A 111,647-nucleotide genomic window follows, 5' to 3' on the forward strand; every position below is an offset into this window, starting at 1 on the left:
CGTGCTGCACAAACTCGTTCTTGAGCTGGTCGGATTTTTCCAGTGCCTCATTCTTGTCCTTCAGCGCCCGCTCGACATTGACGCTGTCGGTGACGTCGACGAAGGTCATCATCACCTGCCCGTTGGGCAGCGGGATCATCGCGTAGCGCAGCACGGTGCCGTTGTTCAGCTCGGTCTGGCCGTGGCGGTCGCGGCGCTCGTCGTCGAAACCGGTGACGGCGGCAACGAACCCGCGCCAGGGGCTGTCGGCGGCGCGCCGGTCGCACAGATCGCGGATTGTGGAGACGTGAACGTTGGGCTTGGCGGCGTCGGCGTCGAGCCCCCAAAGTGCTGCGAATGCCGGGTTCGACAATCTGAGCCTGCCGTCGGGGCCGAACACGGCCACGCCTTCGGCAAGATTGTCGAGCGTTTCGCCCTGGACCCGCACCGCGGTCTGGTAGCGGCTTTCAAGGTCCATCTTCTCGGTCAGGTTCTCGAACACCCAGGTGACGCCACCTTTGGGCTGCGGATTGGCGACGACGCGGATGGTCTTGCCGTCCGGCAAATGCCACCAATGTTCCTGCGACTCGACCGCGCGATAGGCGCCAAGCAGGCTTTCCTTCCAGCGCCGCCATTCGGGCTGCTCGGCGATCTTGCCTTCGCTGCGCAGCCGGTCGAGCAACAAGGCGTTGTCCGGAGCGCTGTGCAGGAAGCCGCTGTCGAGACCCCATAGTTTCTGGAACGCCTGGTTGAAAAACCGCAGTTTTTCGTCGGTATCGAAAATCGCCACGGCGGTGTTGAGCTGGTCGAGCGTGTCGGCATGGCTGCGCACGGTCCGCTCATATTCGCTACGGATCGTTTCGATGGCGCTGGTGTCGCAGGCGAGACCCGCCGAGCCGTCCGCGCCGGCGAAGTCGGTCACGGCGAACATGCGGCGGTCGCCTTCGATCACGGTGGAAAGCGCCTGCTCGAAGACGGGATGCGACTTGTGCTGCGCAGCGATCGCATCGCGCGCCTGGCCGCCCAGGAATTCTTTCGCGTCGCGAACCGCAGCTTCGGCGTTTTCCGCCTCGACCGCCCTGGCATAGGCGCGGTTGACCCATTTCAGCCGCCCGTCCGCCGAGCGCAGCCAGGCTGGCATGCTGAGTGCGTTGAAAAGACCGAGCATGGTGTCATAGTCGGCGGCAAGGCGCTGGTTCTCGATTCTTAGCCTGGCCTCGCTTCGCTGCGCTTCAGAAAGCGAGACGAAGCGGACGAGCACGTGTGCTGCGCTCTTGCGGCCGTGCACTTCGAGCGGCGCCCCGGCCTGCGATTCGATGACGAGATCGAACGGCTTCGCCTTTTCCCGCAGTCCCGCCACGGCATTCTCGAGCGCCGCCGCCGAGCGCGGCATCAGCCAACGGCCAAAGGCGAGGAAGGCGGCACGGTCTTCCGGAGCCCCGCTTTCAACCGGCAATGTCCCGACGAGCTCGGGCTTTTTGTTTTCCGATGCCCATACGACGACACGCTGGTCGCGCAGGTTGAGCAGCGCCTCGGAGCGCTGCAGCGCAGCGTTGACGTCGGCCAAGCGGGCTCTGAGTTCGCCATTCTGGGCCGAGGTGCGCGCCCGTTCGCGGATCAGGAAAATGGCCGAGACAAGTGCCGCGCCCATGACGCCGACAAACATGGCGAGTTGCATGACCTCGACCGTGCTGACCGACAGCCCGGCTTTGGGCGCAGCCGCGTGGGACGCAGCAGCCGGTCCAGCATGTGCCGAAAGGCCAAGCAGCGGGCCGGCGAGCGCGGAAGAAGCAAGCAAGTTTACGACGCGGGCGCCAGCGCGCCATAAGAGGCTTCCGCCTCTGGCAGCGGAACCCGTGGTCACCATATCGTTGTGGCCGCCGGAAACGGCCTGTCCCGCGCAAGGCGGGTAATCCCCCGGCATGTCCTGGTCCTCTTCGCCGCCTGAATGCAAGACCGCCCTGATGCGGGCCTCGGCCCTCGTCCCCGGGTCCGCGAATCAGCACCATAGCGCTTGCGCGAATCGGCGTGAAGAATCAATCAGCGCAAAAATAAAGCCGGGCGAAAGTCAATCGCCCGGCCTCAATATCTAGTGGTAATTTCCGCTGTGGTTAATAGCGGTAGTGTTCCGGCTTGAACGGTCCCTGCGGGGTCACGCCGATATAGGCGGCCTGTTCGCCGGACAGTTCGGTAAGCCGGGCGCCGAGCTTGTCGAGATGCAGGCGCGCGACCTTTTCATCGAGATGCTTCGGCAGGACATAGACCTGGTTCTGATACTGGCCGGGCTTGCTGTACAGCTCGATCTGGGCCAGCACCTGGTTGGTGAAGGACGCCGACATGACGAAGCTCGGGTGGCCGGTGGCGTTGCCGAGATTGAGCAGGCGGCCTTCCGACAAAAGGATCATCCGCTTGCCGTCCGGGAAGGTGATCATGTCGACCTGCGGCTTGATGTTGGTCCACTTCAGATTGCGCAGCGACGCCACCTGGATCTCGTTGTCGAAGTGGCCGATATTGCCGACGATCACCATGTCCTTCATCGCCCGCATATGGTCGATGGTGACGACATCCTTGTTGCCGGTGGTGGTGATGATGATGTCGGCGGTCGGGGCGGCATCTTCGAGGGTGACGACTTCGAAGCCATCCATTGCCGCCTGCAATGCGCAGATCGGATCGACCTCGGTGACCTTGACGCGGGCGCCGGCGCCCTTGAGCGACGCCGAAGAGCCCTTGCCGACGTCGCCATAGCCGCAGACGACCGCAACCTTGCCGGCCATCATCGTGTCGGTGCCGCGGCGAATGCCGTCGACCAGCGATTCCTTGCAGCCATATTTATTGTCGAATTTCGACTTGGTCACGCTATCGTTGACGTTGATCGCCGGGAACGGCAGCAGGCCCTTCTTCTGCAACTGATAGAGCCGGTTGACGCCGGTGGTGGTCTCTTCGGTGACGCCGCGGATCGCTTCCTTCTGCTTGGCGAAGAACCCGGGCGATGCCGCCATACGCTTCTTGATCTGGGCAAACAGGATTTCTTCCTCCTCGCTGCCCGGATTGGAGAGCACATCCTCGCCGGCTTCGGCGCGCGCGCCGATCAGGATGTACATGGTGGCGTCGCCGCCATCGTCGAGGATCATGTTGGAGGTGCCGCCATCGGCCCACTGGAATATCTTGTCGGTGTAGACCCAGTAGTCCTCGAGCGACTCGCCCTTGACGGCGAAGACCGGAATGCCGGCCTCGGCGATGGCCGCGGCCGCATGGTCCTGGGTCGAGAAGATGTTGCAGGAGGCCCAGCGGATTTCGGCGCCGAGCGCCTTCAGCGTTTCGATCAGCACCGCCGTCTGGATGGTCATGTGCAGCGAGCCGGTGATGCGCGCGCCCTTGAGCGGCTGCGCCTTGCCGAATTCTTCGCGACAGGCCATCAGGCCCGGCATTTCGGTTTCGGCGATCTCGATCTCCTTGCGGCCCCAGCCGGCAAGCGAGATGTCGGCGACCACATAGTCATTGCTACCCGTCATGGCAGTGCTCCGATCAAGAATTGTCTTCGGGATGCGCCCGCGCCGGAAGGCGGGTCGAAGGGCGCGGGTTGCCGGCCTGACTAGCAGATCGTCGGTCGGACGACAATGGGATATAAAGAAATCTTTATCCGTGCATGTCTTCGAAGGCGCGCCGGCGCGAAATCGGGTTCAGCCGCGACGCGCTCCAGGCGTCAGGACTCTTCGCCGAAGCGGGAGGCGACCAGTTGCTCCAGCGCGTCGATCACCTGCTCGGCCTCCGGGCCGCTGGCGGTGACGCGGATCGAATAGCCGGGGCTTGCCGCCAGCATCATGAGGCCCATGATCGAGGTGCCACCAACCGTGACGCCGTCCTTCTCGACCTGGACGGAGGCGTCGAAACCGCTGGCGACCTGAACGAATTTTGCCGAGGCGCGGGCATGCAGGCCACGCTGGTTGACGATTGGAAATTCCCGGACGATGTCACCCTTGTTGGCCGACAGCGCGCTCATTTGCTGCTCAGAAGCTGGCTGGCGACATTGATGTATTTGCGGCCGGCCGCCTGCGCCTCGTCCAGCGCTGCGCTCATATTGTCGCCCTTGCGAATGCTGGACAGCTTGATCAGCATCGGCAGGTTCATGCCGGCAATGACCTCGGTACGACCGGATTCCATCACCGAAATTGCAAGATTGGAAGGCGTGCCGCCGAACATGTCAGTCAAGACGATGACGCCTGCTCCCGTGTCGACACGGGCAACGGCGTCGATGATGTCGCTGCGGCGCTGCTCCATATCGTCGTCGGCGCCGATCGCCACGGTCTCGAAATTGTCTTGTGGCCCGACGACATGTTCCACGGCATGGCGGAACTCGGCGGCCAGTTGACCGTGCGTTACAAGCACGAGTCCGATCATTCTTTGGTGGCTCCCGTCATCGCCGCTTCACAGCCGCATTTTATGCTCGCCGGCCATTCCAGGCGGCGGGAGCGCTATCTTGTCGACGCGAGGCGCGTTGACAAGCCCAAAATTGCACAGGCACAGGCCATTTTGACGCATTGCAGCAAAAAACCGGAACCGGATCATAAAAAGGGCGCGATCGACAGCCGCGCCATCACCGCCGGCAAGGCCGTGGCGGCGTTGCGCTCGGCAAGGTCGATACGCGGCACCGGACAGCCTGCCACTGGCTCGCTGATTTCCTCCTGGAAACGGGCCATTTCTGCCTTCGGCACCAGCCGGACATGCAGGTCGATCACTCCACCCGGCTCGAACGGCAGCGGGCGCGGCATGAACCCAGGCACTTCGGCGAGTCCGGCGATGGTCGCCGGCACGCGACAGACCAGCCGCCCGGCGTGGGCCGCGGCGAGCAGCCTGTCGTCGCCGATAAGCCGCGAAAACAGCCCGCGCGCGCGGCAATGATCCAGGAGTGTCAGCGCCAGCGTCGTCTTGCCGGCGCCGGACGGTCCGGTGATGAGGACGCCGCGCTCGCCGATCAGCAGCGCCGTTCCATGAATGTTTTCAGCGCGCACAGATCAGCCTTCGGCCGGCAGTGTGACGACGAAGCGCGCGCCCTTGATCTCGCCGGGTTTGGTGCCCGGGATGTTCTCGGCGGTCAGCGTGCCGCCATGGGCTTCGACGATCTGCCTGCTGATCGACAGGCCGAGACCCGAGTTCTGGCCGAACGCCTCGCCGGCCGGCCGATCGGTGTAGAAGCGTTCGAAGATGCGGTCGATGTTGTCGGCCCTTATACCGGGACCGTTGTCGTCGACGGTGATGATGTTGACCTTGCCGGCGCGCGCCAGCGATATGGCGATGTGGCCGCGCTCCTCAGGAACGAAGGAGCGGGCATTCTCGATCAGATTGGTGATGACCTGGCCGATCCTCAGATCATGGCCGGCGACGAAGTAGCCTTTGACGCCCTGCGGCAGTTTGGCGACCTTGAACTCGATGTCGACTGTCTTCTTGTTGCGCGTGGCCGTGCGCGAAACGTCGACCAGATCCGTGATGAATTTCTTGAGATCCACGGTTCCTGCGTCTTCCCGCGCGAGTTCGGCGTCAAGACGGGAGGCATCGGAAATGTCGGTGATGAGACGGTCCAGCCGCCTGACGTCGTGCTGGATGATCTCCATCAGCCGGGCGCGCGACGCCTCGTTCTTAGCCAGAGGCAGGGTTTCTACCGCGCTGCGCAGCGAGGTCAGCGGGTTCTTCAATTCGTGCGAGACGTCAGCCGCGAAACTTTCGATCGCCTCGATGCGGGCGTAGAGCGCATTGGTCATGTCGCGCACGGCGATCGACAGATTGCCGATCTCGTCCTGCCGATCGGAGAAGTCCGGGATTTCCTCGCGATTCTTGACGCCGCGCCGCACCCTGACCGCCGCCGCCGACAGCCGGCGCAGCGGGTTGGCGATGGTCGAAGCAAGCAGCATCGACAGGATGGCGGTGACAAGGGCGGCGATGCCGAAGACGCGCAGGATCGCCTTGCGCTCGGCCGCGACGATCTTGTCGATGTCGCCGCCTTCCGTCGACAGCATCAGCACGCCGAGGACGGCGCGGAAGCGCTGGATCGGCACGGCGACCGAAACAATCTGCTCGCCCTGTTCGGAGATCCGGACGAGGGTCGACGGGCTGCCGGTAAGCGCCTTGACCACCTCCGGAAATGCGGCGCCGTTGCCGCCCGGCTGCTCATGGTAGACCGGCAGCGCGGTGTTGCGGAAGAAGTCGAAGACGAATTTCTGGATTCGCTCGAGAAGATCGGGCTCTTCCTTGTCGGTCGGCGGCAGATCGTAGCGAAGGATCTGGCCGCGCGAATAGAGGTGGCGCGAATCGAGCAGCAGATTGGCGTCGCGGTCATAGATCCGGGCGCGCGTCCGCGTCGGCGAAATCAACCGCCTGAGCACCGGCGCGACGCGCTCCGGATTGATCGGAAAGTCCAGATTGTCGAGCTGGTCGGAGCCGGGGCCCAGGCTTTCGCCGGCCTGCAGTTCAAGCAGCTTTTCCGGATCGATGCTGATCGAATCGGTCTCGACCGTCGCCGATGCCGCGATCGCGCCGGCAATGATCTCGCCCTGTGTCATCAGGCTCTCGACGCGGGCATCGATCAGCCCGTCGCGAAACGTGTTGAGGTAGAGGATGCCGGTGACCAGGACGGCCAGGCCGGCGAGGTTGAGGAAGAGAATGCGCCGCGTCAGGCTGGAAAAGATATGGTGGCCGAGGAAGCGGCGCATCGGCACCGTGATCCTCGACAGGAATGCGGGCAGAATCCGCGACGGGCGCCGGGCGCCCGTCCGTCTCACTCGCTCTACGTCCACTGCCATCGAATAGCAGCCCCCGCTCAGTCCTGGTTTTTATGCATGTCGGTGTCCCAAAACCGGGACCACTTTTGGGCGACATGCATTAAGTTTTGAGCATGTCGGTGTCCCAGAGCCGGGACCACTTTTGGCGACATGCATCAATTCATGCTTCGCGGAATCGATATCCGACTCCGTAAAGGGTTTCGATCATCTCGAAGTCATCATCGACGGCCTTGAACTTCTTGCGAAGCCGCTTGATGTGACTGTCGATGGTGCGGTCATCGACATAGACCTGCTCATCATAGGCCGAATCCATCAGCGCATCACGGCTTTTTACCACACCGGGGCGTTGGGCCAGAGAATGCAGGATCAGGAATTCGGTGACGGTAAGCGTCACCGGCTCGCCCTTCCAGGTGCAGGTGTGGCGCTCCTGGTCCATGACAAGCTGGCCGCGCTCAAGCGAACGGGCCTGCTGGTTGGGCGTCTTGGCCGACGCCTCGCGGGCGCTGGCACGGCGCAGCACGGCGCGAACCCGCTCGACCAGAAGACGCTGCGAGAAGGGTTTGCGGATAAAGTCGTCGGCGCCCATCTTGAGGCCGAAAAGCTCATCGATCTCGTCGTCCTTGGACGTCAGGAAGATCACCGGCAGGTCGGATTTCTGGCGCATCCGGCGCAGAAGCTCCATGCCGTCCATGCGCGGCATCTTGATGTCGAGGATGGCGAGATTCGGCGGGCGCGCCGCCAGACCTTCCAGCGCCGACGCCCCATCCGTATAGGTTTCGACGCGATACCCCTCCGATTCGAGGGCGATCGACACCGAAGTCAGAATGTTGCGGTCGTCGTCGACAAGCGCGATTGTTGCCATTTCAAGTGGCTCCCTCATGAGCTGTCCCTTCTTTGGTCGAGAAGGGGCTTTTGCAGGACAAATTAGGTACAAAATGTGGCACAGGCTTCGTCCGCTGTCACGAGCGGCATGCCGGCGGCCACAATCTCACCTCAACATGGATTGGACCGATAAAGACCGCCAATCCTTTGGGCACCCGCCTGATTTTTCGCACATATAAACGATTTAAACAACTTTCAAAATATTTAAATCGATTAAATATTTGATATCATTTGGCTTTTCTGGTTCTGACCGTTACAGTCTCCGTCGTTGGGGGCTCCGGAAGTTCGCCGGCCAGGATGCTGTAATCGAAGAAGGAACCCCTTATGTCGGAAGCCGGCAAACGCAATCCCGCATGGGCGATCGACCGGATCGGCCTGAAAACCACCGGCGCGGTGCGCTATAATTTCGGCGAGGCCGTCCTTTACGAGGAAGCGATCCGCCGCGGCGAGGCCCGGCTTACCGCGCATGGCGCGCTGGTCGCCGAGACCGGGCAGCACACCGGCCGTTCGCCCAAGGACAAATTCGTCGTGCGCGACGAGACCACCGGGCCGCATGTATGGTGGGACAACAACAAGTCGATTTCGCCGGCCCAGTTCGACACGCTGCTCGCCGATTTTCGCGCCCATGCGGCGGACAAGGATCTTTATGTGCAGGACCTGGTCGGCGGCGCCGATGAGGACTTGAAGCTGACCACCCGGGTCGTCACCGAGCTTGCCTGGCACTCCTTGTTCATCCGCAATCTGCTCATTCGCCCGGAAGCCGCCGAGCTCGAGCATTTTGTGCCCGACCTGACGATCATCGACCTGCCGTCGTTCCGTGCCGATCCCGTCCGCCACGGCACCCGAACCGGAACGGTGATCGCCGTCGATCTGACGCGCATGATCGTGCTGATCGGCGGCACCTCCTATGCCGGCGAAATGAAAAAATCGGTGTTCACCGTGCTCAACTACCTGTTGCCGGCGAAGGGCGTGATGCCGATGCATTGCTCGGCCAATGAAGGCGCCGGCGGAGACGCGGCCATCTTCTTCGGCCTCTCGGGAACCGGCAAGACGACGCTGTCGGCCGATCCGTCGCGCACGCTGGTCGGCGACGACGAGCACGGCTGGGGTCCGCATGGCATCTTCAACTTCGAAGGCGGCTGCTATGCCAAGACGATAAAGCTCTCGGCCGAAGCCGAGCCGGAGATCTTCGCCACCACCCAGCGCTTCGGCACGGTGCTGGAGAATGTGGTGCTCGACGCGAGCCGCGTGCCGGATTTCAACGACGGCAATCTCACTGAAAACACGCGCTGCGCCTACCCGCTCCACTTCATCCCCAACGCCAGCAAGACCGGCCGCGCCGCTCACCCGAAAAACATCATCATGCTGACCGCCGACGCATTTGGCGTGATGCCGCCGATTGCCCGGCTGACCCCGGCGCAGGCGATGTATCATTTCCTCTCCGGCTACACCGCCAAGGTGGCAGGGACCGAAAAGGGCGTCACCGAACCCGAAGCGACGTTTTCGACCTGTTTCGGCGCACCGTTCATGCCGCGCCATCCGTCGGAATACGGCAATCTGCTGCGCGAGCTGATCGCCCATCACGGTGTCGATTGCTGGCTGGTCAACACCGGCTGGACCGGCGGCGCCTACGGCACCGGCAAGCGGATGCCGATCAAGGCGACGCGGGCGCTGCTCGCCGCGGCGCTCGACGGCTCGCTGAAAGGGGCCGATTACCGGACCGACGCCAATTTTGGTTTCGAGGTGCCGGTGGCGGTCGCGGGCGTCGACCGTGCCATTCTCGATCCAAGATCGACATGGGCCGATACCTCAGCCTATGACCTGCAGGCGGCGAGGCTGGTCGGCATGTTCGCCGTCAATTTCGAAAAATTCGAACCGCATGTCGACGCCATCGTGCTCGGCGCCGCGCCGCGCATGCGCGAAGCCGCGGAATAGCCGCCGCTGCGTCTCGAGGCCCCGGACCGGGTTCGGGAACGCCCGACCCGGGACCGGGATCGGGAAGGCCCGACCCGGGGGAAGGCCCGACCCGGGCCTTTTCTTTTTTCGTTCGCCGCGCCATGACTGCGGCATGAACGCCGACGACAAGATCATCATTGCCGACGATGCGGTAATCCATCCGGATGACCTGCACGAGGACTTCATCCGCTCGTCCGGCCCCGGCGGCCAGAACGTCAACAAGGTGGCGACGGCGGTGCAATTGCGCTTCGATGCGGCGAATGCGCCGGGCCTGTCGGAGCGCGTCCGCGAGCGAACCATTAAGCTGGCCGGCCAGCGCGCCACCAAGGACGGCGTCATCGTCATTGAGGCCGGACGCTTCCGCACGCAAGAGCAGAACCGGGCGGACGCCCGGGCGCGGCTTGCCGAACTGGTCGCCAGGGCCGCCGAACCGCCGCCGCCGCCGCGCAAGAAGACAAGGCCGTCGAAAGGCGCGGTCGAAAGGCGGCTGAAGACCAAGGCTGGGCGCGGCACGATCAAGAAGCTGCGCGGTCGGGTGGACGACGATTGATGCGCGTCCACCCGGACGCAAAGGGTGCGCGCTCTGGCAGCCACGCATGGTGCTTTTCCGGGGATAGATTCAGAGTTCTGGGCCGATGCGGCAGGCGCGACGTCGATCGCGGTCGAGACCGCTTCCAATTCGAGGTTGCAGGTGGCAAGTTCGGTATTCGTCACAGCAAGGAGACCGCAGATGGGCATGTTTGATTTCGTCAAGGGCGTCGGCAAGAAGCTCGGCTTCGGCGACGATGAGCCGGAGCCGACCGCCGATACGCTGAAGAAGGAACTCGATTCGCACGCGCTCGGCACCGACAATGTGGAAGTCGACGTCAAGGGCGATACGGCTGTGCTGAAAGGCGTGGTCAAGGATCAGTCGATCTTCGAAAAAGCCATCATCGCCGTCGGCAACACGCTCGGCGTGTCCAAGGTGCAGGCGGATGAATTGCAGGTCGCCGCACCCGAGGCCGGCACGCCCGCAGCCCCGGCCAGGCAACCGACCTTCTACACGGTCAAGAAAGGCGACAATCTCTGGAAGATTGCCGAAAAGAGCTATGGCAAGGGCAAGGGTACGAAGAACACGATCATCTTCGAGGCCAACAAGCCGATGCTGACCGACCCGGACAAGATCTATCCGGGGCAGGTTCTGCGCATCCCGGATCTCGATCAGGCCTGACCAGATCGACCCAGATCAGCAACAGCAATCGACAATGGCGGCGGCTTTCGGGTCGCCGTTTTCGTTTGATGGTGGCATTCTGGTCGTTTGCAGACCAACGGATCAAGCGACCATGCTCGTTCTGCCCAAAGGCGTCCGCCACATGCCCCTCTATCTGTCCCGCGCCGTGCAGGAAGCGCTGGTCGAGGATGTGAGGCAGGTCGTGCAGGAAGCGCCGCTGTTCGTGCCGGCGATGCCGCGCACCGGCAAGGAGATGAGCGTGCGCATGACCAATTGCGGTTCGCTTGGCTGGGTCACCGACAAGCAGAACGGCTATCGCTACCAGCCGACGCACCCGGTGACCGGGACGCCCTGGCCGCCGATCCCGGACGTGCTGCTGGAGCTGTGGCGCGAGGTGTCTGCCTATCCCCATCCGCCGGAGGCTTGCCTGGTCAATTTCTATTCGCCCGACGCGAAGATGGGCCTTCATCAGGACCGCGACGAGATCGATTTCTCTGCGCCGGTCGTCTCCGTTTCACTGGGCGACGATTGCCTGTTCAGGGTCGGCCAGAGCACGCGCGAAGGCGGCACCAAATCGTTCAGGCTGAAAAGCGGCGACGTCGTCGTGCTTGGCGGCGAAGGCCGCCTCTGTTTCCACGGCGTCGACCGTATCTATCCGTCGACCTCGGCACTGCTCAGGAATGGCGGCCGGATCAATCTGACGCTGCGGCGGGTGACCTATCCTGGCTAATGCTGTCGCGCAAAAGCGCGGACTTTCAAGTCGAGCCGTATCGCCGCTCATCACTCTTTTCAGGCATCGGATTTTCCCAAAACCGGCACCCGCTTCGTGTCACGGCCGAGGCCCGCGACTGAGCGACCGGAAAAGATTGACGCGACCGCATAGGCGGCGACGGAGGCTGTGGCCGGTGACAGGTCGCTTGACCCGGCACTGGTGAAGAGGCAGGCGCAAAGCGCATAGAGGACTGTGGCCGCAAGTCCTACCGAGGCGAATTTGAGAAGCCGGCGCGGAGCGTTCCGCGCCAGGCGGAAATGTCAGGCCGGCGCAATGCAGGCATATTGATCACCGGCTGCTCCCGACAAATGCTCTGGAACTTGCGATTGAACGATAGCGGGCACTGCCTAAAGCGCGTCGCGTTTGACCGGCCTCATGCGACGCGCTTCAGGTTATTGTTTTATGCATGTCGTTATCGCAAAACCGCTGCACACTTTTGCGCGACATGCATTAAAGCGCCGTTAACCGCTTCGTTACAGCTTCCTGAGCGCCACTTCCTCGACCAGATGATTGGCGCCCTTGCGCAGGATGAGATCGGCGCGGGCTCGCGTCGGCAGGATGTTCTCGCGCAGATTCTTCAGGTTGATGTTGGCCCACAGGCCTTCGGCGATGGCGCGGGCCGCTGCTTGCGAAAGTTGCGAATAGCGGTGGAAGAAGGAGTCCGGATCGCGGAAGGCAGTCTCGCGCAGCCGCATGAAGCGGGCGATGTACCATTGATGGATCAGCTCCTCTTCGGCATCGATATAGATGGCGAAGTCGAAGAAATCCGACAGGAAAGGCACGATCTTGCCGTCCTTTGGCAGCTTGCCGGGCTGAAGGACGTTGATGCCTTCGAAGATCAATATGTCCGGCCGGTCGATGGTCTGGAACTCGCCGGGAACGACGTCGTAGGTCAGGTGCGAATAGACTGGCGCGCGGACATTGCGCTGCGCCGATTTGATGCCCGACAGGAAACGCAGCAGGGCGCCGACATCGTAGCTGTCGGGAAAGCCCTTGCGCTCCATCAGATTGTTGCGGCGCAGGATTTCGTTGGGAAGCAGGAAGCCGTCGGTGGTGATCAGATCGACCTTGGGGCTCGACGGCCAGCGCGCCAGCAATTCCTTGAGGACGCGCGCCGTGGTCGATTTGCCGACCGCGACAGAGCCGGCAATGCCGATGATGAAGGGCGTTTTGACGACATCCATCGCGTTGAAGAAGGCCTGGCGCTGCCTGAACAGAAGCTGGCTCGCCTCGACATGGGCCGACAACAGCCGCGACAGCGAAAGATAGATGCGCTTGACCTCTTCGAGGTCGACCGGGTCGTTGAGTGAACGCAGGCGACGGACCTCGTCCTCGCCGAGCGTCATCGGCGTATCGGCGCGGAACTGCGACCATTGCTCCGCCGAGAAAAAACGAAATGGCGAATATTTCTCGGTGGGGGCGAGCTGGTCCATCGAGTTTCCTGCCCTCCGCAGCGATCAGCCCCGGTCCTGCCGAGACGCCCTTTCGGCGATGCCCGAACGACCGGTGCGGCGCTCGAGTTCGGTCAGGACATCGGCAAGCGGAACGCCGGCGACGCCTAGAACGACAAGCCAATGATAGATGAGATCGGCGCTTTCCGAAACGAGGGCCTGCCTGTCACCGCCAACGGCCGCGATCACCGTTTCGACCGCCTCTTCGCCGAGCTTCTGCGCCGCCTTGTCGATGCCGCGCGCGAACAGCTTTGCCGTCCACGAATCCGGATCGCCGGAATGCGCGCGTTCCCTGATGATTGTCTCCAGATCGGAGAGCGAAAACTCAGCCATGGCGCCATCTATCTGCTTGTTTAAGCATGATCTTTTCCGAAACCGGTTCCCCCTTTTGGCTGGCGCACGGACCTTCGGTTCGGGATCATGCTTTAGAGCCGATCCCCTGGCGAGTCCAGTCGCATCGGCAGGCCGGCTCGGGCCATGTGCGACTTGGCTTCAGCAATGCTGTACGTGCCGAAATGGAAAATCGATGCCGCCAGCACCGCGCCGGCATGGCCGTCGCGAATGCCCTCGACCAGGTGATCGAGCGTGCCGACGCCGCCGGAGGCGATGACCGGCGCACGCACCGCGTCGGCGACCGCGCGGGTGAGCGCGATATCGTAGCCGGCCTTGGTGCCGTCGCGGTCCATCGACGTCAGCAGAATCTCGCCGGCGCCGCGATCGACCATCTGCTGAGCGAATTCGACCGCGTCGATGCCGGTCTTCTCGCGGCCGCCATGGGTGAAAATCTCCCAGCGGTCGGCCTCGCCTTCGCCTGACACTATCTTGGCATCGATGGCGACGACGATGCACTGGTTGCCGAACTTGTCGGCCGCCTCGGCGATGAAATCGGGATTCCTCACCGCCGCCGTGTTGATCGACACTTTGTCGGCGCCGGCCAAAAGCAGCTTTCTTATGTCGGCGACCTGGCGCACGCCGCCGCCGACGGTCAGCGGCATGAAGCATTGCTCGGCGGTGCGGGCGACGATGTCGAAGATGGTCTCGCGATTTTCGGACGAGGCGGTGATGTCGAGGAAGCAGAGCTCGTCGGCGCCGGCGGCATCATAGGCCTTGGCCGCTTCGACCGGATCGCCGGCATCGATCAGGTCGACGAAATTGACGCCTTTGACGACACGGCCGTTCTTGACGTCGAGACAGGGGATGACGCGGGCCTTCAGCATCAGATCCTCGCATGCGCGGCAAGAAAATCGCCAAGCAATTGCCCAACGACAGGCGGAACCTCGCCTTTGGCGTCAAAGGCAGGATCGTAGGCGGACAGGGTGATGCCGACGATCGGGATCGACTTGGCCAGCCCGCAAACCAGTTGCCGCAGCTGTTCCGGATTTGGACCTCCCGGCAGCGCATAGCGGTTCACTTGCAGCACATCCGGATCGTGAACATCCAGATCAAGATGCAAATGCGCTTGGGCCGCGCCGGCCGCCTTGAGCTTTCCGACATTGTCGAGTGCATCGGTCCACTGGGCGCGAATGATCGGCAACGTCTCGAGAAGCCGCCTTTCATCTGGATCGAGGTCGCGCGCGTCGACCAGCATGCAGCGCGACGGGTCGATCGCCTGGAAGCCGGGAATGGCTGACGTCATCGGCCGCCAGCAGAGCCCCAGCGTCGTCGCCAGCGCCATGCCGTCGAGAAAGCCGTAGGCCGACGTCTCGGGCGTGTTGAGATCGCCATGCTGATCGATCCAGATGATCGAATCAGCTGCGTCGCCGGCCACCGCACCGGCGGCGGTCAGGCAATTTCCGGCGAGCACGATGGGAAAACGCTCATCGTCGCGCGCCATGTCGACCTTGGTGGCGACTGCCCGACAAACCGCGAAACCTGTCGCGATTTCGCGTCTCTGGGCATCGCCGACCTCGCCGATGTCCTCGACGACGACATCATGGCCGCGCAAGGCAAGTTCATCGACAAGGCCGCCGGCAATGATGGCGTCGGGGCCCTGGCCAAAGCCGGCATGGTAAAGGCCACTGTCATAGGGTGCGAGGATGATCGAGAGTTTCATCGCGCCCTCGCCTTCTCCGGTCCGGCCGCCAGGATCGCCAATGCCTCGGCCGGGTCGATACGTCCGTCATAAAGTGCACGCCCTGAGATGGCGCCTTCGAGCTTTTGCGCATCGGGCATTGTCATGCGCACGATGTCGGCGATCGAGGCCAGCCCGCCGGAGGCGATGACCGGGATAGACACGGCGTCGGCAAGATCGATGGTGGCGTCCCAGTTGATGCCGGTCAGCACACCGTCGCGGTCGATGTCGGTGTAGATGATGGCGGCAACGCCGGCGCCCTCGAACTTCTTGGCCAGTTCGATGACGCCGAGACTAGAAGCCTCGGCCCAACCCTCGACCGCCACCTTGCCGCCCTTGGCGTCGATGCCGACGGCGATCTTGCCCGGGAATGCCTTGCAGGCCTGCCTGACCAGATCCGGATCGCGCACCGCCACCGTGCCGAGAATGATGCGGACCAGGCCGCGATCGAGCCAGTCCTCGACCTGCGCCAGGGTGCGGATGCCGCCGCCGAGCTGCACCGGGTTCTTCGTTGCCTTGAGAATGGCGCCGACCGCCGCGCCGTTGACGCTCTGGCCCTTGAAGGCGCCGTTGAGGTCGACGACATGCAGCCATTCAAAGCCTTGTTGCTCGAAAGCCCTGGCCTGCGCGGCCGGGTCGTCGTTGTAAATCGTTGCGGTCGCCATATCGCCGTGCTTCAGGCGGACGCACTTGCCGTCCTTGAGGTCGATGGCCGGGAACAGGATCACCGCTCACGCGCCTTCAACAATGACGAAATGGCCGGTCGAGGCAGCAAGCCTGTACTTCAAAGCCTCCCGGTATTCAGGCGATTCGTAGCATTCTATCGCCTTGTCGTAGGACTCGAACTCGACCAGGACGTGGCGGTTGCCTGTCGGCCCTTCCGGGTTCGCATAACGCCCCGCCCGCACGGGAAACTTCGCGCCATATTTCGCAAAAGCCGCCGCGTTCGCCTCGATATACTGCTTGTAGCCCTCGGGATCGCGGACATCGACCATCGCCATCCAGTAGCCTTTCTTGCTCATTTTCTTAGGGCCTCCAGCGCAGGAAATTGGTGATCAGCGCCAGGCCAAGCGCCTGGCTCTTTTCGGGATGAAACTGCGTGCCGGCGAGATTGTCGCTGATAACAGCAGCTGTAACCGGGCCACCATAGTCGGCAATCGCCAGCACCTCGTCCGGCTTCTGCGCGTCGAGATGGTAGGAATGAACGAAATAGGCGTGCAATCCCTTGCTGCCGGTCGGAATGCCGGAAAACAGCGGATGCTTGCGCGTGAGCTCGATCGTGTTCCAGCCGATCTGCGGGATTTTTAGCGCAGGATCGGCCGGGGTGATCTCCTTGACGTCGCCGGCGATCCAGCCAAAGCCTGTCGTGACAGTCTTTTCCAGGCCCCGCTCCGACATCAGCTGCATGCCGACGCAGATGCCGAGGAACGGCCGCCGCTTGACGATCGCGACCTCCTCGACCGCCTCCCACATGCCGGCCACAGCGCGCAGCCCGGCCGCGCAATCGGCATAGGCGCCGACGCCGGGCAGGACGATGCGGTCGGCGGTTCTGACACGCTCGGCATCGGCGGTCAGGTCGATGGCGGCGGCGATACCGGCTTCGTGCGCGGCGCGCTCGAAGGCCTTGGTAGCCGAGCGCAGGTTGCCCGAGCCATAATCGATGATCGCGACCCGCATGTCAGGGTCTTCCCGGCGTGTGCGTCAGTCCAAGCACCATTCCCGTCTGCGCCGGCCGGGCATGGGCAGCGTCCGGAACGATGCGCGGCACCGGCGCCTGCTCGTCCGCATGCGCTTCGGCTTCCAGCACATAGCGCGTATCGGCATCGTCGAGCCTGTCGGCCTCGACGACGCCCCATTCGTGCCAGCCACGACGGCGCAGTGCGGCGATCCGCAACGCCTGCCCTTCCAGCCCGACATAGAGCGATACCAGCAGCGACAGCAGCCGGCCGGCCAGCCCAAGGCTCAGACCTTCGGCAAGCATCGAAAGCAGAGCCATGCCGACAAACGCCAGTGCTGCCTCGATCCACAACCGGTGCCAGAGCAGCCATAGCGGCGGCACGAGGAAGCCAAGCCAGGAAAACCCATCACGGACAAAGGCCGTTGTGTCAGGCTTTTCGCCGCGGCCCGGCGGTTCCATCACGACATAGACGGCCATGGCCTATCCCTTCAGAGATCCCTTGGTGGAAGGAACCGCGTCAGGCTGGCGCGGGTCGCTTTCAAGCGCGAAACGCAGCGCACGCGCCACCGCCTTGAAGCAGGTCTCGGCGATGTGGTGATTGTTGGCGCCATAGTGGTTGGTGACATGCAGCGTGATGCCGGCATTTTGCGCCAGAGCCTGGAAGAATTCGCGCACCAGTTCGGTGTCGAACGTGCCGATCTTCGGCGACGAGAACACAACGTTCCAGACAAGGAAAGGACGGCCGGAAACGTCGATCGCCGCGCGCGTCAGCGTCTCGTCCATGGCGAGATCGATCGAGGCATAGCGCATGATGCCGCGCCGCTCGCCTAGTGCCTTGGCCAGCGCCTGACCGAGCGCGATGCCGGTGTCCTCGACCGTGTGGTGATCGTCTATGTGCAGGTCGCCCTTGGCCTTGACCGTCATGTCGATCAGCGAATGGCGCGACAGCTGGTCCAGCATGTGATCAAAGAAGCCGACGCCCGTCGAAATATCGGATTTTCCGGAGCCGTCGACCTGGACCGATACGGAGATGTCGGTTTCCTTGGTCTTGCGGCTTGCATTGGCGGAACGGGGCGGCATGTTCATCCTTGTCCAGAGTTCAGGCGTTCCAAGCGTCCACATGCTTGAAAACGAGAGCCTTCTAGCAGCATGATCCGGCGATTGCCAGTTGCCGTGCCAAGCAGTATCGAGCCTGGCCGATGACCGGTTGGCAATCATCGGACCTATGCATACATATGGTCGATCAAGTCACTCGTAATGCGCCAAATCGCCTTGTCGGGACCGGTGCTGATCGGAGCAGAGATGTCGAACGAACTGACCATGCACGCCACGACGATCCTGACCGTGCGCAGGGGCGGCAAGGTGGTGATCGCCGGTGATGGCCAGGTCAGCCTTGGCCAGACGATCATGAAAGGCAACGCCAAGAAGGTGCGCCGAATCGGCAAAAGCGGCAATGTCATTGCCGGTTTCGCCGGCGCCACCGCTGACGCCTTCACGCTTCTGGAGCGGCTGGAGGCCAAGCTCGAACAATATCCGGAGCAATTGACGCGGGCCTGCGTCGAACTCGCCAAGGACTGGCGCACCGACCGCTATCTGCGCCGGCTGGAAGCGATGATGCTGGTTGCCGACAAGTCGGTCTCGCTGGCGCTGACCGGCACCGGCGACGTGCTCGAACCCGAACATGGCGTCATGGCGATCGGCTCGGGCGGCAATTATGCGCTGGCCGCGGCGCGCGCGCTGATGGACACCGACAAGGATGCCGAAGAAATCGCCCGCAAGGCGATGCAGATCGCATCCGAAATTTGCGTCTACACCAACAACAATTTTGTCATCGAAATCCTCGATGCCGGCTGAGCCGGCCGCTGGCCATGATCCCGAAAAGTGGAAACCGGTTTTTGCTTCGCTGACCTTCGGTTCGCATGAGATCATGGCCAAACAAGAAAATAGATATGATTTTCGACCGGTGACGGAGGCGGACCTGCCGATGATCGCGGCATGGCTGGCCGAGCCGTATGTCGCCGAGTGGTGGGACGATCCCGAGACGGAGATCGCCCAGATCCGTGAGCACATCGACAGCATTTCCGTCGAGCCGCTGATCATCGAGCTCGACGGCGAGCCGATCGGCTACATGCAGAGCTACGATCCGCATCTGGAGGACGGCCACCCCTACAGCGACCAGCCTTTCGGCACGCTCGGCATCGATCTGTCGATCGGCAGGCCCGAGCTTGTCGGACGCGGCCACGGCTCGGCAATTGTCCGGCAGTTCGTGAAACAGCTGTTCGAGGAAGGGGCACCGCGTGTCATCATCGACCCGGATCCATCCAACGGACGAGCGATCCGTGCCTATCAAAAGGCCGGGTTAAGAGCTATCGATCGCAGGCAATCGGAATATGGCGACGCCGTGCTGATGGCAATTGACGCCGAAGAGGGCGACGCCCAAGAGGGCAATATCGAATAGGGTGACGCCGAATAAGGCGCCGAAGAGGGGCAGTAACAGCATGAGTACAAGCGGCGCCGACAAGACCATCTCGGCCTATGAAGACAGCTGGCGGATGGGACTTCTGCTCGTCCTCGGCCTGATTATATTCCAGGCTGGAGCCCTTTACGGCATGGGCCGAACGCCGATCTGCGAATGCGGCTATGTCAAGCTGTGGCACGGCATCGTGCAGAGCTCGGAGAATTCCCAGCATATTTCCGACTGGTACACATTCTCGCACCTCATCCACGGCTTCCTGTTCTACGCGCTGGCGTGGGCTCTGTTCCCGCGCTCGCCGATCGGGCTCAGGCTGGCATTTGCGGTCGTCATCGAGGGCGGCTGGGAGCTTCTCGAGAACAGTCCGTTGATCATCGAACGCTACCGCGCCGGCACGATCTCGCTCGACTATTACGGCGACAGCATCATCAATTCGGTGGCGGACACGCTGGCGATGGTGCTGGGATTTGTGATGGCGCGCAGGCTTCCTATATGGGTGATCGTGACCCTCGCTCTCATCTTCGAATTCGGTGTCGGCTACATCATCAGGGACAATCTGACACTCAACGTGATCATGCTGCTGCATCCGTTCGAGTCCATCCGGCAGTGGCAAAGTGGAATTTAGCGATATGACGACATTCTCGCCCCGCGAAATCGTTTCGGAACTCGATCGCTTCATCATCGGCCAGAAGGACGCCAAGCGCGCCGTGGCTATCGCCTTGCGCAACCGCTGGCGCCGCCAGCAGCTCGAAGGCCAGATGCGTGAAGAGGTGATGCCGAAGAACATCCTGATGATCGGCCCGACCGGCGTCGGCAAGACCGAGATATCGCGCCGCCTGGCGCGCCTTGCCGGTGCGCCGTTCGTCAAGGTCGAGGCGACCAAGTTCACCGAGGTCGGCTATGTCGGCCGCGACGTCGAGCAGATCATCCGCGACCTGGTCGAGATCGCCATCGGCCTGGTGCGCGAGAAGATGCGCGAGGACGTCAAGGCGCGCGCCCATATCAATGCCGAGGAACGCGTGCTGGAAGCGCTCGTCGGCAAGACGGCGAGCCCGGCGACGCGCGACAGTTTCCGCAAAAAGCTGCGCGACGGCGAGCTCGACGACAAGGAGATCGAGATCGAAGTGAGCGATACCGGCACTGGCGGCATGCCCGGCTTCGAGATTCCCGGCATGCCGGGCGCCAATATCGGCGTGTTGAACATCAACGACATGCTGTCGAAAGCGATGGGCGGCCAGAAGACTAAGGCCCGCAAGACGACAGTGAAGGAATCCTACGCGGTGCTGGTCGGCGACGAGTCCGACAAGCTGCTCGACCAGGACGAGGTGGTGCGCAGGGCGCTCGAATCGACCGAAAACGACGGCATCGTCTTCCTCGACGAGATCGACAAGATCGCCTCGCGCGAAGGCGGCATGGGCGCCGGTGTTTCCCGCGAAGGCGTGCAGCGCGACCTGCTGCCGCTTGTCGAAGGCACCACGGTCGCGACCAAATACGGACCGGTGAAGACGGATCACATCCTGTTCATCGCATCGGGCGCGTTCCACGTTGCCAAGCCATCCGACCTGCTGCCTGAATTGCAGGGCCGTCTGCCGATCCGCGTCGAGCTGCGTGCGCTGGAGAAGGACGATTTCGTGCGCATCCTGACCGAGACCGAGGCCAGCCTGATCAAGCAGTACATCGCGCTGATGAAGACCGAGGGCGTCGATCTCGTCTTCACCGACGACGCCATCGATTCACTGGCCGGCATCGCCGTCGATCTCAACGCCAGCGTCGAGAACATCGGCGCCAGGCGACTGCAGACGGTGATGGAGCGGGTGCTGGACGAGATCTCCTATGACGCGCCGGACCGCCACGGCACGTCGGTGACAGTCGACGCCGCCTATGTGGAGAAGCATGTCGGCGATCTGTCGAGAAACACGGATCTGTCGCGATTCATCCTGTAGCAGGCGATCCATCCGCAAGAGTCGGACCGGCGGAGCCGGCACGTGTGGCCAAATGGAAGCATCTGGCCAGCTTTTGTCTTGCCGGGCGACGAGGCTCTCGACTCCCGTTGCAGCTTTACCTAGTTTGCCGGCAACACCAGCGCCGCGCAGCTTTTTGGATGCGCAAAGGACGCTGTACAGTTGGTTCTGCGCATGACCCCCGAAAATCGGTTCCGAGGGTCATGCGTTGTTGCAGGCGGCGGCGCATGAAAAAAACGATCCTCGTCACTCTCGGGCTGACGCTGGCGACAGCCATGTTCGCCGCCGAAGCGGCGACGATGGTGCCGCCGGGCAACAGTCATGTCGAGCAGCCCAACATACCGGGCGCCTCAAGCCGGCGCACCCAGGCCACCAACACCACCTTCCAGTCAAAATACCGCAAGGTCTATGCGCTGCTGCAGCACGACGCCGGTCTTCGCGGCAAGATCGAGCAGGCAGCAGCGACCTATGGCATCGATCCTATGCATATCGTCGGCGCCATCGTCGGCGAGCACACCTACAATGTCGACGCCTACGACCGGCTGCAGACCTACTACGTCAAGGCGATCTCCTATCTGTCGAGCAAGCTGTCCTTCGCCTACGAAGGCGAGGACATCACCGATTTCGTGAAACGGCCGCAATTCCAGGAATGCGTCGGCAAATCGGATAGTTACGAGCTCTGGGAATGCCGCGAGCAGGTGTGGAACCTTTCCTTTCGCGGCAAGACTGTCGGCGGTGAGAGCTTCCCCGACGACCGCTTCGGCGCGACTTTCTTCCAGCCCTATTATGCCGGCCAGACTTTTGGCCTGGGCCAGCTCAATCCGCTGACCGCCTTGCAGATGAGCGATCTCGTGCACCAGGTGTCCGGCCTGCCGAAGCTCGACGTCGGCGATCCGAACGCGGTCTACAAGACCATCATGGATCCGGACCTGACCTTGGACTATGTCGCGGCGACGATCCGGAAATCGATCGATGCCTATCAGAGCATTGCCGGCTTCGACATATCGGGCAATCCCGGCATCACATCGACCCTCTACAATGTCGGCAATCCTGAGCAGCGCGCCCATGCGCTGAAGGCCGAAAACGACAGACGCCGCGCCGCGGGCGAACCGGAGAAGCTGCCCGAGGAAAATTACTATGGCTGGCTGGTCAACGACAAACTGCCGGAGCTGAACGCACTGTTTTAGCGGGTGTTGAGATCTGGACTTCGAGCTGAAACCGACGTCGCCCCTTCGGCGGTTGCGCTGCCGGCTTTCAACAATCGGCACGCCAAGGCTCACGCCGCCAGCAGCGACTTCAGCTTGATCGTTTGCGAACCGAGCGCCTCAGGCGCCGGCTTTGCCCTTTTTGCGATCAGCATCTCGGCCAGCCTGATGTCGCGGGCGACAGAATTGCCCGGACCGATGCCGCTCGCTGCGACCAGCCTGCCGTCCTGCGCCAGATGAAACAGGATGAAGGCGCCGTCGTCGAGGTCGCGGCGCACGACCTTGCTGCCCTCGTCCGACAGCCCTGATATCTGCAAGGTCAGGCCGTACTGATCCGACCAGAACCATGGCACCGCCGCGTGGGCCTCACCGGCGCCAAGCATGTTGCTGGCCGCAAGCGCGCCTTGCTCCTGCGCGTTGCGCCAGGCCTCCAGCCGCACGCGCCGGCCGCCATAGACGGCAAGCGGAAACGAGCAGCAATCGCCGGCGGCAAAGATGTCCGGATCGCTGGTGCGAAGCTCTGCATCGACGGCTATGCCGTTGTCGATCGTCAGGCCCGCTTCCGCGGCAAGTCCGGTCACCGGCACAGCGCCGATGCCGATTACCGCCAGGTCGGCGACGATGTCCTGCCCGCCGGCAAGCGCGATGCGCACCTCGGCGCCGTCATCGGCAATCGCCGCTATGGTGTCGCCGCACAGGATTTTGACCCCTTCGGCTTCATGCGCTTCATGGACGACTTGAGCGATCTCGGCCGGCACGCCGCGCATCAGGATGCGCGGCTGCGCCTCGATGACGGTGACAACGGCGCCCAGTCTGCGTGCCGCGGCGGCGAGCTCAAGACCGATAAAGCCGCCGCCAACGATGGCGATGCGGTTGCCGGGGCTGAGATGGGCGCGAATGGCCAGCGCGTCGTTGAAGGTCCGAAGATAGACACAACGCGGCCCGAGGCCCGGCATTGGCAGTCTGCGTGGCACAGAACCGATCGCCAGCAGCAGCTTGTCGTATAGCAGCGCCGAGCCGTCCGACAGGCGCACGCCATGCGCAGCGCGGTCGATCGCCACCGCCTGAGCCGAATGGATGTGCCTTATCGATCTCTCGGCCAGGATCTCATCGCTGGCGATCGCCTTGATCACGGGCGCATCGCCTGCCATAGCGTCCTTCGACAGCGGCGGCCGCTCATAGGGCAGATGCGGCTCGTCGCCGACCAGCGTCACCGGGCCATCATAGCCGCGATCGCGCAGCGCCAGGGCAGCCCGCCCGCCGCATTCGCCGGCGCCGATGATGAGCATTCCTTTCGCCATCACCGTCACCCGATCTGAATGAGGATTTTGCCGGCGTCGAGTTTGACCGGATAGGTCCTGAGATTGACGCAGACCGGCGCGCCCCTGGCTGCGCCAGTCTTGTAGTTGAAGCGGCCATTGTGCTTCGGGCATTCGATGATGTCGTCCATCACCAACCCGTCGGCCAGATGCACCTTCTCATGGGTGCAAAGGCCGTCCGTCGCGAAATATTCGTCGTCGGGACTGCGATAGATGGCGAAGGTGCGGCCATCATGGTCGAACCGCATCACGTCCTCTTCGTCGATGTCATCGGCACCACAGGCCTCGACCCAGTCGCTCATTGGTCCTCCCGGCAGAATTTTGCTTGGTCAACATGCCCCGGCACAGGCGCGCATATCATTCGGCTGCTGCCGCGACAGCATCGTTATCGTTGTGGAATTCCTCGCGATAAGGCTTGGCGGTCGGCGGCAGTTCGCGCTTGAGAAAATAGTCTTCATTGCGCAGCTGGCGCAGGAAGGCAGGCACCATCTCGCGATAGCCGGCCAGGATCGATGGCGTCGGCGCCGGCAGGTCGTGCTTGATCAGCTCATGCAGCCTCGGCAGCGCGTGATAGGGCACCATCGGGAACATGTGGTGCTCGACATGGTAGTTCATGTTCCAGTAGATGAAGCGGCTGATCAGGTTCATGTGGACCGTGCGGCTGTTGAGGCGGTGATCGATGACGTTTTCGGCGAGGCCGCCATGCTGCAGCAGGCCGGTCATGACATGATGCCAGGCGCCGTAAAGCCTGGGCAGACCGACCAGCATCAAGGGCAGGAACGAGCCGCTATAAAGCGCCAGCGCGATTGTCGCGGCATAGATCGCAGTCCAGATGCGGGCAATGCGGATCGCCTTTGGCTGCTCCTGCTCGGGAATGAAGGTCTTTTCCGCCGGGCTGATGATACCGGCCGCATTGCGCACCATGTCGGTCATGGCATGCCAGGCATCGACAATGCCGAAGAAATTGAGCACGACGCGCAACAGGTCCGGCGGGCGCATCACCGCGATCTCCGGATCGCGGCCGACGATGATCGTGTCAGTGTGATGCCGCGTATGGCTCCAGCGCCAGGTCACCGGGTTGCGCATGATCATGAAGCAGGCGATCTGATAGACCGCATCATTCATCCACTGCGTCCTGAAGGCGGTGCCGTGGCCGCATTCGTGCCAGCGTGAATCAGTGGAAGAGCCGTAGAGCACGCCATAGACGAAGAAGAACGGCACGCACCACCATGTGCCCCAGAACCAGGCGCCGCCGGCGCCGCTCAGGACCAGGGCGGAGAGCCAGATGATGGTGTCGCGGATCGCCGGCCCATCGGAGCGCTGCATCAGCTCCTTCATCTGCTTGCGGGGCACGTCGGTATGATACCATTCGGCCGCCGCCAGCCCGGTCTCGACGGCGCGCTTCGCGTCGCGGCCGAGCAGGCTGTAATCTCGCCGGGACGGCATTGCGGATAGTGTCGCTTCCATTGAGGCTGCCTCCGTCGGCATCCGTCGGAATGGATGCCTCTGCCACAGGTGCTTATGCCCTAAAATAACGCCAAGCCGTGATAGGCTCAACATCATGAAGATAGTTTCTATCATTTCCCATCAGAATGATGTATAGCCTATGCCAGGCAATCAGGCAGGAAGCGTATGGCAAAACGGCCGACCATCACCGATCTGGCGCGTATTTCGGGGGTCAGTGTCGCCACCGTCGATCGGGTGCTGAACAATCGCCTGCCGGTGCGCGAGGAAACCGCGCGCCGCGTCTATGAGGCCGCCACCAGCATCGGCTACCACGCCGCCGGGCTGATCAAGCAGCGGATGCGCCAGGAACTGCCGGAATACCGGCTCGGCTTTCTGCTGCTGAGGGGCAATGATGTTTTCTACAGCGATTTCGCCCGGGAGATCGAACTGGCTGTTTCGCAATCGCAGCGCTTCCGCGGCGTCGCAACCATCGATTTCGCCAGTTCGCTGGCCCCCGACGAGATCGCCGCGCAGATGCGCAAGCTGGCGGCGAAATCCAGGGCAGTCGCCCTTGTCGGTCCGGACCATCCGACGCTGACGGCAGCCGTCGAGACCCTGAAGGCGAGGGGGCAACCCGTCTTCTCCCTGCTATCCGACTTTGCAGCCGGCATCCGCGAGGGCTATGTCGGCCTCGACAACCGCAAGGTCGGTCGTACCGCGGCCTGGATGATCGCCAGGGCGGCGAGGAAGCCCGGCAAGGTCGCCCTTTTCGTCGGCAGCCATCGCTTCCATGGCCATGAGCTGCGCGAGATCGGCTTCAGATCGTTTTTCCGCGAGCATGCGCCGGAATTCACGGTGATGGAGACGCTGGTCAACCTGGAAGCCAACCAGGTGACCCATGATGCAATGATCGATCTTCTGGCGCGGTACCCGGATCTGGCCGGCTGCTACGTCGCTGGCGGCGGCATGGAAGGCGCGGTTTCCGCGCTACGGGCGGCCAGGCCGGCAAATATGCCGGTGGTCGTCTGCAACGAGATCAACGCCGAATCGCGCGCGGCGCTCGCCGACAACATCCTGACCATGGTGATTTCGACGCCGCTGGCAGCACTATGCCGCGAGCTTGTCGGGCTGATGGTGCATGCCATCGAGGCAGGCGCCGCCAATGCGCCGGGCCAGACCTTCCTGCCCTTCGACATCTATCTGCCGGAAAACATCTAGGCTCGGGCAGAACATCTGGGCTCAGCCAAGACATCCTGTTTAGATCGGGGCGTCGGCAGTGATGTGATCCATCAGCCTGATGGATTCTTGCAGAAGGTTTGCCGGCCCCCAGCCGCGTTGTCCGAAAAAACCGGCAGCCGCTTTCGGAATCTCCTTGACGCCCACCAGTAGAATGGAATAAATATTTCACCAACTAGGTATTTTGGTTCTTTCGTTCCGGAACATCTGTTTCAACGGAGGGCTTGGCGTTCCAGCCAACGCGGAAATGGCCATCGGAAACGGAGAAGCAATCGGGAGAGATTCCCTGGGAGATCGGGGATTCCGGGTAGATCGGTGCAGCCGGACACCAATTCTGTGGAGGAGAAATAGAATGAAAAAGCTGCTGTTGGGCGCCGCATTCCTGGCGCTGATGAGCTCGTCCGCGCTCGCTGCCAAAATCGGCGTGTCGATGGCGCTGTTCGACGACAATTTTCTCACCGTGCTGCGCAACGGCATGATCGAGCAGGCCAAAGGCATGGAAGGCGTCGAACTGCAGGTCGAGGACGCGCAGAACGACGTCGCCAAGCAACTCGACCAGATCAAGAACTTCGTCGCCTCGGGCGTCGACGCGATTGTCGTCAATCCAGTCGACACCTCGGCCACCCAGGCAATGTCGGATGCCGCCGCTGCGGCCAACGTTCCGCTGGTCTATGTCAACCGCGAGCCGGTCAATGTCGACAAGCTGCCTGACAACCAGGCTTTCGTTGCCTCGAACGAGGTTGAGTCAGGCACTCTCGAGACCCAGGAAGTCTGCCGCCTGTTCAAGGAAGCCGGCAAGACCGAAGCCAATGTCTATGTGATCATGGGCGAGTTGTCGAACCAGGCCGCGGTGCAGCGCACCAAGGACATCGACGATGTGATCGCCACTCCCGAATGCAGCTTCATCAAGATCATCGACAAGCAGACGTCGAACTGGAAACGCGAGGAAGCACAGAACCTGATGACCAACTGGCTGTCGACCGGCGCGCCGTTCGATGGCGTGATCGCCAACAATGACGAGAGCGCCATCGGCGCCATCCAGGCCATGAAGGCTGCCAACATCGACATGAAGTCGGTTGTCGTCGGCGGTGTGGACGCCACCCAGGACGCGCTTGCCGCGATGCAGGCGGGCGATCTCGACGTCACCGTGTTCCAGGACGCGGCCGGCCAAGGCGCCGGGGCGCTGGACGCGGCGCTCAAGCTTTCCAAGGGCGAGGCGGTCGAGCAGAAGGTCTACATCCCCTTCCAGCTGGTCACGCCGGCAAACATCGACAAGTTCCTGCAGAAGAATTGAGCAGAGGAGCGTTCTCGATAGGAGCGGCGCGGCAGAGGATCGGACCGGTTTTTGGAAATCCGACGCTTTAAGAACAAAAAGCAGCGCCGCTCCCTCTTTTCCCTCATCGCCGAAACAAGCGGCGGGAGGGCGACTGCAGCTGATGGAGGAAGCAAAAGTTGACACAGACAACCCATGGCGTCGGTGGACTGAGCTATGATGCGAAAAAGCGGACATGGCCTGCCGAATTCAACGTTTTCCTGGCGCTCATCATCCTGGTCGGCGCCTTCGAGCTGATAGGCCGCGTCTTTCTTGGCGACAGCTTCCTGTTCAACACCCGCCCCAATGTCGATACGATCTTCAACGAGGCGCGCCTGCAGATCATCATCCTGCAGGTGTCGATCGTCGGCATCATCGCCATTGGCGTGACGCAGGTGATCATTTCCGGCGGCATCGACCTTTCCTCTGGTTCGATCGTCGGCGCCACGGCGATGATCGCCATGAGTTTCGCCCAGGTGGCGACGGTCAACGGCAACCCTAATCCCAAGGCGGTGTTCCTCGCGCAAGGCTGGACCGACCTGCCGGTGATCGTGCCGGTGCTGGTCGCGATCGGCTGCGGCCTGCTGGCGGGCCTGGTCAACGGCTCGTTGATCGCCTACACGCGCATTCCGCCGTTCATCGCCACGCTCGGCATGATGGTCACGGCGCGCGGCATCGCCAAATGGTGGTCCAAGGGGCAGCCGATCTCGTTTCCCACCGAAAGTTTCGCCGCCATCGGCAAGGGGCTAATGCCGGTCATCATCTTCATATCGCTGGCGATTCTGTTCCAGCTGATCCTGTCATACACCAGGTACGGCAAGCACTGTTATGCCATCGGCTCCAACGAGGACGCCGCCCGCATGTCCGGCATAAATGTCCAGAACCACAAGATCCTCGTCTTTGTCATTGCCGGCATCCTCGCCTCGCTCGCCGCCGTGGTGCTGAGCTCCAAGAACCTCACCGCTCAGGCCGGCATGGGCGTGATGTACGAACTGGACGCGATCGCCATGGCGGTCATCGGCGGCGTCTCGCTGTCGGGCGGCCGCGGCTCGATCATCGGAACGGTGATCGGTGCGCTGATCTTCGGTGTCATCATCTCCGGCTTCACCTTCCTGCGCCTCGACGCCTACTACCAGGAGATGGTCAAGGGCGTGATCATCATCGGCGCAGTCGTTCTCGACCAGTGGCGCCAGCGCCTGCGGGCAATGAGGGCTTGATCATGTCAGACATCGTCCTGAAGACCGAAAACCTGACCAAATACTATGGCGGCGTGCATGCGCTCGAAAGCGCGAATTTCGAACTGCGCAAGGGCGAGCATGTCGCCATCATGGGTGACAACGGCGCCGGCAAATCGACCTTCGTGCGCCAGATCACCGCCGTCGAGCAGCGCACCAGCGGCAAGGTCTGGTTCGACGGCAAGGAAGTGAACTTCGCCGGCCCGATCGCGGCGCGCGAGGCGGGCATCGAAACGGTGTTCCAGAACCTGGCGCTTGCCGACGATCTCGACGTGCCGTCGAACCTGTTTCTCGGCCGCGAGAAGGTGCTTTTCAATCTCGGGCCTTTCTCGATTCTCGATCGCAAGTTCATGCGCAAGGCGACCGAGGCAGCGTTGATCCGCACGGCGGTCAAGATTCCCAACCTTTCCAACACCATCCGACACATGTCGGGCGGCCAGCGTCAGTGCGTGGCGATCGCCAGAACCGCTACCTTTGCGTCCAAGCTCATCATCATGGACGAGCCGACGGCAGCACTTGGTGTGCAGGAGACGATGCAGGTCGAAAACATCATCCGCACGCTGAAAGCCAATGGCGAGCCGCTGATCCTGATCAGCCACAACATGCGCCAGGTGTTCGACCTCGTCGACCGCATCGTCGTCTTCCGGCGCGGCCGCATCGTCGCCAATCTGCGCAAGCAGGACACCGACGGCAACGACATCGTCTCATACATCACCGGCGCCAAGACCGGGGAGGCCGAACTTGCGGCCTAGGGCGGATGCCGGCGCGGTCATCGACCCGTCGCCGATCTGCCGCGATAAGAAAATCTACTGCACCTCGCGCTGAACGGTGCAGGAAAGACGTAATTCCATTTTCGAACAATCCTCAAAGGAAATTCCCATGCCTCTCCGCTTCGCTCTTCTCGGTGCCGGCCGCATCGGCAAGGTCCACGCCCGCGCCGTCGGTTCCAATCCGCAGGCCAGGCTGGTCGCAGTTGCCGATGCCTTCGAGAAGGCGGCGACCGATCTGGCGTCGGCCTATGGCGCGGAAGTGCGCAGCATCGACGCCATCGAAAAAGCCGGGGATATCGATGCGTTCATTATCTGCACGCCGACCGACACCCATGCCGATCTGATCGAGCGGTTCGCCAAGGCCGGCAAGGCGATCTTCTGTGAGAAGCCGATCGACCTCGACGCCGGCCGAGTGGAAGAATGCCTGGCCGTGGTCGACAAGGCCGGCGCCACTTTGATGGTCGGCTTCAACCGCCGCTTCGATCCGCATTTCGCCGCCGTGCGCAAGGCGATCGACGACGGCGCCATCGGCACGGTCGAGATGGTGACCATCACCTCGCGCGATCCCGGCCCGCCGCCGCTCGACTACATCGGCCGCTCGGGCGGCATCTTCCGCGACATGACCATCCATGATTTCGACATGGCGCGCTTCCTGCTCGGCGAGGAGCCGGTGGCGGTCAGCGCCCACGCCTCGGTGCTGGTCGACAAAAAGATCGGCGAGGCCGGCGACTTCGACAGCGTCAGCGTCATCCTCGAAACCGCCTCCGGCAAGCAGTGCATCATCTCCAATTCGCGACGCGCCACCTATGGCTACGACCAGCGCATCGAGGTGCATGGCTCGAAAGGCATGGTTGCGGCCGAGAACCAGCGGCCGGTGTCGATCGAGCTGGCCAATGAAAAGGGCTATACGCGCCCGCCGCTGCACGACTTCTTCATGACCCGCTACCTCGACGCCTATGCCAACGAGATCGCCGCCTTCATCGCGGCGGCGACGTCGGGCAACAAGGCGGCGCCGAGCGGTGGGGACGGGCTCGTCGCGCTGCGGCTGGCGGACGCGGCGCTGAAATCGGCGACGGAAGGCAAGACCGTCCGCCTCGACAAGACAGTCTGACCATCAAGCACAGGAGCAAGGCGATGAACGGTTCCGCCGGTCGAAATTCACAAACACGCGCCATCGTCACCGGCGGCGCGCAAGGCATCGGCTTCGCCGTCGCCGAGGCGCTGGCCGACGAGGGCTGCCGCGCCCTGGCGCTGGTCGGCCGTTCCAGGGAGAAGGGCGATAAGGCGGTCGCCGCACTTGCGAAAGACGGCGTCGAGGCCATTTTCATCAGCGCCGACGTCTCGGTGGTGGCCGATTGCAAGCGGGTCGTCGAAACCGCGATCGCTCATTTCGGCACCGTCAATGCGCTGGTCAACGCCGCCGCCACCTCGGCCCGCGGCTCACTGGTTGAGACCTCCGAGGATCTTTTTGACCAGATCTTCCAGACCAATGTGCGCGGCCCCTTCTTCCTGATGCAGGGTGTGGTGGCGCATCTGCTCGACCGCAAGGCGCTTGGCTCGATCGTCAACGTGCTTTCGATGTCGGCGCATTGCGGCCAGTCGTTCCTGGCGCCCTACTCGTCGAGCAAGGGCGCACTGGCGACGCTGACCAAGAATGTCGCCAATGCCTATCGCAGCAATCGCATCCGCTGCAACGCCGTGCTGCCCGGCTGGATGGATACCGAGGGCGAGGCGATCGTGCAGAAGAAATGGCACGACGCGCCGGACGACTGGCTGGAAAAGGTCGAGGCAGCGCAGCCGATGGGCCAGTTGGTGAAGCCGGCGCAGCTTGCCCGGCTGATCAGCTATATGATCAGCTCGCAGTCCGGCGTCATGACCGGCTCGCTGGTCGACTACGACCAAACCATTGCAGGGTCTTCGCCGGAATAGCGTCATCTGAGTAGCGTCATCTGAACGTGACAAGCACCCTGGCTTCGGCTATAGGGCTGGCATGATCCACCTGACCGCCTCGTTCTGGTACTTTAGCTACGGCAGCTCGCTGGCGGCGGGAGGATTGCGCTCGATCTGAAGATTGCAGCAACAACATCCGAACAGCCGCCAGACCTGGCGGCTTTTTTGTTTCAGCCGGCAGGTCTCCCAACCAGGAGCAGAAAGCCGTGTTGACCACCACAGATGATCTTCGGGTTAAGGAAATCCGAGAGCTGAGTACGCCGGACGACGTGATGCGGGAGATACCGCGCACGCTGACGGCGACGCGCACCGTTGCTGCGTCACGCAACGCTATCCATGCCGTGCTGACCGGCGCCGACGATCGGCTGGTCGTCGTCGTCGGCCCCTGTTCGATCCACGACCCGATCGCTGCCGTCGACTATGCCAGCCGGCTGGTGGCGCTGCGCGAGAGCCTGTCGGACCGGCTGGAGATCGTGATGCGCGTGTATTTCGAGAAACCGCGCACGACCGTCGGCTGGAAGGGCCTGATCAACGATCCCGACCTCGACGGCAGCTTCAACATCGACAAAGGCCTGCGGATGGCCCGCAACGTGCTCTCCGCGGTCAACAATCTTGGCCTTCCGGCGGCGACCGAATTCCTCGACATGGCCACCCCGCAATACATTGCCGACCTCGTCGCCTGGGGCGCTATCGGCGCGCGCACGACGGAGAGCCAGATCCATCGCGAACTCGCATCCGGCCTGTCCTGCCCGGTCGGCTTCAAGAACGGCACCGACGGCAATTTGCGGATCGCCGCCGAGGCGGTGAAGTCCGCCGCCCAGCCGCATCATTTCATGGCGGTGACGAAGGGCGGGCGCAGCGCCATCGCGACGACCACCGGCAATGAGGACTGCCACGTCATCCTTCGCGGCGGCATTCAGCCCAATTATGACGCGGCAAGCGTCGCCGCCGCCAGTGCGGAACTCGCCCGGATCGGTGTCGCGCCACGGTTGATGATCGATGTCAGCCACGCCAACAGCAACAAGAAGCCCGAGAACCAGCCGAAGGTCGCCGCCGACGTGGCGGGCCAGGTCGCGGCAGGCGACGAGCGCATCATCGGCGTCATGATCGAGAGCAATCTCGTCGCCGGCCGGCAGGAAGTCACGCCCGGCAAGCCGCTCATCTATGGCAAGAGCATCACCGATGGCTGCATCGACTGGGCGACCACCGAGACGGTGCTGTACGGCCTTGCCGACGCCGTCGAGCAGCGCCGATCGGCGCGACGCGCCCTGGTCGCCAGCCGTCCAGGCGCCGCTTGAGACAGCTGACGCCGTTGGCCGCGAAAGCGCGGCCGGCGGCCGGCTGGAAGCAGCCTCTACCGCACCGCCACCCAGCGCTGTTCCTCGAACGAGCGCGCCATGGCATGCACCGTGCGCTCGATCTCAAGGCCTTCGTCAAAATCGATGATCCGCGCCGGCTTGCCGGCCAGCCGCATCAAAAGCTCGCGGCATTCGATGATCTTGAGGTCGTTGAAGCCGAGGCCGTGGCCGGGCGCCGGCAGGAAGGCGTCGTAGGGCTTGTGGTGCGGCGCCACCAGGATGGTGCGATAGCCTTGCTCGGTCGGGCGGTCGGCTGTCAGGTAAAGCTGGAACTCGTTCATCTGCTCCTGGTCGTACAGGATCGAGCCCTTCGAGCCGAAGATCTGAATGGCGATCCGGCCCTTGCGGCCCCAGGCCGAACGGTTGACCAGCAGCGTGCCGGCAATGCCGTTTTCGAGATGCATCAGCACGCTGGCGATGTCGTAGGTCTCGACCGCGCGACGCCCGCCTGATGCGACGCGGCGATCGGCATAGGGTTTTGCCATGTCGCACATGACGCGGGCGACGCGGCCGAACAGCACCGAGACCAGCGACAGCGGATGCACGGCGAAATCGTCGAGGGCGCCGTAACCGGACGCCGCCTCGTGCTTCCAGAAGAACAGCGCCTCCGGGTCGGCCATGAAATCCTCGTCCATCTCGATGCGCAGATGATTGACTTCACCGATGATCTTTTCGTCGAGCAGCGCACCGATATGGCGGATGACCGGATTCTGGATGTAGTTGTAGCCGAGCGCGGCCACCTTGCCGGACTTTTTGGCCGCGGCCGCCATGGCTTGCGCCTCGGAAAAACTCGGCGCCATCGGTTTTTCGCACCACAGATGCTTGCCGGCTTCGAGGATGGCGATGGCCATCTCCGGGTGGAACTGGTTCGGCGTGGTCAGCGAGACGATATCGACGTCCGGGTCATCGACGACGGCGCGCCAGTCGCCGGAGCCCTTGGCGAAGCCGAACTCGGCTGCCCGGCGCTTGGCAAGGTCGTCATCGACCTCGCCGAGATGGACCAGCCTTGGCTTGGCCACGTCGGGAAAGACGGTGCCGACCGCGTTCCAGGCAATGGAATGGCACTTGCCCATGAACCCCGTGCCGATAAGACCGACTCCGACCATTTCCTTGTCTCCGCTGCCAGAAAGGTTGTGTGGATGAATTAGTCCATTTTTTCCAGAAATGGAACGCATGGCTCATTTTTTATGGCCTTCTTGCACAGGCTCGCTATGATGGGGCATCACACGGCATCGACTGATGGACCTGGGCGGAGCGACTATGGACGAACGGGTGCCCCGCGATTTCGAGACGCTGCGTACGACGATCCTGGAACGGCGCCTGAGCCTGCCCAAGCGCATCGCGCAGATCGCCGCCTATGCGCTCGACAATCCCGACGATATTGCCTTCGGCACAGCCGCCAGCATCGCCGCCTCCGCCGGCGTCCAGCCTTCGACCTTGATCCGCTTCGCCCAGCAGCTCGGCTTCGACGGCTTCACCAGCCTGCAACTGGTGTTTCGTGAGCGCCTGCGCGAGCGCAATTCGTCTTATGATGAAAGACTGGCGGCATTGCGCGCCAAGGCCGAGGAAGGCGCCGGTCACCGGGCGATTTTCGACGGCTTCGTCGCCGCGGCGAGCACCTCGCTCAACGATATTTCAGGCAGGTTGAACGAAGACCATTTCGAAGCTGCCATCGCCTTGCTGGCGAAGGCGGAGACGATTTATGTGCTGGCCAAGCGCCGCTCCTATCCGGTCGCCTCCTACATCGCCTATGCGCTGGGCAAGCTCAAGATCCGCAACCAGCTGATCGAATCAGCCGCCGGCCTCAACGCCGAGATGATCAGCTTTGCCTCGCCCAGGGATGCCGTCATCGCCATCAGTTTCTCGCCTTATGCCCCGGCGACCATTGAGGAGGCGCGCGTCATCTCGGAGCAAGGCGTTCCGATCGTAGCGATCACCGACAGTTCCTTTTCCCCGCTCGCCCAGTTCGCCAGAGTCTGGTTCGAGGTCGCCGAGGCCGATTTCGCCGGCTTCCGCTCGCTGTCGGCGACGATGGCGCTGGCCATGGCGCTGACCGTTGCGGTCGGCGAAAAGCGGCGCGACACCGGCGGGAAGCACAAGGCCTGACAGGCTACTTTTCGGCAAAGGAACGCGCGTTCCATATTGACTATCGATTGGAATTATTATTTCATATTGCCGGCGCCACGCTGCCGCTCGCGCGTGTTACCCAAACAATGTGTTACCAAGACAACAAGGCTGATGGGAGGTTCGAATGAGCGAAGCCGTGGACGCGAAACATGCGCCGCTCGACGTCATCACCATCGGCCGCGCCTCGGTCGATCTTTATGGCCAGCAGATCGGCTCGCGCCTGGAGGACATCACCTCCTTTGCCAAGTCGGTCGGCGGCTGTCCGGCCAACATTTCGGTCGGCACGGCGAGGCTCGGCCTGCGCTCGGCGCTGCTCACCCGCGTCGGCGACGAGCAGATGGGCCGCTTCATCCGCGAGCAGTTGACGCGCGAAGGGGTTTCGGTTGACGGCCTCAGGACCGATCCGGACCGGCTGACCGCGCTGGTGCTGCTGTCGGTCGAGGACGAGGGCGTGTCGCCGATGATCTTCTATCGCACCGACTGCGCCGACATGGCGCTTTCGGAAGACGACATCGATGAGACGTTCATCGCTTCGGCACGCGCGATCGTCGTCACCGGCACGCATTTTTCGCGGCCCAACAGCGACGCCGCGCAGCGCAAGGCGATCCGTGCCATCAAGGCCACGGGCGGCAAAGTGGTGTTCGACATCGACTACCGCCCTAATCTGTGGGGCCTTGCAGGCCATGCCGAAGGCTTCGAGCGCTATGTGAAATCCGACCGGGTCTCCGCCCAGCTGAAGACAGTGCTGCCCGACTGCGACCTGATCGTCGGCACCGAAGAAGAGATCATGATCGCCTCCGGTGCCGATGATTGCCTGAGCGCGTTGAAGACGATCCGCTCGCTATCCAAGGCCACGATCGTCTTGAAGCGCGGCGCCATGGGCTGCATCGTCTATGACGGGCCGATCAGCGACGACCTCGAGGACGGGATCGTTGGCAAGGGCTTTCCGATCGAGGTCTACAATGTGCTCGGCGCCGGCGATGCCTTCATGTCGGGTTTTTTGCGCGGCTGGCTCGGCGGCGAGAGCCTGGAGACGGCAGCGACCTGGGCCAACGCCTGCGGCGCCTTCGCCGTGTCGCGGCTGCTCTGTGCGCCGGAATATCCGACCTTCGAGGAATTGCAGTTCTTCCTGAAGAACGGCAGCAGGCAGCTGGCGCTGCGCAAGGACGAGGCGATCAACCATATCCATTGGGCGACGACGCGCCGGCGCGACATTCCATCGCTGATGGCGCTGGCCTGCGATCACCGTATCCAGCTCGACGATGTCGCCGCGAAGGCAGGCGCCGACCCGTCGCGCATCCATGATTTCAAGGTGCTGACGGTCAAGGCGGCGGCAAAGGTTGCCGCCGGCCGCGCTGGCTACGGCATGCTGCTCGACGAAAAATACGGCCGCGAGGCGATGTTCGAATTCGCCCGCCATTCCTTCGCCTGGCTCGGCCGGCCGGTCGAACTGCCGGGATCGCGGCCACTTCGTTTCGAATTCTCGCAGGATATCGGCTCGCAACTGATCGAGTGGCCGGTCGACCATTGCATCAAGTGCCTGTGCTTCTACCACCCCGACGACCCGGAGGCGCTGAAGACCGAGCAGCAGCAGAAGCTCAAAAGCCTGTTCGAGGCCGCGCGGAAAGTAGGCAGAGAACTTCTCATCGAGATCATCGCCGGCAAGCACGGCGAACTCGACGACACGACGATCCCGCGGGCGCTGCAGGAACTCTATGCGCTTGATATCAAGCCCGACTGGTGGAAGCTTGAACCGCAGGCCTCAGCCGGGGCCTGGGTGAAGATCGAAGCGGTGATCCTGAAGAACGATCCGTGGTGCCGCGGGGTTGTGCTGCTCGGCCTCGAAGCGCCACAGGACGAACTGGAAGTGGCCTTTGCCGCCACCGCCAAGGCACCGATCGTCAAGGGCTTCGCCGTCGGTCGCACCATCTTCATCAACGCGGCCGAACAATGGCTTGCCGGCAAGATGTCGGACGAGGAGGCGGTGGCCGACATGGCGTCGCGCTTCGAGGGGCTGACCGAGGCATGGCTTGCCGCGCGCGGCCGCAAAGCAGCATAAGAAGGCGCGGCACAAGGACTGCGGAGGAAAACAACATGACCAAGACAATACGCCTGACGATGGCGCAGGCGCTGACCCGCTTTCTCGGCTGCCAGATGACCGAGATCGACGGCAGGAAAATGCCGATCTTCGGCGGCGTCTGGGCGATCTTCGGCCACGGCAATGTCGCCGGCATCGGCGAGGCGCTTTATCAGGTGCGCGACGAATTGCCGACTTTTCGCGCCCACAACGAACAGGCCATGGCGCATGCGGCGATCGCCTATGCCAAGGCCAATTTCCGCCGCCGGTTCATGGCGGCGACCAGTTCGATCGGCCCCGGCGCGCTCAACATGGTGACGGCGGCGGCACTTGCGCATGTAAACCGGTTGCCCGTCCTGTTTCTCCCCGGCGACGTCTTCGCCAATCGTATCCCCGATCCCGTGCTGCAGCAGGCAGAGGATTTCTCCGACGGTACCGCGACGGTCAATGACTGCTTCCGGCCGGTGTCGCGCTATTTCGACCGCATCACCCGGCCCGAGCAGATCATCCCGGCGCTCAACCGTGCCATGCAGGTGCTGACCGATCCGGCCGAATGCGGACCGGTGACTTTGGCGCTCTGCCAGGACGTGCAGGCCGAGGCCTTTGATTACCCCGAGAGCTTCTTTGCCGAACGGGTCTGGCATCAGCGCCGGCCGCGTCCGGACCGTGGGGAATTGGCGGCCGCCGTGGCGGCGCTGAAGGCGGCAACAAAGCCCTTGGTGATTGCCGGCGGCGGCGTGCTTTATTCGCAGGCTTCCGGCGAACTGGCGAAGCTGGCGCAAGGCGCCGGCATCCCGGTCTGCGAGACGCAGGGCGGCAAATCCTCGCTGCCGGACGATCATCCGCTCAACATGGCGGCGGTCGGCGTCACCGGCACTTTGGCGGCCAACCGGCTGGCTGAAGAAGCCGATGTCGTGCTTGCCGTCGGCACCAGGCTGCAGGATTTCACCACCGGCTCGTGGGCGCTGTTCAAGAATTCCGGCAAGACCGTCATCGGGCTGAACGTCCAGCCTTTTGACGCGGGCAAGCACCAGGCGTTGCCGCTGGTCGCCGATGCGGCGGAAGGGCTGGCCGAACTCGGCGCGGCGCTGAATGGCTGGCAGGCGCCGGCTGCCTGGACCGATAATGCGGCCAGCGGGAAGAAAGAATGGCAGGCCGAAGCCGGCAAGGTGACGGCCTCGACCAATGCCGCCTACCCGTCGGACGCGCAGGTGATCGGCGCCGTGCAGCGCGCCATGGGCTCCGACGTGATATTGCTTCATGCCGCCGGCGGCCTGCCCGGCGAATTGCACAAGCTCTGGCAGGCGGGCGCGCCCGGCTCCTACCACGCCGAATACGGCTTCTCGACCATGGGCTACGAGATCGCTGGCGGGCTCGGCGTCAAGATGGCGAAGCCCGACGAAGAGGTCGTCGTCATGATCGGCGACGGCTCCTATCTGATGCTCAATTCCGAGATCGCAACCTCGGTCATGCTCGGCCTCAAGCTGACCATCGTGCTGCTCGACAACAGGGGCTACGGCTGCATCAACCGGCTGCAGATGGCAACCGGCGGCGCCAACTTCAACAATCTGCTGAAGGACGCCCGCCACGAGATTTTGCCCGACATCGACTTCGCGGCGCATGCGGCAAGCCTCGGCGCCATCGCCGAGAAGGTTTCGTCGATCGCCGGGTTGGAAACGGCGCTGGCAAAGGCGAAAGGCGATAGCAAGACGACGGTACTGGTCATCGACACCGATCCACTGGTGTCTACCGATGTCGGCGGCCATTGGTGGGACGTCGCCGTGCCGGAAGTTTCTTCGCGGCCGCAGGTCAACGCCGCACGCAAAGCCTATGAAGAAAAGCGGCGGATGCAGAGTGTTGGTGATTGATGTCGGCGAATGAAAATTGAACGAACTGACATTGGAGTGACGACTTGAAAGCCAAACTGGGCATGTCCCCCATTGCATGGTGGAACGACGATCTTGCGGAACTCAGCGATGATGTGTCGCTGGAGGAATGCTTGGCGCAGTCGCGATCGGCGGGCTTCACCGGCATGGAAATGGGCCGCCGTTTTCCCAGTGATCCGAAAATCATGCTGCCGATCCTGAAGGAGGCCGACGTGACGCTCTGCGGCGGCTGGTTCTCCGGTACGCTGGTCGACGACGACATGGCCAGGAATAAGGATCGCATCCAACCGATGATCGATCTGTTCAAGGCGGTGAACGCGCCCTGCATCGTCTATGGCGAGGTCGGCCGCTCCATCCAGGGTGACCGCTCAAAGCCGCTCGCCACCAAGCCGAGGCTTTCGGACGACGAGATGAAAGCCTATGCGAGGCGTCTCACCCAGTTCGGCGAATGGTGCGCCGAGCAGGGCATGCCGCTCTCCTACCACCATCATATGGCGGCGGTCGTCGAGACCGAGCCGGAGCTCGACGCCTTCATGCGCTATTCGGGAGAAGGCATTCCACTGCTGCTCGACGCCGGTCATCTGGCCTTTGCCGGCGGCGATGTGCTGCGCGCCATCGACAACCATCACCGGCGCATCAATCATGTCCATGTCAAGGACGTTCGCATGGACGTGATCGAAAAACTCGATCGCCAAAAGCAATCCTTCCTCGATGCCGTGGCGCTCGGCGCCTTCACGGTGCCGGGCGATGGCTCGCTGGATTTTGGTGCCATTGTGGAAAGGCTGGCGAACTACGGCTATGAAGGCTGGTTCGTGGTCGAGGCCGAGCAGGATCCCAAGAAGAATCCGCCGCTCAGGATGGCGCAAGTCGGCTACACGGAATTGATGCGGGTGATGACAGCCGCCGGCTACACGGTTGAAACGCAGGGCTTCCCCAATGCTTGAGCGACTCTATTCCCGGCGACGGGGCGATCCGATGCGGGGGCTGATCCGATGAAGGACTCCGAGGATCCGTTCTTCAGGCCCCTGTGGCGGCGCGTTGCCATCGTCGCCGTCTGCCTGGGCTGGGCCGTGGTCGAGTTTGCCACCGGCGTGCCGTTCTGGGGCACGATCGCGCTCGGCTTCGCCGGCTATGCCGTCTGGCAATTCTTCTATCTCTACAAGCCGGCCGACGGCGGCAAGGATTCGGCCGACACCGAACCAAAGGAGTGAGGCTGGATGTCGAAACTGCTCGTCAAAGCCGATAAGGGCCATGGCCGCGTCGCCCATGTGACGCCGCAAAACGCCGGCTGGACCTATGTCGGTTTCGATCTGCATCGATTGCGGCCCGGCGAGACCGTCTCCGGACAAACCGCGAGCCGTGAAGTCTGCCTGGTGTTCGTCACCGGCGAGGGCAAGGCCAAGGCCGGCGGCAACGATCTCGGCCTGCTCGGCGAACGCATGTCGCCCTTCGAAGGCAAGCCGTGGTCGATCTATGTGCCGCAGGGCTCTGACTGGTCGGTGACCGCCGACACCGGTCTCGAACTCGCGGTCTGCTCAGCGCCGGGGCTTGGCGGCGGCCTGCCGGTCCGCGTCATTGCGCCAAAAGATCTCGGCCAGGAGGTTCGCGGCAAGGGCACCAACACGCGCTATGTCACCAACATCCTGCCGGAAGGCAAGCCGGCCGATTCATTGCTGGTGGTCGAGGTCATCACGCCTGGCGGCCACACGTCGAGCTACCCACCGCACAAGCATGACCAGGACAATCTGCCGGCCGAGTCCTATCTCGAGGAGACCTATTACCACCGCCTCAATCCGCCGCAGGGCTTTGCCTTCCAGCGCGTCTACACCGATGCCGACCGGAACGGGGCTCGTTCGCTCGACGAGGCGATGGCGATCGAGGACGGCGACGTCGTGCTGGTGCCCAAGGGTTATCACCCTTGCGCCGCCTGCCATGGCTACGACCTCTACTACCTCAACGTCATGGCCGGGCCGAAGCGGACGTGGAAGTTCCACAACGCGCCCGAGCACGAATGGCTGATGAAGGCCTGAGGCGCTGCCCGTCCGGGTCGGCAACTGGCCCAAGGCGAAAAAAATCGTCGGCTAATGACCCGCCTGAACAAGTTTGTTATCAGGAGCGATCATCAGCTTCGTCATTTCGTCATGCAAATCGCCTATGGCAGCGGGAGTTGACGAGGACTTTCGATGCGCTACGCTATCTATTCCACCCCCCGGCAGGACGAACCGCTGGCGCGGATCGCCGCCAATTGGCTCGGCCGTGACCCGTTCGGCGCCGCCACGAGGCCGGTCGAGGCCGTGGGCGAACTGTCGGCGGCGGAAGTCGCCTTCCATACCGCTTCGGCGCGCCGCTACGGTTTTCATGCGACGCTGAAGGCGCCCTTCCGGCTGGCTTCGAACGAAACGGAAGCCGCGCTTCGCGCGGCACTGGACGATTTCGCCGAAACGACGCCGGTGGTGACGATCCCACGGCTGGTCGTCAGCCAGATCGACGGCTTCTTCGCGCTGGTGCCGGAAGGGCCGCTGCCGGCGCTCAACCGCTTCGCCGACGACGTCGTGCGCGACTTCGACCGTTTTCGCGCGCCGCTGAGCGAGGCTGAGATCGAACGGCGCAGCCCTGACTCGCTGAAGCCGGCTGAATTCCGCAATCTCTGCCAGTGGGGTTACCCCTATGTCTTCGAGACCTTCCGTTTTCACATGACGCTGTCCGGCCGGGCCTCGTCACAGGAAGGCCCTCGTCTTCGCGCAGCAATCGACAGCCTGTTTGCGGGAGTCCTGCAACGGCCGGTGCCGGTGGACGCACTGACCCTGTTTGTCGAAACCGAACCTGGCGCCCCGTTCATGGTGCTCTCCCATCACGCGCTCGGGCGCCGCCCGGCGAGAAAAACCGCCTGAAATACAATTTGTTCAACCGCTTTTGTGCGACGCCAACTCATCCCAATCGGTGATTCAATTGGCTGCAAAAATGCTCCAAGGACTGCCTGAAATGACCGTCGAGACCGTTCTCAACAATGCCCGCATCGTGCTTGCCGACGAGATCGTCGAAGGCTCGATCGTGCTGCGCGACGGCTTGATCGCCGGGATCGATGCCGGCGCCGGCCGAAGCGGCGAGGACATGGGCGGCGATTTCATCATTCCCGGGCTGGTCGAGCTTCACACCGACCACCTCGAAGGCCATTACGCGCCGCGGCCGAAGGTGCGCTGGAACCCGATCGCCGCCGTTCTCGCCCACGACGCGCAGGTGGCGACCGCCGGCATCACCACCGTGCTCGATGCCTTGCGCGTCGGCATGGACGACGACGCCGACATGAATTCGGCCGACATGCGCAAGCTGGCCGATGCGATCGAGGACAGCGTCCAGCAGGACCGGCTGCGGGCCGACCATTTCATCCATCTGCGCTGCGAGGTTTCGGCGCCGGATTGCCTCGCAGCCTTCGCGCATTTTGACGGCGATGACAGGATCAAGCTGGCGTCGCTGATGGACCATGCGCCGGGACAGCGCCAGTTCGTCGATTTGGAAACCTATGCCTATTACTACCGGCGCAAGCTGAAGCTGACGGACCGCGAATTCCAGCAATTCTGCGAGAAGCGGATGGCGGAGTCGGCGACGAATTCGGGGCCGAACCGCGCCTTCATCGCTGCCGCCTGCCATCAGCGCGGCATCGTGCTGGCCAGCCATGACGACGCCACGACCGGCCATGTCGACGAGGCGATCGAACAAGGCGTCCGCGTCGCCGAATTCCCGACCACCAAAGAGGCCGCAAAAGCTTCGAAGGCCGCCGGGCTCGGGGTGCTGATGGGCGCCCCGAACGTCATGCGCGGCGCCTCGCATTCGGGCAATGTTTCGGCCCGGACACTCGCCGGCGAAGGCCTGCTCGACATATTGTCGTCCGACTACATCCCCTTCAGCCTGATCCAGTCGGCGTTTTTCCTCGGCGACGTTGTCGATGGCATCTCCCTGCCGCAGGCGGTGGCGATGGTTTCGAAGAACCCGGCCGAGGCAGTCGGCCTTGCCGACCGTGGTGTCATCGAGCAAGGCCGGCGCGCCGATCTGGTTCGCGTCCGTCTTGACGATCATGTCCCGGTTGTCCGCACGGTCTGGCGGCAGGGACGTCGGGTCGCGTGATGGTGTCGGCGTCGATCGAGCGTGAATTGTCCGCCGCGGCGTTTCCGATCCGCGACGGGGTGTTCGTCGCTGTCGTCGGGCCGAGCGGCGCCGGCAAGGACACGGTGATCGGCTATGCCCGGTCGCTGTTTGCCGACGAGACCCGGCTGGAGTTCGTGCGCCGGGTCATCACCCGGCCGAGCGACACGGCAAGCGAGGATCACGACACGCTGGCCGATGCGGCCTTCGTCGAGGCGGAAGCGGACGGCGCCTTCGCCATCTCCTGGGAGGCGCATGGCTTGCGCTACGGCATCCCGGCTGAAGTCGACCGGTCGGTGGCCAATGGCCGCGTCGCCATCGCCAATGTCTCCCGCGCCATCATCCCGGCGCTGCGTGATCGCTATGCCAATCTGGCTGTCGTCGAGATCACCGCATCGCCGCAGATCCTGGCCGAACGACTGGCGATGCGCGGCCGCGAGTCGCGCGGCGAAGTGCTGGCGCGGCTGGCGCGCAGCGCCAATGTGGCGTTGTCCGGGCCAGGCGTCACCCCGATCGACAATAGCGGCCAGCGCGAGGCGGCCGGCGAGCGTTTTGTTGAAGTGCTGCGCAAGGCAATGGCCTTCTCCGACCGGTCGGGCACGATTTAAGCCGCCTCTTACCTTCTCCCTCTGTGGGAGAAGGGAGAGGCGGAGCCGCTACTCCGCTGCCGCGCCGGCCGCGCCCTTGCGGGTTGCCTCCAGCATCAGCCGCCGCTCCCGGTACACGCCCCATTGCTGGTCGACCAGCACGCCGATCAAAATCACGCCGCCCATCACCGCGAAATTGAGCGAGGACGGGATGCCGAGCAGGTTGACGAGGTTTTGCAGTTCCTGCAGCAGAACCGTGCCCAGGATCACGCCGAGCAGCGAGCCTTCGCCGCCGCGCAGCGAGAAGCCGCCGAGCACGGCTGCGGCAATGGCGTAGAGTTCGTAGAACTGGCCGTGGCTGGCCGGCGAGATCGAGCGCGTGTACATGGCGAAATAGATCGCCGACAGCGCCGTCAGCACACCGCAGATGACATAGGCCGCCATGACGACGCGGCCGGTGCGGATGCCCGAATATTTCGCCGCCTCCTCGTTCTTGCCGATGGCGTAGAGGTAGCGGCCGAACACCGAACGGTGCAGCACCACCCACATCACGATGGCGATGACGATCAGCGCGATGAAGCTGTTCGGCACGCCATAGGATCGCCCGGCGGTCAGGAATTCGAGCTCCGGAAAGTTCTGCCCGAAGGCAAAGCCCGCCGTGCCGTCGGCTGTGTAGAACCGCGCCACGCCGCGATAGATCAACAGGCCGCACAGCGTCACCACGAAAGGCTGCAATTTGAGCCGCGTGATCAGCCAGCCATGTGCCAGCCCGATGATGCCGCCAAGCACCAGGATCAGCGGCAGTGCCACCGGCCATGCCATGCCGCGCGTGGCGATGAAATCGACGAACAGGACGCCGAGCAGCGCAACCACCGAGCCGACCGACAATTCGATGCCGCCGGTGATGATGACGAAGGCTTGGCCGATCGCCAGGATGCCGAACAGCCCGATCAGGTTCGAGGTGTTGGCGAGGTTGATCGGCAGCAGGAAGCGCGGATTGATGATCGCCACCACCGCTCCGACCACGAGGATCAGGATCAGCAGGCCGAGATCTTTCTTGCTCATCGTCTTCTCCCCAATGCCTGCCTAAGCAGGTTCCGCAAAAGTGTTGCGCGGTTTTGCGACCGGAACCTGCGCCAAACAAAAGCTATTTCGGCTGCTTGCCGACGGCCAGCAGCAGCACGTTTTCCTGGCTGAACTGATCCTTGTCGAGAATGCCTGAGATCTGGCCCTCATGCATGACTGCGATGCGGTCGGAGACGCCGATCACCTCCTCCATGTCGCTCGATATCATCAGCACGGCGACGCCGGCATCGGCCAGCGCCCGCATCAGCCCGTAGATCTCCGCCTTGGCGCCGATGTCGATGCCGCGGGTCGGCTCGTCGAGGATCATCACCTTGGGGCTCATGGCCAGCCACTTGGCCAGCACCACCTTTTGCTGGTTGCCGCCCGACAGCGTGCCGGTGCGAGTCGCCACCGAGGGTGCCTTGATGCCGAGATTGCGTTTCTGCTTCTCGGCGGTGACGGCTTCGGCGCGGGCAGAAACCAGGGATCGCCGGGCATGCGCCGGCAGATTGGGAAGCGAAATATTCTGGGCAATCGACAGGTCAAGCAGGATGCCGGTCAGCTTGCGATCCTCGGGGACGAGGAAGATCCCGTTGGCCACAGCGTCGGCCGCCGAACCAAGAACCAGATCTTTTGCATCAAGCTGGAGCGCGCCGCCAAGGCTCTTCTCGATGCCGAAAAGCACGCGCGCCAGCTCCGTGCGGCCGGAGCCGACAAGACCCGCCAGGCCAAGGATTTCGCCGCGCCTGACGCCGAGATCGACCGGTCGGTCTGGATAGGCGCTGGTGCGAACGGCCTTGGCCGACAGTGCGACGGCGCCGGGCGGGCGGGCCGATTCTGCGGCCTTCTCCCGCTCCTTCAGCATGCGGCCGATCATCAGCTTGACCATAGAGTCGTGGTTGATGGCGTTCTTCGGCAGCGTGCCGGCAAGCATGCCGTCCCTCAGCACGACGACGCGATCGGCAACCCGCTCGACCTCGTGAAGGCGATGCGAGATGAAGATGACGCTGATGCCGTCGGCCTTCAGCGCCTTGATGACATCGAGCAGCTTGTCGGTTTCGGCAAGGGGCAGGCTCGACGTCGGCTCGTCGAGGATGACCAGCCGCGCCTCGATCGACAGCGCCTTGGCGATTTCGACCATCTGCTGCTGGGCAAGCGACAGCGCCGATACCGGGGTGTTTGCCGAGAAATTGGCGCCCACGCGTTTGAGCAGCGGCGCCGCCAGCGTGCGCAGCCTGGTGCGGTCGACAAGCCTGAGCGGACCGGCGCGCAACGGCTCGCGGCCGAAAAAGATGTTGGCGGCAACGTCGAGGTTTTCGAACAGGTTGAGTTCCTGGTGGACGAAGGCGATGCCGGAACCGATGCTGGCCTCGACCGTCAGCCCCTCATGGGCGACGCCGTCGACGGTGATCGTACCGGTGTCGGGTGTGGTCACGCCGCCGAGGATCTTCATCAGCGTCGACTTGCCGGCGCCGTTTTCGCCGACGAGGCCGATAACCTCGCCAGGCCTGACCTCCAGCGAAAACCCGTCCAGCGCGACCACGCCGGGATAGGTCTTGCGCACGCCCTCGAGACTGAGGAACGGGGCAATCGTGGATGCGCCGATGGATGCGTCGGAATAGTTCATCATGCCTGACAGCAGTTGGCGGGCCGGCCTCCCCGCAGATTGACGAGCCTGATCAGGTCCGTCAATAACAAGCGGAGCCAGTCACGCCAGCGTCGCGCTGCCCCTCACCCCTAACCTCTCCCCGTAAAGAACGGGGAGAGGGATTCGCCAGCGTTGCAACCACTGCCCTTCTCCCCGTTCTGCACGCGGAGAAGGTGGATGGGGGCCAGCGCCGACGACGCTCAATTTCCGGACATCGCTTTCAGATTGGCGGCATAGGCGTCGACGTCTTCCTTGCCGATGATCTTGGTCGGGATGATGATCAGGCCGTTCTCCGGAATGCCCGACTTGTCGCCCTCGAGATAGGCCGCCATCAGCTTCATGCCCTGGTAGGCCCATTCGAAGGGCTGCTGCACGACGGTGGCGGCAACGGTGCCTTCCTTCACGCCGCCGAGCGTGATCGGATCGTCGTCGAAGCCGACGACCGTGATCTGGCCGAGCTTGCCGGCGTCGCGCAGCGCTTCATAGATGCGCGGGGTGTTGTAGGAATAGAAGCCGACCATGCAGGTGACGTCGGGGCTGGCGACCAGCGCGTCCTCGACGTTCTTCTTGGCGCGGGCCTGGTCGATGTCGTCGCCACGCACGTCGATCAGCTCGATCTTGGTGCCGGCGAGCCCTTCCTTCATGCCTTCGATGCGCTCTTTGGCATTGTCGGCGCCGAGCAGGCCGACGAAGCCGAGGCATTTGCCGCCGTCGGGCATCGCCTTCTTGGCGATCTCGGCCGCCTGCTTGCCGGCATCGATGTTGGACGAGCCGATATAGGCGATACGCTTGGTCTGCGGCGCGTCGCTGTCGGTGGTGAACAGCGCCGTCTCCGAGGCGATCTTGTTGAGCCCGTCGGTCGAGGTCTTGGGATCGACGGCCGAAACCATGATCGCCTTGACGCCGGCCGTCACCAGATCATCCATCAGCCGCTGCTGGATGGCGACCGACGACTGTTCCGGATATTTGAGCTCGAGATTGTAGTTGGGCAATTCGGTCTGGGCCTTCTTGACGCCGGCTTCGGCCGCCTTCCAGAAATCGGAAGCGCCGTTGACGACGAAGGCCAGCGTCGGTTTGTCCTGGGCACCGGCGATCGCCGTGAAGGACAGACCGAGAGCCAGGGCCGCTGCGGCGACGGACACATTTCGTATCGCAGATTTCATGTTCAACCTCCCGTTTGATCCAGTCATTTTCGCTGATCTGAACTTTGTCGAATGCGGCTTGGACGCCCTCCTCCTCAAGGGTGCTGGCAGCGAAAGAACGGCGCCATCCCAGCCGCGATTTTGGACTTTAGAGACTCATTGGCAGTTCGTATAGTCGGATTTGTCTGACATTTCTGTAATTGCGTGGCGTTGCTTTGCCGGCCCAAGAGCCCGGATGCCGCGCCACACGCCTGCTTCCCGTCATGGCCCGTTCGGTCCCGAGCCGGGCCGACGAATTGAGAATAGAACGCTTACTGCTATTAGTAAATAGTATTAGTCTCTGGTTGGAAACCTGGTTGTCGCTGGCGAATGGCTGCCTGCCGTGTGGTGAGAAAGGGAACCTTGAAATTGGATCACGTTCCCAGCAATCGATCTTCCAGAACCGCGTATCGCTGTCTCCGTGCTGCTAGCCATTCGGCTGCCAGGATGATAATAATGATTAATCGAGTGCCTGTTTTATAAATGCGAAGCGCCGTCGGCCGTCTTGCCGTCTTTAATGATGTCCCAGGACGACCGCTGGTTAGCCAAGCCGGGAATATGGAATACAATGCCATGAGCGAACCAACGGATCTGCGCGATCCTGCCCTCGAAGCCTCCCGGCGCCGAAAGCCATCGGCCAAGAATCCCAAGAGTCGCGTCACCATGACCGATATCGCCAGGGCCGCCGGCTGCTCGCAGGCAACGGTTTCGTTCGTCCTCAACAACACGCCGGGCATAAGGCTCTCGCAGCAGACCCGCGATCGGGTGATTGAGGCCGCGCGGGGTCTCGGCTATGCGCCACCAGCCTTCTCTGCTCTTCGCAGCCCTATCGCCTCGTTCGAAGGGCTGGACGGGGTGATCGGCTTCGCAGTCGATCAACTGGCGACCAGTCCCGAGGCAGTCGTCGCCATAGAAGGAGCGCGCCAAGCCTCGTGGAATGCCGGGAACGTCGTGCTGGTCGCTCAGACTTTGGGTGATTCCGTCATGGAGCCGCGCGCGATTGCGGCACTGACCAAGCGAGGCATTTCGGCGCTGATCTACATGACCATCTTCACGCGCGAGATCGCCGCGCCCGACTATCTCTACGACCTCGATATCCCGGTCATCCTGCTCAATTGCTATACCGCCGACTACGCCTTCCCCGCCGTGGTGCCGAGCGAAATCGCCGGCGGGCAGAGTTCCACCCGCCACCTGATCAGCCATGGCCACCGACGCATCGCCACCATCACCGGCGAGCCGTGGATGCAGGCGGCGCAGGATCGGCTGAAGGGCTACCGCCGGGCGCTGGCGACGGCCGACATCCCGTTCGATGCGGAGCTGGTGGTCGAGGGCGACTGGTCAGCGAGCGCCGGCTACGCCGCGACCGTCAAGCTTCTGGCGCTCAAGGACCGCCCAACCGCAATCTTCTGCCAGAACGACCGAACCGCGATCGGCTGCTACGAAGCGCTGAAGGAAGCCGGCCTGCACATCCCTGGGGATATTTCCGTGATCGGCTATGACGACGAGGAAATCGCCCGGCATCTGTTCCCGCCTTTGACGACGTCGATCCTGCCGCATATGGCGATGGGGCAATGGGCGATCGAGCAATTGGAAGTCCCTGCACCGCCCGGCCGCGGCCGCTACCCCATTACCAAGCTTGAATGCCCGCTGGTCGAGCGGGAATCGGTCAGTGCTGTGGCGCCTGGGCGCACACACGGGCTGACAGCCAGCTGAGCACCTCCAGACTTCCGTCAATGCAAACGCCGTACTGATGCCGCTCCAAGCCGGACAAGCGCCCCGCAAAGGGCAGTGGCCCGAATTGTCGCCTGGCATGGTGGATCGGGATTCTTGTATTACGAGTTCTGCGGATTGACATACGGTTGCTGCAGTCTGGTTGGATCCAAGGGTAAATCTGATCTGGTTCGCCGTTCCGCGCCGGCCTTCGAGCCCGATCTCCTCGCTGACTCGTCCATGCGGGTCGGCAACCCGCCAGAAGTTGTACTGCCATGAAGCTCCAGCATCGCCATGGCCCGCAGCGCGATTTCGTCGGTTACGGCCGGCGGCCGCCGCAGATCATCTGGCCGGACGGACGTCTGGCTGTTTCCGGCCGAGGGCGAAGCGCCATGAGCCAACTTCCAACTCGCATGGCGAACGGCATCCTTAAGCATCGGTGCGGGAAGGGAATTGCTCACCCCAACGGCATAACGCCTCTGCTCCAGCATTGAGCGCCGCTCCGCTTTCTGTCAACGAATAGACGACCTTGGTCGGCGATCCCGGATAGACTTCTCGGTTCACAAGCCCGTCAGCCTCCAGTTCGCGTAATTGCTGCGTCAGCATCTTTTCACTGATCGCCGGAATGGACTGCCTCAATCGGCCGAACCTGCGAGACGCCGTTCCAAGCTCACAAAGAATGTCCACTTTCCACTTCCCTTCGATCGCCTTGATCGCCGTTGCGAAGCCGCAATTGCCCGTCGGCTCATTCATGATGCTCTCCTTACCCTTGGGTAACCACTTACCTCCAGGTGCGTATTGTGCGCGCCATTCACTCCGACATACCTCTGCCCTTGACGGCAAAACCATGGCGCCGCTCGCCTATTGGCGTCTATTGGCATGGAGTGTTGCAATGAAGCTTTCAATCAGCGTTGTCGGGACGGGTCGTATGGGATCGGCGCTCGCCCGCGCCCTGCTCCGGTCGGGATATCGGACGACGGTCTGGAACAGGACGAAACAGAAGGCCGAACCGCTGGCCACGCTCGGCGCCACTGTCGCGGGGTCCGTCCTGGAAGCTGTCAATGCGGCTGAAATTGTCATTGTGAACGTAAGCGACTACCAGGCAACCGCTGCAGTTCTGCACGACGATGCTGTTGCTTCAGCTATTCGCGGCAAGCTGGTCGTGGAACTCACTTCGGGAACGCCGCATGGCGCACGTGAATCCGCTGAATGGTTTGCCGAGCACGGAGCCAGCTATCTCGATGGCGCAATCATGGCCACGCCGGATTTCATCGGCACAGATGCCGGGACGATACTGATCTCGGGGCCAAGGCAGGCTTTCGACGCGAACGAGGAGATGTTTCGTGCCTTGGGCGGCAATGTCCAGCATATCGGGGAAGAGCCGGGACGTGCGAACGCACTTGATAGCGCGCTGCTTGCTCTCATGTGGGGCGCGCTGTTCGGCACGCTGCATGCGATCGCCGTGAGTCAGGCCGAAGAGATCGACCTCGGCGAGTTGGCTCGGCAGTGGACCGCAACAGCACCTGTTGTTGACGGGCTTGTCGCCGACCTGATCAAGCGAACGGATGCTGGCCGTTTTGCCAGCGACGATGAGACGCTTTCGTCGATCTCCCCGCGCATTACGGCGCATTCCAGCATCTTTTGGAGCTGATGGAGGCGCGCAAGATCGACCGCTCTGTGGCCGACGGTTACGACGCGATCTTCCAACGGGCGATTGCAGCTGGCCACTTACATGATGATTTCGCAGCGTTGTCGCAATTTCTGGGATGTCCGGATAAGAGATCTCTCCGATCTGGAGTGCGAGGCGGATCCCTTCTGACTGGCTGAGCGGATTTGGTCTCCGGCCTTATTGAGGCGGACCACGCTTTGCCGTCAGCCAGCGGGATCGGGCTTTGTTGTCCGAGCATGGGCCGGTCAGACCAGTGACCTACCTGGGGGAATAGAATGCCTTTGACGCTTCTCATCGATTCGTACTGTGCTGCTTGGTCCGATCAGAACGCCGAGCAGCGGCGGGCATTGCTGTTACCGATCTGGAGCGATGGCGCGACATACACAGACCCTACAGTCCATGCGACTGGCGCGGAAGAACTGCTCGCGCACATCGCAAGAGTTCTGGCCAAGCGTCCCGGTGCCCGCATCCTACGGACAAGTGACGTGGATGTTCATCATGGGATCGGACGCTTTGCGTGGAAGTTTGTGATGCCTGATCGATCGTCCTTCCCTGAGGGTTTGGACATAGCCTTCCTCGACCCTGGTCATAAGCGAATAACGCGTATCATCGGCTTTTTTGGGCCGTTGGCACGGTCAAGCTGATCGACCAGCGCGTGCCTGCCCGTGCGCCACCAGCCGATCGATAATCTCGCAATAGCGACGCCGCTTGCCGCCATCGCCTTGGAATACATGCTGATATCGGTGGCGAGGATGGGACGGAATGCGACTGGGGCGAAGTGCTGGCCTGGGAACCGCCAAACCGCATCGTCCTGGCATGGCGGATTCGCGCCGACTGGCAATATGATCCGTCGCTGCTGACCGAAGTCGAGGTCAAGTTCTCCGAGGCCGGCGAGAACGCGACTCGCGTCGAGCTCGAGCATCGTCAGCTTGAGAACATGGGCGCTGCCGGTGAAGCGGTGCGTGAGATCTTCGAATCCGATCGTGGCTGGAGCTGTATCCTGCAAAACTATGTCCGGTTGATCGAGAAGCGGTAGGCTGCCAACCGATCGGCCAACTGACTTACCCTTTGAGTACGTGAAAGCTGCGCTTCAATTCGCAACGCAAGTGCTATAGTGAGACCAGGAAAGCGGCTCGCCGCTTACCGAGGCAACGAAAGCGAAAGCGTATTGGTCGCAGTGTATGCAAGCCGTAGCGATGGGATGAGACGAGGCGGCCGAGGACGGGACGGGCCTGGCGTCCTGCTCAGCCTGGGTGCCGGTCTGCGGCTGCTGGCTTCGCTGCTCTTTTTGCTCTGGACCATTCCTGCGGCAACAGCCGACCAGGTTGCGCATGACCTTGCCGAAGGCCAAATCGGCGAGACCGAACCGGTCACACACCCGACTGTCCTTGCCCGCAGTATTGCGCGCCACGTCGGTGCTGAGACTTCCCGTGTCAAGACACCTGTCATTGCGAGAGATGGCAAGCCGTTTTGCATTATCGCGGATTTGCGGCTGCCGCTCGAAACTGCGTCAGCCGCACCGTTTGGCATATGGTCTGACGGCCGGCCGGAACTGTCGCCGATCCGCGCCTTTGATGCGCGCGCGCCTCCGCTTCTCACGGCGTGAACCTGGCCGCGCGACCGCGGCTCTAGACTCGCAAAACTTCACATCGCGTTCCGTTCGTCGAGTTGCTCGCCGATCGGAACGCCAAAGCTCTTGTCGGAGGCGGTTTGCGCCCGATATGGGCTGAACGGACAAGAACATGCTGCATTTTTCGCGCTGGAAGACCATTCTCATCTGGCTGACGGTCCTGGCCGGTATTCTTTACGCAGCTCCCAATCTGGTTCCCGCCTCCACTCTGGCATCGCTGCCGAATTGGCTGCCCAAGCAGCAGCTGACGCTGGGGCTCGACCTTCAGGGCGGCTCGCACATCCTGCTCCAGATCGATCGGCAGGACCTTGCCAACGAACGTCTCGAAGCGGCACGCGACGAGGTCCGCACATCGCTGCGCGATGCCCAGATCGGCTATACCGGGCTTGCCGGCACCGCCAATTCCATCCAGGTCCGCATTCGCGACCAAGGCCAGATCGAAGCGGCGAAGAGCGCGCTCGAAAGGTTGGCGCAGCCGATCTCGACGGGCATGTTCATGAGCGGCTCGGTGACCGAGATGGAGATGACCGAGCCGGAACCGGGCCTGCTGCGCTTCACGCTGACCGAAGCCGGGATCGACTACCGGATCGCCGCGGCGCTGACCCAATCGATCGAGGTGGTGAGCCGGCGCGTCAACGAACTCGGCACGACCGAGCCGATCATCCAGCGCCAAGGATCGGACCGCATCATGGTCCAGGTGCCGGGCCTGCAGGATCCGCAGCGGCTGAAGGATATCCTCGGACAGACGGCTAAGCTGACCTTCCAGATGGTCGACCAGTCGATCCCGGTCGAGGAGGCGATCTCCGGCCGCCCGCCGGCGGGCTCGACGGTGATGTATTCGACGGAAGAACCGCGGGTTCCGCATCTGATCGAGAACCGGATCATCGTTTCCGGCGAAAACCTTGTCGATGCGCAGGCAACCTTCGACCAGCGCACCAACGAGCCGGTGGTCTCGTTTCGCTTCGACAGCCGCGGCGCCACCCGCTTCGGTCAGGCTACCCAGGCCAATGTCGGGCGCCTGTTCGCGATCATCCTCGACAACGAGGTGATCTCCGCGCCGCAGATCCGCGAACCGATCCTGGGCGGCACCGGGCAGATATCCGGCAGTTTCACGGTGGAGAGCGCGAACGATCTTGCGGTCCTGCTGCGCGCCGGTGCACTGCCTGCCGACCTCACCATCGTCGAGGAGCGCACCGTCGGTCCGAGCCTCGGCAGCGATTCGATCGAGGCGGGCCAGTTCGCGGCAATCATCGCCGGGGTCCTCGTCGTCGGCTTCATGCTGTTCGCCTATGGGCGACTGGGGTTGATCGCGAATATCGCGCTCCTCGCGAATGTCGCACTGATCATCGCCGTCCTGTCCGTGCTCGGGGCGACGCTGACGCTGCCTGGCATCGCCGGCATCGTGCTGACGATGGGCATGGCGGTCGATTCCAACGTCATCATCTTCGAGCGCGTCCGCGAAGAGAACCGCCAAGGGCGCTCGATCGTGCAGTCGATGGATTCCGGGTTTAAACAGGCGCTGGCGACTGTGGTCGACGCCAACGTGACGACGCTGATCGCCGCCGTCATCCTGTTCTTCCTCGGCTCGGGGCCGATCAAGGGGTTTGCCGTCACCCTCGCCATCGGTATCGTCACCACCGTGTTCACGGCGTTCACGCTGACGCGTTGGCTGGTCGCGTTCTGGCTTCGCCGGCAGCGGCCGAAAACCATGCCCGCCGGTGTCATGCGGCTGGTGCCCGACGACACGCGCGTGCCGTTCATGGCCTTCAGAAAATACGCCTTCACGCTGTCCGTGCTGTTGTCGATCGCTTCGGCGGTGCTGTTCTTCACTGTCGGCATGAACTACGGCATCGACTTCCGCGGTGGTTCGAGCATCGAGGTGCAGGCAAAGGGCCAGCAGGCCGACATCGGCGACATCCGTGAGCGGCTGACGGGTCTCGAACTGGGCGAGGTGCAGGTGCAGGAGTTCGGCTCGGCCCGGGATGTGCTGATCCGCATTGGCACACAGGGGGGCGGCGACGTTGCCGAACAGTCCGCCGTCGAGAAGGTAAGAAGCGCGCTCGAAACCGACTACGAGTTCCGCCGCATCGAGGTTGTCGGTCCGACAGTGTCCTCCGAACTCGCGTTCAACGGCACAATGGGCGTGCTCGCCTCGCTGCTGGCGATGCTCGTCTACATCTGGATCAGGTTCGAGTGGCAGTTCGGGCTCGGCGCCATCATTTCGACGTTCCACGACGTGATCCTGATGGTCGGCTTCTACGTCGTCGCCGGCATAGAGTTCAATTTGACCTCGATTGCCGCGATCCTGACTATTGTCGGCTATTCCATCAACGATACGGTTGTTGTCTATGACCGGGTCCGCGAGAATCTGCGCCGCTATAAAAGGATGCCGATTGCCGAGCTGCTCGACCTGTCGATGAACCAGACGCTGGCGCGAACGGTCCTGACCGGCGTGACCACGCTGTTTGCGCTGGCGGCGCTTTCGATCTGGGGCGGCGAGGTGATCCAGTCCTTCACGGTCGCAATGATCTTCGGCATCCTCGCCGGGACCTATTCCTCCATCTTCGTCGCCGGGCCGCTGCTGATCCTGTTCAAGCTCCGGCCGGGCGCCCTCAGCCAGGAGGAAGCCGCAGTGGCGAAAGAGCCGCCGGCGCAACAGGCCTTGTAATGGGCGGTGCCATCTCTTTGGGTCCGCTGTAGCTCCAGCGCGGCCGCCTGCTCCAGGCTGACACCCGGGACGAGCGGGTCCGCGTGACGGTGCTCGAGCCGCCATTCGCGTTCGTCCGAGCGATGCACCGCTCAGCCGGCAGAATTGCATGTTGATCTTGCTGAAGCCAATGATATGATTTCAGGATTATGCTGAATGAAATTGATCTTTCGCGCACCGATCTCAATCTCCTCGTCCTCTTCGAGGCCGTGCTCGGAGAGGGCCACGTGGGCCGGGCGGCGGACCGGCTTAACCTGACGCCATCGGCAGTCAGTCACGGACTCGGCCGGCTGCGCCGGCTCCTCAACGATCCGCTGTTCCTGAGAACGCCCAAGGGCGTGGTGCCGACGGCTCGTGCAACGGAACTGGCCGCGTCGATCGCCGACGTTCTGGCGCGCGTGCGCAGCGTGATGGCGACTGCCGCGCCCTTCGATCCCGCCACGGCCATGCGCCGGTTCGCAATCGGCGCACCGGACGGTGTCTCAGCCGTGATCCTGCGCCCGCTCCTCGCCGAACTCAGCCGGATTGCGCCACACATCGACGTCGGCGTGCGTCAGATCTTGCCCTCGCCAGCCCGCGTCTGGCGGAGCGCGATTGTCGATCTCGAGGCGCACGCCATCGATATCGCGATCATTCCGTCCGACGACATCCCGCCTCGCTTCGAAAAGCGCTGCATCTACGAAGAGGACTTTGTCATTGCCATGCGCCCTGGACATCCGTTCGCGCGTGATCCGAGCCTGGAGCGATACTGCAGCATGCAGCATCTGGTCGTCTCGGACAGCGGCGATCCTTACGGCTTCGTCGATGAACAACTGGCCAAGCAAGACCGGGCGCGACGGGTTGCGTTGACGGTTCCGAACTTCATGTTCGCGCTTGCCGTCATCGCCGAGACCGACCTCATCTCGGCCCTGCCGCGGCGGTTCGTTGCCATGCATGCGGCGCGTTTCGGCGTGCTGAGCCTCGATGCCCCGTTGCCGTTGCCCGGCTTCCGGCTCAACGCCGTCGCTCCCAAGGTCGCGATGATGGATGCGGGCGTGGCATGGCTCTTCGATCTGCTTGCAGGAGTGGAGCAGACTGCGCAGAAGCACCACAGCGGGCGATCATAGCTCGGAAAGCTTCTCGGCGCCGCCCGCGTGGATGAAATTGACAATTGCGTTTCCGCTACCGGGGACGTCCACTTGCGCCTCGACCGAGCGATTGCCGGCAGCATCTCTTCTTATTGGCATTGACCCTCCTTTGCTTGCGGATTGGCTGGTGAGGGGTGCGCCGTCACGACAAGGCGGTGCGACCGTCCCTGCGGCGCGGTTTCGTCGTGATAGCGTGCCGCCAGCGTGGTGATGGCCTCAGTCAATTCACGCGTGAACGAGGCGCGGTCGGCGGCGGAGCGGAAGCGGATTTCGGTGTCGATCGCCAAGGTCGCCAGGCGCTTGCCGGCATCGGTGGCGGCGCGCTGGAGAGCGCCAATCTCCCGCACCAGCCGAGCGCCGAGTGCGATGAGGTAGCTTGCCGACAGGCGGTCCGGGGTGCGGTTCGGATCGGCGCCGACCGGACCCAGCGCGCTCGTCGAGACGACATAGCTTGTGGCGCTCGCCACCATCAGCCGCTCGGTCAGGCCACCCCACTTCCGCGTGTCTGCAACCTGGACAAGCCCGTGCTCCTCCAGAGCATGCAGGTGGTAATTGATCTTCTGCCGCTTGAGGCCGAGGCGTGTGGCGAGGGTAGCGGCCGAGGCCGGCTCCCGCAGTTCTGAAAGGAGTTGACTCCGAACGGGCTCCAACGCGGCGGCGGCCGCGCTCGGCCGATCTATGACTTCGATATCGAGCATGCAGCCCTCACATTGACAATCATTCCTGTCAATGCGCGTTGACGAGTGTAATTGTCAAGAGCGAAAGGGCCGCTTCGTCCGAACTTTCCAGCTGGCTGCGGCTGCAGCAAGCGAGCCAGCTATCGCCCACTGCGGAAGTCGATGCGTCCCGCAGACGGCCCCGCACGGGGCAATTGCAATGACGGTGCCGTTCGTTGTAGCCATTGCGACCGCTTGATTTTGGAGGAGACGCAGCATGGACCGATTCACTGGCAGTTGCCTGTGCGGCAGCGTCCGGATTGTGGCGTCGGGGCTCCCATACCGGGTCGGCATCTGTCATTGTCTCGACTGCCGCAAGCACCATGGCGCCCTTTTTAACGCTTCGGCGGTGTTCCCCCAGGATGCGGTGACGATCGAAGGCGAGACGCGCGACTACGCCGGGCGGTTTTTCTGCCCCCGCTGCGGCTCGACAATTTTCGGACGCACCGCAGACGAAATCGAAGTGAACCTGGGATCACTGGATGCCCCTGACCAACTGATGCCAACCTACGAAAGCTGGATAATCCGTCGCGAGTCCTGGTTGCCGCCGTTTCCGCTCACGGGGCGGTACGAGCGCGATCGTGACGCCACGAGTCGCTTTGAGGAATAGTCGCACGAACGGTGCGAAAGCGTTTGGGAGGCCGGCACGTCACTCCGGAAGACCGGCCTTGCGGAAGCCATCGACGAAATGCTCGAGCGTCACAGCGTCGCGGAATGGCTCCGTCGCGGCCCAGTGCCGGGTGGTGAAATGCGGGTTGCCGACGAGGAACAGTTCGGCCTCTGCGCGCGCCTCGTCGACTTGGCCCAGTTGGGCAAGGCTTGCCGCCAGGAAGCGGCGCGAGCTTGTACGATAAGTCTCGTCCCTGCGCAGTGTTTCGACAGCCGCTTCGTATTGGCCGGCCGCATATTGCGCCTGGCCAAGCGTCAGATAGTACCAACTTGCCGGAAACGGGTTCAACCGGAACGCCTTGCGAATGTGCTCAAGGCCTTCCTTGACCCGTCCGGCCAGGACCGCGATGTCGGACAATGCCGCCCAGGCATCGGCCTCGTTCGGATCGAGCTCGATCGCCCTGGCGAATTCCGCATCCGCCTCGGCGAAGCTGCGCTCATAGGCAAGCAGGTAAGCCAGAACCCAGCGGCAGCCGGCATCGTTCGGATCGATCGCCACGGCTTTGCGCGCCAGTTCCAACGCAACGCTACGGGACGTTTCGGTTGGTCCGCCGGAATGCACCCATCCCATCCAGTGGTTCATGGCAAGCCAGCGATAGGCCTCGGCATATTCCGGATCGAGCGAAACCGCGCGGGTAAGCATCAGATGCGCTTCGCGCGCCGTCTGCGGCGTGTCATCCATCAGCTTGCGCGCCCGCACGCAGAGATCGTAGGCCTCAAGACTTTTGGGCCGGTTGCGCGGCGGCGGTGCGCGCAGCCTGCCGAGCAACGCCTCGACGATCTTGCCGGTGACCTCGTCCTGAACGGCAAAAATGTCTTCCAGGCTGCGATCGAAGCGTTCTGCCCACAAATGGTCGCCACTCACTGCGTCGACCAATTGGGCGTTGATGCGCACGCGCCCCGCAGCACGTCGTGCGCTCCCCTCCAGCAGGTAGCGCACGCCGAGATCCTGCGCGATATCGCGCACGTCCATCGCCTTGCCTTTGTAGGCGAAGGCCGAGTTGCGTGCGATGACGAACAGCCCGGAGATCCTAGACAGGTCGGTAATCAGGTCTTCGGTCAAGCCATCCGCGAAGGATTCCTGCTCGGGATCGTTGCTGACATTGACAAAGGGCAGCACCGCTATCGATGGCTTGCCGGGCAGCGGCAAAGGTTTTCGCTTCGCGCCGAGCTGTTCGACGGCCCCCGTGAAGCGGTAGCCGACGCGCGGGACCGTGGCGATCCATTCGCCGCCCCCATTACCGGCATCGGCGGCCGGGCCAAGCAGCTTTCGCAGCAGCGCGATCTGCACGGTGAGGTTGCCTTCCTCGACGGCCGTGCCCGGCCACGCCGCGTCCATCAACTCGGCCTTCTCGAGGATCTCGCCGGCTCGTCCAACGAGCGCCGCAAGCAGCTTTAGCCCGCGGTAGCCTAAGGCAACGGGGACATCGTTGCGAAGCAGCGTTCCCGCACCGGAATCAAGCACGAACGGACCAAAGGCAAAGCGCGATCCCTGCATGCGGCGTATCTTTAGCCCGTTTGGAAGTTTTGAGAACTATTTGGCAGAGCTTAATTACGACGCTGTTCGTATCCTGCAGAATTCAGCCTCTTTCAGGTCGAAGGTCCCTAGACCTCATACCTTGGAGGTTGCTATGAACGATACTCTTGCATCGGCCCCGCATCAGGCAGGGGGAACGCCGGTGGAGCCGGCGGGAATATTGCGTCGGCAACACAGCCTGGCGACCCTGAGAAGCATTATCGCGGCGTGGGACGACCGGAAACGCTTTCGCTGGGAACTTGAGCAAATGGCGAAGGACAATCCCCATTTGATCGACGACATCGGTCTGACGAGACGGCAGGTCGAGGCAGAGATCGCCAAGCCCTTCTGGCGACGATGATCCTCGTCGCCGCAAGGTCGCGAAGCCGATAACCGTCATCCTCGCCCCTGGTGCGCCAAAAGCATTTCGGAACGGTGGGAGAAGCTGGGCCGCCGATCCGGTCCCAAAATCGAGCGTTCGCGTGCGTCAGCGGGGCGGCCTTTTTCCCCTAGTCGTCGTCGTCATCATCCGTGTAGCGGTCGCGATAGCGGCGACGATCATAGTCCTGGTAACGACGGGAGGATCGGTCCTCCTGGTAAACCCTGCGCTTGACGTAGGTCTCACAATAGTCGTCTTCACAGTAGGTCTCGACAATCCGCTCACGCACAACGCCGTTGTTCGACGAGCTATTCGAGCTTGTGTTCGAGGACTGACTGTCCGCGTGGGCAACGACTGTCGCCATCATCGTCGCTGATGTCACCAGTAGGAACTTCATACGCATGGCTGCCTCCATTTTTGGCTAGATGGCGCAACGCAAAGCCAAATCGAGGTGAAACTCAACGGCTGGGCATGCAGAGCGTGCACCGCAGTCCAGCCCAAAGAAGTTCGCCGGACAGGATGAAACTGGGAACTCATATATTGTTGTTGCGCCTTTTCTGAGATCACCGCTCGGAGCGGTCCGCCTTGCGCTTCATAAACTGCCCTTGCCGCCCCGGCTGAACAGCCAAAATCGGACCCAACCGGTCATTGGTCAAGGGGAAGGTCACTCCGGCTTACCCGAGCAATGGAACTGTTCACCCCAGCGGCATAAGCCCTCTGCCCCGGCACAGAGCGTCGATCCGCTTTCCGTCAACGAATAGACGGCCTTCGCCGGAGAACCCGGATGGACTTTTCGGTTCACAAGCCCGTCTGCCTCGAGTTCTCGCAGCTGCTGCGTCAGCATCTTTTCGCTGATCGCCGGAATTGACTGCCGCAGCCGGCCGAACCTGCGTGGTGTCGCGCCGAGTTCGCAGATGATGTCCAGCTTCCATTTGCCGGAGACCATCTTTATCGCGGTTGCAAAACCATTCTCGGTGGGTTTGTTCACCTTGCCCTCCTTACCGGCAGGTAACCACTTACGCATCCGTGCGTATTGGTGTCGCGCTTCCCAAATCATAGCTCTTCCTCGGAACGACAAGCGAGCCGAGCGTTGCGCCAATCAAAATATGGATGTCGGAATGATGCCTGCAATCGGTGCCCTGGACACTGGACGTATGGGATCGGAACTCGCCCGTGCGCTGCCTGGAGCGGGATATCCCACGACCGTCCGGGACAGGACAGCAGAAGAGCCAGGAGGCGATCCAAGCCTTCATCATCAACCAATCATGGAACGCCTACAAAAAGCGAACTCCTGCTTCGCCGGCGCAAAACAGCAAATCACGTCGGCGAGGCTCGATTGACGACCGCTGGAAGCGGTGGCCGTTTCATGACCAACAGGTTCCCAGGAGAAAAAGCATGACGAATGCAAAACCGGATACAATGCAGGCCGCCGCCATCGACCGGTTCGGTGGAGCCGAGTTGGTTACTGTGCGAGCCGTGCCAGTGCCCGAGGTCGGGCCGAGCGATGTCCTAATCCGGGTCGAAGTGGCGGGCGTGGCCTCGTGGGACGCGCTCGAGCGTGAGGGTCTCTACGACGGGGCTTTCGGAATGCCGTCGACATTCCCCTATGTGCTCGGCTGGGACTGCGCGGGCGCAGTCGTCGCCGTTGGCAGCCAGGTTAGCCGCTTCAAGGAAGGCGACCGGGTGTACGCTGCATCCATGCCGCTTCCCAATGGTGGAACCTATGCCACCTACGCAGTGACGGATGCGGACAACGTTTCGCTCATCCCCGCCAAGCTCACGATCGAGCAAGCGGGCGTCATGGGCTGGGATGCGTTGACCGCGCTCAGCGGCCTGGAAGAGAGCGGCCTAAAGCAGGGCGATACAATGATGATCTTCGGCGCCAGCGGCGGTATCGGGCACATGGCCATCCAACTCGCAAAACGATTGGGCGCCCGCGTATTGGCGGTGGCTTCGGGCGATGACGGCGTGGCGCTATCGCAGCGGCTGGGTGCCGACGCCATCGTCAACGGGCGCAAGGACGACGTGGTGGCGGCCGCTCGTGAATTCGCCGCCGGCGGCCTCGGCGCTGCCCTTGTCACAGTAAGCGGTGAGGCGGCCAACCGCGCGCTGACGTCAGTGCGCGACGGCGGTCGGGTCGCCTGCCCGCACGGCGCGATGCCCGATCCAACTGTCCGGCGCGGCGTGGAGCTCATTCGCTACAACGGCGCCCGCAGCAAGGACGCGACCGACAAGCTTAACCGCCTGATCGACTCTGGCCCGTTCGACGTCCATGTCGCCCGTACATTCCCGTTCGACAGGGTTGTCGATGCGCACCGAGCGCTTGCCACCCACTACGTCGGCAAGCTCGCCTTGCGGGTGAGTTGAGCAAAGGGTGGATCCATCAGACATCACCAGGCGTTGCGACGGCGGAACAGGATTATGACAGCCATGGAAATGTGCTGGCGCTTTCCCATCCGCCGATCGCCGCTGATCTGCCAGAAACAAAAAAATGTGCTGCCGTTTGCGGTCACCGACTATCGGCTGCAAATGGCGCGTCGGAGAGGATGAAACTGGGCACCGCTATGTCGTTGCTGCGCCCATAGATTTCTAGGATCACTTCTCGGAGCGGAGGGGCGGCTTTGCGCCACTTGCCGACCTCAGCACCTCCAAGCGCGAACGTCTGGTGTGATGCGGGCGTTCGTAGGGCATCTCGCTGTTACATCGCGGTGACAAAGCACCGCAACGGTGGCGTCAACCGGTTACACAGAGCAGGAAATATCTCCGGCCTTCTGGGAGTGGTCAGCGTCCCAGAGGCTGCGTGGGCGTGTCGTCGGTTGGCTGTTAGCGCGGCGACTGGAACGCTCCACGCCTCGCAAGCGGGATAGCGAAGTCTCGTGAAGGCAAGGTCAGCTGCGTTCTCCGTTCTGTATCGGCGACGGGCGGCGACTGGGAGAGATGGATACCATGCACATAGGGCGTCCGGAAGTTGGCAGGACATGGACGCGGGGCGGCCCGCGTGCAGGCGCTTGGCTGAGCGGTGCAATGACCACGCAGCGCCGCCTCGCAGCGATCCTGGCTTGCGACGTGGTCGGCTATTCGCGCCTGACGGAGCGCGACGAGCGCGGCACGCTCGAGCGGCTGAAGATCTACCGCAAGGACCTCCTCGAACCGCTGGTCTCCGAGCACCAGGGTCGGATCGTCAAGCTCACCGGCGACGGCATGCTGTGCGAGTTCGCGAGCGTCGTTTACGCGGTGACCTCGGCGATGGCGATCCAGCAGACCCTGGCAGAACACGAGGCGGAGACGCCCGAGGAAGAGCGGTTTCGCTTCCGCATCGGCGTCAATCTCGGCGACGTGGTCTGCGAGGAGGACGGCGACCTCTACGGCGACGGGGTCAACATCGCCGCCCGCCTCGAAAGCATCGCCGATCCCGGCACCGTGGTCGTCTCGGGCACCGCCTACGACCACCTTCAGGGCAAGCTCGACTGCGGCTTCACGCCGCTCGGCGACCTGCGCCTCAAGAACATCGAGCGGCCTGTGCGCGCCTACCGCGTCGAGACCGACGCCAGCGCCTCGGTGGCTGCACTGCCTCCCCTGCCCGAGAAACCCTCGATCGCGGTTCTGCCTTTCACCAACATGAGCGGCGACCCCGACCAGGAATACTTCGCGGACGGGCTGGTGGAGGACATCATCATGGGATTGAGCCGGGTGAACTCCTTCTTCGTGATCGCCCGCAACTCGTCCTTCACCTACAAGGGCCGGGCGGTGGACCTGCGCCAGGTCGGGCGCGAGCTGGGCGTCCGCTACGTGCTCGAAGGCAGCATCCGCAGAGCAGGATCGCGGGTGCGCATCAGTGGGCAGTTGGTGGACGCGATCAGCGGACACCATGTCTGGGCCGGCCGCTTCGAGGGCGACGTGAGCGACATCTTCGACCTGCAGGACAAGGTGACCGAGAGCGTCGTCGGCGCCGTCGAGCCGAGCATCCGGCTGGAGGAGATCAAGCAGGCGCGCATGAAGCCGACCGACTACATCAGCGCCTACGACCTCTACCTTCGCGCGCTGCCGCTCTTCTACAGCATGACGCGCGAAGGCTTTGCCGACGTGCGCCGGCTCACCAACGAGGCGCTCAGCATCGACCCTAGCTTCAACTTGGCGAAGGCACTCGGCGCCTATATCCGCAGCATATCCGTGAGCCAGTGCTGGCACGAGCCCGACGATATCCGAGTCGCCGCGCGCATGGCGCGCGAGGTATTGGCTGAAGCGCGCGACGACCCCACGAGCCTACGCTTCGCCGCGCAGGTGATCGCCTACAGCGCGAAGGACTACGAGATGGCGCTGGGCACGATCGAACGATCCCTGCTACTCAACCCCAATTCGGCGCAAGGCCATACGGGCAGTGGCTGGGTGAACGCACATTCCAGCCGCCCGCTCGTCGCGATCGAGCATTTTCCCAGGGCAATGCGGCTGAGCCCGGTCGACCCCGAGAAGGGCATCGCGCTCTCCGGCATCGGGATGAGCTACCTGATGCTCGAGCGCTACGAAGAAGCGTTGGCATGGGGAGAGCGCGCGCTGCACGAGATGCCGAACTACGGCTCCTCGCACCGGGTGGTGATCATGGCGCTGGTCAAACTCAACCGGCTGGATGAGGCGCAGGCGGCGGCGCGGCGGCTGATGGAGGCGTTCCCGACCTACACGCTCACCCTGCAGAGACAGATCAACCCGTGGCGAGACAAGGTGTTCGCCGAGAGTTACGTCGAGGCGCTGGGCATCTCCGGCGTGCCGGAGTGATCGTCGTGGTTGCAAAGATGCCCCCCTCCTGCGCGTCACGTCCGGCTAGGCGACGTCCCTTGATCCCGCGTCGCTTCTGGAAGGACAGTTCTCTGGCCGGCTTGTCCGAGGACTGAGCGCGTAGAGCAGCCGTGAGCAGCAGCTCTCTGTTGGGTTCGCGTCGAACTCCGGTTTTCACCCTGACGAGACCTACCGGCGGTCCAGACAAAAGTCGCCGTTGGGTCAGAACTGAACGTCGCGACACGATTTTGGAATGTACATCCGATTGGCGCGCCCGAAGAGATTCGGACTCCTGACCCCGATTCGTCAAAACATTGTTTTCCGGAAGCCCTGGAAAACCAAGATCTCGGATCGCCTATAGAGGAGAGGCTGCGTCTCGCGCACGGTTCGGTTCGTGCAATCGATTCAGCAGTTGCCGATTGAGCAGCATGGAATCGCCGAATTCATGCGCGCGGTATCGGTGCGCGGCGAAGGCTGCGGAGGCGTTGGCGAGCAGAGCATCGTCGGCAAAGGCGCGCAGGAGCTCGAAATGGCTTTCGCCCGGCTGGTGGACGCCTGTGAGAATCGCATCGACGACGCGAAGCGGCGTGCCCCGCGCGACGCGGCCCGTCGCAATGCCACTTCCTGCACGCAAGCTGCCATCGGGATTGGCGGCCGCCTCAAGCGCGCGCACGACGCTTGTGCCGACCGCGATGATGCGGCTGCCGCGCAGCTTCGCCCGCGCGACCTGCGCCGCGGTGTGCTCGGGGATGCGGTATGGCTCGTCGAAGGGAAGTCGCGAGTCGAGCGCGTGATCCCCGGTGGAGGAAATGCCCGTGGCATGCGTGAGCGTTGCGAAGCCGATTTCGTGCCGCCGCCAGCTTTGAAGCGTGCGCCAGTCGAGCGCAAAGCCTGCCGATGGCGCCTCGAACGCGATCGGCCGGGCGGCAATCTTCGTCCAAACATCCCAAAGTGCCAACGGCTCGGGAACATGCGCGTATTGGATCGGCCGGCCGTGCTGCGCCAGTCCTGCAAGCACAGCTGCGCGGTTGCCCAAGAAGCGCAGCTCGAGAAGGCGGGGATGGTTGAGAAGGCGCTCCACAACGGCTTCAAGCGGGCCGAGCCGGAGGCGATTGCCCGCTGACAGTGGAGGCGCAGGCAGCCGATCTTCGGTGCGCGTGCGGTGATCGCCCGCGCCGAAGGCAATCGCCACGAAACGCGTTGGATCGGCAAGTGACAGCCAGCCCGCCAGGCGGATCTCGATCGCTTCACTGCTGGGGACATGCGTGCCGTGCAAGCTGGCAGGCAAGGTCGCGGCGTCATTGGCGACGACCAGGTCGTCGGGCTCGAACAGCTTCGCGAGGTCAGCGCGCGGCAGGTCGGTCATCGCGCCGTCCGCCATGACGACCAACAGCCTGGCGGAGCGCCGATCCGGATGGTCGGCGGCAATCATCCACGTGCCACGGCGCGTGGCGCTGCGCCAGCCGGCAACGCGTCAAGCAGTTTTTCAATGATCTCGGCAGCTGCCAGATCGGGGTGCTTCAAGGTGGCCGGATCGGCATCAGGAAGCGCCAGCGCGTGCAGCGGGGTGTCCATATCGCCGGGGTCGAGCGCGAGGAACCTTATGCCATCGTCTTTCGCCTCCTCGTCCCAGATCGCCGTCAGATGGGCAAGAGCGGCCTTGCTCGCGCCATACGCGCCCCAGCCAGGATAGGCGTTCATCGCCGCGTCGCTGGAGATGTTGATCACCAGCGCGCCACGGCCCTCGCGCGCCGACGTGGCAAGCGCACCGAACAGCCCTTTGGTCAGGCGAAACGCGCCGACGAGATTGACCGCAAGCGCTTTTTCCAGATCCTCGCACTCGGTGTCGGCGAGCAGCGCAAGAGGCACCGGCCCGAGGCTCGATGCATTGTTGATAAGGACGTCGAGCCCGCCGAGGCTGGCGGTGACCTGCAACGCGATCGGGTAGATGTCGTGCTTCTTGCCGAGGTCGCCGACAATGCCGTGCGCGCCCGTCTCGTCAGCAATGCGCTCGACGTTTGCGGCAGTGCGTGCGACGAATGCGACGCTCGCACCGCGCGCGGCGAGCTGCCGCACAAGCGCCAGCCCGAGGCCGGACGTGCCACCCGTGACCGCTACGCGAAGACCGTGGAATTCCATATTCGTCAGCATTGCCGATGCTCCTTCCATCCGTGCAAGCCAATGCTACAAGCTCAAGTTAACTTGAGGTCAAGCGTTCATTGCGTGGATCTTTCCTTCTCCCCTTGTGGGAGAAGGTGGATTGGCGCGCAGCGCCAAGACGGTTGAGGGGTGTTGGACGGAGTGCGGCGGCGCCAAGCTGGAACACCCCTCATCCGGCCGCTTCGCGGCCACCTTCTCCCACAAGGGGAGAAGGGAGAGCCGCGCTCGGACGCCCCCGCGGGCGCTGGCGCGTTCGATGCCGAGGCGGCGCGAGACGCCGGGTGCCGCCAGCGATCAGCTGCGGTATTGTTCGTCGCTGACTTTCTCCAGCCATTCGACCGGCTTGCCATCAAGCGATTCCTGGATAGCGAGATGGGTCATCGCCGTGGTCGCAGACGCGCCGTGCCAATGCTTCACGCCAGGCGGAATCCAGACGACGTCACCTGGCCGGATTTCTTCTACTGGCGCGCCTTCGCGCTGGACCCGGCCGAGACCGGCCGTGACGATCAGCGTCTGGCCGAGTGGGTGCGTGTGCCAGGCGGTGCGGGCGCCAGGCTCGAACGTGACGCTGGCGCCACCGACGCGCGCCGGCTCGGGCGCCTGGAAGAGCGGATCGATGCGCACGGTCCCGGTAAAGTAATCGGCCGGCCCGGGGCCGGACGGCTGTGATCCAACTCGCGTGATCTTCATTGTCTCATTCCTTCCTTGGACAGAAGCTGCGCCAACCTGGCCTGCTGCAGCCACGGCGGCGAAAGCACTCGTCGCGGCAAGGACGTCTCTGCGGGTGATGATCATGTCTCAAGCCCCTTCGTTTTCGACGAGGTGGATCAGAGCAGCTTGTCCGGCGTGATCGGCAGTTCGCGGACGCGCTTTCCGGTAGCGTGGAAAATGGCATTGGCGATCGCTGGCGCGACGCCGACCAGCGCGATCTCGCCGAGGCCTTTCACGCCGAGCGGGTTCACGTGCGGGTCGTGCTCGTCGACGAATATCACGTCCATGACAGGCGGGGCGTCGGCGTGCACCGGCACGGCGTATTCGGCGAGATTGGCATTGATGACGCGCCCGTTGCGGGGGTCGACAACCGAGTGCTCCATGAGGGCCATGCCGATGCCGCCGATCATGCCGCCGATGCACTGGCTGCGCGCGATCTTCGGGTTGACGACGCGGCCGGCGCCATAGGCGCCGACCATGCGCCGCACGCGCGTCTCGCCGAGATCGGGATCGACGGCCACCTCCACGAACACGGCGCCAAAGGCGTGCATGGAAAACCGCTTCGTCTCATCTCCGGGAGCGACGTCGGCGGTTGCCTCGATGACTTGGCCGAGACGCTTCATGGCCTCTTCAATTTCGTTGGCGCCGGCGCGTGCCAGCGCGTCGTCGAGCGCCTTGCGGCAAGCCGCCTGCACCGCACTGCCGACGCTCGCCATGGTCATGGAACCGCCGTGGATAGGGGCGCGCGGCAGGCGGGTGTCGCCAAGCGTGAACTTGACCCGCTCGATCGGCAGGCCCAGCGTGTCCGCCGCGACCTGCGTCATCGATGTCCATGTGCCGGGTCCCATGTCGCTCGCTGCGCTCATCACTTCGGCAGTGCCGTCCGGCAAGAGCCGGGCCATGGCCGAGGCGGGTGCATAGTTCATCGGATAGGTGGCGCTGGCCATGCCCCAGCCAATCAGCGAGCGCCCGTCGCGCATGGAGCGCGGCGCGGCGTTCCTTTGTGCCCACCCGAAACGCTCGGCGGCGGCCCGGTAGCATTCCCTGGTCGAACGGCTCGAGAACGGGAGGTCCTTGAATTCGTCCCGGTCCGGCTCGTTGCGCAACCGCAGTTCGACGGGATCCATGTTCAGCGCGACCGCCAACTCGTCCATGGCCGATTCGAGGGCATACATGCCGCTCGCCTCACCGGGCGCGCGCATGTAGGTCGGCGTGTGGACGTTCATCGGCGCGATGCGATGGCGCGTGTGGACGTTCGGGCAGGAGTGCAGGAACCGGGTCGCGCTGAGCAGCGCCTCGGTGAACTCCTCGTAGGTCGAGGTCTCCTGGTGGCCCTCGTGCCGGATGGCCTGGAGCTGGCCGTCACGGGAGGCGCCAAGCGCGGCCCGCTGCGCCGTGTGAGGACGGTAGCCGACGCCGTAATACATTTCGCGCCGCGACAGCACCAGCTTGACTGGCCGTCCGGCTACACGGGCGCCCAGCGCGGCGAGCGTGACATGCGGCCAGCAGCGCAGCGCCGAACCAAACGCGCCGCCGACGAAGGGCGAGATGACACGGACGTTCTCGGCAGCGATGCCGAACACGGCGGCGATCTCCTCGGCGACGTTGTGCACCCATTGTGTCTTGTCCCACAGGGTCAGGCTGTCGCCCTGCCATGAGGCAATGGTGGCGAACATCTCTATCGGATTGTGGTTCTCGCGCGGGATCACATAGGTCTGGTCGACCCGGAATTCCGCTTGTTCGAAGGCGCTGTCGGGTTCGCCTCGCCGTATCTCCCACTCCGCCGGTTTCCCGGTAGGCAGAACTGGATCGACGCTTTCCATGTCGGTGGACGCCGCTTCGTGCCGGTAGGTAACCCGCACGACCTCCGCCGCGTAAACCGCCTGTTCAAGCGTCTCGGCGACCACCAGCGCGATCGGCTGGCCCTGGTGAGTCACTCGGTCGTCCTGCAGCACATGCAGGCGCTCGCCAACGGCTGCGTCCGGGAGGCCTTTGTGCCGCTGGTAGGCGAGCCTGGGCGTGTTGCTGTGCGTCACAACCGCGATTACGCCGGGCGCCCGTTCGGCCTCCGCCGTGTCGATGGATGCAATGCGGCCGTTCGCGACAATGCTCCTGACGACGGCGGCATGGGCGAGGTTGGGTACCTCAAACTCGGCGGCATAAGTCGCGGCGCCGGTAACTTTCAGGCGGCCATCGACGCGGCTGACGGATTTTCCGATCAAGGCAGCAGTCATGCGCGTGCTCCCGCGATTTCGGCCGCACGCACGATGGCGCGCTGCATGAGTTCGATCTTGAAACCGTTGTGGCCGCGACCCCGTGTGCCGTCTGCTGCGAGCGCCGCCGCCTGGCGGAGCACCGCTGGCTCGAAGTCGGCGCCGGCGAGAGCGGTCTCGACGTTCGACAGGCGCCAGGGTTTCGTTCCAACGCCGCCGAGCGCTACGCGGGCCTGCCGGATGCGAGCGCCGTCCGTCTCGATTGCGACTGCGGCCGAGACCACGGCGAACTCGAAGGAGGCGCGATCGCGTACTTTGAGATAGTGAGACCGCAGTCCTGCCGCCCTGGCCGGGACCGTGATCGCGGTGATCACTTCGCCCGGTTTCAGGACGGTTTCGAGGTGCGGCGTATCGCGGGGAAGGCGATGGAGATCGGAGAGCGGCACGGAACGGTCACCGCCAGCTCCTCGGAGCTCGACCGACGCATCGAGCGCCACCAGGGCAACCGCGAGGTCCGACGGGTGAACGGCGATACAGTTGTCGCTCGTGCCGAGCACTGCGTGCCAGCGGTTCTCGCCGTCCAATGCGGCGCAGCCGGAGCCAGGCACGCGCTTGTTGCATGCCTCGTAGCCGACATCGCGAAAGTAGGGACAGCGTGTGCGCTGAAGCAGATTGCCGCCCATGGTCGCCTGGTTGCGGACCTGCGGGCTCGCCGAATTCAGCAGCGCCTGGGATATCAGAGGGAACTGCTCGACCACAGCTTGATGGGCGGCCACCTCCGCCATCGTGGCGGCGGCGCCAAGCCTCAGGCCTTGCGGACCGATCTCGATGCCGTCGTCGAGAACTCCCGCGAGGCTCACAAGCCGATCCGGTCGGCGGACATTCTCCTGCAGAAGCTGCACCATGTCGGTGCCGCCGGCGATGTATTCGACCGGCGCATCATTGCGGCCGGCTTGAGCGCCGAAGCTGAGTGCGGCAGAGAGATCCCGCGGACGTTCGAGCACAAAGGGATGCATGGCTCAGCCCTCCTGCGTCGAGTTGGACACGGCAGCCGCGTCCTGGATGGCCGCGACGATATGGTCGTAGGCGCCGCAACGGCACAGATTGCCGCTCATCCATTCGCGGATCTCCTCCGGCGACCCGGCATGGCCTTCGCTGATGCAGGCGACGCCGGCCATGATCTGCCCCGACGTGCAATAGCCGCACTGGAAGGCATCGCGCTCGATGAAGGACGCCTGCAACGGATGGAGCTCATCGCCCTGCGCCAATCCTTCGATGGTTTTGATTTCGCGGCCCTGAGCGAGCGCCGCGAGCGAGAGGCACGCCTTCACGCGCATGCCATCCATCAACACCGTGCAGGCGCCGCATTGGCCGAGGCCGCAGCCCTTCTTCGAGCCCGTCAGATGCAGGTGCTCGCGCAGCGCATCCAGCAGCGTCGTGCGCGGGTCGAGCGAAAGCCGGTGCTCCGTCCCGTTGATGCGCAGCGACACATCGAGCGGCACCGTCGCGGCGCCGGCAGCCTGTGCCAGCGCCGGAGATATAGCTCCGGGCACGAATTGTTCTCCTAAAAGAGCACCGCCAGTCACAGCAGCCGCTTGCATGAGCTCCCGGCGCGTTATGTCCGAACTGGCTGTCGAAGTTCTTTGGCTATCAGACATGTCGATTGTCGCTTTCGTGATGATCCGCCAAATTCGCGGCCCAAGATATGGATGGCCCCCGGCCCGAAGACACGCTGGGTGCGTGTGCGACGCTAAAAGCTTAGGGCGCTTGAGGCGCCTTGATTAGCGCCCGCTCCCCGATAGGACCTATCGGTCGGGGCCATGAATGGCAGCGACGCGAATGAACTGCCGCCGGTTCTTCCTTCATCGTCATTGCTCAGACGGGTTCGCGCCACCGTCCGGGAAATTTGCGGTGCTCTCGGCAATCGCGATCGATTGAGTGTGTGCAGTTCGCTCGATTAGTCCGTATAATCCGCCCAAACTTATGGGGCGGAACCATAAATGCAGCGCGGACGACTCGATATGCTTCTGGCCTTTCTGGCGGTTGCGCGGGAGGGCAGCTTCACGCGCGCCGCTGCGCAGCTCGGAATTTCGCAGTCCACGCTCAGCCACACGGTCCGCGATCTGGAAGAGCGGCTGGGCATTCGGCTGCTGACGAGAACGACCCGAAGCGTTTCGCCTACAGAGGCCGGCGAGCGGCTGCTGCGCAATATCGGCCCGCGCTTTGAGGAGATCGAGGCCGAGGTCGAGGCGTTGAGCGAATTGCGGGAGAAGCCCGCCGGCACCATTCGTCACGGCAAGCGATCACGCGTTCAACGCCGTCATCTGGCCGAAGCTGGCGAAGCTCCTGCCGGACTATCCCGACGTCACCGTCGAGGTCTTCCTCGACAACGCACTGACGGATATTGCTGCCGAACGGTTCGACGCGGGCGTGCGAATGGGAGAGCGTGTTGCAAAAGACATGATCGCGGTGCGCGTCGGACCGGACATCCGCTTCGCCGTCGTCGGGACGAAGTCGTATTTCGCCAGGCGGCCGCCGCCAACGACGCCGCAGGAGCTGACCGACCACGTTTGCATCAACCAGCGCTTTTCCATCAATGGCGGGCTTTGGGCCTGGGATTTCGAGCGCGATGGTCGCGAGCTGAAGGTGCGGGTGGACGGCCAGATTGTCCTCAATGGCACCCTCGAGATTCTCGAGGCGGCGCTGGCTGGTTTCGGCCTCGCCTATGTGCCGGAGGATGTCGCGGAGCGTCATCTGGAAAGCGGCCGCCTGATGCGGGTGCTGGATGAGTGGTCACCGCCCTGGCCGGGATATCACCTCTACTATCCAAGCCGTCGCCAAGCGTCGCCGGCTTTCGCCCTGCTCGTCGATGCGCTCCGCTTCTCGGGTTGAGGCAATGCAGTGCGAAGCGTCTTCGGCCAGGATTGACCGTTCAGTACCGCCGGAACCGGTCAGCCGAAGACGAACGCCATCAGCAGCTCCGGCTCGATCACCGGCGCCCGCACGACGTTCAATTGACCACGGTACCGACGTTCGCCCGTGCCGAGGACAAATCCGCTGCTGACCGGCGTTTCACCGTTGATGTCGAGGCGCGCAAAAATGTCGGCGACATTGAGGTCCAACGCCAGCTTGAGGTCGTGCCGCGCATCGTCCTTTGGTCCGGAAGGCAGTTGGCGCTTCACCAATTGCTGGAACGGAACATTGAAAGTCAGGATCTTCTTCGATGACGTCAAGGCAAATGCAGGCGAGGGGCAGGCAACCAGTATGGCGTTGATTGTCGTTATTGACGCGAGCTTACTCAACGTCACGTTTTCCTTCGCCTGTCCGCGTATGCAGGCTACCCGGATCGCCGATGTCAGATTGCCACTCTGTGCCTGAACTCCGGCTATCTCATCTATGAGCATGCCGATCGTGCACTTCCGGCTCTCAGCCATCTGCTTCAGCGATATCCAAAAAGCCCGCTCCAGACGGATCCCGCGGCGTGTTCCGCCACGCGCCACAACTCGAAATTCCAAGCCAAAATCCTCCTTGGCGAGCGGCAGGAGTCGCTGATCGGTATTGGTGGAGGGAGAGGTGGCGCTAGCGCTCACTCATGGCCTCCTGACGCGCCTTGTTGATCGGCTTCAAAAGGGAACTCAGGATCGTCTTGCGTCTGGTCTTGATGTCGACAGAGCAGATCACGCCCGGGATGATCGGATAAGCCTCGCCATCCCGTTCGATCGTCGAAATCGCAAATGTGATCAGGAGGCCAAGGCGCTTGCCAATGGCCACTTTGATTATCGTATTCGTTTCTACCCCACCCACGCTTCTGCCCGGTACTTTTTATGGCCAAGCCTTCTCACCGAAGCTTTGACAAATTATCCGACAGATTCTTCGAATACGTGAGTGTTTGTTGATCTAGGGCCGGCTAAGAACCGAATTCGGGCCATAAGTTTCGGGAATGTAGCAAAAATGGCACATAAAACGGGCGCTCGCTGCGGTTGCGGCAAGCGCCTGCGCCTGTGATCAATGCTGTTCGCGGCGCTTTCCTTAAGCCTCGCGCAATCTTTGCAGTCTATTCTGCTTGTCGATTGGCGAGGGAACATGACGCGCAAGCCGCTACTGCTTTTTGCCTTCCCGGCTCTCATTCTTCTCATTCTGGCAGGGGAACGAGCAGCGACGTTCCTGCTCGGAACCTATCCGGCCAGCCCTGCCCTGTGGCGGATCTGGCTTGAGTTGCGCCCTTTGGCCACGATGTTCTGGCAGCAGGTCGACCTCTATCTCAGCGGTTCAATGGTCCTTGATGCCGCTATCCTGATCGCCGCATCGATCCTCTGCTGGATGGCTTGCCGGACGAGAAAGTCGGCCGCGTTCTTCCTTGTCAACCACGCTGCTCTGCTCTTCGCCGGGCTGATGATCGCTTCCAGCAGCCATTCTGAAACAGCGAGCACGATAGCGGCGTTCACCGCGCCCAGCGGCCATCCATTCTCGCTGGTGCTCGATTTCACATGGCAGAACAGCCTGGTGCTGGGTCTCGGCACTGCAGCCTGCGCCTACTGTCATTTTACGTTTCTCAGCGAAGCGCGACAGCGTTCCGAAGCGCTCGCCGTACGGCTTATTGCTCTGCAGCGGGATCTCTAGGACCCCGGGGCACAGCCGTGCCAACTTCGTCATCCCAGGGCGGAGCAAGGAGCGAAGCGACGCGGCGCAGACCCTGGGATGACGAAGTTGAGGTGTTTGGGCTGATCGCAGACGTTGGGTTGGAGATTGGCGGCTGAAGGCCGGCCGACAGGGACCGTCGACAGTCCCTTTCAGGCTAAGAACCAAATCCTCTGTAGAGAGGAACTAGTTGATTTTCTTGTAATGGACCTTGCCGTCAGGCTGCACTATGCGCTGGTAGGAGGCGTTCGGGGGAGGGGGCGCCGCGGCGATCTTCCTTTTGAGCGGGCGCGGCACATCGACGATACTGGGTTCGGTCGCTTCTTCGAGATCGGTGGCTGCTTCCGCCATGGTGCTGGTCGTGACCACGGAAGGCTCCGCAATGCTCGACATGTCGTCGTCACTGTCCAGGGGCAGCTCCTGTTCAAGCCGGGCAATGCTGCCTTTGACTTCGTTGAAGCTGCCCTGCAGTTGACTGTCCAGTTTTTCGAACCGGCTTTGAAAGCCGTTGTTGACCGCATCGAGCCGGGCTGCGATCCGTTGCTCGAACGATCCGAGCTGTTCCAGCCGCCGTTCGACAAGGCGCAGATCGTTGATGCCGCGGTAGAAATAGACCGCGGCCGTTATGTTCACCGCCGTGATCAGTAAGGCGCCGACGGCGACAACGCCGATCATCCTTGCATTGCTCGGTTTCCACGCTGGAGCTTGCTCTTCAGTGTGGGTTGCCGGCCCAATGTCGATTGCCGGCATATCCAGGTCGCTGATCATCGTCATTGGACCACCACCTTTGCGCCGACCGAGACGCGCTTGAAAAGATCGATCACATCAGTGTTGGTAAGACGGAAACATCCCGATGTTCCGTCGAAGCCGATGCCCTTGGGATCGTTGGTGCCGTGGATGCGGTAGAGCGTGTCGCGCCCATCCCGCAGCAGATAGAGTGCCCTGGCGCCGAGCGGATTGTAGGGACCGGCGGGCACCATTTCCGGCAGCTCCGGCTGGCGGGCGCGCATTTCCCTGGGCGGGCGCCATTCCGGCCATTCCGTTTTCGCCCCGACCTTGACGATGCCGGTCCAGCCAAAGCCGTCGCGTCCGACGCTGATCTGGTAGCGCAGCGCCTGGCCCTGCCGGGTCACCAGATAGAGCGCCTTCTCGTCCTTGCGGATGATGATCGTGCCGGCCCGTTCCACGGTTTGGAGAGCAACCGCCTTGCGCAGGCTGGGGCCCATTGCCGGCAGCGGCGGCCGGTCCGACAGCGCGGATCGGGCATGGGCGAATTCCCAGGCCGGCATCCCCAAGGCAAGGCCGATGATGCAGGCGCCGGCGAGTCTCGGGACGGTGCGAAATCTACCGTGCAGCGTCATCGAGCCGCTCTTTGAACATCCGCTTCAGGTCCTTGTTGAAACGTGCCCGCCCATCCACTTCGGAAGGCAGGATGGCCCGGTTCAGCGCGTCGGTCAGCAGCGCATTGTCCAGGCCGACCGACTTGATGTGCGGCGCCTTGAAGATCTTCTCGAGTTCGCTGCGCGAAAAGTGGTTGCCGAACCATTTGCGCTTATGCTTGTTGGCGACCAGGGTGATGCTCACCGAATTGCCGCGCAGCTCGCGGATCTTCGTGTAGAGCCGCTTGCCTTGCCGCAGCGAGGCGACGTTGAGCTCGAAGACGATGAAGATCTCGTCGCTCGTCGAAAGCACGGAATTCTGCCAGGGGGTTTCGATATTCGGCAGGTCGATGATGATGTCGTCGAAGCGGTAGGCGACGAGGTCGAGCAACCGGAACACGAAATCGGCGCCCTGCGGCTCAAACGGCAGCTGCGGCCTCTCGAATGAATAGAGGGTCAGGCTGGACGGACGAGAGAGCTTGATGACGTCCATCAGTTCGACATCGAGCCTTTCCGGCTGGCCGATGATGCCGGCCAGGTCGAACTGGTTGAACAGGTTGAGATAGGCGCCGCAATTGGCGCTCTGGAAATCGAGGTCGACGAGGCACGTCGAAGCCGCGCGTTCGGTGGATTTCGACGCCAGGAATTCCGCCGCCGACAGAGCGAGCGTCGTGGCGCCGGCGCCGCCGCTGGCGCTGATGAAAGTGATGATTCGGCTCTTGGTGCCCTGGTTGCCGGTGTCGTGGAAGGTGACCGCGTTGAGCAGTTCCTTGGCGTCGAGCGGCTTGTGCAGCCAGTCCGAGGCGTTCATGCGAACCAGGATACGCGTCTTTTCAGAGGTCAATTCGTCGGAGACCGCGATCAGCGGCACGGTCGCCCACAAGGCGCGCGCCGCGACAATGCCGGGCTCGCCGAGCAGCTCGCCGTTGGCCAGGTCGAGGATGACGATGCCCGGGCGCGTCTCAGCGGGCGGACCGTTGAGAAAGTCGGCCGTGTCGGAAATCCTGACATCGTAGATGGCCAGCGCGTCGAGCCGCGTCGCCACCTCGCGCTTGAACTGCGGATCCGATGAGAATAGGGCCACCTGCTTTCGTTTGGTCGGCAGAACCTTGGTGTTGATGGCATTCATGGGGATATACTCTTCAGGTCTTCGCCCGTGACCGTGCTGAGCATCGAGGGCATGGTGAGGTTTCCGAATCCTAGCAGGCCGCCCAGGAAGAAGAACTGGAAGGTCCGGTTCTGAAGGCTGACGGTGATTGTCGGCACCGGTCCGCCCAACCGAGTCTGGTAGCCCAAGCCGGTGGCGGAGTACGCGATGACAACATTGTCGCGCCGCAAGCCAGGAAAGAAATGACACATTCCATGCCGCGTGCTGGGTTGCTGGGCAGGGGTGATTATCGGACAGGCGTCGTCATTGGTGTTTGCAGTGTCGCCCCGAAAGATGCGGCTGAAATTGGCGGCATTGAATGTCCCGCCATTACTGCAGGCCCCAGTGCCAGCAGTATAAGTGCAAGTGAATGGTCCGTAGGCCGCGGCGATGACCGGAGCGCCCGGCGTGGTCGTCGGTGCGGCTGTAGCTAGCGCGGTGGCAACCGGATCGGAAATCGAGGCCAGTCGTGCGCCGAGTTGCACGGCTTTGGTGGCGGCGTTCCACTGATAGAGGGCGTAACCGAAATCGACGAAGCCGAGGACAAGGGTAAACAGCAGTGTCGATACGATGGCCATGTCCACCATCGTCGCGCCGTCCTCCGATTTTGCGAAACGCCTGATCATGATCAGAACCGGATCAACCGCTCCTCGTGAAAGCTGTTCAGGGTAATCGTACCGATGCTGAGCAGCGACAGCATGCCGACGCCGCTATATGGGTAGTTGCCGACCGCTCGGACGATGCAGACTTGTGCCGCGGTGGAGCGATACTGGGTGACGCCAGCTTGCACAGCATCGTGGCAGGATGCGGGGGCGGCAATAGTCACCGTCGCGTTATTGGATGTCCCCCCCGCTTTCTGCCAGCCGCTGACCCGCGCACTCCCCGTGCCTGCCGGATTGCCGAAGACGGCGATGTTGGCAGCGATATCGGCGCAATTGATCGCCGCGAGCCCGGCCTTAGTGTATAACTGGCTGTTGCAGCGCGCGGCAAAGCGCGCCGCATCCGACAGGCCGGCCTCCATCAGTAGCTTTTTGTGGATCAGATTGCCGAACTCGAACACGCCTGCCGACAAGACCAGCATCAGTGGCGCGATCAGCGCCATTTCGACGAGAGCCGTGCCGCGCTGCTCGCGTCGAAATCTGTGGAGATGATGGTACAGCGCTCCGATCATCACCATCACCGATAAAGCTGGGCTTCGTCGCGAAGGAAATTGTCGAGCGTACCCTGGCCGGCACCGCCGGTTACGTCGACCACTTCGACCATCACCGAAGCGTCCTCCGATGGCGACGCAACCGGTTCAGTGAGGAAGAAGCTGCCGAAGGCTTCGACCGGAAGATTGGTGCTGTGGCCGGACAGGCCGTTGCCCGCAGCTTCGAGAGCATTGCAGTTCAGGATCGCGCCATAGATCAACCGACGATCAACTGTCGTGACGGGCGGTTGGCAAGCTGCCGACGGCGTTCCGGTCTCTCCACCGGTCGACGCGGTGCCCACCAAGCCCGCCGATATTTCGTAGCGGTAGACCTCATAGCGCGTCGGCTTGGTCGTATCCCATGACGATGGATAGCTAGCTGAACCGAAGTTGGTGCTCCAATAGCCGGAGAAGTTCCAATCTCCGTCGCCCATCCTGCCGCCCATATACGGCGTTGTCGCATCGCGCGGAAGGCCCATTGTTCCAGCTTCGGTGAACGAAAGCTGGTTCATGGCAGCGCATTGATTGGCGCTGCCTGTGGTCCGTATTGCCCCTTTTCGGACATTGGCGGCGGGACCGTAAGCTGGGCTGTTGAAGTGATTGCCGTTAGCTCCAATCCCGAAACGAACGTTGAACGCATCTTGAACCGGGCCGGCATTCTGACCGGTCTTCGTCGTTACGTTCGCGGAATTGTAGCAGCCGATCGGCGTCGACGTTGCAATCGTCTGAGCCAGCGCTTGGGCACCATTTCCCACATTTGGCGGAGGCTCGAGGAAGCCGAAGTTGCCCGGACCGGCCGCAGCCCCATTTCCGACCTTCCGCAGTTCGATCAGCCTGCGACGGACGGCCGGATTGGAAACGGCCTGCTCAAGCGTGAAGCCGCCGGCATTGTTTGTCCCGTTCACCATCTCATAGGGGTTGCACATGAAGACCGGTGTGAAATCGCAGACGCCGGAGGTGAAGCCCGCTACCGCGACTGCCCCGACATTGAAGCTGTTGCTGGCGCCGGATGTCACAAATGAGGCGGGAAAGATCGCGGCAAACCCTTGGGGAGCGACTGTCACCTGGATGAACCGTGTTTCCGCCTCACCGACAGCCTGGTTGGCATCTGCAAGATAGTTGGCCTGATTAGCGGCTGTAATCTTGGTTCCGTCGTTGGCAGGGATCGCTTTGAGGAAGCACCAGGAAATGTTGCCAGCATTGTTGCAGCGCTGCGTGCCTCCCGGCTGACCGGAGGTCAGAGTGAACCGGCCTGCCGTGGAGAAGTTGCTTTCATTGTCTACGAGCGTCGCCATGGCGCGTTCAGCCCGCGCCCAGGAACCGCTGCTTCCGTCCAGTTCCGCTGCCGCCGCGAGCGCAAACGCATCCGCCCCCTTCTGAAGATCGTTGTGGAGGTTGTTGACCCGGCTCATATCGATCGCCAGCAGGGAAAAGCCGATGATTGCCGGCAGCGTGATGCTGACCAGTATCAGCGCTATTCCCCTCTGATCGTGCCAGAACGCGCGAACAATCCGCAGCATGGCCTTACCGTTAGCTCCCCTGACGCCAGTCGCTTTGCCTGACGTTGAACCCGCACCCTTCTATTCAACCCCGGTGTTGCCGACATTGACCGTTATGGCCGGCGGCGGCGGTGGCGGTGGTGGAAATTTGTAACTCTGGGCAACAGCGGCAGCGCGCGCGCCGTCGCCTTCGATCGCCGTGTTTCTCGACGCCGGATTGAGCGGATCGACCGTCTGCAGCAGCGAATTGTATTTCTGCGTGTCGCCGGCAGCCAGTGTCACTGTTTCGTAATTGTTCAGGTAGTCGGCGGCGCACCCCGTCAGCCCGCCGGCGCACAAAAGCAGGATCAAGGCGCTATTTCTTGACATAGATCATCTTGTCCTTGGATTTCAGGTCGAGCATGTGGCCATAGGGGCCGACGACGCCTTCGCCCAGTTCATATTTGCGAACCATGTCCTTGGTCACTTCGAGCTGACCGAGTATGAAGAGTTCCGGGTCGTTGGCCGGCCGTGTCTTGTCGAACGGCGTCGCCAGTTGTTCCCCGGGCTTTACCGGCCGCACAATACGCGGCGTCACGATCACGACCAGTTCGGTCTCTTCCTTCTGGTTGCTTGAATTCCGGAACAGCGTCCCGACGATCGGGACCTGGCCGAGCCACGGCACCTGCCTCTGGATCTTGGTGTTCTTGCTGGACAAAAGACCGCCGACCGCGAAGCTCTGGCCGTCGCGCAACTCGACGACGGTAGACAGCTTGCGGTTGGTGAAGATCGGGTCACCGGCGGTGGTGAAGCCGGTGAGGTCGCTGACTTCCGGAGCCAACCTGATGTTGATCTTGTCGTTGGCGAGCACGACCGGCGTGAACAGCAGATTGACGCCGAACTGCTTGTATTCGATGCTGATCTCGCCATCACCGTCGTCGACGCGGATAGGTACTTCGCCGCCGGCATTGAAGCTGGCAACCTCACCGGAAAGCGTGGTGAGGTTGGGTTCGGCAAGGGTGCGCACCACGCCCTTGGCCTCGAGCGCCTCGATGATCAGGTCGACCTTGATGTTGCTGTCGATGACGCGGGTGATCAGCGCCGCGAACGGGTTGGTGTTCGAAAGAAGGCCGGTAAGCAGACCGCCCGGCCCCAGCACCACATTGTCTTCATCGACGGCGGCAATCCCCGTCCCGGTGCGGGTCGTGCCGCTGCCATTGGTGCTCCTGATCGAGACGCCAAGATCACGGCCGGCATTGCGCTTGGCCTCCAGCACCCGCACTTCGAGGTTTACTTGCTGGCTGTCGTCGACGGTCACTGCGTTTATGATCGCGTCGGGGCCATATTGCTGGGCGACCTCCATGATCGCCGCCAGCGTGGCGCCGTCCTTGACATGGCCGCCAAGCCTGACCTTGCCGTTGATCGAACCGATATCGATGCGCGAATTGGGCGCGACCTGCCGGATCGCTTGCGCCATGTCGCTCACGTCGACGCCGACTTCGATCTGGATCACGCCAAGCGAGCGCTTGTCTTCTGAAAAGAGGTTGACGGTGGTGGTGCCGGCGCTCTTGCCGATGACATAGAGCGTGCGGTCGGTCATCGGCTGGGCGTCGGCGATCTTCTCGTCGCCCACGACGATGTCGCCCAGCGTGGCGTTCACCTGGATCGTCACCGACTGCGACATGGGCAGGAAAACGCGGTGGACGCTGGGGTTCGATACATCGATCTTGCGGTCGGCTGCATGAGCAGCAAGATCGATCGGCAATAGCATCACCGAACAGGCCAGCGCGGCAGCCGCCAGTGGTCCCCGGAACATTCGCATCTAGACTATCCCCCTTGCCGATTCGTTCGGCAATACCCTAGCGTTATTTTTGTCGCGGCACGTCGTAAGATTCGAGTTTTACACCCCTGAAGACGCCGATTGTCGCACGCGCCGGCGGTTCCGGCTGCACATATTTGATGACTTCCTTAACCACCTCTTGCACCTGGGGCGCTGAGGCCACTGCCGGAGCGGGTTTTGCCTTGCTCAACAGGTCGAGCCTGCTTCCCACCCGTTCCACGGCCTGGGTCAGCCCATTGATCTTGTCGTCCGCGCGCTTGCGTTCGGCCGCGGCCTCGGCGTCGGCTGCAGCCTGTTTGGCGAGTTCGGCCTGCCTGGCGGCGACGTCGGCCGGCGTGTCGCCGGTCAGGTCGGAAAGCGTGACGCGTTCTGTCGTTTCGCCCTCGCTGGCGGCTGCCTGGCGAAGCGCTAGCGACAACTGGCCGGCGCCGGCGGCCAGCGTAAGCTTCTGCGCGTCCCTGGTGTTGGCCTCGAGCGTCACCGACTTCACCACCGTCGGGCTTTCAGTGCTTTCGTCGGCAACCTGGTCGACTGCAAGCACCTTCATGCTCTGCAACAGCACGTCGACAAAACTTCTATCGGCCCCGCCATCACCACGCGCCGTTCGCGTCAAAAGCACGTCGACGCGGTCGCCGGGGAAGACGAACCCGGCGACGCCTAGCACGTCGTTGACGCGAATGGAAACGGCCTTCATGCCTTCGCCGAGCACTGCGGAAAGCGTGGCGCGCTGGCCGGGGCCGGTAATCTTGGTGGCGAGAACGGGCTCATTAGCGCCGATCGCCTGCAGCGCCTGCCTCGTGCCTTCGCCAGCCAGCGCCTCTTTCGCCGTCTTGAAAGCGCCGGCCGGAACCGCGCCGGCTGGCCATGCGATCTCGCGCAGTTTGTCGGCCGATAGGGTGTCGCCGAATTTCAGCGCCACTGCGGCCACCACGACCGTATCGCCTTGGACGCCAGTAGTCTGCGCCATGGCGCTGCGCTGATTGGCCAGCCAGATATTAGCAAGCACCACCGCCAGGACGCCGAACACGCTGGCGAGAACAATCATGATGAGTGTATTGGCGCGCATAACCCCAGACCCCAAACCCCAAAGGCGGGAATTCGCCCGCCGCGATTGGATTCAGGCCCGGATCGAATAAATCCGGGCCTGATGCTGATTAAACGATCAAGTACCGGCACCGGTAGCGCAGGTTCCGACGCCGGAGGCCTGCATTGCGGTGCAGAGGCCCGTGAAGCGGCCCGTGACCCAGCCGCCGATACCGATGATGAATCCGATTGCGGCGACCGCGATGATGCCGATCAGGATGGAATATTCGACCATGGCAGCGCCGTTTTCGTCGTCGCGGAACTGCCGGGTCATCGTCATGAGCTTCTTCATGCCAATTTCTCCCTTTCTGGAGGTTCAAACCCGACGAGACGAGCCAAGGATGAAATCCATACCCAAGCATCCCCCGTCATCTCGATCTAAGTCCCGGCGAAAATCAGAGTCAAACAGGATTAAGGGTTTCTTAACTTTCCTATACATTGTGGAGCAAGAATATTGCCGATCTCGGGCGAACCAAAACATTGATTCAGCTCGTTTTTCAACCCCTCTTAACCATTCGTTCACAATTCGGCCGTGGCTATGGCGAAAGTGGGGCGGTATTAGCGATGGTGTATATTCGTTTATATCTAAGGCCTTAGGGCGGCTCCATGACACCTTTGTGGTTAGAAAGGCACTTGGCATTGAAAACGAGCCCTCGTTCTCCCTAAAGACAGCGCCGCTGACCAAATAAACGTCGCGTTTTCTGATCCTTGATCTTAACTATGTCTGAAGTATTAAATTGGATGGTGGGCGGCTGGCGCTTGTGCCACGCGTGGTTAACGCTTAGTTTCGCGGTGGGGATTAAACGGGGAAAAAGCGTCATGCTGGGTCGATTCACAAAAGGGCCAAGCGAACCGCGGATCGAGCCAAAGCTTGAGCCGATTGCGGTATTGCCTGTTGCGCCGGCGCTTTCCCCTGCAGCCGATATCGAATCGAGTGGCGACGATTTCCTGACGCTCAAGGTCGAGCTCCACCGTCATCTAATCGACCGGTTCAATCTTGCAGCGCTTGAAACGGCGTCGAAGGATGAGATCCTGAATGAGATCCGGCCGATCGTGCGCCAGTTCGTGCGCGCTCGTTCGGTGCCGCTGAATGCGCGTGAGCTTGACCGGCTGACCAGTGAGACCGCCGACGAGATGCTCGGCCTTGGGCCGATCGAACCATTGCTCAAGGACGACTCGATCACCGACATATTAATCAATACCCACAAGCGGGTCTTCATCGAGCGGCGCGGCATGATCGAGGAGACGGCGATCCGCTTCCGCGACGAGGCGCATCTGCTGCGCGTCATCAACAAGATCGTTTCTGCCATCGGCAGGCGCGTCGATGAATCGGCGCCGATGGTCGATGCGCGCCTGGAAGACGGCTCGCGCGTCAATATCGCGGTGCGGCCGATCTCGGTCGATGGGCCGCTGGTGTCGATCCGCAAATTCTCGAAGAATCCCTACTCGCTCGAACGACTGATGGTGTTTAATTCGATCCGGCAGCCGATGATTGACCTGCTGCGCATTGCCGTGCAGGCGCGCAAGTCGATCTTGGTTTCGGGCGGCACCGGCAGCGGCAAGACGACCTTGCTCAACGCGCTTTCAAGCTACATCCCGTCCCGGGAGCGCCTGATCACCATCGAGGACGCGGCGGAACTGCAACTGCAGCAACCGCATGTCGGCCGGCTGGAGACGCGGCCGCCCAATGTCGAGGGCAAGGGCGAGGTACGTCAGCGCGAGCTGCTCAAGAATGCGCTGCGCATGCGGCCGGACCGCATCATCGTCGGCGAGGTGCGCGGCGAGGAAGCCTTCGACATGCTGCAGGCGATGAACACCGGCCATGAAGGTTCTATGACCACCATTCACGCCAACACGCCGCGCGATGCAATATCGCGGCTGGAACAGATGGTCGGCATGGCCGGCATGCCGATGACCCATGAGTCCATTCGGGCGCAGATTGCGTCGGCCATCGACATTATCGTGCAGACGCAGCGTCTTGCGGACGGTGGCAGGCGTGTCGTTTCCATCTCCGAACTGACCGGCATGGAAGGCAATGTCGTCCAGCTTCAGGAAATTTACCATTTTGTTCGCCGGGAGGTGACGCCCGAAGGCAAGATTATTGGCGATTTTCGCGCCACCGGCATCCGCCCCCGCTTTGCGCCGGAGGCAGCAACGCTGGGCCACCAATTCGCCAAGGATGCCTTCAATCCGCAGGTGCCGCTCTGATGCCGACCGGCCAGACGTTGCTCTACTTTATTTACGTGCTCGCGGCGGCATCGGTTATTCTCGCCGGCGAGGCCATGTATCTTTCCTTTGCCAAGAGCCGGGCACGGATTGGCGCGATCAACCATCGGCTGAGGCGGCTTGCTGACGACGTTCCGGCCGAACAGACCTTGCAAGGGCTGCTGCGCGAGCGCGGGCTGACGGGTTCGGGCGACTTTCTTTTTGGCATGATAGGGCTGAACAGGCTCTATACCCAGTCCGGTATCACCGGAAACCCGCTGACGTTCGCCGCGAAGTTCCTCCTGACGGGGTTGGCATTGGCGTCGCTGCTGTCGTTCCTTATGGGTTTCTCGACTTTGGTGTCGTCCATCGTTTTTGTGTTGGTCGGATTTGTGCTGCCGCTTCTCGTTCTCCGGCGCGCTCGCAACAAGCGAATCCAGAAATTCGCCAAGCAACTCCCAGATGCGCTCGACATGATCGTTCGTTCACTGCGCGCCGGACATCCGGCTTCGGTAGCGGTTGGTCTCGTCGCCCGCGAAATGCCCGACCCACTCGGTACCGAATTCGGCATCGTGTCCGACGAGATCACCTTTGGACTGAGCATGGAACAGGCGGTGCGAAAACTTTCGCAGCGTGTCGGCTTCGAGGGCCTTCATCTGGTTTCGGTATCGCTGTCGATCCAGGCAAAGACCGGCGGCAATCTGACCGGGATCCTGTCAAATCTTTCGTCAGTGCTGCGCGAAAGGCAGAAACTCAGGTTGAAGATCAGGGCGCTTTCGGCCGAGGGCCGGGTATCGGCCTGGATCATCTCCCTTTTTCCACTGGTGATGTTCGGGCTCCTGCTCGTGTTGTCCCCGAGTTATTACGGCGGGGTATGGAACAGCCCATTGATTACGCCAGTGTTCTTGATGTCCGGGCTATGGGCGCTTTTGGGGGACTTCATCATGTATCGCATGGTCAATTTCGATTTCTAACAGAAGCGAGCCATAATATTGTTTTCGGCTATTCAGGATCTCAGCACTCTGGTCTCCGTCGCTGTCTTTCTGGCGGCAGCGGCGCTTTTTCTGTTCGGCGCGCTCATCTTCGTGCCGGCGCTGCAGACGCGGAAGCTGGTCTCACAAAGCCTGATGGCCGAGGGTATTACGGATCGCCGTTCGCTCGTTGGACAGGAACAGCTTGCCAAAATCGCAGCGCAGCGGCCGGTCGATGCGTATTTTCGATCGATAGAAAAGGAGCGGGACGAGCCCAGCGCCTTGGAGGCGAAACTCTTCCGCGCCGGTTTTTATCAACCGAGCGCTCCGCTCATTTATACCTTGTCGCGGCTGGCTGCGGTCTGTGTCGGTTTTCTGGCCGCCTATGCGCTCTTGTCGTGGGTGCTCCCACCGCAACTCCCCAGTTTGATAGCCTTTGTCGGCTCCGCCCTATTCGGGCTCGCCTGCCTCGTGATTCCAAGCGTCATGCTCGATCGCTTCGAGAAAGGACAAAAGCAGGTCTACCGCCGCGGTTTTCCCGATTTCATGGATATGATGATAACCTGTGCCGACGCAGGCATGAGCCTGGAAGCTGCAGTCGAGCGCGTCAGCGCCGAACTGGCTGGTACCCATAAATGGCTCGGCATCCAGCTTACGATCATGAATTTGCAGTTGCGTGCCGGCAAGCCGCTACGGGAGGCGTTGCGCGAACTCGCTGACCGAATCGGTCTTGACGAGGCGCGGGCGCTGGCTGTGCTGTTTCGGCAATCGGAAGAACTCGGCACCAGCCTGACCGACGCTTTGCGCGTCTATAGTGACGAGATGCGCAGCCAGAGAATTCTGAGTGCCGAAGAGCGTGCCAATTCGCTGCCGGTCAAAATGATGATTCCGTTGGGACTGTGCATCTTCCCGGTTGTGATGATGATCATCATGTTGCCAGTGATCATTCGCATGATGGGTGTTTTCTTCTAGGCACGTCTGTGCTTTGGTCGGAATAGAGAGTCGGAGAGAACTCTTTTGGGGGACGAAATGACAGGGCCAATGCGCCTCGCGGCCGTAGCCGGTTTGCTGCTTATCGTGCTTTCCGGCTGTCAGACGGCTGATAGCGGCGTCGTCCGCACCAACGAGCCCTCGAAAGGTGATGTGACAGCGTTTGGCGATGCCTTCGACGGGCTGAAGACGGTCAGCGACGTCGAATATTATGCCTCTGACCAGGCAGTCGCCGAAGCCAAGAACCAGTTCCGTGCGGAAAACTACGGCAATGCCGGCGCCCTGTTCTACAAGGCGACGCAGCTGGCGCCTAATGATGGTGGTGCCTGGATGGGCCTGGCCGCCTCCAGCGATCGCATCCGCCGCTTCGACCTCTCCGACCACGCCTATCGCCAGGCCTTCCGGCTGGTCGGCGGGACGCCCGAATATTACAACAATGTCGGCTATTCCTACCTGCTGCGCGGCAAGCTGCAGGACGCACGCAGCAGTTTCCTCAAGGCTTACGAGCTCGCACCCAACGATCCGACCGTGGCCAACAATTTGAAGCTTCTGTCGTCCAGCGTGAAGAATCTCGAACGGTAAGGCGACAGCATGTTGCTCGCCGCATCGCTGCTGCTGAAGGGGCTAGCCATTCCTTTGCTGGCAAGGATCGCCTGGCTCGACTTCACCACCCAGAAGATATCCAACCAGAATGTGCTGCTGCTGCTTTGCCTGGGTTTGGGCTCGCTGCAGCTCCTGTCGGTGCAATCCGGATCGTGGTGGGACATGGGCCTGAGCGCAATCGCCGGCCTTTTATTGTTCGGTGCGCTGTTTCCGTTCTGGGCTTTGCGCAAGGTCGGGGCCGGCGATGTCAAGCTGATGGCGGTGGTGCCGTTGCTGATCGGCGGCAGCGGCCTCCTTGTGTTCTCCGTACTGCTGCTGGTTTTCGCCCTCGCCACAGCGTTGATCGTTAAAAACCCGTTCATGCTGCCCGCAGGCGCTTTCCGCCTCTACGTTCAGCACCTGGACCGCAAAGGCGTTGTGCCGTTTGGCGTGCCGATCTCGCTCGCAGCGATCTGCACGATCGGGTTCGTGATCTACGTCACCTTGATGCCCCATGCTGGCCCGGCGATCTGAGAGGACAGGACTGCAGCAACTGCCTCCAGAGGTATCAAAGTATCTGTTCCGCTAGTCATTTGCCGCGGCGATCTTGGTGATGCCCCAGATAGGCGCCGGCCAGAGCGAAGCCACATCGAGCGTAAGCAGTATGATTTGCACGGCTCGGGCTACTCGCGCGTTGGCGGCGAGCCCCAACGGCTATTGCCAAGGCGATCGGCCCGCGCCTGGCGGCAACGCGAATCTTAGCGTCACCGATCGAGGCGACTTCATCACAACGAAGGGCGACAATCGCAATTGAGTCAGGGCATGAAGGCGTACCGGCGCGAAAAAGGCCTGGCGAAGAGGAAAGGCGGAATCGGATCCGAACTGGCCTCGGTGGTCGGGCAAATCCGCCCGGAAACTACGGGAAGCGTGCGAGAAGAAATTTAGCGGGATCGAACAGATGTGTTGGCTGGGGAATAGGCAAATTACTCGCTCCGCGAAGGTGATGGCTGAGGCTGAGCGCGCCGAACGCGCCGCGAAGACAGCAAGATTGAGGTCGCTTCGTATGGCGTCGCAGAGTGACCTAAGATTTTCGTTCCCTGAGGAATTGGATTGTTCTCTGCTTATCGCAGCACTGACTCAAGGCGACTCATCGGCTGATCGGGACCGCCGAATTCGGGTGTGAGCGAAACAGGCTCCCGCTGCCAGATTTTTTTGACGTTCTGATTACCAAATTCTGGCGCACTGGTAGCGATCCCGGATCAATTCTCGCTGTGAGTTCAACAGGCTGCCTTGATGACAGTTTGCGAACTGATGCCTATCCAAAGCGGCGAGAGCCGATGGTTGCTGAAGCGCTGTCTCGCCTGACCTACAACGCGTCGGTATTCGACATTTTAAAATTCGAGCGCTTAGCGGCATCGGCGCAGCCCGGGCGCGGCCCGACGCTCACCGAAAAGCTCGCCATCCCGGTCCGGATCAGCCTTCGCTCGGCACGGGCGTGTTGAGCAGCTGCTGCTCCCACAGGTACGCCATGCCGCTGCCGGCCATGTGATCCTTGAGGAGCTCAATCAATGCAGGCAGGGTCTCGGCCCTCGTGTAGTCGCGCTGCCTCATGGGCTTCAACCGACACGCCGCCGCAGGCGTCCGTGATGACCGTGACGTCCCATCCTTCGCCGGCAGCCTGGATCGCCGGCATCGCGACGCAGATCTCCGTGAACAGACCGGCGATGATCAGCTGCTTGCGGCCGGTCTTCTTGACCGCGTCGACGACCTTCTGGTCTTCCCAGGTGTTGATAAGCATCCGGTCGATCACCTCCTGGCCGGGGAAGACGTCGGTGATCTGCGGAAAGATGAGCCCGCCTCGGTCAGCGAGCACGCTCGTGAGGATCGTCGGTACGCTAAATGCCTTGGCGGCCTTCGCCAGACCCGTAGCATTGTTGACCGCCATATGCGGGTCGTGGCTGTTCAGGTTCGTGAGCTGGTAAGGCTGATGGTCGATCAGAACGAGTACCGAGTCTTCGGGACGAAGAAGCGAATCAAGGCCGTTACGGGGGGTCATCAAGACTTCCTTTCTCTGCCGTTGTGGACGGCAATGGGTTCATGGGAGACATGCGCCGGCGGGCGACGTTGCTTGCCGCAATTTGCTGTTCCTTTTGGTGATGCGGTAGTGCCATAGTCAGGCATGCTGCGTCGCGAAACGAGGAACGCCGAATTGGACATCGAAGATCTGCAGACATTCGTCGCAGTGGCCGATGCAGGGGGCGTATCGGCCGCCGCGCGCCGGCTCGGCGTCTCCAAGTCAATCGTCAGTCGGCGGCTCTTTCGGGTTGAAGCGGAGCTTGGCGTCCAGTTGCTTGCACGAACGACCCGCGGCGCCGCGCTCACGGAAGCGGGAATCACGTTCAGGGATCATGCGGCCCGGGCCAGCGCCGAGATCGACACGGCCAGGGAAACCATCCTCCCAACCGGTGAGCTGCGCGGCCGCCTGAGGGTTGCCATGCCGCTTACTTTCGGCGCGACCCACTTCGCCCCCGTGCTCGCGGAAATGGCGCGTCTGCACCCGAAGCTTCACATCCATACTTCCTACAGCGATCGCTTCGTCGATCTCATCGCAGAGGGTTTCGATTGCGCGATCCGGGGCGCCTACCTTCAGGACTCCAACCTGATCGCGAAGCGCGTCGGGCCGATCCATGGAAAGCTTGTCGCGAGCCCAGACTATATCGAAGCGCACGGGTCACCCGAGTCTCCAGACGAACTCGTCACCCATCAGGCCCTCATGCAGGGAACGGAAGCCTGGCAGTTCATGGATGGCGACAAGATTGTTACGGTCCAGCCGCAGGGCAGGTTCAAGGCCGACAGCGCCACGGCGCTTGCCGCCGCCGCAGTGGCAGCGCTCGGCATCGCCTGGCTCCCCGATTGCATCACACATGAATTTGTGGCCTCCGGCGCGCTGGTCCCGATCATGACACGCTATCCGGTACCTCCGGGGGCCACGTATGTCGTCCGACCGCCGGGTCAGCACCCCACACGGAAAGTCCGGGTGCTCACCGAGTTGCTGATCGAGTATTTCAAACAGACCCGGATCTTTGGGGAGTTGATCGTTAGAACACGAACGGTTCAAAGCATTGTCAAGGAACCGTGTTCGACGGTCCGGTCGCACTACTGCGAGCCGTCGCGTTCGGCGACATCGCCCGCACGTTCCACTTGCTGCGACACAGCTAGACGTATCACAGGACTAGTTGGGCAGACGGTCGCTCGCCAGTTTAGGCATTTGTCGGGCCGAAAGCGCTCTTCCCGCTCGCGGTTCGGATTAGTCGAAATCGGGCATTCGTATCGGCAAGGGCGAGGCTGTCTGGACGGCCTAAGTGAGGATGACGCGCATGAGTTGGAACCCAGCAATCGAACCGGGCGGCGGCGCAACGCTCAGCGGACCGCGCTATATCTGGTGGAACTCGTCGCCTCGAAGGACCGCATCGAAGAAGCGAAGGCCGAATGGCGCGCCGAGGACCGGGGCAAGGGACGTTTCGATCTCCCGATCGATGACCGAGATGAGCACATTCCGTACCGGACTGACCGGCGCTAAGACTGACGGACCTGGGCGGTTCAGACGAGATGACGCGTCGCGTGCCGGTATGTTCTGAATGGAGAAAGCACAATGAGCAACAAGTGGCCCCACCTGGACTACCTCGGCTGGCGCGAGACGTGTTCGGCCCTGCATCTCTATTTGCAGATCGCCGGGAAATATCGCCTTGCTCATACCCCGTGGCTCAACCATTCCTGGAACGCGACCTTCTATGTCACGCCGCTCGGCCTGACCTCCTCGCCTATCCCCGACGGCCCGGGCATCGAGATCCTCTTCGACCTTCGGAACCATACGGTTGTTGGCACATGCGGCAATGGTCGCAAGGCATCGTTTGCGCTCGGGCCATCCACAGTCGCGGTGTTCCACGCCAATCTCGTGCAGTTGATTTCCGAACTTGGAGGCACACCGACCTTTAACGGCAATCCGAACGAGGTGCCCAATCCCGTGCCGTTCACCGAAGATCATCGCGACCGGCCCTATGACCGGGAAGCCGTTCAGCGCTTCCATCATGCATCGGTGGCGGTCGACAGGGTATTCAGTCGGTTCCGGACCTCCTTTCTTGGCAAGTCCAGTCCCGTTCACCTGTTCTGGGGCAGTTTTGACCTGGCCGTCACCCGCTTTTCAGGGCGGCGCGCGCCTCTCCATCCCGGCGGCATTCCTTCATTGCCCAACGATGTGGCCCAGGAAGCCTACGACCGCGAGGTCTCCTCAGCCGGTTTCTGGCCCGGCGGTGGCGGCATCGATTACCCCGCGTTCTATGCCTACGCCTATCCGGCGCCGAGTGGCTTCAGGGGCGCGTCGGTCCGGCCCGAGGACGCGTTCTGGCATGACGGCCTATCGGAATTCATCCTGCCGTACGATGCCGTTCAGTCGGCTGCAAATCCCGACGCGGCGCTTATGGAGTTTCTCGTCTCGACCTACGACGCTGCGGCCGATCTCGGAAGATGGGACCGCGACCTACTGGACTGCATGCCGGGGCGGCGGGGTCAGGCGCGGCCGCATGACGCCGAGCAGCCGGGCCCTGCCTCTCGCTTGACCGTCGAAAAGGTCGAGCGGGAGGATACCGCATCGAAGGGACGCTACCGGATGCTCGTCGACGGCATCGAAGCTGAGATGACCTATAGCCGGGCCGGCGAAGGGTTGATCATCATCGACCATACCGAAGTTCCAGCGGCGTTGCGCGGCCGCAAGGTCGGCGAGCGACTGGTACGCCAGGCGGTCGAGGATGCCCGGCGCGAAGGGGTCGCCATCATTCCGCTTTGTCCGTTCGCAAAAGCGCAGATCGACCGTCATCTCGAATGGCAGGACGTGCTGCGTCGGTCATAGGCTGCTCGTAACTTCCTCCACCCGCCAACGTACCGGCGTGGAATGGCAAAAATTGGCGCGCCCAAATGGATGAAACTGGGCACCGCTATATGATTGAAGTCGCTCTGTAAAAACTGTCAGGCTGATTCAGGAGCCTTGGCCTTTGCGAGGTCCTGCAGGAACTCTTCCATCAGCGGCCTGTCACCGAACCGGCGGTAAGCGCGCTCTGCTTCCAGCGAGAATGCCGGATGCGCCTCGACCAGCTTTGCCATCGTCTGCTGGGCTGCCTCGATCTCGCCGCCCCCGGCCTGCAAAGCCGCCTGAATCAGAAGGCAGTTTGCATCGCGCGGCGCCCGGATCAGGCATTCTTCTATGACGGCGGAAGCCTCGTCGCGGCGGTCAGCCGCGTAGAGCGCCTGCCCGTGCACATAGGCGTAGTACTCGGGCGCCATAGGATGAAGGCGGCGGGCCCGCTCTGCGTTGGCGACGGCATCATCATATTGCCCGAAGCGAACCTGCGCCTTTGCAAGCGCCATCATGCTGTCGGGATCGTTAGGGTTGAGTTCCACAGCGCGCCGCGCGGCCTGCAAGCCGCCTGAATAGTCGCCCTGCAGGGCAAGCCCGAAGCTGATGACCTGATAGCCAAGGCCAAGATTGGGGTCGAGACGGACCGCCTGCCGAGCTTCGCTAAGCCCAAGATGGAGTTCCGGTGCGTTTTCCCGGCCGTCACCGCTCTGCGCCACGCTGGCGATAAAGGTCAGCGCGAGGCCTGCGCGGGCGGCCGCATAGGACGGGTCCATTTCAAGGGCGCGCTGGTAGAGGCCCCGCGCCTCCAGAATGTCCTGCGGGTCATCGCCGCCGTGCCGGTAGCGGTTGCGGGCCTGCAGCACGAGGTCATAGGCCTGCAGGTTGTCGGTCGGGCGTTCCGCTGCCGCCGCCGCCTCGCTCCTGCCGATATAGGGCGCGATCTGCGCGACGATTTCAGTGGTCAGCTCGCTCTGGACGGTGAACACGTCGGCGACCTGCCGGTCAAAACTGCGCGACCACAGATGCGCGCCTGTCTTTACATCGATCAGCTGCGCCGACACGCGAAGCTGGTCGCCTTCACGGCGGGCGCTGCCTTCAACCACATAATCAACGCCGAGCTTCGCCCCAAGCTTGCGCACGTCCGTACCCTGCCCGTGCACGGCGTAGGTGGAATCGCGCGCGATTACCTGTAGCTCTGAATTGCGGGCAAGGGCTGTCGTCACATCCTCGGCCAATCCGTCCGCGAAATACGATTGCTCGCCGCTGCCGCTCATCGCGGCAAAAGGCATCACCGCCACTGACGGCCGGGGGTCTGAGCGGCTCTGGTCCATCGACAAGACCCCCGGGATGCGGCTGACCATGGCTGCCAGGGGGAGCGGCTGGATTTGGGTGCCGATGAGGATGAGGGCTATGGCGGCTACGCCATAAGACCAGCGGGCAGCGGTGCTGCGCGGCACCTGCGGCACGTGCCGCCATGGCGACCACGCAGAGCCCGCGCGCCTTACGCGGTAGACGTTGAGAAGTTCGGGAATGTTCTTGGCCCGCCTGCGGCCGATGCGGACGAACCTGTCCGCGCTGTTGCGGTCGGCCGCCATCACCACGGCGCCGCTGACGAATATCTGCCCCGGATCGCACATGGCCTCAAGACGGGCGGCCACATTGACGCCGTCGCCGTATACGTCGCCGTCATCTTCGATGACATCGCCAAGATTGATGCCGATGCGCAGCTCGAACGGGCCCTTGTCGAAGCCTTCCTGTATGGCCAGCGCCGCATCGACCGCTTCGTTGACGCTTGGAAACATGGCGAGAAAGCCGTCTCCCGCCGTCTTGACGATGCGCCCGCCATGGCGGGCAGTGGTCGGGTCAATGAGCTCATCAAAAACAGCGCGCAGCTTCGTGTAGGTGGAAGCCTCGTTTTCAGCCATCAGCAGGCTGTAGCCGACGATATCGGCGGCCATGATTGCCGCGAGCTTGCGTTCCATCAGCATTATTCCTGAGCGGCGGCCCTGCAGGGACTATTACTAGTGACACTTAAGACGACGCACGCTTCAAGATTAGACCCATAATCCCGAATAGGCTTATCATACAGCTCACAAATGCGTGACCATTGTGGCCTATACCGTTCTGACCTTCGTCAGCCATCATCCGCTTCGCGCGGAGCCGTCCCCGCATCCGAAGCGGCGTTGGGCATGCTGGTCAGGCAATTATTGCGCCTACGCTTGTGGGCTCCGGGTAGGCAAGGGACGTTATTCGCGACAGTGTCGCCACCGCGAATAACTCCTGAGCTTACGGGATTGCAGGCCGCGAGGCCGGATTCGATCTGATGCTTGCGGATGTGGCCGTCAGGCCCGACGCCCGAACAGGTCGGCGTATCGCTGCAGGTAGAGCGGCCAGCCTTGATCGGCGGCGACACCATCGCGCACGCTTTCCCAGCCGGCGCCGTGGCGCTCCAGTTTGCGATGCTCGAGATCCAGGCGGGTCCGATTAGCCGTCTCGGCAGTGAAGCGGACTTCCCACTCGCTGGCCTTGTTCGGATCGGTCTCCAACCGCCATTGCGGACTGATGTCCCAACTTAGCAGCACACGGTGCGGCGGCTCATAAGCCAGCACGCGCGCCCACCGGCACTCGCTGCCGTCGGCGCCGCGATCATAAATATGGCCGCCGACGCGCGGCTCGAACACGGTCTCGGCGATCGGCACGGCGAGCAGATTGTGCTCCCTGGGTTTGAACTTGCCAAAATCCTCCGTGAAGACCTCGAAGGCGCGCTCGATCGGCGCCTCGACCACGATCGAGTGCCTTACCAAAGTGTCTGCTGCTTGCGTGTTCATTTTTTCACTCCTTTCGCGGTTGTTCGACAGCTTGCTTGAAGGCAGCGAGCGTCTTCATCCAGAACCGGTCGAGCTCTGTGCGAAGCGCCGCCAGCCCGTCGGGTTCGACGCGGTAGATGCGGTGCTTGCCAGCCGGCGTGTCTGCAACGAGCCCTGCCTCTTTCAACACCTTCAGATGCTGCGAGACCGCCGACCGGGTCACCGGCAGGGCACGCGCCAACTCGGTAACCGAACGCGGATGCTCGACCAAGAGTTCGAAGATCGTGCGCCTGGTGGGGTCGCCCAGGGCGGTCCAGCTGTTGTTCACGTTAGTCACCACTAACGCGTTAGCACGAACTAACGTGATGAGTCAACCTTGCTACGGCAAAGAGGGCTGAGTGAGGGGGACTTTGAAGTTGAAGTCGATCAAGCCTCGACAGCTAAGCCCGCGTCACGCCATTCGGGCAGGCCATCTTCCATGCGGCGTGCGCGGAAGCCGTGCTCACGCAGCAATGCGACCGCCTCGAATGACATCACGCACCACGGACCGCGGCAGTAGGCGACGATCTCGGGCTTCGCCTCGAGGTCGGACAACCGCTGCTCCAGTTGGCCGAGGGGGACGTTGATCGCGCCGGGCAGATGTCCGAGCGCAAACTCATCGGGCGGTCGGACGTCGATGACTGTAACGAGCCCGTCTTTCATTCGCGCGGCCAGCTCTTCCCGGGACACGGGCTCGATATCGTCGCGCCGGTCGAAATAGCCCCTCACGATGCGTTCGACCTCGGCCGAATGCCGCTCGGCAACGACTCGAATGGAGGCGAAGGCGGCAAGTACGCTTTGATCTGCGAGCCGGTAGTTGACGAACTTGCCAGCGCGCTCTGACGTCACGAGTCCGGCGCGGCGCATCGCCTGGAGATTCTGCGAGACATTCGCCACCGGACGCGCAAGCTTGGCGGCCAAGGCTTCCACGCTGCGCGGACCCTGCGCGAGTTGCTCGATCAGTTCCAGCCTCTGCGGATTGCCCAGAGCCTTCGCGACAACCGCGAACTGCTCGTAAAGTGCCTGCTTCGGATTGCGGATTGACATCAGGGTAGCAGCCACGCTAGTTCATTCAACATAATTATTGAATGATGCGGTATCACACGGCCCCCGAGGAGACAAGTCCGTGGTCGAGAAGCCCCTTCAATCGCTTAGCAGCCTTGGCTCCGGCTCTGACGGCTCCCGAACGGGATTGATGTAGTGATGGCCGCACGCACCCGAGCCATCAATGCCGGTGCCGCATGACAACGATGGCGGCGCCAGCAGTGAGCCTCGGTCTCAAGGCCAACTGGCGGCAGTTCGCGCTGCTTGTGCTTATCAATGCATTCGTCGGCGGCATGGTCGGCATCGAACGCACCGTCGTGCCGTTGATCGGCTCAGAGGAATTCGGGCTCGCCTCGACCACGCTGGTCGTCTCCTTCATCGTCAGCTTCGGCGTCGTCAAGGCGCTGGCCAACCTTGTCTCCGGACAGCTCGCCGACAAATGGGGGCGCAAGCGCGTGCTGGTTCTCGGCTGGCTGTTCGGCCTGCCGGTTCCCTTCATGATCATTTGGGCGCCAGACTGGAACTGGGTCATCGCCGCCAACGCACTGCTTGGCATCAGCCAGGGCTTCGCCTGGTCGATGACCGTCATCATGAAGGTCGACCTTGTCGGCCCGAAGGGGCGTGGCCTCGCCGTAGGGCTCAACGAGTTTGCCGGTTACCTCGCAGTCGGGATCACCGCCTTTCTCACCGGCTATCTCGCCAGTCGCTACGGTCTGCGACCAATCCCGATCTATCTCGGCGTCGGCTACGCAGTGCTGGGCACGGTGCTCTCGATCCTGCTCGTGCGCGACACGCGCGATCATGTGCGTGCGGAACTGGCGAACCATCCGCGCGGGGCATCACCCCTTTCCTTCCGCGAGGTCTTTGCGTTGACCTCCTTTCGGGATCGCAACCTCTTTGCCGCTTCGCAGGCCGGGTTGGTGAACAACCTCAATGACGGCATGAGCTGGGGCATCTTTCCGCTCTTCTTCGCAGCCGGCGGGCTCGGTGTGGAACGCATCGGCATTCTGAAGGCGGTCTATCCCGTCACCTGGGGCGTGCTGCAGGTCGTGACGGGACCGCTCAGCGACCGTTGGGGCCGCAAGGGCCTGATCGTCGCCGGCATGTGGGTGCAAGCGTCGGCGCTCTTTCTCACGGCGCTGACCTCGAATTTTGGCTGGTGGCTGGTGGCGAGCCTCCTGCTTGGCCTGGGCACGGCGATGGTCTATCCGAGCCTGATCGCCGCAGTGTCAGATGCGTCGCATCCTTCATGGCGCGCCCGCTCGCTCAGCGTCTACCGCTTCTGGCGCGATCTCGGCTACGCGATCGGCGCGCTGTCGGCGGGACTGATCGCCGACTTCTTCGGCCTGGCGTGGGCGGTTGCCTCGATCGCCGCCCTCACTTTCCTGTCCGGTACCGTGGTCGCTTTCATGATGCGCGAAGGTCATGCCGGACGAAGCAGTTGAACGTCGCCTCGGATGCGTCCGCCTCCGCCGCGCCAGCGTCGGGTTCCTGACGCTGCCACTCGCGCGAAATCACACGAAAAAGCATCCGGCCGTTCAAACCGTTTCAAAAACCGATTTGAAACGGTGTCGCGCCGCTAACTGATAGAGATTATTGGCGCGCCCGAAGAGATTCGAACTCCTGACCCCCAGATTCGTAGTCTGGTGCTCTATCCAGCTGAGCTACGGGCGCGCAACAGGCCATGCTTTGAATGGCCCGCGATCCGATCCTTAACGACCGGCCGCGATGTGACGTGTTCCCTAGCGACTGAATTTCCGAAAAGCAAGCCGATCCGGCAAAAGTTTTGCTGTTGTGCCTTGACGGGGACCGGGCGGGCGAGGATCAGGCGGGACGGCGCAGGCCGTTGCGGGCCTGGTCGAGCCGGACCGGCTGGTCGGGAATGGTGACCGCGAATGTGGTGCGGCCGCCTCTGCTTTCGACGAGCTCCACCGTGCCGCCATGGGCGCGGATCAGTTCATGGGCGATGGCCAGGCCAAGGCCGGTGCCACCGCTGCGGGCCGAGCCGCGGAACGCCGCGAACAGGTTCTCGCGCGCCTTCGGCGGCAGGCCGGGGCCGGTGTCGGTGACGGTGATGCGGCTGACGCTGCCGACGCGCTCGGCCGACACCTCCAACCGACGCACCACCGCGCTTTCCGCGTCCGCCGCCATCGCCTGGACGGCGTTGCGGCAAAGATTGGTGAGAACGCGAAAAAGCTGATCGGAATCGGCATCGACCTCGAAAGCCAGTTCGACGGCATTGACGAATTCTATGCCGCCTTCGGTGTCGAGCAGGCCGTGGACGTCATCGACCAGCTGGCGCAGTCTGAGCCTGCGGCGCGAGGGCGGCGGCTCCTGGGTGCGGCCATAGGCAAGCACACCTTCCGAATAGGATACGGCACGATCGAGCGCGCGCAGCAGTTTTGGCGCGAAGGCCTGCACGGTCGGGTCCTTGACCTGGCGCAGACGGTCCGACATCAGCTGCGCCGACGCCAAGATATTGCGCATGTCATGGTTGATCTTCGATACCGCGAGGCCAAGGTCGGCGAGATGCTTCTGCTCGGAGAGCATCTTTTGCAGCCGCTCCTGCATCTGCGAGAGCTCGCGCTCCGCAACGCCGATTTCGTCGGCGCGGGCAGCAGGGCGGATGATCCGCCCGGGGTCGTCGGGAGCCTCGGAGAAGGCCAGCATCGAGCGCGTCATCGTCCGGATCGGGCCGATCATGATCAGGTCTATGGCGGCATAGACCAGCATGGCGGTGAACAGCGAGATCAGCAGCGAGACGAAGGCGACGTTGCGCGAATAGATGAGCATGGCATTGCGCAGGCTGTAGTCGGGCATGATCAGCTCGAATTCCTTGTCGCTGTCGCCGACCGGCCCGAAAACGCGCAGCATCCGCTCGCCGCCGAACAACAGCGTGTCCAAGGCGCCGGTCATGCCCTCGATCAGGCCGACATTGGCAATGTCGATATGCTCGTCGACGTGCGGCGGCATCTCAGCCACCACCAGAAGCCGCGAGACACCGCCGTCGCGCACGGCGATCGCCTTGGCGCCGATCGCCATCAGCACATCGTTCTGGGCAGCGCGCGACAGCGAGGCGGGCTCTCCCTGCACCAGCACGATCGAGACGGCCGCGGCGGTGCTCAGCCTCTCTTTCAGCCAGCTCAGCCGGTAGCTGGCGATCCAGGGCAGAAAGATGAGGACCTCGGCCAGGAGCACGAAGACGATGGTGAGCAGCAGGAGCTTTGTCGACAATCCACGCGACAACGGCACCCTGCGGGCGGCTGCGGTCGCCCGATCGGTGCTTTCGTCCGCGGATGGGATTTCACTCATGCTGCTTTTTCTTCACGATCACTTGATCGGCCAAGATTAGGCTATTGCGGCTTTTTTGCCAATTTCATCCTTCGTCCCAATCAGGGATAAGACCGCCCAGACCTCGGCCACACGCCAGCCGTTGGCCCGAGACGCCGGAATGTCGGGGCCGGTGTCGGCCCCGGATTGACTTCCAAACCCCTTCTTTCTATAAGCCCGCTCACGCTCGGGCCATTCGTCCCGGCGCGGTTTCGATCGCGCCAAAGCCGGCCGGGCAAAGCTCCTGTTACAGAGTGACAGAATCAAGAAGGGCCGCACCCCGCGGTATTAAAACAAATGAAGCGTACCTACCAACCGTCCAAACTCGTCCGCAAACGCCGGCACGGTTTTCGTGCCCGCATGGCCACCAAGGGTGGTCGTGGCGTCGTCGCAGCCCGCCGCAACCGCGGCCGCAAGCGGCTCAGCGCCTGAACGGAAGACGAGATCGTTGCCCGCAACCGGCAAGCCAGTGGGAGCACATCCCAAGCGGCTTCTGAAGCGCGCGGAATTCCTGGCCGTCCGGCGTGGCGAAAAGCGCCGCGGGCGGCTTTTTCTCGTCGAGGTTCTCGACCGCAGCGACGCAGAGGCGCCTCGCGTCGGCTACACGGTCACCAAGAAGGTCGGCAACGCAGTCGTCCGCAACCGCATCCGGCGGCGGCTGAGAGAAGCCGTGCGCACGCATGCCGCGGGTGACATGAAGCCAGGCAATGACTATGTCATCGTGGGGCGCGAAGATGTGCTTGCCATTCCGTTCGGCCAGTTGAAGGCCGAACTCTCACGCCGACTGCGCGGAACACGATAGGCCAAGGCTTTCGATGGAAAACAACCGGAACTTCTTCATCACCATCGCGCTGTCGGTGCTGATCCTGTCACTTTGGCAGTATTTTTACGTGCTGCCGCACAGCGAGGCGCAACGCGAGGCGGCCCGTATCGAAGAGCAGCGGCTAGCGGAGCAGAAGAAGGCGGCCGAAGCCGCCAGTCCGGGCGGCAGCGACACGCCGGTGCCGCAGCAAGGCGCCATTCCCAATGCACCCAATGCACCTGGAACTGACGGCACGACGCTGGCCAGCCGCGAGCAGGCGCTGGCGTCGACGAAGCGCGTCAGGATCGACACGCCGAGCCTGGAGGGCTCGATCAATCTCGCCGGCGCCCGTCTCGACGACCTCAAGCTCAAGCACTACAGGCTGACGGTCGACAAGAACTCGCCCGAGATCGAACTGCTCAACCCGGCAGCGCTGCCTACGGGCTACTATGCCGAGATCGGCTTTATCGGCAGCGACAAGACCGGCACGGTGCCGGGCCCGGAAACCGTGTGGACCGTCGACGGCAATGCGACGCTGACGCCGGCGACCCCGGTCACGCTGAGCTTCACCAACGACAAGGGCCTGACCTTCAAGCGCACCTTCTCCGTCGACGGCGACTACATGTTCACGGTGTCGGACACGGTGCAGAATTCGGGGTCGGCCGCCGTTACCCTGTCGAATTACGGCCGTGTCACCCGCTTCGACAAGCCTGCCGTTGCCAGCATCTATGTGCTGCATGAGGGGCTGATCGGCGTCACCGGCACGGAAGGCCTGCAGGAACACACATATTCGTCGATCGAGGAGGACAAGCAGTTTACGCCGAGCAAGTCGACCGATGGCTGGCTGGGCATCACCGACAAATACTGGGCGGTGACGCTGGTGCCGACCGAGAAGCAGCAGTTCCAGCCGCGTTACGCCTATTTCGAGGACGGCCGCCCGCGCTACCAGGCCGACTTCCTCACCGACCCGATCACCGTCGATGCCGGTCAGTCGGCGACAGTCGAGAGCGAAATCTTCGCCGGCGCCAAGGAAGTGGCCAAGGTCAACGCCTATGCGGAAGACCGCAACATCAGGCTGTTCGACCGTTTGATCGACTGGGGATGGTTCATCTGGATCACCAAGCCGATGTTCTATCTGATCGACACGATGTACAAATTCTTCGGCAATTTCGGCCTGGCCATCCTGGCCACCACCGTCGTCGTCAAGGCCGCCTTCTATCCGCTCGCCAACAAGTCCTACGCGTCGATGGCGAACATGAAGAAGGTGCAGCCCAAGATGCTCGAGATCCGCGAGAAATACGCGGACGACAAGATGAAGCAGCAACAGGCGATGATGGAGCTCTACAAGACCGAGAAGATCAATCCGCTCGCCGGCTGCTGGCCGGTGGCGCTGCAGATCCCGGTCTTCTTTGCGCTCTACAAGGTGCTCTACATCACCATCGAGATGCGGCACGCACCGTTCTTCGGCTGGATCCAGGATCTGGCGGCGCCCGATCCGACCTCGATCTTCAACCTGTTCGGCCTCATTCCGATCGCTCTGCCGGACATGTTGATGATCGGCGTTTGGCCGCTGATCATGGGCCTGACCATGTTCCTGCAGATGCGCATGAACCCGACGCCGCCGGACCCGACGCAGGCCATGATCTTCACCTGGATGCCGGTGGTCTTCACGTTCATGATGGCGGGTTTTCCGGCCGGCCTTGTCATCTACTGGGCCTGGAACAATTTGCTTTCGATCATCCAGCAAGGCGTGATCATGAAGCGGCAGGGCGCCAAGATCGAATTGTGGGACAATCTGGTCGCGCTGTTCCGGAAGAAACCGTCGCCGGCGGAATAGACGGCGCTGCCTTTCTGCCGAATCCAGGAAAGCCCGGCGCGGCGATAGACGCCGCCGCGACCTATAAGCTCCGCTGTCGTTTCAGGGGCGCTGCGTCGATGAACAGGTGAGGATGATCCGCTGCGCACGCGGTTGGTGCTGCCGGGCGGATCGCACTATTTTGACCTGTTGTTTCGTCGATGGAGCCAGACCATGATCGGACCCAACCCCAACATCAAGCACCCGATCCCGATGCATAGCCGCGTCGGCTTCCTGAAGGGGCTGGTCACGGCGCCGAACATCGAGATCGGCGACTTCACTTATTATGACGATCCGGACGGGCCGGACAAATTCGCCGAGCGATGCGTGCTTCATCACTATCCATTCATCGGCGACCGGCTGATCATCGGCAAGTTCTGCGCCATCGCCGAGGGCGCGCGCTTCATCATGAACGGCGCCAATCATGCCATGTCCGGCTTTTCGACCTATCCGTTCAACATCTTCGGTCATGGCTGGGAAGAGGGTTTCGATCCGGCGACCTGGTCGAAGGAATTGCGCGGCGACACGGTGATCGGCAATGATGTATGGATCGGCATGGAAGCGGCGATCCTGCCCGGCGTGGCGATCGGCGATGGCGCCATCGTTGCGGCAAAGTCGGTGGTGACGCATGACGTGGCGCCCTATGCGATCGTCGCCGGCAATGCGGCCAAGGTGGTGAAGATGCGTTTCGACGACAGGACCATCCGGCGGCTTTTGGCGGCGGCGTGGTGGGATTGGCCGGTGGAAAAGATCAGCCGCAACCTCAATGCCATTCGTGGCGCCGATATTTCTGTTCTGGAGGCAGCGGCTTGAACGCGTTGAACAAGTCCGTGATCGGCATCGAGCTGTTCACGCGGCCGTGGATCTTCATCCGCGGCGTGCCGGCGATGAAGTTCCTGCCGCCGGAAGGACCGCCGGAGATCGCCTTTGCCGGCCGCTCGAATGTCGGCAAATCGTCGCTGATCAACGCGCTGGTCAATCAGAAGGGACTGGCGCGCACGTCCAATACGCCGGGGCGAACGCAGGAACTCAACTATTTCGTTCCGGGCGGGTTTTCCGGCGAAGGCGCCGACCTGCCGCCAATGGCGCTGGTCGACATGCCGGGCTACGGCTACGCCACCGCGCCCAAGGAAAAGGTCGACGACTGGACGAAACTCGTCTTCGACTATCTCAAGGGCCGCGTCACGCTGAAGCGCGTCTACGTGCTGATCGACGCCCGTCATGGCATCAAGGCCAAGGATGACGAAGTGCTGTCGCTGCTCGACAAGGCGGCGGTGTCCTATCAGATCGTGCTGACCAAGACCGACAAGATCAAGGCGGCCGGCGTGCCGCGATTGATCGAAGAGACACTGCAGAAGATCAAGAAGCGGCCGGCCGCGTTTCCGTTCGTCCTCGCCACGTCGTCGGAAAAGAACGAGGGACTCGAGGAATTGCGCGCGGCGATCGTGCTGGCGGCCAATGGCGGCTAACGCATGTCGCGCAAAAGCATGCCCTCAGGCTTGACCCGTGGGTGTGCAGCGGTTTTGCGATGACGACATGCAAAAAGAACATCCTAAAGCGCGTCGCGTGAGCCCGGTCAAACGCGACGCGCCCTAGGACTTTACCTCTAGGGCAATCGTTTGGGTGCTTTCTTCCGTGGCAAGCCTTTCGGTGCCGTAAGCCTTCAGGAACATGCCGACGCCCGACCTGACGATGTGGTCGATTTCAGCCTGGCTCGGGGCTTTGGTGCGGTAGGCGAACATGCACTGACGGAAAAGACCCGCCAGGCACAGTTCGGTGAACTGATAGGCGGCAAGATCGACATCGTCGATCTCGAGCAGGCCGCGCTCGATGGCGGCATTGAGAAAAGCAACGACCTTGTCGTGGCCGCGTTTCGGGCCGCGTTCGTAAAAACGCGCACCAAGTTCGGGCATCCTGTCGGACGCGCCGATCACGGTGCGCTGCGCCTGGACGACCTTGGCCGAGGTGATCTTGAGGGACAGCACCTTGCCGAACTTCACCAGCGTCTCGCGAAGGTCGTCGGCGCGGTCGAGCAGATCGTACATATTCTTGAAGATCGTGCCGCGCTCTTCCTCGATCAGCGCCTCGAACAGCTCTTCCTTGTTGGCGAAGTAGACATAGATCGTGCCCTTGGAAACGCCGGCCTCACGGGTGATGTCGTTCATCGACGCCGCTTCGAAGCCCTTGTCGATGAAGACACGACGTGCGCCCTCGATGATCTGGCTGCGCTTGACCGGGTCCTGTCCCGCCGCCGGGCGGCCGCGACGCAGGCCATCCAGCGGATCGCACTGGTCCTTGTCGGGCTCGGTCATAACGTCACACCTCGAAAAATTCGAACCGATCGGTTCGATCATCCTTGATATGGGCCTCTCACCGCGCTAAGTCAACGTCAACATCGAACCGAACGGTTCAGTCTGATGCCCGGTTTCTAGCGATGCCAAGAGAGATGCCATGTCCTCGAACGCGACCCCAACCGCCGAAGTCCGTCCCTTCCCCAACGCCAAGGTTGCGCCGGCAATCGAAGCGCCGAACCCACCGACTGAGCCCGCAACAAGCCCTCCGGCCGAGGCGCCGGCCAAAAAGAAACGCTCGGCACGCTCCTTTCTGTTGCCGATCATTGCGCTTGGCTTGCTGGGCGCAGGCGCCTGGTATGGCTATGATTACTGGACCGACGGGCGTTTCATGATCTCCACCGACGACGCCTATGTCCAGGCCGACATGGCGTTCGTTTCGCCGAAAATTTCCGGCTATGTCGATCAGGTCAAGGTGACCGAGAACCAGCAGGTCAAGGCCGGCGACCCGCTGCTGGTCGTCGACAATGGCGACTACAAAATAGCGGTCGCCCAGGCCGAGGCGCAGATCGCCACCTTGAGCAAGACGCTCGATCGTATCGACGCCCAGACCGAGGCGGCGCGCGCCTCGCTCGAGCAGGCGCAGGCGCAGAAGACCGCCGACCAGGCCGCCGCCGCCAATGCGGCGCGTGTCCAAGCGCGCGCCGCCCAATTGCTCAAGACACATGTCGGCACCCAGGCCCAACTGGACGATGCCCAGACCGCGGTCGAGCAGGCCAATGCCGCCCTTGTCGGTGCCGACGCCCAGATCGCGGCGGCTGAGGCCAATATCGGTGTGCTCCAGGCGCAGCGCGCGGAGACGGCAAGCACGCTGGCGTCGCTGCAGCTTGCCAGCGACAAGGCCGCACGCGACCTGTCCTTCACCGTGCTGCGCGCGCCCTATGACGGTGTCGTCGGCAACCGCTCGGTCGAGCAGGGCGACCTGATCAGCCCCGGACAGAAGCTCGCCGTCATCGTGCCGATGGACAAGCTCTATATCGTCGCCAATTTCAAGGAGACCCAGCTTGCCCGGCTGGTGCCTGGTGAAAAGGTCAGGATTTCGGTCGACGCGATCGACGGCCAGGATTTCGAAGGCACCGTCTCGTCGCTGGCGCCGGCATCCGGCGCGGTGTTCTCGCTGCTGCCGCCGGAAAACGCCACCGGCAACTTCACCAAGGTCGTGCAGCGCGTCCCGGTTCGCATCGACGTGCCAGCGGATGTGCTGAAGACAGGCAAGCTGCGCGCCGGCCTCAGCGTCGTCGTCGCCGTCGACAGCCGTACCGCACCTTCGGCGTCGAACTGAGCGGCCGCTTGGGAGCAATGCCGTGGCAACCGCAACCTCGATAGCAGGATCGCCGCCGGCGAGGCCGGCTACGCCTGATACCATTCCCACACGCCGCATCATCGCCTTCCTGGCGATGGTGTTCGGCATGTTCATGGCGATCCTCGACATCCAGATCGTTTCGGCCTCGCTGGCCGAGATTCAGGCCGGCTTGAGCGCCAGCTCCGACGAAATTCCGTGGGTGCAGACCGCCTATCTCATCGCCGAAGTCATCATGATCCCGCTGTCCGGTTTTCTCAGCCGGATGCTGTCGACGCGTGTGCTGTTCACCGTCTCCGCGGCCGGCTTCACCGCCGCGAGCGCGCTGGCGGCGACCGCCACCAACATCGACCAGATGATCGTCTACCGCGCCGTCCAGGGTTTTATCGGCGGCGGCATGATCCCAAGCGTGTTCGCTGCCGCCTTCACCATCTTCCCGCCGTCGCGCCGTGCCATGGTGTCGCCGATGATCGGCCTGGTGGCGACGCTGGCGCCGACCATCGGCCCGACTGTCGGCGGCTATATCAGCCATGCCATGTCCTGGCACTGGCTGTTCCTGATCAATGTGGTGCCCGGCATTATGGTGACCGCAGCCGCATGGTCGCTGATCGACTTCGACAAGCCCAATCTCAGCCTGTTCCGCAAGTTCGACTGGTGGGGCCTCGCCGGCATGGCGGCTTTCCTCGGCTCGCTGGAATTTGTGCTCGAGGAAGGTCCCAACAACGACTGGCTTCAGGACCGGGCCGTGTTCATCTGCGCCATCCTGATGACGGCCGGCGCGGTGCTGTTCTTCTGGCGCGCCTTCACTGCCGAGGAGCCGATCGTCGACCTGAAGGCCTTCGCCAACATCAACTTCGCTTTCGGCTCGCTGTTCTCCTTCGTCATCGGCATCGGCCTCTACGGCCTGACCTATCTCTATCCGGTGTATCTGGGGCGCATCCGCGGCTACGACTCCCTGATGATCGGCGAGGCGCTGTTCGTCAGCGGCCTGGCGATGTTCGTCACAGCGCCGATTTCCGGCATCCTGTCGCGCAAGATGGATCCGCGGCTGATGATGATGATCGGCTTCTTCGGCTTCGCTGCCGGCACCTGGCGGATGACCTATCTGACCGCAGACTGGGATTTCTGGGAGCTTTTGCTGCCGCAGATCCTGCGCGGCGCCTCGATGATGCTGTGCATGGTGCCCATCAACAACATCGCACTTGGAACGCTGCCGCCTGACCGGCTTAAGAATGCATCCGGTCTGTTCAACCTCACCCGCAATCTCGGTGGCGCCGTCGGCCTTGCCGTCATCAACACCGTGCTGATCGACCGCAGCGCCTTCCACTACGCAAGGCTGGCCGAGCATGTGCAATGGGGCAGCGCCGAGGCGCAGACCAGGCTGCAGAACATGACGCTCGACTTCCAGCAGAATGCCGGCCTCGACGCCTCCAAGGCGGCGATCTCGAAACTGTCCGGCATGGTCCAGCAGCAGGCTTCGCTGCTGTCCTTCATGGACGTGTTCTATCTGTTGACGGCGCTGTTCGCGACGCTGGCGATCTTCACCATGGTCATCCGCAAGCCGGCCGAGCCGGCGGGCGGAGGCCGCGGACACTGACCGCGCAACTTTGCGCCCCCAAAGGACGCGGCGCTCTCATGCATGTCGCGCAAAAGTGCGCAGCGGTTTTGCGATAACGACATGCATAAGACAACAACCTAAAGCGCGTCGCGTGAGGCCGGTCAAACGCGAGCGCTTTAGGTCAGGCCGTGGCCGGCTTGAAGGTCAAGGCGACGCCGTTGATGCAATGACGCAAGCCGGTCGGCGGCGGGCCGTCGTCGAAGACATGGCCGAGATGACCGCCGCAGCGGCGGCAGTGGACTTCGGTTCGGGTCATTCCGAGGGACCTGTCCGCGGTCATGCCGACGGCGTTGGGAATCTCCTGCCAGAAGCTTGGCCAGCCGGTGCCGGAATCGAACTTCGTATCGGAGGAATAGAGCGGCAGGTCGCAGCCGGCGCAGGCGAAGATGCCCTTGCGGTGTTCGTTGAGCAGCGGGCTGGTGCCGGGATATTCGGTGCCTTCCTTGCGCAGCACATTGAAAGCCGCATCGGACAGGATGGCGCGCCACTCGGCCTCGGTCTTGGTGACCTCGAAGGTTTCGGCCGCGTGTGCGTCCTGCGGCCTGCCGATGCGCAGCGCTGCTGCCGTGCCTGCCAACAATGCCACAGCGGCACCGCTCCAAAGAAAGTCGCGCCGGATCATCACCATTCCTCCTCTTTCCGTTTGCCAAATTCGACCGTCACATGGAAATCAAAAGCCGGTGACGGCCAGCTCCCGACACCGGGCACTCCGCACCTGCCCCACGCTTACAGCAGACGGTGCGGAGTGTACGCCTGTCGATTGCGCGGGTCACGCAAGCGGAAACCCGTGCACTCGGTATGGAGCCTCAGCCATATGTTCGCTGGCGACGGGCGCTTCGTTACATCTTCGGCAGGAGAACCTTGTCGATGACGTGGATGACGCCGTTCGACTGCTCGACATCGGCGACGGTCACATTGGCGACATTGCCGTTCTCGTCGGTCGCGGTGACCTTGCCGTTTTCGGCCTTGAGCGTCAGCTCGCAGCCGCCAACCGTCTTGACCTTGTGCGCGCCACCATCGTCCATGGCCATCTTGGCGACGTCGGCTGACATCGCCTTGGCACCGATGACGTGGCAGGTCAGGATCTTGACCAGCTTGTCCTTGTTTTCGGGCTTGAGCAATGTATCGACGGTGCCGGCCGGAAGGGCGGCAAAGGCCTCGTTGGTCGGCGCGAACACGGTGAAGGGACCGGCACTCTGCAGCGTGTCGACGAGACCGCCGGTCTTGACGGCCGCGACCAGCGTCGTGTGATCCTTCGAATTGACGGCGTTCTCGACGATGTTCCTGGTGGCATACATGGCGGCGCCGCCGACCATCGGATTTTCGGCATAGGCGGCGGTGGCAAGCGCGGAGACGGCGACCGTTCCGGCAAGCAAAATGGTGGCGAACTTACGCATTATTTCTATCTCCTCAGTTTATTTCTTACCCTCTTTGGGGCGCAAGGAGATACGGGGGATAAATTCCCCGAGTTTCGCCCGTTCAGGAGAAAATTTTATTTTTTATAACGGCGAGCATGATTTTCATGGCAGGACTCGTACAGCATGCATGCTTCCACGATGAAGTCACCACAGGCGATAGACTTAAAATCTTCTCGAAAACCGGCAGACAGGGCTGATTTGCAGACAGGGGCGATCAGATGCTCTTCAGATCGCCCGCAGCGACCACAGGGCCGGTCGGCTGGCCGGTCGGCGAACCGCCGGTCGGTTCAAGGCTGACCGCAAGCACGGCGCCTTGCGCAAGTTTTTCCTGCACGGCCGGGGAGATGGTCATACGCGCGGTCTGGCCGGCCGGGATGACGCCCATAGAGACCGGCGCATTCTTGCCCTCGATCATCCAAAGCTCGAAATCCTTGCCGGCGGCGCGCTCGCCGGAGACATGCGACAGGCCGACCTCGCGACGGGCGGCATCATAGACGGCGAGGTATCTGACGTCGCTGCCATCGGCAGCCAGCGAGGCGATGAGCCGCGGCGGCTCGGCCGGCGGGTTGAGGTAAGGCTCGGCGATATAGATCGCCAACGCCGCGACGGAAGCGGCTGCAAGACCGCGCCAGAAGGCAAGGCTTGACCGGAGGCCGGCGCGAGGCTCTGCGACGAACAGCCGGCGATCCAATGCCTCCTTGACCCTGATCGGCGGCTCTGTCTCCGGATAGGCGTCGGCCATCGGCGAAAGACGCGCCTCCCAGGCATCGACAAGGTGCGCGAAAGCGGCGTCCGCGTCGATGCGGCGTGACGCAATCTCGCGTTCGTCCGCGGCCAGGACGCCAAGAACGTATTCTGAGGCGAACAGGTCGTCGCCCCCAGATTCCGGTCCGTCATCCTCTGCCAGCGTCATCTTTCAAGACACTCTCTGAGCTTCAACAGGCTGCGCCGCAGCCAGGTCCGCATCGTGTTCAGCGGCACGTCATGGCGCGCCGCCAGTTCGGCATAGCTTTCGCCGTCCAGATAAGCGCCCCGGACGGCCGCCGCCCGGTCCTTTTCCAATTCATCGAGACAACGATAGATGCGCCCGGATTCACCGCCCGCAACAGCCGCAGCCTCGGGTCCCGGCGCCGGATCGGCAACGTCGAGCGCAGCGTCGATATAGGCAGCAGGCTCTCGCCGCGCCCTTATCCGATCGATCGCGTGATTGCGCGCAATGGCCACCAGCCAGGAAATCGGGCTTAGCTCCGACACGGCGAAACGGTCGGCCTTCGTCCATATCTTGACGAAGACCTCCTGCAGCGCCTCTTCTGCCTCTCCCCGGTCCTTCAATACACGAAGGCAGACGCCGAAAAGTTTCGCGCTGGTCTGCCGGTAGAGCAGATCGAACGCAGCCCGGTCCTTCATCGAAGTCCGGACGATCAGGTTGCTGATGTCCTGCGGCGTCATCGGCTGCCAAATTAAGCAATTGCCCAAATTAGGCAATTGCCCCAGATCATTCCACTGCAATGTATTGCAACGGCGGAAGCGTTCCTGTGCACCGGGAGCGCCGTCGGCTTCCATTGACGAGAAAGAGCCGACCTCTTTGAGCATCGGATTTTCCCAAAACCGGGTTTCCACTTTTGCATCCGATGCTCTAGCTTGCCGATAGTTGGGGGAGCAAGAATGTCGGTCGAACGGGCCCTGTGGGAACATGACGCTACCGGCCTGGCCGGCTTGGTGCGCAAAGGAGAAATCTCGCCGCAGGAGCTCGTCGACGCGGCGATTGCGCGGGCCGAGGCCACTCGCCCGGACATCAACGCCATCGCCGAGCCGCTCTACGAGGCGGCGCGGACGCGGGCGAAAACCATCGACCGCAAGCTGCCGCTGGCCGGTGTGCCCTTCGCGCTGAAGGATCTCGGCATCGCCCTGAAAGGCGTGCCGACGCACGGCGGCAGCCGCATTCCGGCTTTCGTTGCCGATTTCGACTCGCTGATGACCGAACGCCATCTGGCCGCCGGCCTCGTCCCGATCGCCACCAGCACCTCGCCCGAACATGGGCTGAGGCTGATGACCGAATCCGCCGCTTTCGGCATCACCCGCAATCCGTGGAATACAGCCCATACCAGCGGCGGCTCGTCTGGAGGTGCGGCGGCGCTGGTCGCGGCCGGCGTCGTACCGGTGGCACATGCTTCGGACGGCGGCGGCTCGATCCGCGTTCCCGCCGCCTGCACCGGGCTGGTCGGGCTGAAAACCTCGCGCGGCCGCGTGCCGCTGACGCCGCTGGTCAGCGAAAGCTGGTACGGCCTGGTCATCGACCACGCCGTTTCCCGCTCGGTCCGTGATTCGGCCCTGCTGCTCGACCTGACGCATGGGCCCGATCCGCTGTCGCCGTATGCGGCGCCGACGCCGAAAGGAACTTTCGCCGCCGCAGCAGTGCGTGACCCCGGCAAGCTGAAACTGGCGGTCTACCGAAAATCGCCGCTCGGCCTGCCGATATCGACCGAGACGCTGGCGGCGCTGGACACTGCGATAGCTTTGGCGCGCGAAGGCGGCCATACGATAGAGGAGATCGACCTGCCCTATATCGATCGCGATTTCATCGCTGATTTCGCCAGAACCGTCGCCGCGGCGGTGGCCGGCACGATGCGCGGCGAGGTCTTGCGCGTCGGCCGCTCCATTTCGGGTGATATCGAACGCACCACGCGGGTGATGAGCGCCTTCGGCGAAGTTCTTTCGGCCGGCGAGATCTATGCCAGCCTGCAGCGGCTGCATGCCACGTCGCGCCGGCTGATCATCGAGACCGCGCGGTACGATGCCGTGCTGATGCCTGTCATCGCGCATCCGCCGCTCGCCTGCGGCGCGATGGATCCAAAAGGCGCAGATGCGTTCCTGGAAGAAATGCTCGACAGGCTGCGGCTTGCCCGCCTGCTGAAATTCAAGCCGCTGTTCGGCCAGTTGATGG

General features: G+C 62.7%; 110 protein-coding genes, 1 tRNA gene and 4 pseudogenes (2 of these 115 only partly in view). 55 read left to right on the forward strand and 60 right to left on the reverse strand.

What is annotated here, in order from left to right:
* The 7 genes from AC0L3D_RS03520 to AC0L3D_RS03550 all read right to left on the reverse strand — a co-directional run.
* Positions 1–1,903: the 5' portion of a sensor histidine kinase gene (locus tag AC0L3D_RS03520; protein WP_473643152.1), read on the reverse strand. 677 nt of this gene lie to the left of the window's left edge; only the first 1,903 of its 2,580 coding nucleotides appear in the window; its start codon is at positions 1,901–1,903; its stop codon lies beyond the left edge, outside the window.
* Between the two features lie 187 nt (positions 1,904–2,090).
* A complete protein-coding gene (gene ahcY / locus AC0L3D_RS03525; RefSeq protein WP_128168861.1) occupies positions 2,091–3,491 on the reverse strand; it encodes an adenosylhomocysteinase in 1,401 nt (466 codons plus the stop codon).
* Positions 3,492–3,682: 191 nt separating this feature from the next.
* On the reverse strand, positions 3,683–3,979 hold the full coding sequence (locus AC0L3D_RS03530; protein ID WP_023796904.1) for an HPr family phosphocarrier protein: 297 nt from the start codon (positions 3,977–3,979) through the stop codon (positions 3,683–3,685).
* Positions 3,976–4,377: a PTS sugar transporter subunit IIA gene (locus tag AC0L3D_RS03535; RefSeq protein ID WP_287343561.1), complete on the reverse strand. Its 402-nt coding sequence runs from the start codon at positions 4,375–4,377 to the stop codon at positions 3,976–3,978. The genes AC0L3D_RS03530 and AC0L3D_RS03535 overlap by 4 nt, the downstream gene beginning before the upstream one ends.
* Before the next feature lie 164 nt (positions 4,378–4,541).
* Positions 4,542–4,988 carry an HPr kinase/phosphorylase gene (locus AC0L3D_RS03540; protein WP_123146243.1) on the reverse strand — a complete coding sequence of 149 codons (447 nt, stop codon included), beginning with the start codon at positions 4,986–4,988 and terminating at the stop codon, positions 4,542–4,544.
* Between the two features lie 3 nt (positions 4,989–4,991).
* Positions 4,992–6,773 carry a sensor histidine kinase gene (locus AC0L3D_RS03545; RefSeq protein WP_077374751.1) on the reverse strand — a complete coding sequence of 594 codons (1,782 nt, stop codon included), beginning with the start codon at positions 6,771–6,773 and terminating at the stop codon, positions 4,992–4,994.
* 139 nt (positions 6,774–6,912) lie between these two features.
* On the reverse strand, positions 6,913–7,614 hold the full coding sequence (locus tag AC0L3D_RS03550; RefSeq protein ID WP_023796909.1) for a response regulator transcription factor: 702 nt from the start codon (positions 7,612–7,614) through the stop codon (positions 6,913–6,915).
* A gap of 344 nt (positions 7,615–7,958) precedes the next feature.
* Between AC0L3D_RS03550 and AC0L3D_RS03555 the strand changes: the two genes are divergently transcribed.
* The 4 genes from AC0L3D_RS03555 (at position 7,959) to AC0L3D_RS03570 (ending at position 11,530) form a co-directional block, all read left to right on the forward strand.
* Positions 7,959–9,569 carry a phosphoenolpyruvate carboxykinase gene (locus tag AC0L3D_RS03555; protein ID WP_473643155.1) on the forward strand — a complete coding sequence of 537 codons (1,611 nt, stop codon included), beginning with the start codon at positions 7,959–7,961 and terminating at the stop codon, positions 9,567–9,569.
* 133 nt (positions 9,570–9,702) lie between these two features.
* Positions 9,703–10,140, forward strand: a complete 438-nt coding sequence (gene arfB, locus AC0L3D_RS03560; protein ID WP_027152041.1) for an alternative ribosome rescue aminoacyl-tRNA hydrolase ArfB — start codon at positions 9,703–9,705, stop codon at positions 10,138–10,140.
* A 180-nt stretch (positions 10,141–10,320) separates the two neighbouring features.
* Entirely contained in the window at positions 10,321–10,800 is a 480-nt protein-coding gene (lysM, locus tag AC0L3D_RS03565; RefSeq protein WP_473643157.1) for a peptidoglycan-binding protein LysM, read from the forward strand.
* 112 nt (positions 10,801–10,912) lie between these two features.
* A complete protein-coding gene (locus AC0L3D_RS03570; RefSeq protein WP_236393349.1) occupies positions 10,913–11,530 on the forward strand; it encodes an alpha-ketoglutarate-dependent dioxygenase AlkB in 618 nt (205 codons plus the stop codon).
* Between the two features lie 515 nt (positions 11,531–12,045).
* On the opposite strand, the gene coaA is transcribed toward AC0L3D_RS03570, so the two are convergent.
* From coaA to hisB, 9 genes are all read right to left on the reverse strand, one after another.
* Positions 12,046–13,005 (reverse strand): type I pantothenate kinase, encoded by a 960-nt coding sequence (gene coaA / locus AC0L3D_RS03575; RefSeq protein ID WP_128182569.1) that lies wholly within the window; start codon positions 13,003–13,005, stop codon positions 12,046–12,048.
* Between the two features lie 24 nt (positions 13,006–13,029).
* On the reverse strand, positions 13,030–13,356 hold the full coding sequence (locus tag AC0L3D_RS03580) for a phosphoribosyl-ATP diphosphatase (protein WP_236377979.1): 327 nt from the start codon (positions 13,354–13,356) through the stop codon (positions 13,030–13,032).
* A gap of 92 nt (positions 13,357–13,448) precedes the next feature.
* Positions 13,449–14,243, reverse strand: coding sequence for an imidazole glycerol phosphate synthase subunit HisF (hisF, locus tag AC0L3D_RS03585; protein ID WP_287305416.1), 795 nt, complete (start codon positions 14,241–14,243; stop codon positions 13,449–13,451).
* A complete protein-coding gene (locus AC0L3D_RS03590) occupies positions 14,240–15,076 on the reverse strand; it encodes an arginase family protein (RefSeq protein ID WP_236377980.1) in 837 nt (278 codons plus the stop codon). Before AC0L3D_RS03590 ends, hisF begins: the two co-directional genes overlap by 4 nt.
* Positions 15,073–15,822, reverse strand: a complete 750-nt coding sequence (gene hisA, locus AC0L3D_RS03595) for a 1-(5-phosphoribosyl)-5-[(5-phosphoribosylamino)methylideneamino]imidazole-4-carboxamide isomerase (protein ID WP_473643160.1) — start codon at positions 15,820–15,822, stop codon at positions 15,073–15,075. Before hisA ends, AC0L3D_RS03590 begins: the two co-directional genes overlap by 4 nt.
* Positions 15,823–15,825: 3 nt before the next feature.
* A complete protein-coding gene (locus tag AC0L3D_RS03600) occupies positions 15,826–16,116 on the reverse strand; it encodes a DUF1330 domain-containing protein (RefSeq protein ID WP_023796919.1) in 291 nt (96 codons plus the stop codon).
* 4 nt (positions 16,117–16,120) lie between these two features.
* Complete coding sequence (hisH, locus tag AC0L3D_RS03605) at positions 16,121–16,771, reverse strand: imidazole glycerol phosphate synthase subunit HisH (protein WP_287319187.1); 651 nt, start codon at positions 16,769–16,771, stop codon at positions 16,121–16,123.
* A gap of 1 nt (position 16,772) precedes the next feature.
* Positions 16,773–17,249: a DUF2628 domain-containing protein gene (locus AC0L3D_RS03610; protein ID WP_287176375.1), complete on the reverse strand. Its 477-nt coding sequence runs from the start codon at positions 17,247–17,249 to the stop codon at positions 16,773–16,775.
* A gap of 3 nt (positions 17,250–17,252) precedes the next feature.
* The gene (gene hisB, locus AC0L3D_RS03615; protein WP_077375200.1) at positions 17,253–17,852 is read right to left on the reverse strand and encodes an imidazoleglycerol-phosphate dehydratase HisB; all 600 of its coding nucleotides are present in this window, start codon (positions 17,850–17,852) and stop codon (positions 17,253–17,255) included.
* A 222-nt stretch (positions 17,853–18,074) separates the two neighbouring features.
* Here hisB and hslV point away from each other — a divergent pair, with 222 nt between their 5' ends.
* The 5 genes from hslV (at position 18,075) to AC0L3D_RS03640 (ending at position 22,393) form a co-directional block, all read left to right on the forward strand.
* Complete coding sequence (gene hslV, locus AC0L3D_RS03620) at positions 18,075–18,626, forward strand: ATP-dependent protease subunit HslV (protein ID WP_287305390.1); 552 nt, start codon at positions 18,075–18,077, stop codon at positions 18,624–18,626.
* 73 nt (positions 18,627–18,699) lie between these two features.
* On the forward strand, positions 18,700–19,230 hold the full coding sequence (locus AC0L3D_RS03625) for a GNAT family N-acetyltransferase (RefSeq protein WP_473643208.1): 531 nt from the start codon (positions 18,700–18,702) through the stop codon (positions 19,228–19,230).
* Between the two features lie 40 nt (positions 19,231–19,270).
* A complete protein-coding gene (locus tag AC0L3D_RS03630) occupies positions 19,271–19,870 on the forward strand; it encodes a DUF2585 domain-containing protein (protein ID WP_473643163.1) in 600 nt (199 codons plus the stop codon).
* Between the two features lie 4 nt (positions 19,871–19,874).
* Entirely contained in the window at positions 19,875–21,188 is a 1,314-nt protein-coding gene (gene hslU / locus AC0L3D_RS03635) for an ATP-dependent protease ATPase subunit HslU (RefSeq protein ID WP_236393337.1), read from the forward strand.
* 245 nt (positions 21,189–21,433) lie between these two features.
* Positions 21,434–22,393 carry a DUF1402 family protein gene (locus tag AC0L3D_RS03640; protein ID WP_128244596.1) on the forward strand — a complete coding sequence of 320 codons (960 nt, stop codon included), beginning with the start codon at positions 21,434–21,436 and terminating at the stop codon, positions 22,391–22,393.
* An 89-nt stretch (positions 22,394–22,482) separates the two neighbouring features.
* Here the strand turns inward: AC0L3D_RS03640 and AC0L3D_RS03645 are convergent, their stop codons facing one another.
* Genes AC0L3D_RS03645 through AC0L3D_RS03655 form a run of 3 tightly spaced genes read right to left on the reverse strand, consistent with a single transcriptional unit; the run spans position 22,483 to position 25,197 of the window.
* On the reverse strand, positions 22,483–23,712 hold the full coding sequence (locus tag AC0L3D_RS03645) for an NAD(P)/FAD-dependent oxidoreductase (RefSeq protein WP_473643165.1): 1,230 nt from the start codon (positions 23,710–23,712) through the stop codon (positions 22,483–22,485).
* Between the two features lie 5 nt (positions 23,713–23,717).
* Positions 23,718–24,032, reverse strand: a complete 315-nt coding sequence (locus tag AC0L3D_RS03650) for a MocE family 2Fe-2S type ferredoxin (RefSeq protein WP_023796929.1) — start codon at positions 24,030–24,032, stop codon at positions 23,718–23,720.
* A gap of 55 nt (positions 24,033–24,087) precedes the next feature.
* Positions 24,088–25,197, reverse strand: coding sequence for a fatty acid desaturase family protein (locus tag AC0L3D_RS03655; RefSeq protein ID WP_473643167.1), 1,110 nt, complete (start codon positions 25,195–25,197; stop codon positions 24,088–24,090).
* 165 nt (positions 25,198–25,362) lie between these two features.
* Here AC0L3D_RS03655 and AC0L3D_RS03660 point away from each other — a divergent pair, with 165 nt between their 5' ends.
* From AC0L3D_RS03660 to AC0L3D_RS03690, 7 genes are all read left to right on the forward strand, one after another.
* The gene (locus AC0L3D_RS03660; protein ID WP_023796930.1) at positions 25,363–26,394 is read left to right on the forward strand and encodes a LacI family DNA-binding transcriptional regulator; all 1,032 of its coding nucleotides are present in this window, start codon (positions 25,363–25,365) and stop codon (positions 26,392–26,394) included.
* Positions 26,395–26,764: 370 nt separating this feature from the next.
* Complete coding sequence (locus AC0L3D_RS03665) at positions 26,765–27,706, forward strand: sugar ABC transporter substrate-binding protein (RefSeq protein ID WP_236377989.1); 942 nt, start codon at positions 26,765–26,767, stop codon at positions 27,704–27,706.
* 158 nt (positions 27,707–27,864) lie between these two features.
* Positions 27,865–28,941 (forward strand): ABC transporter permease, encoded by a 1,077-nt coding sequence (locus AC0L3D_RS03670; RefSeq protein WP_027152058.1) that lies wholly within the window; start codon positions 27,865–27,867, stop codon positions 28,939–28,941.
* A gap of 2 nt (positions 28,942–28,943) precedes the next feature.
* A complete protein-coding gene (locus AC0L3D_RS03675; RefSeq protein ID WP_023796933.1) occupies positions 28,944–29,711 on the forward strand; it encodes an ATP-binding cassette domain-containing protein in 768 nt (255 codons plus the stop codon).
* Between the two features lie 127 nt (positions 29,712–29,838).
* Complete coding sequence (gene iolG, locus AC0L3D_RS03680; RefSeq protein ID WP_473643169.1) at positions 29,839–30,840, forward strand: inositol 2-dehydrogenase; 1,002 nt, start codon at positions 29,839–29,841, stop codon at positions 30,838–30,840.
* Positions 30,841–30,863: 23 nt separating this feature from the next.
* Positions 30,864–31,658, forward strand: a complete 795-nt coding sequence (locus tag AC0L3D_RS03685; RefSeq protein ID WP_473643171.1) for an SDR family oxidoreductase — start codon at positions 30,864–30,866, stop codon at positions 31,656–31,658.
* A 227-nt stretch (positions 31,659–31,885) separates the two neighbouring features.
* Entirely contained in the window at positions 31,886–32,977 is a 1,092-nt protein-coding gene (locus AC0L3D_RS03690) for a 3-deoxy-7-phosphoheptulonate synthase (RefSeq protein WP_023796935.1), read from the forward strand.
* Positions 32,978–33,033: 56 nt separating this feature from the next.
* On the opposite strand, the gene AC0L3D_RS03695 is transcribed toward AC0L3D_RS03690, so the two are convergent.
* The gene (locus AC0L3D_RS03695; RefSeq protein ID WP_023796936.1) at positions 33,034–34,143 is read right to left on the reverse strand and encodes a Gfo/Idh/MocA family protein; all 1,110 of its coding nucleotides are present in this window, start codon (positions 34,141–34,143) and stop codon (positions 33,034–33,036) included.
* Positions 34,144–34,297: 154 nt separating this feature from the next.
* On the opposite strand from AC0L3D_RS03695, the gene AC0L3D_RS03700 reads away from it, so the two are divergent.
* The 9 genes from AC0L3D_RS03700 (at position 34,298) to phnN (ending at position 43,875) form a co-directional block, all read left to right on the forward strand.
* The gene (locus AC0L3D_RS03700) at positions 34,298–35,143 is read left to right on the forward strand and encodes a MurR/RpiR family transcriptional regulator (protein ID WP_473626890.1); all 846 of its coding nucleotides are present in this window, start codon (positions 34,298–34,300) and stop codon (positions 35,141–35,143) included.
* A gap of 145 nt (positions 35,144–35,288) precedes the next feature.
* Positions 35,289–37,223 carry a bifunctional 5-dehydro-2-deoxygluconokinase/5-dehydro-2-deoxyphosphogluconate aldolase gene (locus tag AC0L3D_RS03705; protein WP_023796938.1) on the forward strand — a complete coding sequence of 645 codons (1,935 nt, stop codon included), beginning with the start codon at positions 35,289–35,291 and terminating at the stop codon, positions 37,221–37,223.
* Between the two features lie 35 nt (positions 37,224–37,258).
* Positions 37,259–39,109, forward strand: a complete 1,851-nt coding sequence (gene iolD, locus AC0L3D_RS03710) for a 3D-(3,5/4)-trihydroxycyclohexane-1,2-dione acylhydrolase (decyclizing) (RefSeq protein WP_473626887.1) — start codon at positions 37,259–37,261, stop codon at positions 39,107–39,109.
* A gap of 44 nt (positions 39,110–39,153) precedes the next feature.
* Positions 39,154–40,071: a myo-inosose-2 dehydratase gene (gene iolE, locus AC0L3D_RS03715; RefSeq protein WP_473643173.1), complete on the forward strand. Its 918-nt coding sequence runs from the start codon at positions 39,154–39,156 to the stop codon at positions 40,069–40,071.
* Between the two features lie 48 nt (positions 40,072–40,119).
* Positions 40,120–40,338, forward strand: coding sequence for a DUF3329 domain-containing protein (locus AC0L3D_RS03720; RefSeq protein WP_473643175.1), 219 nt, complete (start codon positions 40,120–40,122; stop codon positions 40,336–40,338).
* Positions 40,339–40,344: 6 nt separating this feature from the next.
* On the forward strand, positions 40,345–41,157 hold the full coding sequence (gene iolB, locus AC0L3D_RS03725; RefSeq protein ID WP_023796942.1) for a 5-deoxy-glucuronate isomerase: 813 nt from the start codon (positions 40,345–40,347) through the stop codon (positions 41,155–41,157).
* A 153-nt stretch (positions 41,158–41,310) separates the two neighbouring features.
* Positions 41,311–42,018, forward strand: a complete 708-nt coding sequence (locus AC0L3D_RS03730; RefSeq protein ID WP_473626885.1) for a DUF1045 domain-containing protein — start codon at positions 41,311–41,313, stop codon at positions 42,016–42,018.
* Positions 42,019–42,109: 91 nt separating this feature from the next.
* Entirely contained in the window at positions 42,110–43,249 is a 1,140-nt protein-coding gene (locus tag AC0L3D_RS03735; RefSeq protein WP_023796944.1) for an alpha-D-ribose 1-methylphosphonate 5-triphosphate diphosphatase, read from the forward strand.
* Positions 43,246–43,875, forward strand: coding sequence for a phosphonate metabolism protein/1,5-bisphosphokinase (PRPP-forming) PhnN (phnN, locus tag AC0L3D_RS03740; protein ID WP_023796945.1), 630 nt, complete (start codon positions 43,246–43,248; stop codon positions 43,873–43,875). The genes AC0L3D_RS03735 and phnN overlap by 4 nt, the downstream gene beginning before the upstream one ends.
* A 48-nt stretch (positions 43,876–43,923) precedes the next feature.
* Here phnN and AC0L3D_RS03745 read toward each other — a convergent pair whose 3' ends face one another.
* From AC0L3D_RS03745 to AC0L3D_RS03755, 3 genes are all read right to left on the reverse strand, one after another.
* The gene (locus AC0L3D_RS03745) at positions 43,924–44,919 is read right to left on the reverse strand and encodes an ABC transporter permease (protein WP_023796946.1); all 996 of its coding nucleotides are present in this window, start codon (positions 44,917–44,919) and stop codon (positions 43,924–43,926) included.
* A gap of 82 nt (positions 44,920–45,001) precedes the next feature.
* Positions 45,002–46,546 (reverse strand): sugar ABC transporter ATP-binding protein, encoded by a 1,545-nt coding sequence (locus AC0L3D_RS03750; RefSeq protein ID WP_023796947.1) that lies wholly within the window; start codon positions 46,544–46,546, stop codon positions 45,002–45,004.
* Positions 46,547–46,767: 221 nt separating this feature from the next.
* Positions 46,768–47,730, reverse strand: a complete 963-nt coding sequence (locus AC0L3D_RS03755) for a sugar-binding protein (RefSeq protein WP_473643176.1) — start codon at positions 47,728–47,730, stop codon at positions 46,768–46,770.
* A gap of 591 nt (positions 47,731–48,321) precedes the next feature.
* On the opposite strand from AC0L3D_RS03755, the gene AC0L3D_RS03760 reads away from it, so the two are divergent.
* Positions 48,322–49,461 carry a LacI family DNA-binding transcriptional regulator gene (locus AC0L3D_RS03760; RefSeq protein WP_023796950.1) on the forward strand — a complete coding sequence of 380 codons (1,140 nt, stop codon included), beginning with the start codon at positions 48,322–48,324 and terminating at the stop codon, positions 49,459–49,461.
* A 426-nt stretch (positions 49,462–49,887) separates the two neighbouring features.
* Here the strand turns inward: AC0L3D_RS03760 and AC0L3D_RS03765 are convergent, their stop codons facing one another.
* Positions 49,888–50,211 (reverse strand): winged helix-turn-helix transcriptional regulator, encoded by a 324-nt coding sequence (locus AC0L3D_RS03765; RefSeq protein WP_023796951.1) that lies wholly within the window; start codon positions 50,209–50,211, stop codon positions 49,888–49,890.
* 94 nt (positions 50,212–50,305) lie between these two features.
* Here AC0L3D_RS03765 and AC0L3D_RS03770 point away from each other — a divergent pair, with 94 nt between their 5' ends.
* Positions 50,306–51,109 carry an NAD(P)-dependent oxidoreductase gene (locus tag AC0L3D_RS03770; RefSeq protein WP_473643178.1) on the forward strand — a complete coding sequence of 268 codons (804 nt, stop codon included), beginning with the start codon at positions 50,306–50,308 and terminating at the stop codon, positions 51,107–51,109.
* Between the two features lie 604 nt (positions 51,110–51,713).
* On the opposite strand, the gene AC0L3D_RS03775 is transcribed toward AC0L3D_RS03770, so the two are convergent.
* Positions 51,714–51,860, reverse strand: a complete 147-nt coding sequence (locus AC0L3D_RS03775) for a hypothetical protein (RefSeq protein WP_156942541.1) — start codon at positions 51,858–51,860, stop codon at positions 51,714–51,716.
* Between the two features lie 45 nt (positions 51,861–51,905).
* Here AC0L3D_RS03775 and AC0L3D_RS03780 point away from each other — a divergent pair, with 45 nt between their 5' ends.
* The 3 genes from AC0L3D_RS03780 to AC0L3D_RS03790 all read left to right on the forward strand — a co-directional run bounded on the left by AC0L3D_RS03780 (position 51,906) and on the right by AC0L3D_RS03790 (position 56,570).
* Positions 51,906–52,163 (forward strand): SRPBCC domain-containing protein, encoded by a 258-nt coding sequence (locus AC0L3D_RS03780; protein ID WP_023796954.1) that lies wholly within the window; start codon positions 51,906–51,908, stop codon positions 52,161–52,163.
* A gap of 706 nt (positions 52,164–52,869) precedes the next feature.
* Positions 52,870–55,425, forward strand: coding sequence for a protein translocase subunit SecDF (secDF, locus tag AC0L3D_RS03785; RefSeq protein WP_473626881.1), 2,556 nt, complete (start codon positions 52,870–52,872; stop codon positions 55,423–55,425).
* Between the two features lie 188 nt (positions 55,426–55,613).
* Positions 55,614–56,570 carry a LysR family transcriptional regulator gene (locus AC0L3D_RS03790; protein ID WP_473626880.1) on the forward strand — a complete coding sequence of 319 codons (957 nt, stop codon included), beginning with the start codon at positions 55,614–55,616 and terminating at the stop codon, positions 56,568–56,570.
* Here AC0L3D_RS03790 and AC0L3D_RS03795 read toward each other — a convergent pair.
* Together AC0L3D_RS03795 and AC0L3D_RS03800 are read right to left on the reverse strand one after the other, a co-directional pair.
* Entirely contained in the window at positions 56,565–56,690 is a 126-nt protein-coding gene (locus tag AC0L3D_RS03795) for a hypothetical protein (RefSeq protein WP_473531358.1), read from the reverse strand. The two genes, AC0L3D_RS03790 and AC0L3D_RS03795, sit on opposite strands and share 6 nt — an antisense overlap.
* Complete coding sequence (locus tag AC0L3D_RS03800) at positions 56,681–57,289, reverse strand: ArsR/SmtB family transcription factor (protein ID WP_473531357.1); 609 nt, start codon at positions 57,287–57,289, stop codon at positions 56,681–56,683. Before AC0L3D_RS03800 ends, AC0L3D_RS03795 begins: the two co-directional genes overlap by 10 nt.
* 235 nt (positions 57,290–57,524) lie before the next feature.
* Here AC0L3D_RS03800 and AC0L3D_RS03805 point away from each other — a divergent pair, with 235 nt between their 5' ends.
* Entirely contained in the window at positions 57,525–57,917 is a 393-nt protein-coding gene (locus AC0L3D_RS03805) for a GFA family protein (protein WP_023796958.1), read from the forward strand.
* A 39-nt stretch (positions 57,918–57,956) separates the two neighbouring features.
* On the opposite strand, the gene AC0L3D_RS03810 is transcribed toward AC0L3D_RS03805, so the two are convergent.
* Positions 57,957–59,474 (reverse strand): winged helix-turn-helix domain-containing tetratricopeptide repeat protein, encoded by a 1,518-nt coding sequence (locus tag AC0L3D_RS03810; RefSeq protein WP_023796959.1) that lies wholly within the window; start codon positions 59,472–59,474, stop codon positions 57,957–57,959.
* A gap of 133 nt (positions 59,475–59,607) precedes the next feature.
* Here AC0L3D_RS03810 and AC0L3D_RS03815 point away from each other — a divergent pair, with 133 nt between their 5' ends.
* A complete protein-coding gene (locus AC0L3D_RS03815; RefSeq protein ID WP_287171490.1) occupies positions 59,608–59,853 on the forward strand; it encodes a DUF1127 domain-containing protein in 246 nt (81 codons plus the stop codon).
* Positions 59,854–60,001: 148 nt separating this feature from the next.
* On the opposite strand, the gene AC0L3D_RS03820 is transcribed toward AC0L3D_RS03815, so the two are convergent.
* Together AC0L3D_RS03820 and AC0L3D_RS03825 are read right to left on the reverse strand one after the other, a co-directional pair.
* Positions 60,002–60,268, reverse strand: a complete 267-nt coding sequence (locus AC0L3D_RS03820) for a hypothetical protein (protein WP_245277571.1) — start codon at positions 60,266–60,268, stop codon at positions 60,002–60,004.
* A gap of 267 nt (positions 60,269–60,535) precedes the next feature.
* Positions 60,536–60,928: a winged helix-turn-helix transcriptional regulator gene (locus AC0L3D_RS03825; RefSeq protein ID WP_245277572.1), complete on the reverse strand. Its 393-nt coding sequence runs from the start codon at positions 60,926–60,928 to the stop codon at positions 60,536–60,538.
* A gap of 338 nt (positions 60,929–61,266) precedes the next feature.
* On the opposite strand from AC0L3D_RS03825, the gene AC0L3D_RS03830 reads away from it, so the two are divergent.
* From AC0L3D_RS03830 to AC0L3D_RS03840, 3 genes are all read left to right on the forward strand, one after another.
* Positions 61,267–62,238: a quinone oxidoreductase family protein gene (locus AC0L3D_RS03830; protein WP_473643180.1), complete on the forward strand. Its 972-nt coding sequence runs from the start codon at positions 61,267–61,269 to the stop codon at positions 62,236–62,238.
* Positions 62,239–62,292: 54 nt separating this feature from the next.
* Positions 62,293–62,421: a hypothetical protein gene (locus AC0L3D_RS03835; protein ID WP_023796963.1), complete on the forward strand. Its 129-nt coding sequence runs from the start codon at positions 62,293–62,295 to the stop codon at positions 62,419–62,421.
* A 474-nt stretch (positions 62,422–62,895) separates the two neighbouring features.
* A complete protein-coding gene (locus AC0L3D_RS03840; RefSeq protein WP_473643182.1) occupies positions 62,896–64,641 on the forward strand; it encodes an adenylate/guanylate cyclase domain-containing protein in 1,746 nt (581 codons plus the stop codon).
* A 355-nt stretch (positions 64,642–64,996) separates the two neighbouring features.
* Here the strand turns inward: AC0L3D_RS03840 and AC0L3D_RS03845 are convergent, their stop codons facing one another.
* From AC0L3D_RS03845 to AC0L3D_RS03870, 6 genes are all read right to left on the reverse strand, one after another.
* On the reverse strand, positions 64,997–66,073 hold the full coding sequence (locus AC0L3D_RS03845) for an S-adenosylmethionine:tRNA ribosyltransferase-isomerase (RefSeq protein ID WP_473643184.1): 1,077 nt from the start codon (positions 66,071–66,073) through the stop codon (positions 64,997–64,999).
* The gene (locus tag AC0L3D_RS03850) at positions 66,070–66,792 is read right to left on the reverse strand and encodes an SDR family NAD(P)-dependent oxidoreductase (protein WP_473626872.1); all 723 of its coding nucleotides are present in this window, start codon (positions 66,790–66,792) and stop codon (positions 66,070–66,072) included. Before AC0L3D_RS03850 ends, AC0L3D_RS03845 begins: the two co-directional genes overlap by 4 nt.
* A 303-nt stretch (positions 66,793–67,095) precedes the next feature.
* Positions 67,096–67,491: a (R)-mandelonitrile lyase gene (locus AC0L3D_RS03855; RefSeq protein ID WP_473626871.1), complete on the reverse strand. Its 396-nt coding sequence runs from the start codon at positions 67,489–67,491 to the stop codon at positions 67,096–67,098.
* Positions 67,492–67,628: 137 nt separating this feature from the next.
* Entirely contained in the window at positions 67,629–69,746 is a 2,118-nt protein-coding gene (locus AC0L3D_RS03860; protein ID WP_473626870.1) for a xanthine dehydrogenase family protein molybdopterin-binding subunit, read from the reverse strand.
* Positions 69,743–70,741 (reverse strand): FAD binding domain-containing protein, encoded by a 999-nt coding sequence (locus AC0L3D_RS03865; protein ID WP_473643186.1) that lies wholly within the window; start codon positions 70,739–70,741, stop codon positions 69,743–69,745. Before AC0L3D_RS03865 ends, AC0L3D_RS03860 begins: the two co-directional genes overlap by 4 nt.
* A 3-nt stretch (positions 70,742–70,744) precedes the next feature.
* On the reverse strand, positions 70,745–71,383 hold the full coding sequence (locus tag AC0L3D_RS03870) for a (2Fe-2S)-binding protein (protein ID WP_023796970.1): 639 nt from the start codon (positions 71,381–71,383) through the stop codon (positions 70,745–70,747).
* 342 nt (positions 71,384–71,725) lie between these two features.
* On the opposite strand from AC0L3D_RS03870, the pseudogene AC0L3D_RS03875 reads away from it, so the two are divergent.
* Positions 71,726–72,617: pseudogene (locus AC0L3D_RS03875) on the forward strand (LysR family transcriptional regulator).
* A gap of 59 nt (positions 72,618–72,676) precedes the next feature.
* Here the strand turns inward: AC0L3D_RS03875 and AC0L3D_RS03880 are convergent.
* Both AC0L3D_RS03880 and AC0L3D_RS03885 read right to left on the reverse strand, forming a co-directional pair.
* Positions 72,677–73,315 carry a ribbon-helix-helix domain-containing protein gene (locus AC0L3D_RS03880; RefSeq protein WP_473643188.1) on the reverse strand — a complete coding sequence of 213 codons (639 nt, stop codon included), beginning with the start codon at positions 73,313–73,315 and terminating at the stop codon, positions 72,677–72,679.
* Positions 73,305–73,451 (reverse strand): annotated as a pseudogene (locus AC0L3D_RS03885) (HlyD family type I secretion periplasmic adaptor subunit); the annotation flags it as partial. The gene AC0L3D_RS03880 and the pseudogene AC0L3D_RS03885, both read right to left, overlap by 11 nt.
* A 282-nt stretch (positions 73,452–73,733) precedes the next feature.
* Between AC0L3D_RS03885 and AC0L3D_RS03890 the strand changes: the two are divergent.
* Positions 73,734–74,345 (forward strand): hypothetical protein, encoded by a 612-nt coding sequence (locus AC0L3D_RS03890; RefSeq protein WP_473531344.1) that lies wholly within the window; start codon positions 73,734–73,736, stop codon positions 74,343–74,345.
* A 204-nt stretch (positions 74,346–74,549) separates the two neighbouring features.
* On the opposite strand, the gene AC0L3D_RS03895 is transcribed toward AC0L3D_RS03890, so the two are convergent.
* The 10 genes from AC0L3D_RS03895 to AC0L3D_RS03940 all read right to left on the reverse strand — a co-directional run bounded on the left by AC0L3D_RS03895 (position 74,550) and on the right by AC0L3D_RS03940 (position 82,771).
* On the reverse strand, positions 74,550–75,137 hold the full coding sequence (locus AC0L3D_RS03895; RefSeq protein ID WP_473626865.1) for a hypothetical protein: 588 nt from the start codon (positions 75,135–75,137) through the stop codon (positions 74,550–74,552).
* Entirely contained in the window at positions 75,134–75,724 is a 591-nt protein-coding gene (locus AC0L3D_RS03900) for a L,D-transpeptidase (RefSeq protein WP_473531342.1), read from the reverse strand. Before AC0L3D_RS03900 ends, AC0L3D_RS03895 begins: the two co-directional genes overlap by 4 nt.
* On the reverse strand, positions 75,708–76,871 hold the full coding sequence (locus AC0L3D_RS03905; RefSeq protein ID WP_473626863.1) for a CpaE/TadZ family protein: 1,164 nt from the start codon (positions 76,869–76,871) through the stop codon (positions 75,708–75,710). Before AC0L3D_RS03905 ends, AC0L3D_RS03900 begins: the two co-directional genes overlap by 17 nt.
* Positions 76,868–77,515 carry a TadE/TadG family type IV pilus assembly protein gene (locus tag AC0L3D_RS03910; RefSeq protein ID WP_473531340.1) on the reverse strand — a complete coding sequence of 216 codons (648 nt, stop codon included), beginning with the start codon at positions 77,513–77,515 and terminating at the stop codon, positions 76,868–76,870. The genes AC0L3D_RS03905 and AC0L3D_RS03910 overlap by 4 nt, the downstream gene beginning before the upstream one ends.
* A gap of 2 nt (positions 77,516–77,517) precedes the next feature.
* On the reverse strand, positions 77,518–78,066 hold the full coding sequence (locus AC0L3D_RS03915; RefSeq protein ID WP_473643190.1) for a TadE/TadG family type IV pilus assembly protein: 549 nt from the start codon (positions 78,064–78,066) through the stop codon (positions 77,518–77,520).
* On the reverse strand, positions 78,066–79,598 hold the full coding sequence (locus AC0L3D_RS03920; protein ID WP_473626862.1) for a TadE/TadG family type IV pilus assembly protein: 1,533 nt from the start codon (positions 79,596–79,598) through the stop codon (positions 78,066–78,068). The genes AC0L3D_RS03915 and AC0L3D_RS03920 overlap by 1 nt, the downstream gene beginning before the upstream one ends.
* A gap of 60 nt (positions 79,599–79,658) precedes the next feature.
* Positions 79,659–79,946, reverse strand: coding sequence for a hypothetical protein (locus AC0L3D_RS03925; protein ID WP_292576756.1), 288 nt, complete (start codon positions 79,944–79,946; stop codon positions 79,659–79,661).
* Positions 79,933–81,378: a type II and III secretion system protein family protein gene (locus AC0L3D_RS03930; RefSeq protein ID WP_473531337.1), complete on the reverse strand. Its 1,446-nt coding sequence runs from the start codon at positions 81,376–81,378 to the stop codon at positions 79,933–79,935. Before AC0L3D_RS03930 ends, AC0L3D_RS03925 begins: the two co-directional genes overlap by 14 nt.
* A 43-nt stretch (positions 81,379–81,421) precedes the next feature.
* On the reverse strand, positions 81,422–82,462 hold the full coding sequence (gene cpaB, locus AC0L3D_RS03935) for a Flp pilus assembly protein CpaB (RefSeq protein ID WP_473531336.1): 1,041 nt from the start codon (positions 82,460–82,462) through the stop codon (positions 81,422–81,424).
* Between the two features lie 96 nt (positions 82,463–82,558).
* Positions 82,559–82,771 (reverse strand): Flp family type IVb pilin, encoded by a 213-nt coding sequence (locus AC0L3D_RS03940; protein WP_473531335.1) that lies wholly within the window; start codon positions 82,769–82,771, stop codon positions 82,559–82,561.
* Between the two features lie 527 nt (positions 82,772–83,298).
* Here AC0L3D_RS03940 and AC0L3D_RS03945 point away from each other — a divergent pair.
* The 6 genes from AC0L3D_RS03945 to AC0L3D_RS03970 all read left to right on the forward strand — a co-directional run bounded on the left by AC0L3D_RS03945 (position 83,299) and on the right by AC0L3D_RS03970 (position 88,729).
* Positions 83,299–84,687, forward strand: coding sequence for a CpaF family protein (locus tag AC0L3D_RS03945; RefSeq protein ID WP_473531334.1), 1,389 nt, complete (start codon positions 83,299–83,301; stop codon positions 84,685–84,687).
* The gene (locus AC0L3D_RS03950) at positions 84,687–85,658 is read left to right on the forward strand and encodes a type II secretion system F family protein (protein ID WP_473531333.1); all 972 of its coding nucleotides are present in this window, start codon (positions 84,687–84,689) and stop codon (positions 85,656–85,658) included. The genes AC0L3D_RS03945 and AC0L3D_RS03950 overlap by 1 nt, the downstream gene beginning before the upstream one ends.
* A gap of 18 nt (positions 85,659–85,676) precedes the next feature.
* Positions 85,677–86,627, forward strand: a complete 951-nt coding sequence (locus tag AC0L3D_RS03955; protein WP_473531332.1) for a type II secretion system F family protein — start codon at positions 85,677–85,679, stop codon at positions 86,625–86,627.
* A 57-nt stretch (positions 86,628–86,684) separates the two neighbouring features.
* Entirely contained in the window at positions 86,685–87,227 is a 543-nt protein-coding gene (locus AC0L3D_RS03960; protein ID WP_473531331.1) for a tetratricopeptide repeat protein, read from the forward strand.
* A 9-nt stretch (positions 87,228–87,236) separates the two neighbouring features.
* Entirely contained in the window at positions 87,237–87,761 is a 525-nt protein-coding gene (locus AC0L3D_RS03965) for a prepilin peptidase (RefSeq protein ID WP_473626859.1), read from the forward strand.
* A gap of 803 nt (positions 87,762–88,564) precedes the next feature.
* Complete coding sequence (locus AC0L3D_RS03970) at positions 88,565–88,729, forward strand: hypothetical protein (protein ID WP_473626857.1); 165 nt, start codon at positions 88,565–88,567, stop codon at positions 88,727–88,729.
* Here the strand turns inward: AC0L3D_RS03970 and AC0L3D_RS03975 are convergent.
* Positions 88,701–89,283, reverse strand: a pseudogene (locus tag AC0L3D_RS03975) (isochorismatase family protein). The gene AC0L3D_RS03970 and the pseudogene AC0L3D_RS03975 sit on opposite strands and share 29 nt — an antisense overlap.
* 153 nt (positions 89,284–89,436) lie before the next feature.
* Between AC0L3D_RS03975 and AC0L3D_RS03980 the strand changes: the two are divergent.
* From AC0L3D_RS03980 to AC0L3D_RS03990, 3 genes and pseudogenes are all read left to right on the forward strand, one after another.
* A pseudogene (locus tag AC0L3D_RS03980) lies at positions 89,437–90,329 on the forward strand (LysR family transcriptional regulator).
* A 280-nt stretch (positions 90,330–90,609) separates the two neighbouring features.
* Positions 90,610–90,807 (forward strand): hypothetical protein, encoded by a 198-nt coding sequence (locus AC0L3D_RS03985; protein WP_473626855.1) that lies wholly within the window; start codon positions 90,610–90,612, stop codon positions 90,805–90,807.
* 72 nt (positions 90,808–90,879) lie between these two features.
* Positions 90,880–92,133, forward strand: coding sequence for a DUF5996 family protein (locus AC0L3D_RS03990; protein ID WP_473643192.1), 1,254 nt, complete (start codon positions 90,880–90,882; stop codon positions 92,131–92,133).
* 116 nt (positions 92,134–92,249) lie between these two features.
* Here AC0L3D_RS03990 and AC0L3D_RS03995 read toward each other — a convergent pair whose 3' ends face one another.
* From AC0L3D_RS03995 to AC0L3D_RS04010, 4 genes are all read right to left on the reverse strand, one after another.
* Positions 92,250–94,121: an adenylate/guanylate cyclase domain-containing protein gene (locus tag AC0L3D_RS03995; RefSeq protein ID WP_473626851.1), complete on the reverse strand. Its 1,872-nt coding sequence runs from the start codon at positions 94,119–94,121 to the stop codon at positions 92,250–92,252.
* A gap of 360 nt (positions 94,122–94,481) precedes the next feature.
* The gene (locus AC0L3D_RS04000; protein WP_023796993.1) at positions 94,482–94,967 is read right to left on the reverse strand and encodes an SRPBCC family protein; all 486 of its coding nucleotides are present in this window, start codon (positions 94,965–94,967) and stop codon (positions 94,482–94,484) included.
* Positions 94,968–94,971: 4 nt separating this feature from the next.
* Positions 94,972–95,283, reverse strand: a complete 312-nt coding sequence (locus AC0L3D_RS04005) for an ArsR/SmtB family transcription factor (protein WP_236378022.1) — start codon at positions 95,281–95,283, stop codon at positions 94,972–94,974.
* Between the two features lie 89 nt (positions 95,284–95,372).
* The gene (locus tag AC0L3D_RS04010) at positions 95,373–96,032 is read right to left on the reverse strand and encodes an ArsR/SmtB family transcription factor (protein ID WP_473626850.1); all 660 of its coding nucleotides are present in this window, start codon (positions 96,030–96,032) and stop codon (positions 95,373–95,375) included.
* A 203-nt stretch (positions 96,033–96,235) separates the two neighbouring features.
* On the opposite strand from AC0L3D_RS04010, the gene AC0L3D_RS04015 reads away from it, so the two are divergent.
* The gene (locus AC0L3D_RS04015) at positions 96,236–97,474 is read left to right on the forward strand and encodes an MFS transporter (protein WP_473626848.1); all 1,239 of its coding nucleotides are present in this window, start codon (positions 96,236–96,238) and stop codon (positions 97,472–97,474) included.
* A 152-nt stretch (positions 97,475–97,626) separates the two neighbouring features.
* Here the strand turns inward: AC0L3D_RS04015 and AC0L3D_RS04020 are convergent.
* Together AC0L3D_RS04020 and AC0L3D_RS04025 are read right to left on the reverse strand one after the other, a co-directional pair.
* A tRNA-Arg gene (locus tag AC0L3D_RS04020) sits at positions 97,627–97,703 on the reverse strand.
* A gap of 150 nt (positions 97,704–97,853) precedes the next feature.
* A complete protein-coding gene (locus tag AC0L3D_RS04025; RefSeq protein WP_128244644.1) occupies positions 97,854–99,341 on the reverse strand; it encodes an ATP-binding protein in 1,488 nt (495 codons plus the stop codon).
* Between the two features lie 315 nt (positions 99,342–99,656).
* Between AC0L3D_RS04025 and rpmH the strand changes: the two genes are divergently transcribed.
* The 5 genes from rpmH to yihA all read left to right on the forward strand — a co-directional run bounded on the left by rpmH (position 99,657) and on the right by yihA (position 103,485).
* A complete protein-coding gene (gene rpmH, locus AC0L3D_RS04030) occupies positions 99,657–99,791 on the forward strand; it encodes a 50S ribosomal protein L34 (protein ID WP_008833937.1) in 135 nt (44 codons plus the stop codon).
* Positions 99,792–99,807: 16 nt separating this feature from the next.
* Positions 99,808–100,161, forward strand: coding sequence for a ribonuclease P protein component (gene rnpA / locus AC0L3D_RS04035; protein WP_023801590.1), 354 nt, complete (start codon positions 99,808–99,810; stop codon positions 100,159–100,161).
* A gap of 13 nt (positions 100,162–100,174) precedes the next feature.
* Positions 100,175–101,998, forward strand: a complete 1,824-nt coding sequence (yidC, locus tag AC0L3D_RS04040) for a membrane protein insertase YidC (protein WP_023801589.1) — start codon at positions 100,175–100,177, stop codon at positions 101,996–101,998.
* Between the two features lie 192 nt (positions 101,999–102,190).
* Positions 102,191–102,829, forward strand: coding sequence for a CatB-related O-acetyltransferase (locus AC0L3D_RS04045; RefSeq protein WP_287319243.1), 639 nt, complete (start codon positions 102,191–102,193; stop codon positions 102,827–102,829).
* On the forward strand, positions 102,826–103,485 hold the full coding sequence (gene yihA / locus AC0L3D_RS04050) for a ribosome biogenesis GTP-binding protein YihA/YsxC (RefSeq protein WP_023801587.1): 660 nt from the start codon (positions 102,826–102,828) through the stop codon (positions 103,483–103,485). Before AC0L3D_RS04045 ends, yihA begins: the two co-directional genes overlap by 4 nt.
* A 123-nt stretch (positions 103,486–103,608) precedes the next feature.
* On the opposite strand, the gene AC0L3D_RS04055 is transcribed toward yihA, so the two are convergent.
* Positions 103,609–104,328 carry a TetR/AcrR family transcriptional regulator gene (locus AC0L3D_RS04055; RefSeq protein WP_473643194.1) on the reverse strand — a complete coding sequence of 240 codons (720 nt, stop codon included), beginning with the start codon at positions 104,326–104,328 and terminating at the stop codon, positions 103,609–103,611.
* Positions 104,329–104,467: 139 nt separating this feature from the next.
* On the opposite strand from AC0L3D_RS04055, the gene AC0L3D_RS04060 reads away from it, so the two are divergent.
* Together AC0L3D_RS04060 and AC0L3D_RS04065 are read left to right on the forward strand one after the other, a co-directional pair.
* The gene (locus AC0L3D_RS04060; protein WP_473643196.1) at positions 104,468–105,649 is read left to right on the forward strand and encodes an HlyD family secretion protein; all 1,182 of its coding nucleotides are present in this window, start codon (positions 104,468–104,470) and stop codon (positions 105,647–105,649) included.
* Between the two features lie 22 nt (positions 105,650–105,671).
* Entirely contained in the window at positions 105,672–107,264 is a 1,593-nt protein-coding gene (locus AC0L3D_RS04065) for a DHA2 family efflux MFS transporter permease subunit (protein ID WP_473643198.1), read from the forward strand.
* A 142-nt stretch (positions 107,265–107,406) separates the two neighbouring features.
* On the opposite strand, the gene msrB is transcribed toward AC0L3D_RS04065, so the two are convergent.
* The 4 genes from msrB to AC0L3D_RS04085 form a co-directional block, all read right to left on the reverse strand.
* Entirely contained in the window at positions 107,407–107,907 is a 501-nt protein-coding gene (gene msrB / locus AC0L3D_RS04070; RefSeq protein WP_128170234.1) for a peptide-methionine (R)-S-oxide reductase MsrB, read from the reverse strand.
* Positions 107,908–108,124: 217 nt separating this feature from the next.
* Complete coding sequence (locus tag AC0L3D_RS04075; RefSeq protein WP_473643200.1) at positions 108,125–108,682, reverse strand: fasciclin domain-containing protein; 558 nt, start codon at positions 108,680–108,682, stop codon at positions 108,125–108,127.
* Positions 108,683–108,917: 235 nt separating this feature from the next.
* Positions 108,918–109,616, reverse strand: a complete 699-nt coding sequence (locus AC0L3D_RS04080) for an anti-sigma factor (RefSeq protein ID WP_128170232.1) — start codon at positions 109,614–109,616, stop codon at positions 108,918–108,920.
* Positions 109,613–110,152 (reverse strand): sigma-70 family RNA polymerase sigma factor, encoded by a 540-nt coding sequence (locus tag AC0L3D_RS04085; protein ID WP_128170241.1) that lies wholly within the window; start codon positions 110,150–110,152, stop codon positions 109,613–109,615. The genes AC0L3D_RS04080 and AC0L3D_RS04085 overlap by 4 nt, the downstream gene beginning before the upstream one ends.
* Before the next feature lie 216 nt (positions 110,153–110,368).
* On the opposite strand from AC0L3D_RS04085, the gene AC0L3D_RS04090 reads away from it, so the two are divergent.
* Positions 110,369–111,647, forward strand: the 5' portion of a protein-coding gene (locus AC0L3D_RS04090; RefSeq protein WP_473643202.1) for an amidase. The gene runs 245 nt beyond the window's last position; only the first 1,279 of its 1,524 coding nucleotides appear in the window; its start codon is at positions 110,369–110,371; its stop codon lies beyond the right edge, outside the window.

This window comes from Mesorhizobium sp. WSM4837 (genome assembly GCF_055811435.1).

Bases quoted from the DNA above. Each gene is read 5' to 3' on its own strand.
- ahcY (WP_128168861.1), bottom strand. From the start codon at position 3,491: ATGACGGGTAGCAATGACTATGTGGTCGCCGACATCTCGCTTGCCGGC.
- AC0L3D_RS03530 (WP_023796904.1), bottom strand. From the start codon at position 3,979: ATGAGCGCGCTGTCGGCCAACAAGGGTGACATCGTCCGGGAATTTCCA.
- AC0L3D_RS03535 (WP_287343561.1), bottom strand. From the start codon at position 4,377: ATGATCGGACTCGTGCTTGTAACGCACGGTCAACTGGCCGCCGAGTTC.
- AC0L3D_RS03545 (WP_077374751.1), bottom strand. From the start codon at position 6,773: ATGGCAGTGGACGTAGAGCGAGTGAGACGGACGGGCGCCCGGCGCCCG.
- AC0L3D_RS03550 (WP_023796909.1), bottom strand. From the start codon at position 7,614: ATGGCAACAATCGCGCTTGTCGACGACGACCGCAACATTCTGACTTCG.
- AC0L3D_RS03555 (WP_473643155.1), top strand. From the start codon at position 7,959: ATGTCGGAAGCCGGCAAACGCAATCCCGCATGGGCGATCGACCGGATC.
- arfB (WP_027152041.1), top strand. From the start codon at position 9,703: ATGAACGCCGACGACAAGATCATCATTGCCGACGATGCGGTAATCCAT.
- lysM (WP_473643157.1), top strand. From the start codon at position 10,321: ATGGGCATGTTTGATTTCGTCAAGGGCGTCGGCAAGAAGCTCGGCTTC.
- AC0L3D_RS03570 (WP_236393349.1), top strand. From the start codon at position 10,913: ATGCTCGTTCTGCCCAAAGGCGTCCGCCACATGCCCCTCTATCTGTCC.
- coaA (WP_128182569.1), bottom strand. From the start codon at position 13,005: ATGGACCAGCTCGCCCCCACCGAGAAATATTCGCCATTTCGTTTTTTC.
- AC0L3D_RS03580 (WP_236377979.1), bottom strand. From the start codon at position 13,356: ATGGCTGAGTTTTCGCTCTCCGATCTGGAGACAATCATCAGGGAACGC.
- AC0L3D_RS03590 (WP_236377980.1), bottom strand. From the start codon at position 15,076: ATGAAACTCTCGATCATCCTCGCACCCTATGACAGTGGCCTTTACCAT.
- AC0L3D_RS03600 (WP_023796919.1), bottom strand. From the start codon at position 16,116: ATGAGCAAGAAAGGCTACTGGATGGCGATGGTCGATGTCCGCGATCCC.
- hisH (WP_287319187.1), bottom strand. From the start codon at position 16,771: ATGCGGGTCGCGATCATCGATTATGGCTCGGGCAACCTGCGCTCGGCT.
- AC0L3D_RS03610 (WP_287176375.1), bottom strand. From the start codon at position 17,249: ATGGCCGTCTATGTCGTGATGGAACCGCCGGGCCGCGGCGAAAAGCCT.
- hisB (WP_077375200.1), bottom strand. From the start codon at position 17,852: ATGCCGCCCCGTTCCGCCAATGCAAGCCGCAAGACCAAGGAAACCGAC.
- hslV (WP_287305390.1), top strand. From the start codon at position 18,075: ATGTCGAACGAACTGACCATGCACGCCACGACGATCCTGACCGTGCGC.
- AC0L3D_RS03625 (WP_473643208.1), top strand. From the start codon at position 18,700: ATGGCCAAACAAGAAAATAGATATGATTTTCGACCGGTGACGGAGGCG.
- AC0L3D_RS03630 (WP_473643163.1), top strand. From the start codon at position 19,271: ATGAGTACAAGCGGCGCCGACAAGACCATCTCGGCCTATGAAGACAGC.
- hslU (WP_236393337.1), top strand. From the start codon at position 19,875: ATGACGACATTCTCGCCCCGCGAAATCGTTTCGGAACTCGATCGCTTC.
- AC0L3D_RS03640 (WP_128244596.1), top strand. From the start codon at position 21,434: ATGAAAAAAACGATCCTCGTCACTCTCGGGCTGACGCTGGCGACAGCC.
- AC0L3D_RS03645 (WP_473643165.1), bottom strand. From the start codon at position 23,712: ATGGCGAAAGGAATGCTCATCATCGGCGCCGGCGAATGCGGCGGGCGG.
- AC0L3D_RS03650 (WP_023796929.1), bottom strand. From the start codon at position 24,032: ATGAGCGACTGGGTCGAGGCCTGTGGTGCCGATGACATCGACGAAGAG.
- AC0L3D_RS03655 (WP_473643167.1), bottom strand. From the start codon at position 25,197: ATGGAAGCGACACTATCCGCAATGCCGTCCCGGCGAGATTACAGCCTG.
- AC0L3D_RS03660 (WP_023796930.1), top strand. From the start codon at position 25,363: ATGGCAAAACGGCCGACCATCACCGATCTGGCGCGTATTTCGGGGGTC.
- AC0L3D_RS03665 (WP_236377989.1), top strand. From the start codon at position 26,765: ATGAAAAAGCTGCTGTTGGGCGCCGCATTCCTGGCGCTGATGAGCTCG.
- AC0L3D_RS03675 (WP_023796933.1), top strand. From the start codon at position 28,944: ATGTCAGACATCGTCCTGAAGACCGAAAACCTGACCAAATACTATGGC.
- iolG (WP_473643169.1), top strand. From the start codon at position 29,839: ATGCCTCTCCGCTTCGCTCTTCTCGGTGCCGGCCGCATCGGCAAGGTC.
- AC0L3D_RS03685 (WP_473643171.1), top strand. From the start codon at position 30,864: ATGAACGGTTCCGCCGGTCGAAATTCACAAACACGCGCCATCGTCACC.
- AC0L3D_RS03695 (WP_023796936.1), bottom strand. From the start codon at position 34,143: ATGGTCGGAGTCGGTCTTATCGGCACGGGGTTCATGGGCAAGTGCCAT.
- AC0L3D_RS03700 (WP_473626890.1), top strand. From the start codon at position 34,298: ATGGACGAACGGGTGCCCCGCGATTTCGAGACGCTGCGTACGACGATC.
- AC0L3D_RS03705 (WP_023796938.1), top strand. From the start codon at position 35,289: ATGAGCGAAGCCGTGGACGCGAAACATGCGCCGCTCGACGTCATCACC.
- iolD (WP_473626887.1), top strand. From the start codon at position 37,259: ATGACCAAGACAATACGCCTGACGATGGCGCAGGCGCTGACCCGCTTT.
- AC0L3D_RS03720 (WP_473643175.1), top strand. From the start codon at position 40,120: ATGAAGGACTCCGAGGATCCGTTCTTCAGGCCCCTGTGGCGGCGCGTT.
- iolB (WP_023796942.1), top strand. From the start codon at position 40,345: ATGTCGAAACTGCTCGTCAAAGCCGATAAGGGCCATGGCCGCGTCGCC.
- AC0L3D_RS03730 (WP_473626885.1), top strand. From the start codon at position 41,311: ATGCGCTACGCTATCTATTCCACCCCCCGGCAGGACGAACCGCTGGCG.
- AC0L3D_RS03735 (WP_023796944.1), top strand. From the start codon at position 42,110: ATGACCGTCGAGACCGTTCTCAACAATGCCCGCATCGTGCTTGCCGAC.
- AC0L3D_RS03745 (WP_023796946.1), bottom strand. From the start codon at position 44,919: ATGAGCAAGAAAGATCTCGGCCTGCTGATCCTGATCCTCGTGGTCGGA.
- AC0L3D_RS03750 (WP_023796947.1), bottom strand. From the start codon at position 46,546: ATGAACTATTCCGACGCATCCATCGGCGCATCCACGATTGCCCCGTTC.
- AC0L3D_RS03755 (WP_473643176.1), bottom strand. From the start codon at position 47,730: ATGAAATCTGCGATACGAAATGTGTCCGTCGCCGCAGCGGCCCTGGCT.
- AC0L3D_RS03760 (WP_023796950.1), top strand. From the start codon at position 48,322: ATGAGCGAACCAACGGATCTGCGCGATCCTGCCCTCGAAGCCTCCCGG.
- AC0L3D_RS03765 (WP_023796951.1), bottom strand. From the start codon at position 50,211: ATGAATGAGCCGACGGGCAATTGCGGCTTCGCAACGGCGATCAAGGCG.
- AC0L3D_RS03770 (WP_473643178.1), top strand. From the start codon at position 50,306: ATGGCGCCGCTCGCCTATTGGCGTCTATTGGCATGGAGTGTTGCAATG.
- AC0L3D_RS03775 (WP_156942541.1), bottom strand. From the start codon at position 51,860: ATGTATTCCAAGGCGATGGCGGCAAGCGGCGTCGCTATTGCGAGATTA.
- secDF (WP_473626881.1), top strand. From the start codon at position 52,870: ATGCTGCATTTTTCGCGCTGGAAGACCATTCTCATCTGGCTGACGGTC.
- AC0L3D_RS03790 (WP_473626880.1), top strand. From the start codon at position 55,614: ATGCTGAATGAAATTGATCTTTCGCGCACCGATCTCAATCTCCTCGTC.
- AC0L3D_RS03795 (WP_473531358.1), bottom strand. From the start codon at position 56,690: ATGCCAATAAGAAGAGATGCTGCCGGCAATCGCTCGGTCGAGGCGCAA.
- AC0L3D_RS03800 (WP_473531357.1), bottom strand. From the start codon at position 57,289: ATGCTCGATATCGAAGTCATAGATCGGCCGAGCGCGGCCGCCGCCGCG.
- AC0L3D_RS03805 (WP_023796958.1), top strand. From the start codon at position 57,525: ATGGACCGATTCACTGGCAGTTGCCTGTGCGGCAGCGTCCGGATTGTG.
- AC0L3D_RS03810 (WP_023796959.1), bottom strand. From the start codon at position 59,474: ATGCAGGGATCGCGCTTTGCCTTTGGTCCGTTCGTGCTTGATTCCGGT.
- AC0L3D_RS03815 (WP_287171490.1), top strand. From the start codon at position 59,608: ATGAACGATACTCTTGCATCGGCCCCGCATCAGGCAGGGGGAACGCCG.
- AC0L3D_RS03820 (WP_245277571.1), bottom strand. From the start codon at position 60,268: ATGAAGTTCCTACTGGTGACATCAGCGACGATGATGGCGACAGTCGTT.
- AC0L3D_RS03825 (WP_245277572.1), bottom strand. From the start codon at position 60,928: ATGATTTGGGAAGCGCGACACCAATACGCACGGATGCGTAAGTGGTTA.
- AC0L3D_RS03830 (WP_473643180.1), top strand. From the start codon at position 61,267: ATGACGAATGCAAAACCGGATACAATGCAGGCCGCCGCCATCGACCGG.
- AC0L3D_RS03835 (WP_023796963.1), top strand. From the start codon at position 62,293: ATGACAGCCATGGAAATGTGCTGGCGCTTTCCCATCCGCCGATCGCCG.
- AC0L3D_RS03840 (WP_473643182.1), top strand. From the start codon at position 62,896: ATGACCACGCAGCGCCGCCTCGCAGCGATCCTGGCTTGCGACGTGGTC.
- AC0L3D_RS03845 (WP_473643184.1), bottom strand. From the start codon at position 66,073: ATGATTGCCGCCGACCATCCGGATCGGCGCTCCGCCAGGCTGTTGGTC.
- AC0L3D_RS03850 (WP_473626872.1), bottom strand. From the start codon at position 66,792: ATGCTGACGAATATGGAATTCCACGGTCTTCGCGTAGCGGTCACGGGT.
- AC0L3D_RS03855 (WP_473626871.1), bottom strand. From the start codon at position 67,491: ATGAAGATCACGCGAGTTGGATCACAGCCGTCCGGCCCCGGGCCGGCC.
- AC0L3D_RS03860 (WP_473626870.1), bottom strand. From the start codon at position 69,746: ATGACTGCTGCCTTGATCGGAAAATCCGTCAGCCGCGTCGATGGCCGC.
- AC0L3D_RS03865 (WP_473643186.1), bottom strand. From the start codon at position 70,741: ATGCATCCCTTTGTGCTCGAACGTCCGCGGGATCTCTCTGCCGCACTC.
- AC0L3D_RS03870 (WP_023796970.1), bottom strand. From the start codon at position 71,383: ATGTCTGATAGCCAAAGAACTTCGACAGCCAGTTCGGACATAACGCGC.
- AC0L3D_RS03890 (WP_473531344.1), top strand. From the start codon at position 73,734: ATGCTGTTCGCGGCGCTTTCCTTAAGCCTCGCGCAATCTTTGCAGTCT.
- AC0L3D_RS03895 (WP_473626865.1), bottom strand. From the start codon at position 75,137: ATGACGATGATCAGCGACCTGGATATGCCGGCAATCGACATTGGGCCG.
- AC0L3D_RS03900 (WP_473531342.1), bottom strand. From the start codon at position 75,724: ATGACGCTGCACGGTAGATTTCGCACCGTCCCGAGACTCGCCGGCGCC.
- AC0L3D_RS03905 (WP_473626863.1), bottom strand. From the start codon at position 76,871: ATGAATGCCATCAACACCAAGGTTCTGCCGACCAAACGAAAGCAGGTG.
- AC0L3D_RS03910 (WP_473531340.1), bottom strand. From the start codon at position 77,515: ATGATCAGGCGTTTCGCAAAATCGGAGGACGGCGCGACGATGGTGGAC.
- AC0L3D_RS03915 (WP_473643190.1), bottom strand. From the start codon at position 78,066: ATGGTGATGATCGGAGCGCTGTACCATCATCTCCACAGATTTCGACGC.
- AC0L3D_RS03920 (WP_473626862.1), bottom strand. From the start codon at position 79,598: ATGCTGCGGATTGTTCGCGCGTTCTGGCACGATCAGAGGGGAATAGCG.
- AC0L3D_RS03925 (WP_292576756.1), bottom strand. From the start codon at position 79,946: ATGTCAAGAAATAGCGCCTTGATCCTGCTTTTGTGCGCCGGCGGGCTG.
- AC0L3D_RS03930 (WP_473531337.1), bottom strand. From the start codon at position 81,378: ATGCGAATGTTCCGGGGACCACTGGCGGCTGCCGCGCTGGCCTGTTCG.
- cpaB (WP_473531336.1), bottom strand. From the start codon at position 82,462: ATGCGCGCCAATACACTCATCATGATTGTTCTCGCCAGCGTGTTCGGC.
- AC0L3D_RS03940 (WP_473531335.1), bottom strand. From the start codon at position 82,771: ATGAAGAAGCTCATGACGATGACCCGGCAGTTCCGCGACGACGAAAAC.
- AC0L3D_RS03945 (WP_473531334.1), top strand. From the start codon at position 83,299: ATGCTGGGTCGATTCACAAAAGGGCCAAGCGAACCGCGGATCGAGCCA.
- AC0L3D_RS03950 (WP_473531333.1), top strand. From the start codon at position 84,687: ATGCCGACCGGCCAGACGTTGCTCTACTTTATTTACGTGCTCGCGGCG.
- AC0L3D_RS03960 (WP_473531331.1), top strand. From the start codon at position 86,685: ATGACAGGGCCAATGCGCCTCGCGGCCGTAGCCGGTTTGCTGCTTATC.
- AC0L3D_RS03965 (WP_473626859.1), top strand. From the start codon at position 87,237: ATGTTGCTCGCCGCATCGCTGCTGCTGAAGGGGCTAGCCATTCCTTTG.
- AC0L3D_RS03970 (WP_473626857.1), top strand. From the start codon at position 88,565: ATGGTTGCTGAAGCGCTGTCTCGCCTGACCTACAACGCGTCGGTATTC.
- AC0L3D_RS03990 (WP_473643192.1), top strand. From the start codon at position 90,880: ATGAGCAACAAGTGGCCCCACCTGGACTACCTCGGCTGGCGCGAGACG.
- AC0L3D_RS03995 (WP_473626851.1), bottom strand. From the start codon at position 94,121: ATGGAACGCAAGCTCGCGGCAATCATGGCCGCCGATATCGTCGGCTAC.
- AC0L3D_RS04000 (WP_023796993.1), bottom strand. From the start codon at position 94,967: ATGAACACGCAAGCAGCAGACACTTTGGTAAGGCACTCGATCGTGGTC.
- AC0L3D_RS04010 (WP_473626850.1), bottom strand. From the start codon at position 96,032: ATGTCAATCCGCAATCCGAAGCAGGCACTTTACGAGCAGTTCGCGGTT.
- AC0L3D_RS04015 (WP_473626848.1), top strand. From the start codon at position 96,236: ATGGCGGCGCCAGCAGTGAGCCTCGGTCTCAAGGCCAACTGGCGGCAG.
- AC0L3D_RS04025 (WP_128244644.1), bottom strand. From the start codon at position 99,341: ATGAGTGAAATCCCATCCGCGGACGAAAGCACCGATCGGGCGACCGCA.
- rpmH (WP_008833937.1), top strand. From the start codon at position 99,657: ATGAAGCGTACCTACCAACCGTCCAAACTCGTCCGCAAACGCCGGCAC.
- yidC (WP_023801589.1), top strand. From the start codon at position 100,175: ATGGAAAACAACCGGAACTTCTTCATCACCATCGCGCTGTCGGTGCTG.
- AC0L3D_RS04045 (WP_287319243.1), top strand. From the start codon at position 102,191: ATGATCGGACCCAACCCCAACATCAAGCACCCGATCCCGATGCATAGC.
- AC0L3D_RS04055 (WP_473643194.1), bottom strand. From the start codon at position 104,328: ATGACCGAGCCCGACAAGGACCAGTGCGATCCGCTGGATGGCCTGCGT.
- AC0L3D_RS04060 (WP_473643196.1), top strand. From the start codon at position 104,468: ATGTCCTCGAACGCGACCCCAACCGCCGAAGTCCGTCCCTTCCCCAAC.
- msrB (WP_128170234.1), bottom strand. From the start codon at position 107,907: ATGATCCGGCGCGACTTTCTTTGGAGCGGTGCCGCTGTGGCATTGTTG.
- AC0L3D_RS04075 (WP_473643200.1), bottom strand. From the start codon at position 108,682: ATGCGTAAGTTCGCCACCATTTTGCTTGCCGGAACGGTCGCCGTCTCC.
- AC0L3D_RS04080 (WP_128170232.1), bottom strand. From the start codon at position 109,616: ATGACGCTGGCAGAGGATGACGGACCGGAATCTGGGGGCGACGACCTG.
- AC0L3D_RS04085 (WP_128170241.1), bottom strand. From the start codon at position 110,152: ATGACGCCGCAGGACATCAGCAACCTGATCGTCCGGACTTCGATGAAG.